The 112,673-nt window shown below is 67.9% G+C and carries 103 protein-coding genes (2 of these 103 running past the window's edge); 46 read left to right on the forward strand and 57 right to left on the reverse strand.

Annotation, left to right across the window (positions count from 1 at the left end; translation table 11 throughout):
- The 7 genes from D6860_RS09965 to D6860_RS09995 form a co-directional block, all read right to left on the reverse strand.
- On the reverse strand, window positions 1–730 hold the 5' portion of the coding sequence (locus D6860_RS09965) for an NAD(P)/FAD-dependent oxidoreductase (protein ID WP_076624342.1). 593 nt of this gene lie to the left of the window's left edge; only the first 730 of its 1,323 coding nucleotides appear in the window; its start codon is at window positions 728–730; its stop codon lies beyond the left edge, outside the window.
- Window positions 723–1,700: an ABC transporter ATP-binding protein gene (locus D6860_RS09970; protein ID WP_076624341.1), complete on the reverse strand. Its 978-nt coding sequence runs from the start codon at window positions 1,698–1,700 to the stop codon at window positions 723–725. Before D6860_RS09970 ends, D6860_RS09965 begins: the two co-directional genes overlap by 8 nt.
- Window positions 1,700–2,734, reverse strand: coding sequence for an ABC transporter ATP-binding protein (locus D6860_RS09975; protein ID WP_076624340.1), 1,035 nt, complete (start codon window positions 2,732–2,734; stop codon window positions 1,700–1,702). Before D6860_RS09975 ends, D6860_RS09970 begins: the two co-directional genes overlap by 1 nt.
- Window positions 2,700–3,608 (reverse strand): ABC transporter permease, encoded by a 909-nt coding sequence (locus D6860_RS09980; RefSeq protein WP_229743316.1) that lies wholly within the window; start codon window positions 3,606–3,608, stop codon window positions 2,700–2,702. The genes D6860_RS09975 and D6860_RS09980 overlap by 35 nt, the downstream gene beginning before the upstream one ends.
- The gene (locus tag D6860_RS09985; RefSeq protein ID WP_076624339.1) at window positions 3,605–4,576 is read right to left on the reverse strand and encodes an ABC transporter permease; all 972 of its coding nucleotides are present in this window, start codon (window positions 4,574–4,576) and stop codon (window positions 3,605–3,607) included. Before D6860_RS09985 ends, D6860_RS09980 begins: the two co-directional genes overlap by 4 nt.
- A gap of 72 nt (window positions 4,577–4,648) precedes the next feature.
- The gene (locus D6860_RS09990; protein WP_076624338.1) at window positions 4,649–6,247 is read right to left on the reverse strand and encodes an ABC transporter substrate-binding protein; all 1,599 of its coding nucleotides are present in this window, start codon (window positions 6,245–6,247) and stop codon (window positions 4,649–4,651) included.
- Between the two features lie 4 nt (window positions 6,248–6,251).
- Complete coding sequence (locus D6860_RS09995) at window positions 6,252–8,603, reverse strand: molybdopterin-dependent oxidoreductase (RefSeq protein ID WP_229743315.1); 2,352 nt, start codon at window positions 8,601–8,603, stop codon at window positions 6,252–6,254.
- A gap of 483 nt (window positions 8,604–9,086) precedes the next feature.
- Here D6860_RS09995 and D6860_RS10000 point away from each other — a divergent pair, with 483 nt between their 5' ends.
- The 9 genes from D6860_RS10000 (at window position 9,087) to D6860_RS10040 (ending at window position 19,845) form a co-directional block, all read left to right on the forward strand.
- Window positions 9,087–9,770 carry a GntR family transcriptional regulator gene (locus D6860_RS10000; protein WP_076624336.1) on the forward strand — a complete coding sequence of 228 codons (684 nt, stop codon included), beginning with the start codon at window positions 9,087–9,089 and terminating at the stop codon, window positions 9,768–9,770.
- An 11-nt stretch (window positions 9,771–9,781) separates the two neighbouring features.
- Window positions 9,782–11,824, forward strand: coding sequence for a hydantoinase/oxoprolinase family protein (locus D6860_RS10005; RefSeq protein ID WP_076624335.1), 2,043 nt, complete (start codon window positions 9,782–9,784; stop codon window positions 11,822–11,824).
- Complete coding sequence (locus D6860_RS10010) at window positions 11,817–13,457, forward strand: hydantoinase B/oxoprolinase family protein (protein WP_083697847.1); 1,641 nt, start codon at window positions 11,817–11,819, stop codon at window positions 13,455–13,457. Before D6860_RS10005 ends, D6860_RS10010 begins: the two co-directional genes overlap by 8 nt.
- The gene (locus D6860_RS10015; RefSeq protein WP_076624333.1) at window positions 13,457–14,080 is read left to right on the forward strand and encodes a TRAP transporter small permease; all 624 of its coding nucleotides are present in this window, start codon (window positions 13,457–13,459) and stop codon (window positions 14,078–14,080) included. Before D6860_RS10010 ends, D6860_RS10015 begins: the two co-directional genes overlap by 1 nt.
- Entirely contained in the window at window positions 14,077–15,432 is a 1,356-nt protein-coding gene (locus D6860_RS10020) for a TRAP transporter large permease (protein WP_083697846.1), read from the forward strand. Before D6860_RS10015 ends, D6860_RS10020 begins: the two co-directional genes overlap by 4 nt.
- 30 nt (window positions 15,433–15,462) lie before the next feature.
- Window positions 15,463–16,455 (forward strand): dipeptidase, encoded by a 993-nt coding sequence (locus D6860_RS10025; RefSeq protein WP_076624332.1) that lies wholly within the window; start codon window positions 15,463–15,465, stop codon window positions 16,453–16,455.
- 3 nt (window positions 16,456–16,458) lie between these two features.
- Window positions 16,459–17,577, forward strand: coding sequence for a M24 family metallopeptidase (locus D6860_RS10030; RefSeq protein ID WP_076624331.1), 1,119 nt, complete (start codon window positions 16,459–16,461; stop codon window positions 17,575–17,577).
- 50 nt (window positions 17,578–17,627) lie between these two features.
- A complete protein-coding gene (locus D6860_RS10035) occupies window positions 17,628–18,698 on the forward strand; it encodes a TRAP transporter substrate-binding protein (protein WP_076624330.1) in 1,071 nt (356 codons plus the stop codon).
- A 118-nt stretch (window positions 18,699–18,816) separates the two neighbouring features.
- Window positions 18,817–19,845, forward strand: a complete 1,029-nt coding sequence (locus tag D6860_RS10040) for a glutamate cyclase domain-containing protein (RefSeq protein ID WP_076624329.1) — start codon at window positions 18,817–18,819, stop codon at window positions 19,843–19,845.
- Between the two features lie 439 nt (window positions 19,846–20,284).
- On the opposite strand, the gene D6860_RS10045 is transcribed toward D6860_RS10040, so the two are convergent.
- The 5 genes from D6860_RS10045 to D6860_RS10065 form a co-directional block, all read right to left on the reverse strand.
- A complete protein-coding gene (locus tag D6860_RS10045; RefSeq protein ID WP_076624328.1) occupies window positions 20,285–21,250 on the reverse strand; it encodes a 2-hydroxyacid dehydrogenase in 966 nt (321 codons plus the stop codon).
- On the reverse strand, window positions 21,247–21,975 hold the full coding sequence (locus D6860_RS10050) for a GntR family transcriptional regulator (RefSeq protein ID WP_076624327.1): 729 nt from the start codon (window positions 21,973–21,975) through the stop codon (window positions 21,247–21,249). The genes D6860_RS10045 and D6860_RS10050 overlap by 4 nt, the downstream gene beginning before the upstream one ends.
- On the reverse strand, window positions 21,972–23,468 hold the full coding sequence (locus D6860_RS10055) for a tripartite tricarboxylate transporter permease (RefSeq protein WP_076624326.1): 1,497 nt from the start codon (window positions 23,466–23,468) through the stop codon (window positions 21,972–21,974). The genes D6860_RS10050 and D6860_RS10055 overlap by 4 nt, the downstream gene beginning before the upstream one ends.
- Window positions 23,462–23,947: a tripartite tricarboxylate transporter TctB family protein gene (locus D6860_RS10060; RefSeq protein ID WP_017470193.1), complete on the reverse strand. Its 486-nt coding sequence runs from the start codon at window positions 23,945–23,947 to the stop codon at window positions 23,462–23,464. Before D6860_RS10060 ends, D6860_RS10055 begins: the two co-directional genes overlap by 7 nt.
- Window positions 23,948–24,023: 76 nt before the next feature.
- Window positions 24,024–24,986, reverse strand: a complete 963-nt coding sequence (locus D6860_RS10065) for a Bug family tripartite tricarboxylate transporter substrate binding protein (RefSeq protein ID WP_076624325.1) — start codon at window positions 24,984–24,986, stop codon at window positions 24,024–24,026.
- 574 nt (window positions 24,987–25,560) lie between these two features.
- On the opposite strand from D6860_RS10065, the gene D6860_RS10070 reads away from it, so the two are divergent.
- A complete protein-coding gene (locus tag D6860_RS10070; protein ID WP_017467365.1) occupies window positions 25,561–25,974 on the forward strand; it encodes a universal stress protein in 414 nt (137 codons plus the stop codon).
- Window positions 25,975–26,041: 67 nt separating this feature from the next.
- Here the strand turns inward: D6860_RS10070 and D6860_RS10075 are convergent, their stop codons facing one another.
- A complete protein-coding gene (locus D6860_RS10075; RefSeq protein ID WP_017467364.1) occupies window positions 26,042–26,833 on the reverse strand; it encodes a GntR family transcriptional regulator in 792 nt (263 codons plus the stop codon).
- Between the two features lie 144 nt (window positions 26,834–26,977).
- Here D6860_RS10075 and D6860_RS10080 point away from each other — a divergent pair, with 144 nt between their 5' ends.
- The 7 genes from D6860_RS10080 (at window position 26,978) to D6860_RS10110 (ending at window position 36,126) form a co-directional block, all read left to right on the forward strand.
- On the forward strand, window positions 26,978–28,237 hold the full coding sequence (locus D6860_RS10080; RefSeq protein ID WP_206512194.1) for a M20 family metallopeptidase: 1,260 nt from the start codon (window positions 26,978–26,980) through the stop codon (window positions 28,235–28,237).
- The gene (locus D6860_RS10085) at window positions 28,234–29,796 is read left to right on the forward strand and encodes an ABC transporter substrate-binding protein (protein WP_076624323.1); all 1,563 of its coding nucleotides are present in this window, start codon (window positions 28,234–28,236) and stop codon (window positions 29,794–29,796) included. Before D6860_RS10080 ends, D6860_RS10085 begins: the two co-directional genes overlap by 4 nt.
- 106 nt (window positions 29,797–29,902) lie before the next feature.
- Window positions 29,903–30,853 (forward strand): ABC transporter permease, encoded by a 951-nt coding sequence (locus tag D6860_RS10090; protein WP_076624322.1) that lies wholly within the window; start codon window positions 29,903–29,905, stop codon window positions 30,851–30,853.
- Complete coding sequence (locus tag D6860_RS10095; RefSeq protein WP_076624321.1) at window positions 30,850–31,680, forward strand: ABC transporter permease; 831 nt, start codon at window positions 30,850–30,852, stop codon at window positions 31,678–31,680. Before D6860_RS10090 ends, D6860_RS10095 begins: the two co-directional genes overlap by 4 nt.
- Window positions 31,680–33,734 (forward strand): dipeptide ABC transporter ATP-binding protein, encoded by a 2,055-nt coding sequence (locus D6860_RS10100; protein ID WP_076624320.1) that lies wholly within the window; start codon window positions 31,680–31,682, stop codon window positions 33,732–33,734. Before D6860_RS10095 ends, D6860_RS10100 begins: the two co-directional genes overlap by 1 nt.
- Complete coding sequence (locus D6860_RS10105; protein ID WP_076624319.1) at window positions 33,731–34,957, forward strand: M20 family metallopeptidase; 1,227 nt, start codon at window positions 33,731–33,733, stop codon at window positions 34,955–34,957. Before D6860_RS10100 ends, D6860_RS10105 begins: the two co-directional genes overlap by 4 nt.
- Window positions 34,954–36,126 carry a M24 family metallopeptidase gene (locus D6860_RS10110; RefSeq protein ID WP_076624318.1) on the forward strand — a complete coding sequence of 391 codons (1,173 nt, stop codon included), beginning with the start codon at window positions 34,954–34,956 and terminating at the stop codon, window positions 36,124–36,126. Before D6860_RS10105 ends, D6860_RS10110 begins: the two co-directional genes overlap by 4 nt.
- Window positions 36,127–36,188: 62 nt before the next feature.
- Here D6860_RS10110 and D6860_RS10115 read toward each other — a convergent pair whose 3' ends face one another.
- The 22 genes from D6860_RS10115 to speB form a co-directional block, all read right to left on the reverse strand.
- On the reverse strand, window positions 36,189–38,246 hold the full coding sequence (locus D6860_RS10115; protein ID WP_076624317.1) for a bifunctional sugar-binding transcriptional regulator/dihydroxyacetone kinase subunit DhaK: 2,058 nt from the start codon (window positions 38,244–38,246) through the stop codon (window positions 36,189–36,191).
- Entirely contained in the window at window positions 38,246–38,905 is a 660-nt protein-coding gene (dhaL, locus tag D6860_RS10120; RefSeq protein ID WP_076624316.1) for a dihydroxyacetone kinase subunit DhaL, read from the reverse strand. The genes D6860_RS10115 and dhaL (D6860_RS10120) overlap by 1 nt, the downstream gene beginning before the upstream one ends.
- 93 nt (window positions 38,906–38,998) lie before the next feature.
- Window positions 38,999–40,741: a dihydroxyacetone kinase subunit DhaL gene (dhaL, locus tag D6860_RS10125; protein WP_076624315.1), complete on the reverse strand. Its 1,743-nt coding sequence runs from the start codon at window positions 40,739–40,741 to the stop codon at window positions 38,999–39,001.
- Between the two features lie 38 nt (window positions 40,742–40,779).
- On the reverse strand, window positions 40,780–41,538 hold the full coding sequence (locus D6860_RS10130) for a GolD/DthD family dehydrogenase (RefSeq protein ID WP_017467959.1): 759 nt from the start codon (window positions 41,536–41,538) through the stop codon (window positions 40,780–40,782).
- Window positions 41,539–41,671: 133 nt separating this feature from the next.
- Window positions 41,672–42,667 (reverse strand): substrate-binding domain-containing protein, encoded by a 996-nt coding sequence (locus D6860_RS10135; RefSeq protein ID WP_206512195.1) that lies wholly within the window; start codon window positions 42,665–42,667, stop codon window positions 41,672–41,674.
- 90 nt (window positions 42,668–42,757) lie between these two features.
- Window positions 42,758–43,783, reverse strand: coding sequence for an ABC transporter permease (locus tag D6860_RS10140; RefSeq protein WP_229743314.1), 1,026 nt, complete (start codon window positions 43,781–43,783; stop codon window positions 42,758–42,760).
- A gap of 68 nt (window positions 43,784–43,851) precedes the next feature.
- Window positions 43,852–45,333 (reverse strand): sugar ABC transporter ATP-binding protein, encoded by a 1,482-nt coding sequence (locus tag D6860_RS10145; RefSeq protein ID WP_076624314.1) that lies wholly within the window; start codon window positions 45,331–45,333, stop codon window positions 43,852–43,854.
- Window positions 45,334–45,899: 566 nt separating this feature from the next.
- Window positions 45,900–47,207, reverse strand: coding sequence for a calcium-binding protein (locus D6860_RS10150; protein WP_076624313.1), 1,308 nt, complete (start codon window positions 47,205–47,207; stop codon window positions 45,900–45,902).
- 172 nt (window positions 47,208–47,379) lie between these two features.
- Window positions 47,380–47,901, reverse strand: coding sequence for an acyloxyacyl hydrolase (locus tag D6860_RS10155; RefSeq protein WP_076624312.1), 522 nt, complete (start codon window positions 47,899–47,901; stop codon window positions 47,380–47,382).
- Between the two features lie 379 nt (window positions 47,902–48,280).
- Window positions 48,281–48,925, reverse strand: a complete 645-nt coding sequence (locus D6860_RS10160) for a TetR/AcrR family transcriptional regulator (protein WP_076624311.1) — start codon at window positions 48,923–48,925, stop codon at window positions 48,281–48,283.
- Between the two features lie 80 nt (window positions 48,926–49,005).
- The gene (locus D6860_RS10165) at window positions 49,006–50,313 is read right to left on the reverse strand and encodes a TRAP transporter large permease (RefSeq protein WP_076624310.1); all 1,308 of its coding nucleotides are present in this window, start codon (window positions 50,311–50,313) and stop codon (window positions 49,006–49,008) included.
- A 21-nt stretch (window positions 50,314–50,334) separates the two neighbouring features.
- Window positions 50,335–50,829, reverse strand: coding sequence for a TRAP transporter small permease subunit (locus D6860_RS10170; RefSeq protein WP_076624309.1), 495 nt, complete (start codon window positions 50,827–50,829; stop codon window positions 50,335–50,337).
- A gap of 68 nt (window positions 50,830–50,897) precedes the next feature.
- Window positions 50,898–52,019, reverse strand: a complete 1,122-nt coding sequence (locus D6860_RS10175; RefSeq protein WP_076624308.1) for a C4-dicarboxylate TRAP transporter substrate-binding protein — start codon at window positions 52,017–52,019, stop codon at window positions 50,898–50,900.
- A 70-nt stretch (window positions 52,020–52,089) separates the two neighbouring features.
- Window positions 52,090–52,806, reverse strand: a complete 717-nt coding sequence (locus tag D6860_RS10180; protein ID WP_076624307.1) for an HAD family hydrolase — start codon at window positions 52,804–52,806, stop codon at window positions 52,090–52,092.
- 15 nt (window positions 52,807–52,821) lie between these two features.
- Window positions 52,822–54,057, reverse strand: a complete 1,236-nt coding sequence (locus D6860_RS10185) for a metal-dependent hydrolase family protein (protein ID WP_076624306.1) — start codon at window positions 54,055–54,057, stop codon at window positions 52,822–52,824.
- A 29-nt stretch (window positions 54,058–54,086) separates the two neighbouring features.
- Window positions 54,087–54,737: an isochorismatase family protein gene (locus D6860_RS10190; RefSeq protein WP_017468147.1), complete on the reverse strand. Its 651-nt coding sequence runs from the start codon at window positions 54,735–54,737 to the stop codon at window positions 54,087–54,089.
- A gap of 176 nt (window positions 54,738–54,913) precedes the next feature.
- Entirely contained in the window at window positions 54,914–55,639 is a 726-nt protein-coding gene (locus tag D6860_RS10195; protein WP_017468146.1) for an MBL fold metallo-hydrolase, read from the reverse strand.
- A 3-nt stretch (window positions 55,640–55,642) separates the two neighbouring features.
- On the reverse strand, window positions 55,643–56,683 hold the full coding sequence (locus D6860_RS25970; RefSeq protein WP_076624305.1) for an ABC transporter ATP-binding protein: 1,041 nt from the start codon (window positions 56,681–56,683) through the stop codon (window positions 55,643–55,645).
- Window positions 56,680–57,450: an ABC transporter permease gene (locus D6860_RS10205; protein ID WP_076624304.1), complete on the reverse strand. Its 771-nt coding sequence runs from the start codon at window positions 57,448–57,450 to the stop codon at window positions 56,680–56,682. Before D6860_RS10205 ends, D6860_RS25970 begins: the two co-directional genes overlap by 4 nt.
- Window positions 57,447–58,295, reverse strand: a complete 849-nt coding sequence (locus D6860_RS10210; RefSeq protein ID WP_076624303.1) for an ABC transporter permease — start codon at window positions 58,293–58,295, stop codon at window positions 57,447–57,449. Before D6860_RS10210 ends, D6860_RS10205 begins: the two co-directional genes overlap by 4 nt.
- Window positions 58,292–59,347 (reverse strand): extracellular solute-binding protein, encoded by a 1,056-nt coding sequence (locus tag D6860_RS10215; RefSeq protein WP_076624302.1) that lies wholly within the window; start codon window positions 59,345–59,347, stop codon window positions 58,292–58,294. Before D6860_RS10215 ends, D6860_RS10210 begins: the two co-directional genes overlap by 4 nt.
- Window positions 59,348–59,432: 85 nt before the next feature.
- Entirely contained in the window at window positions 59,433–60,380 is a 948-nt protein-coding gene (speB, locus tag D6860_RS10220) for an agmatinase (RefSeq protein WP_017468584.1), read from the reverse strand.
- Between the two features lie 111 nt (window positions 60,381–60,491).
- On the opposite strand from speB, the gene D6860_RS10225 reads away from it, so the two are divergent.
- From D6860_RS10225 to D6860_RS10235, 3 genes are all read left to right on the forward strand, one after another.
- Window positions 60,492–61,487 carry a LysR family transcriptional regulator gene (locus D6860_RS10225; RefSeq protein ID WP_076624301.1) on the forward strand — a complete coding sequence of 332 codons (996 nt, stop codon included), beginning with the start codon at window positions 60,492–60,494 and terminating at the stop codon, window positions 61,485–61,487.
- A 64-nt stretch (window positions 61,488–61,551) separates the two neighbouring features.
- Window positions 61,552–62,445, forward strand: a complete 894-nt coding sequence (locus tag D6860_RS10230) for a LysR family transcriptional regulator (RefSeq protein WP_076624300.1) — start codon at window positions 61,552–61,554, stop codon at window positions 62,443–62,445.
- Between the two features lie 112 nt (window positions 62,446–62,557).
- The gene (locus D6860_RS10235) at window positions 62,558–63,721 is read left to right on the forward strand and encodes a mandelate racemase/muconate lactonizing enzyme family protein (RefSeq protein ID WP_076624299.1); all 1,164 of its coding nucleotides are present in this window, start codon (window positions 62,558–62,560) and stop codon (window positions 63,719–63,721) included.
- A 6-nt stretch (window positions 63,722–63,727) separates the two neighbouring features.
- Here D6860_RS10235 and D6860_RS10240 read toward each other — a convergent pair whose 3' ends face one another.
- The gene (locus D6860_RS10240; protein ID WP_076624298.1) at window positions 63,728–64,357 is read right to left on the reverse strand and encodes a TetR/AcrR family transcriptional regulator; all 630 of its coding nucleotides are present in this window, start codon (window positions 64,355–64,357) and stop codon (window positions 63,728–63,730) included.
- Between the two features lie 208 nt (window positions 64,358–64,565).
- Between D6860_RS10240 and hpbA the strand changes: the two genes are divergently transcribed.
- Window positions 64,566–66,602, forward strand: a complete 2,037-nt coding sequence (hpbA, locus tag D6860_RS10245) for an N-methyl-L-proline N-demethylase HpbA (protein ID WP_076625412.1) — start codon at window positions 64,566–64,568, stop codon at window positions 66,600–66,602.
- A 3-nt stretch (window positions 66,603–66,605) separates the two neighbouring features.
- Here hpbA and D6860_RS10250 read toward each other — a convergent pair whose 3' ends face one another.
- Genes D6860_RS10250 through D6860_RS10270 form a run of 5 tightly spaced genes read right to left on the reverse strand, consistent with a single transcriptional unit; the run spans window position 66,606 to window position 70,384 of the window.
- The gene (locus D6860_RS10250) at window positions 66,606–67,745 is read right to left on the reverse strand and encodes a sensor histidine kinase (RefSeq protein WP_083697842.1); all 1,140 of its coding nucleotides are present in this window, start codon (window positions 67,743–67,745) and stop codon (window positions 66,606–66,608) included.
- Window positions 67,742–68,743 carry an ATP-binding protein gene (locus D6860_RS10255; protein WP_017468954.1) on the reverse strand — a complete coding sequence of 334 codons (1,002 nt, stop codon included), beginning with the start codon at window positions 68,741–68,743 and terminating at the stop codon, window positions 67,742–67,744. The genes D6860_RS10250 and D6860_RS10255 overlap by 4 nt, the downstream gene beginning before the upstream one ends.
- Window positions 68,740–69,123 (reverse strand): ATP-binding protein, encoded by a 384-nt coding sequence (locus D6860_RS10260; RefSeq protein ID WP_076624297.1) that lies wholly within the window; start codon window positions 69,121–69,123, stop codon window positions 68,740–68,742. The genes D6860_RS10255 and D6860_RS10260 overlap by 4 nt, the downstream gene beginning before the upstream one ends.
- A 28-nt stretch (window positions 69,124–69,151) precedes the next feature.
- Entirely contained in the window at window positions 69,152–69,505 is a 354-nt protein-coding gene (locus tag D6860_RS10265; RefSeq protein WP_076624296.1) for an STAS domain-containing protein, read from the reverse strand.
- 3 nt (window positions 69,506–69,508) lie between these two features.
- Complete coding sequence (locus D6860_RS10270) at window positions 69,509–70,384, reverse strand: STAS domain-containing protein (RefSeq protein WP_076624295.1); 876 nt, start codon at window positions 70,382–70,384, stop codon at window positions 69,509–69,511.
- Between the two features lie 265 nt (window positions 70,385–70,649).
- Here D6860_RS10270 and D6860_RS10275 point away from each other — a divergent pair, with 265 nt between their 5' ends.
- Genes D6860_RS10275 through D6860_RS10285 form a run of 3 tightly spaced genes read left to right on the forward strand, consistent with a single transcriptional unit; the run spans window position 70,650 to window position 75,048 of the window.
- Window positions 70,650–71,195 (forward strand): PAS domain-containing protein, encoded by a 546-nt coding sequence (locus D6860_RS10275; protein ID WP_017467367.1) that lies wholly within the window; start codon window positions 70,650–70,652, stop codon window positions 71,193–71,195.
- A gap of 18 nt (window positions 71,196–71,213) precedes the next feature.
- Window positions 71,214–74,666 (forward strand): chemotaxis protein CheB, encoded by a 3,453-nt coding sequence (locus D6860_RS10280; protein WP_076624294.1) that lies wholly within the window; start codon window positions 71,214–71,216, stop codon window positions 74,664–74,666.
- Between the two features lie 22 nt (window positions 74,667–74,688).
- Window positions 74,689–75,048, forward strand: coding sequence for a response regulator (locus tag D6860_RS10285; RefSeq protein ID WP_242662662.1), 360 nt, complete (start codon window positions 74,689–74,691; stop codon window positions 75,046–75,048).
- Window positions 75,049–75,059: 11 nt separating this feature from the next.
- Here D6860_RS10285 and D6860_RS10290 read toward each other — a convergent pair whose 3' ends face one another.
- The 9 genes from D6860_RS10290 to D6860_RS10330 form a co-directional block, all read right to left on the reverse strand.
- Window positions 75,060–75,467, reverse strand: coding sequence for a type II toxin-antitoxin system VapC family toxin (locus D6860_RS10290; protein ID WP_076624292.1), 408 nt, complete (start codon window positions 75,465–75,467; stop codon window positions 75,060–75,062).
- Entirely contained in the window at window positions 75,464–75,706 is a 243-nt protein-coding gene (locus D6860_RS10295) for a type II toxin-antitoxin system Phd/YefM family antitoxin (RefSeq protein WP_076624291.1), read from the reverse strand. The genes D6860_RS10290 and D6860_RS10295 overlap by 4 nt, the downstream gene beginning before the upstream one ends.
- Before the next feature lie 19 nt (window positions 75,707–75,725).
- On the reverse strand, window positions 75,726–76,772 hold the full coding sequence (locus D6860_RS10300) for an endonuclease/exonuclease/phosphatase family protein (RefSeq protein WP_076624290.1): 1,047 nt from the start codon (window positions 76,770–76,772) through the stop codon (window positions 75,726–75,728).
- The gene (locus tag D6860_RS10305) at window positions 76,769–77,812 is read right to left on the reverse strand and encodes an ABC transporter ATP-binding protein (RefSeq protein WP_076624289.1); all 1,044 of its coding nucleotides are present in this window, start codon (window positions 77,810–77,812) and stop codon (window positions 76,769–76,771) included. Before D6860_RS10305 ends, D6860_RS10300 begins: the two co-directional genes overlap by 4 nt.
- 44 nt (window positions 77,813–77,856) lie before the next feature.
- Window positions 77,857–78,768, reverse strand: a complete 912-nt coding sequence (locus D6860_RS10310) for an ABC transporter permease subunit (RefSeq protein WP_371683191.1) — start codon at window positions 78,766–78,768, stop codon at window positions 77,857–77,859.
- A gap of 19 nt (window positions 78,769–78,787) precedes the next feature.
- Window positions 78,788–79,669 (reverse strand): ABC transporter permease subunit, encoded by an 882-nt coding sequence (locus tag D6860_RS10315; RefSeq protein WP_076624288.1) that lies wholly within the window; start codon window positions 79,667–79,669, stop codon window positions 78,788–78,790.
- A gap of 82 nt (window positions 79,670–79,751) precedes the next feature.
- Window positions 79,752–81,062 (reverse strand): extracellular solute-binding protein, encoded by a 1,311-nt coding sequence (locus D6860_RS10320; protein WP_017467978.1) that lies wholly within the window; start codon window positions 81,060–81,062, stop codon window positions 79,752–79,754.
- A 348-nt stretch (window positions 81,063–81,410) separates the two neighbouring features.
- Window positions 81,411–82,172 carry an HpcH/HpaI aldolase family protein gene (locus D6860_RS10325; RefSeq protein ID WP_076624287.1) on the reverse strand — a complete coding sequence of 254 codons (762 nt, stop codon included), beginning with the start codon at window positions 82,170–82,172 and terminating at the stop codon, window positions 81,411–81,413.
- 106 nt (window positions 82,173–82,278) lie between these two features.
- Window positions 82,279–82,968 (reverse strand): DnaA N-terminal domain-containing protein, encoded by a 690-nt coding sequence (locus D6860_RS10330; protein WP_076624286.1) that lies wholly within the window; start codon window positions 82,966–82,968, stop codon window positions 82,279–82,281.
- A 586-nt stretch (window positions 82,969–83,554) separates the two neighbouring features.
- Between D6860_RS10330 and D6860_RS10335 the strand changes: the two genes are divergently transcribed.
- The 3 genes from D6860_RS10335 to D6860_RS10345 all read left to right on the forward strand — a co-directional run bounded on the left by D6860_RS10335 (window position 83,555) and on the right by D6860_RS10345 (window position 86,945).
- Window positions 83,555–84,859, forward strand: coding sequence for an AAA family ATPase (locus tag D6860_RS10335; RefSeq protein ID WP_076624285.1), 1,305 nt, complete (start codon window positions 83,555–83,557; stop codon window positions 84,857–84,859).
- The gene (locus D6860_RS10340) at window positions 84,856–85,944 is read left to right on the forward strand and encodes a ParB N-terminal domain-containing protein (protein ID WP_076624284.1); all 1,089 of its coding nucleotides are present in this window, start codon (window positions 84,856–84,858) and stop codon (window positions 85,942–85,944) included. Before D6860_RS10335 ends, D6860_RS10340 begins: the two co-directional genes overlap by 4 nt.
- 533 nt (window positions 85,945–86,477) lie before the next feature.
- Window positions 86,478–86,945 (forward strand): cytochrome b, encoded by a 468-nt coding sequence (locus tag D6860_RS10345; RefSeq protein WP_017468030.1) that lies wholly within the window; start codon window positions 86,478–86,480, stop codon window positions 86,943–86,945.
- A gap of 93 nt (window positions 86,946–87,038) precedes the next feature.
- Here the strand turns inward: D6860_RS10345 and D6860_RS10350 are convergent, their stop codons facing one another.
- A complete protein-coding gene (locus D6860_RS10350; RefSeq protein ID WP_017468031.1) occupies window positions 87,039–87,740 on the reverse strand; it encodes a GntR family transcriptional regulator in 702 nt (233 codons plus the stop codon).
- Between the two features lie 144 nt (window positions 87,741–87,884).
- On the opposite strand from D6860_RS10350, the gene D6860_RS10355 reads away from it, so the two are divergent.
- From D6860_RS10355 to D6860_RS10385, 7 genes are all read left to right on the forward strand, one after another.
- Window positions 87,885–88,172, forward strand: a complete 288-nt coding sequence (locus tag D6860_RS10355; protein ID WP_076624283.1) for a UxaA family hydrolase — start codon at window positions 87,885–87,887, stop codon at window positions 88,170–88,172.
- A 5-nt stretch (window positions 88,173–88,177) separates the two neighbouring features.
- Entirely contained in the window at window positions 88,178–89,359 is a 1,182-nt protein-coding gene (locus D6860_RS10360) for a UxaA family hydrolase (protein ID WP_076624282.1), read from the forward strand.
- Between the two features lie 3 nt (window positions 89,360–89,362).
- Complete coding sequence (locus D6860_RS10365) at window positions 89,363–90,295, forward strand: hydroxyacid dehydrogenase (protein ID WP_076624281.1); 933 nt, start codon at window positions 89,363–89,365, stop codon at window positions 90,293–90,295.
- Entirely contained in the window at window positions 90,282–91,301 is a 1,020-nt protein-coding gene (locus tag D6860_RS10370) for an Ldh family oxidoreductase (protein WP_076624280.1), read from the forward strand. The genes D6860_RS10365 and D6860_RS10370 overlap by 14 nt, the downstream gene beginning before the upstream one ends.
- 43 nt (window positions 91,302–91,344) lie before the next feature.
- On the forward strand, window positions 91,345–92,292 hold the full coding sequence (locus tag D6860_RS10375) for a tripartite tricarboxylate transporter substrate binding protein (RefSeq protein WP_076624279.1): 948 nt from the start codon (window positions 91,345–91,347) through the stop codon (window positions 92,290–92,292).
- Window positions 92,293–92,386: 94 nt separating this feature from the next.
- Window positions 92,387–94,357 (forward strand): tripartite tricarboxylate transporter permease, encoded by a 1,971-nt coding sequence (locus tag D6860_RS10380; protein WP_076624278.1) that lies wholly within the window; start codon window positions 92,387–92,389, stop codon window positions 94,355–94,357.
- 16 nt (window positions 94,358–94,373) lie between these two features.
- Entirely contained in the window at window positions 94,374–95,408 is a 1,035-nt protein-coding gene (locus D6860_RS10385) for a YeiH family protein (protein ID WP_076624277.1), read from the forward strand.
- A gap of 75 nt (window positions 95,409–95,483) precedes the next feature.
- Here D6860_RS10385 and D6860_RS10390 read toward each other — a convergent pair whose 3' ends face one another.
- From D6860_RS10390 to D6860_RS10405, 4 genes are all read right to left on the reverse strand, one after another.
- Complete coding sequence (locus D6860_RS10390; RefSeq protein ID WP_076624276.1) at window positions 95,484–97,280, reverse strand: IlvD/Edd family dehydratase; 1,797 nt, start codon at window positions 97,278–97,280, stop codon at window positions 95,484–95,486.
- 16 nt (window positions 97,281–97,296) lie between these two features.
- On the reverse strand, window positions 97,297–98,613 hold the full coding sequence (locus D6860_RS10395; protein WP_076624275.1) for a TRAP transporter large permease: 1,317 nt from the start codon (window positions 98,611–98,613) through the stop codon (window positions 97,297–97,299).
- Window positions 98,613–99,176 (reverse strand): TRAP transporter small permease subunit, encoded by a 564-nt coding sequence (locus tag D6860_RS10400; protein WP_076624274.1) that lies wholly within the window; start codon window positions 99,174–99,176, stop codon window positions 98,613–98,615. The genes D6860_RS10395 and D6860_RS10400 overlap by 1 nt, the downstream gene beginning before the upstream one ends.
- Before the next feature lie 75 nt (window positions 99,177–99,251).
- Window positions 99,252–100,283, reverse strand: a complete 1,032-nt coding sequence (locus D6860_RS10405) for a TRAP transporter substrate-binding protein (protein WP_017468497.1) — start codon at window positions 100,281–100,283, stop codon at window positions 99,252–99,254.
- 272 nt (window positions 100,284–100,555) lie between these two features.
- Here D6860_RS10405 and D6860_RS10410 point away from each other — a divergent pair, with 272 nt between their 5' ends.
- The 12 genes from D6860_RS10410 to D6860_RS10465 all read left to right on the forward strand — a co-directional run bounded on the left by D6860_RS10410 (window position 100,556) and on the right by D6860_RS10465 (window position 110,870).
- Window positions 100,556–101,590, forward strand: a complete 1,035-nt coding sequence (locus tag D6860_RS10410) for an HTH-type transcriptional regulator GntR (protein WP_076624273.1) — start codon at window positions 100,556–100,558, stop codon at window positions 101,588–101,590.
- 107 nt (window positions 101,591–101,697) lie between these two features.
- Entirely contained in the window at window positions 101,698–102,483 is a 786-nt protein-coding gene (locus D6860_RS10415; protein ID WP_076624272.1) for an IclR family transcriptional regulator, read from the forward strand.
- Window positions 102,476–103,447: a 2-dehydro-3-deoxygalactonokinase gene (locus D6860_RS10420; protein ID WP_076624271.1), complete on the forward strand. Its 972-nt coding sequence runs from the start codon at window positions 102,476–102,478 to the stop codon at window positions 103,445–103,447. The genes D6860_RS10415 and D6860_RS10420 overlap by 8 nt, the downstream gene beginning before the upstream one ends.
- Complete coding sequence (locus D6860_RS10425) at window positions 103,444–104,091, forward strand: 2-dehydro-3-deoxy-6-phosphogalactonate aldolase (protein WP_076624270.1); 648 nt, start codon at window positions 103,444–103,446, stop codon at window positions 104,089–104,091. The genes D6860_RS10420 and D6860_RS10425 overlap by 4 nt, the downstream gene beginning before the upstream one ends.
- A 155-nt stretch (window positions 104,092–104,246) precedes the next feature.
- Entirely contained in the window at window positions 104,247–105,137 is an 891-nt protein-coding gene (locus D6860_RS10430) for a cytochrome ubiquinol oxidase subunit II family protein (RefSeq protein ID WP_076624269.1), read from the forward strand.
- Window positions 105,134–107,242, forward strand: a complete 2,109-nt coding sequence (locus tag D6860_RS10435; protein WP_093412086.1) for a cbb3-type cytochrome c oxidase subunit I — start codon at window positions 105,134–105,136, stop codon at window positions 107,240–107,242. The genes D6860_RS10430 and D6860_RS10435 overlap by 4 nt, the downstream gene beginning before the upstream one ends.
- Window positions 107,239–107,862: a cytochrome c oxidase subunit 3 gene (locus D6860_RS10440; protein WP_017469546.1), complete on the forward strand. Its 624-nt coding sequence runs from the start codon at window positions 107,239–107,241 to the stop codon at window positions 107,860–107,862. The genes D6860_RS10435 and D6860_RS10440 overlap by 4 nt, the downstream gene beginning before the upstream one ends.
- Window positions 107,859–108,170 carry a cytochrome o ubiquinol oxidase subunit IV gene (locus tag D6860_RS10445; RefSeq protein WP_076624268.1) on the forward strand — a complete coding sequence of 104 codons (312 nt, stop codon included), beginning with the start codon at window positions 107,859–107,861 and terminating at the stop codon, window positions 108,168–108,170. The genes D6860_RS10440 and D6860_RS10445 overlap by 4 nt, the downstream gene beginning before the upstream one ends.
- Before the next feature lie 88 nt (window positions 108,171–108,258).
- Window positions 108,259–109,029 carry an energy-coupling factor ABC transporter ATP-binding protein gene (locus D6860_RS10450; RefSeq protein WP_371683190.1) on the forward strand — a complete coding sequence of 257 codons (771 nt, stop codon included), beginning with the start codon at window positions 108,259–108,261 and terminating at the stop codon, window positions 109,027–109,029.
- On the forward strand, window positions 109,004–109,621 hold the full coding sequence (locus tag D6860_RS10455; RefSeq protein ID WP_076624267.1) for an energy-coupling factor transporter transmembrane component T family protein: 618 nt from the start codon (window positions 109,004–109,006) through the stop codon (window positions 109,619–109,621). The genes D6860_RS10450 and D6860_RS10455 overlap by 26 nt, the downstream gene beginning before the upstream one ends.
- 9 nt (window positions 109,622–109,630) lie before the next feature.
- Window positions 109,631–110,173, forward strand: coding sequence for a biotin transporter BioY (locus tag D6860_RS10460; protein WP_076624266.1), 543 nt, complete (start codon window positions 109,631–109,633; stop codon window positions 110,171–110,173).
- Between the two features lie 7 nt (window positions 110,174–110,180).
- Window positions 110,181–110,870, forward strand: coding sequence for a nitroreductase (locus D6860_RS10465; RefSeq protein WP_076624265.1), 690 nt, complete (start codon window positions 110,181–110,183; stop codon window positions 110,868–110,870).
- Here the strand turns inward: D6860_RS10465 and D6860_RS10470 are convergent.
- Together D6860_RS10470 and D6860_RS10475 are read right to left on the reverse strand one after the other, a co-directional pair.
- Window positions 110,854–111,957 (reverse strand): thiolase family protein, encoded by a 1,104-nt coding sequence (locus D6860_RS10470; protein ID WP_076624264.1) that lies wholly within the window; start codon window positions 111,955–111,957, stop codon window positions 110,854–110,856. The two genes, D6860_RS10465 and D6860_RS10470, sit on opposite strands and share 17 nt — an antisense overlap.
- Window positions 111,954–112,673: the 3' portion of an AMP-binding protein gene (locus D6860_RS10475; protein ID WP_076624263.1), read on the reverse strand. It continues 471 nt past the right edge of the window; the window shows 720 of its 1,191 coding nt (coding positions 472–1,191); the start codon falls outside the window, past its right edge — the gene reads right to left on this strand; the stop codon is at window positions 111,954–111,956. The genes D6860_RS10470 and D6860_RS10475 overlap by 4 nt, the downstream gene beginning before the upstream one ends.

Genomic DNA, 112,673 nt, shown 5'->3' on the forward strand with positions numbered 1-112,673 from the left:
CCTCGTGACCCGAGGCGGTCGTCGCGCACCACGCGGCGCCGTCACGCGCAAGCCCGGTCACGCGGCTTTCCTGGTAGAGCCGTGCCCCGGCCTCCTGTGCCGCCCACGCCAGTCCCCGGACAAAGGCGAGCGGCTGGATCGTGAAGCCGCGCCGATCGAGCATCGCGGCGGCCCAGCGGGTACTGCCGGTGAGGGCCGCGAGGTCGTCGTCTCGGGCCATCTCCACCGGTTGCCCCAGCGCCTGCCAATCGTCGCACTGGCGTTCCAGCAGCTTGGCCGAGGCGCTGTCGTGGGCGGCCCGGATCACCGGGCGGAAGTCGGCGTGGCACGCGATGCCGTGGGCCTCGATCAGTTCGCCGACCAGCGCCGGCGCGCCCCCGAGTTCGGCAAGGAAGGTCTCGGCGTGGCCGGCCCCCAGCACGGCGCGGATCTCGGCCGGTCCGAGGAACTGGCCCGGGTTGACCATGCCGGCGTTCCGTCCCGAGGCGCCCTCGCCGATCTCGCCGGCTTCCAGCAGCACCGCGTCGGCACCGTTCTGCGCCAGCCGCAGCGCCGCCGAGATGCCGTTGAAGCCGCCGCCGATCACCAGCACGTCGGCGGTGACCGGCCCGGTCAGGGTCGACGCGGCAACCGATGGGCCGGCAGTGGCATGCCACATTGACGAGGGCAGGGCCCGTTCGGCGGCCGCCAGCCGGCTGCGGTGGGCACGGGGCGGGGCACTCCTACGCATGAAGGATCTCCGCCTCGGACATTTCGCCTTGCCACAACCCGTTGCGAAGGCACGCGACGCGACGCCCGTCGCCGTGGACCTCGGCGGGGCTCGTGCTTGCGCAGTCCTCCCTGGCAAAGGGGCAGCGGGTGCGGAAGCGGCAGCCGCTCGGCGGCGACATCGGGCTCGGCAGTTCGCCCTCGAGCATGAGCGGCACCATGCCCTCTTCGCGGCCCGACAGCGTGGTCGAGATCAGCGCGCGGGTGTAGGGATGCTGCGGCGCGCTCCAGAGCTTGTCGACCGGGCCCGCCTCGACGATGCGCCCGAGATACATCACCGCGATGTCGTGGCTCACGTAGCGGATCACGTCGAGGTCATGGCTCACGAAGAGCATCGACAGGCCGCGCTCGGCCTGCAGCTCGACCAGCAGGTTCAGCACCTGTGCCTGCACCGAAACGTCGAGGGCCGAGACCGGCTCGTCGCAGATCAGCAGCTCGGGATCGAGCACCAGAGCGCGGGCGATGCCGACCCGCTGGCGCTGGCCGCCGGACAGCTGGTGCGGCAGCCGGTCGAGGAACGCGGCGGGCAGGCCCACCCGGTCGAGCACGGCGCGCGCCTTGGCGCTGCGCTCGGCGCGGGTGCCGAGCTTGTGCACATGCAGCGGTTCCTCGACGAGCTGGCGAATGGTCGAGCGCGGGTTGAGCGACCCCATCGGGTCCTGGAACACCATCTGGATGCGCCGCGCGCGGGCCAGCCGCGCCGCCTGTCCACGGCTCATCACCGCGTTCCCGTCCATCCGCAGGTTGCCGTCAGAGGGCTGCTCGAGCCCGGTGACCGCGCGGGCGAGGCTCGACTTGCCGCAGCCGGATTCTCCGACGAGGCCGAGCGTGCGGCCCTTTGGGATGTGCAGCGTGACGCCGTCCACCGCGTGAACGATGCCGCCGCGCGTGGGGTAGCTGACGCTGAGGTCGTTGATTTCGAAACGCTGCATCAGCTTGCCCTCGCGCGTGTTTCGGTAAGGCCGTCGGCATGGTGACAGGCGGTGAGCGATCCGCCGGCGGGCCGGATCGCCGGGATCTCGGCGGCGCAGAGCGCCGTGGCCCGCGGACAGCGGGGCCGGAAGGCGCAGCCGCTGGGCCGCCGCGAGGGTTGCGGAACCGTGCCGGGAATCTCGGTCAGGCGTTCGGCACCGGTTGCGATGGCGCCCCTCGGACGCGCCGACAGAAGCCCCCGCGTGTAGGGGTGCCGGGGCGCCGCGAAGATGTCCTCGGCCGCGCCGGTCTCGACGATCCGGCCGGAGTACATGACCGCCACCCGGTCGGCGATCATGCGGACCGCCGGCAGATCATGGGTGATCATCAGGATCGACAGGCCGATGTCCTTCTGAAGCTGGCGCAGCAGCTCGATGATCTGGGTCGAGATGGTGACGTCGAGCGCCGTCGTCGGCTCGTCCGCGAGCAGCAGCGACGGGTCGCCGGCAAGGGCGATGGCGATCATCACGCGCTGGCGCATGCCCCCCGAGAGCCGGTGCGGATACTCGTCGAGCCGCTTCTCGGCCTCGGGGATGCGGACGAGGTCGAGAAGCTCGACCGCACGCCGGCGTGCGGCGGCACCGCGCAGGCCCTTGTGCAGGTGGAGCGCCTCGGTGATCTGGCGGCCGACCGTCAGCACGGGATTGAGACAGCCGAGCGGGTCCTGGAAGATCATCGCGACCCTGCCGCCACGCACCTTGCGAAGCTGGCGGGGCGAGATGTCCGACAGCGACTGCGCGCCAAGGCGGATCTCGCCTCCGGTCACCCGCATCGCGTCGGGCGGCAGCAACCCGAGGATCGCCAGTGCCGAGAGCGACTTGCCGGCGCCGGATTCGCCGACGAGGGCGAGCGTCTCGCCGGCGCGGATGTCGAAGCTGACGTTCTCGATCAGCGCGGCCGGGCTCCTGTCGCGGGTCTCGATCCGGAGATCGCGCACCGTCAGCAGCGGCGCGCCGGGCTCAGCGCTTGCGGAGATGGGGGTTGAAGGCGTCATTGATCGCATCTCCAAGAAGGTTGAGGGCAAGGACGGTCATGATCACGAAGCCGCCGGGGATCAGGGCGATGTACCAGGTGGTGCGGATCGAGGGCCGCCCGAGGTTGATCATCGTGCCCCAGCTCATCACGTTCGGATCGCCAAGGCCGAGGAAGGCCAGCCCGGCCTCGGTGATGATCGCCGTCGCAACGAGCACCGAGGCGATCACGATCACCGGCGAGAGCGAATTGGGGATGACCTGCGACAGGATGATCCGCAGGTCGGTCATGCCGATGATCCGGCAGGACTGCACGAATTCGCGCTTCTTCACGCTCAGCACCTCGGCCCGCATCAGCTGGGCGACGGCGGGCCAGGACACCAGCGCGATGGCCAGCACGATGGTCCGGATCGAGGGCGCGGCGACGGCGACGATCACGATGGTGAAGAGGAACGAGGGCACGGTCTGAACCGCGTCGGTGAAGCGCATGAGGATGGCGTCGACGCGACCGCCGTAGTAGCCGGCGGCCGAGCCGACCGCGATGCCGATCACGAGCGAGATGCCCGCCGACACCAGCCCCACCAGCAGCGAGATCTGAGCGCCCCAGAACATCGCCGCCGTCATGTCGCGGCCAAGAACATCCGTTCCCATCAGCGTCGCGCCGGAGGCGGGCCAGATGTAGGGCCGCCCCACCATGGCCCAGGGGCCGAGCGGGAAGAGGATCGGCGCAAGCGCGGCCATGGCCACGATCACCAGCATCAGGATCAGCCCCGCGATCCCCTTGGGCGAGGTCAGGACACGGCGCATGAGCGGGAAGCGGGCGGGCTTCGTCGTGTCGGTCTCGGCGGCGGGCGCGGTGGTGGCGGTGTTGGGGGAAATGGTATCGGTCGAGGTCATTTGGTCAGCTCCACCCGCGGGTCGAGTTTCATGTAGATGAGGTCCACCAGCAGGTTCACGATCACGATGATGAACGAGCAGACGATCAGGATGCCCAGCAGCAGCGGGAAATTCCGGGCGAAGACGGCGTCGTAGGCCAGCCGTCCGACGCCGGGCAGGCCGAAGATGGTCTCGGTGAGGATCGCCCCGCCGAAGAGTTCCGTGATCTGCAGGCCGGCCATGGTGACCACCGGCAGCAGGGCGTTGCGCAGCGCGTGACCGAGAATGACCCGCACCTCGGAGAGCCCCTTGGCGCGGGCGGTGCGCACGTAGTCCTGCGTCATCACCTGCAGCATCGAGGCGCGGGCGAGGCGGGCATAGATGGCGATGTAGAACAGCGACAGCGACACCACCGGCAGCACCAGGTGCCGGGCCATGTCGAGCGCGGTGTCGATCAGGTTGCCTTGCGCGCCGGCGGTCGTGAGCCCGGCCAGCGGGAACCAACCGAGTTGCACGGAGAAGACGAGCATCAGCCCTAGCGCGGTCAGGAAGATCGGCGTGGCGTAGCAGGCGAGCACGATCATCGACAGGATCACGTCGACCGGCCGGTGCGCGTGGCGGGCGGCAAGCACCCCGGTCAGCGTGCCGACGAACACCGACAGGATGACCGACAGCAGCACCAGCAGCGTCGTCGCGGGCAGGCGCTGCAGCACCACGTCGAGCACCGGCTGCGAATGCGGCCAGCTGTAGCCGAGATCGCCGGTCAGCACGTTGCGGACGTAGTCGAACAGGCGCACGAGCAGCGGGTCGTCGAGACCGAAGCGCTTGCGCAGCGACGCCATCAGCTCGGCATCCATGTCACCGCCCCGGCCCGCGAGAACGTCGACGAGGTCCCCGGGCACGGCGTTGAGCAGGATGAAGTTGCCGACGATGATCAGCAGGATCACCACGGCGGATTGGATCAGCCTGTTGCGCAGGTAGTATCCCATGGGTTTGGCCTCTCGGGGGCAGAAGGGCAGGGGCCCGCGCGGGGGTCTTCCCCCGCGCGGGCAGTTCGGTGATCAGGCCTTGGGATCGAGCCAGACGTCGGCGAAGTTCGCGTAGGAGCCATGCGCGTTGATGGTGTGGTTGTGCACGCGCCTGTTGGCGACGGTCACCGACTCCACGGCCACCAGCGGCAGCACCGGCAGGTCGGTCATCGCGAGCTTCTGGAAGTCGTGGTAGAGCTTGATGCGCGCCTCTTCGTCCATCTCCGCCGAGGCGGCCTCGAGGATCGCGTCCATCTCGTCGCTCATGTAGTGCGAGCCGTTCGAGAAGCCGACGCCCTGCTGGAAGCTCTCGGACCAGAAGGTCCGGTGGGTGCCGATGGTCGGGTCCGAGCCGCCGGTCAGCAGGTTCACGGTGAACTGGAAGTCGCGGTCGGTGTAGACCCGCTTGACGAAGCCCGCGAAGTCCTCGTTGCGCACGGTGAGGGTCACGCCGATGGCGCGGAAGGCCTCGCGCAGGTAGTTGGCGGTCATGTTCTGGTATTCGCCGTAGGGCAGCGGATCGATCGTCAGCTCGAGCGTGCCACGCGGATAGCCGGCTTCTTCCAGCAGCTCGACCGCGCGCATCGGATCATAGTCGTAGGCCGGCACGTCGGTCTCGTCGTAGAGCTGGGTCAGCTGGTAGTGCAGCGGCGTGTTGGCCGCCTTGCCGTAGCCGAAGAAGACGTTGTCGGTGATCCACTGCTTGTCGATCGCACAGGCCAGCGCCTGGCGGACCCTGGGGTCGGACATCACCGGATCATCGAGGTTGAACTCGATCATCTGCACCTCGTTCTGGAACTCGTAGCCCCGGGTGGTGATGTCGAAGTTGCCGCTCTCCTCGAGGCGCGGGATGTCGGGCTTGGGCAGCAGCGACTGGTTCACAAGGTCGAACTCGCCGGACTCGAGACCGGCGGTCACCGTGGCGGGGTCCGAAACGAAGCGGAAGACCAGCGTGTCGATGTGCGGCTTGTTCTCGTCCCAGTAGTCGGGGTTCTTCTCGAGCACGAGGTTGTCGCCCGCGACGAAGGACACGAAGCGGAACGGGCCGGTGCCGACCGGCTCGAGGTTGTAGGGGTTGGTCATCGGGTCCGTGCCCTCGTAGAGGTGCGCGGGCAGGATCTGGGTCTGTTGCGCGGCCAGCGACTTGAGCATGCCCGGCGAGGGCGAGGCCATCACGAAGACGGCGGTGTGCTCGTCCGGGGTCTCGACCTCGGTCACGTCCTTGAAGATCGTGCGGCCACGGCCATGCAGGACCTTCCAGACCTCCATGCAGGTATAGGCCACGTCCTTCGAGGTGAACGGCGTGCCGTCATGCCACTTCACGCCTTGGCGCAGGTTGAAGGTGACCCGCAGCCCGTCGTCGCTGACCTCGTGGCTTTCGGCCAGCTGCGGCTGGATGTTCATGTCGAAATCGTAGGTGAAAAGGCTGTCCGAGATCTTCGCGGACACCACCTGTTCGGCGCCCGAGGTGGTCATCGCCGAGGTCAGGATCTGCGGGCTCGGCGAGATCACGAAGGTCAGCGTGCCGCCCTCGCTCTGCGGGGCCTCGATGGCCGCGACCGGGCCGGCCACGCTTGCCACGGCGATGGCCGACAGCGAGGAAAGCAGCATCTGTCTGCGCGTGAGGTTCATGGTCTTACTCCTGTTGGGGAAGGGGATCGGCCCGCTTGTCGCGGGACTGCTTGGTCGTCACCCGGCCGACCGCGAAGTTCGGTGCGGAATGGACGCGGATCTGGGGAACCTGCGAACGCCACGCCTCGACCTCGACAAGGCAGCTCTGGGCCGCAGGCCCCTGCGAGAGCGACGAGCTCGGGCGGTCGTGGGTCAGGACGTTGGGATTGCCGTGAAGGTCCAGGCAGCCGGGCTGCCCGGGAAGGAGCGGATCGTACCAGGCGCCGGTCGCCATGCGGACCACGTCGGGCCGCATGGCGGGGTCGGTGAGGACCCCCGCGAGACAGGCGCCGCGATCATTCCAGACACGCACGATGTCACCTTCCTTCAGACCCCGCTGCGCGGCGGTCGCGGGATGGATGTGCAGCGGCTCGCGCCCGAAGATCTTCGACGCGCGGCTCGTTCCCACCGGGTCGAGCTGGCCGTGCAGGCGATGCGCGGGCTGCGTGGTGAGCAGGTGCAGAGGAAAGCGGCGCACACGTGGCGAGGAGAGCGCCTCGCGGGGGGGCAGCCAGCTCGGATGCGGCGGGCAATCGTCGTAGCCGAAGCCGGCGATGGTCTCGGAAAAAAGCTCGATCCGGCCCGAAGGCGTGCGCAGCGGAAAGGCATCGGGATCGCGGCGAAATGCGGCGAACGAGGTATAGCTTTCGGCGGGCGCGGGTTTCTCGTAGAAGCCGGCCTCACGCCACGCCGCGAAATCGGGCATGTCGACACCGCGCTCCGCCGCCTTGCCGCGGGTCTGCTCGTAGAGAAAGGCGATCCACGCATCGGCGCCGCGCCCTTCGGTGAACGTCTCGGCGATGCCGAGCCGCGCCGCGAGGGCGCTGAAGATCGCGTAGTCGTCCCGTGCCTCGCCCAACGGCGCGACCGCCTTGCGCATCGCGACGAGGTAACGATCGTTCGACGAGGTCGAGATGTCATCGCGCTCGACGCCCATGGTGGCGGGCAGCACGATGTCCGCGTGCCGCGCCGTCGCGGTCCAGACGTGCTCGTGCACCACGATGGTCTCGGGCAGGGCCCAGCCCCGCAGCAGGCGGTTGATGTCCTGATGATGGTGGAACGGATTGCCGCCCGCCCAGTAGACGAGGCGCGGGGCCGGCAGCGTCAGGCGCTGACCGTTGTAATCCATGTCCCGGACCTCGCCGAGCAGGTAGTCGGTGACCCGCGCGACCGGGATGAAGTCGCCCAGCGGGTTGGACAGGGTCGGCAGGCCGGGGCTCGGCAGCCGGCTGACGGGATTGCCCATGCCGTTCATCGACCCGAACCCGAAGCCAAGTCCCTGGCCCGGCAGGCCGATCCGGCCGAGCATCGCCGCGAGCGCGATACAGCTCCAGAAGCACTGCTCGCCGAAATCGGCGCGTTGGAGGGACCAGTTCATGTTGAGAAAACAGCGACTCGAGGCCATCTCGGTGGCAAGCGACCGGATGCGCTCGGCCGGGATGTCGCAGATGCGCGCAGCCCAGTCGGCATCGAAAGCCTGCCCACCGTTGCCGTTGCGGAGGTAGTCGAGGAACCTGTCGCTCCCGCTGGTGTAGCGCGCGAGAAAGCCATGATCCGCAAGGCCCTGCCGATCGAGTTCGTGGCAGAGCGCGAGGATCATCGCGGTGTCCGTTCCCGGACGCAGCGCGATCCAGTCGTCCACCGGCTCGGCATCGCTGCGCATGGGCGAGACGTTGACGAACCGGCCGCCCTTTGCGCGGAACGCGTCGCGAAAGCCCTGTTGCACATGCGCGCCGACACCGCCGCTTTCGATCTGGCCATTGCGCGCCGGCAGACCGCCGAAGCTGACGAAGAGATCGGCGCCCTCGGCAATGGCATCCCAGCCGGTGGCCGGCCCGTAGAGCAGTTCGATGTCGCCGACGACATGCGGCAGCAGCACCATGCCCGCGCCGAAGCTGTAGTTGTCGCGCTGCTCCACCGCTCCGCCGAAGGCGTTCATGAAGCGCTTGAGCTGCGTCTTGGCGTGGTGAAACCGGCCCGCGCTGGACCACCCGTAAGATCCCGCGAAGATCGCGCCGTTGCCGTGATCCTGCTTCACCCGGCCAAGCTCGGCCGCCACGAGATCGAGCGCCATGTCCCAGTCGACCTCGACGAAAGGGTCTGCCCCGCGCCCCGGCACCACGTCTCCTGCGCGGCCCTCGAGCCAGCCTTGACGGACGGCCGGGCGTCTTACCCGCGTCGCGTGGGTGCGATACTCGGGCAGGGCGGAGATCAACTCGGAGGGGTTCTCGTCGCGCTCAAAGGGCGTGACGCGCAACGTCTGCCCGTCCGGAGCATCGGCGTGGAAGGTTCCCCAATGTGTTGAACTGATCGGCACGTCCGGTACTCGCTTCGTGGTCAGGCTTGTTGACCGGAAGCTTTCAGTTGCGCCCTGCGCGATAAAGTATCCAGTGCGCATGAGATCCGTGCGCCTCACGCACGAATGCGGGGCTCACGGCAGACTGCCCCCTTTGTCGTGGTGAAGTCTGCCTCACCGAGGTCCAGCAAGCCCCGGGAAAGATGAACGCTGTAAGGCTCGGCACGCCGCCGTGCGGATCACTTCAGCCCTATCGCTTGGAAAGATGCCGTTCATCGGTGTGAAAATCCCTGCCACGCCACGGGACACGCAGCCGCGCACAGGCTGCGGACCGGGATTCTCCGCAGGAAGGCTGCGTCGGGCAGCCAGCATTCGCCCAAATTTCCGGCGGCAGACGCCGAAACCGCACAGCTTTTAGGAATAGCCCCGCCCGAGCCGACATTTTTGCCGTCCATTTTGCCGTCCAAATGGTCAACCATTTTGTCTGCAACTAGTCAGAGGGCCATGACATCCTCCGACCAGACCTCCCCCGACATCGACGGCCCCCGCCTGACGACCTCCGAGCTCACGGGCGTTCTGCGTGACCGGATCGTGCGTGAGCAATACGTGGCGGGCCAGCGGCTTCGAGAGCGACAGCTTGCCGGAGAACTTGGCGTGTCCCGGGCCCAGGTCCGCGATGCCTTCGCGGTGCTTCTCGAGCGGCGGCTCTTGCAGCGCGAACCCCATGTCGGGGTCACCGTGGTGCGCCTCGGGGCGCAGGAGATCGAGCATGTCTACCAGGTCCGCAGCGTCGTAGAGGGACTCGCAGCACGGCTCGCCGCCCGCAATGCGCCGGAGGGCTGCTGGAACAGTCTTCGCGACAGGTTCGGCGCGCCTGCAGACCGGATGATCGCCGAAACGGATTTCGACGGCTACAGCCAGCTGCTCGACGAGACCCATCAGGGCCTGATGCTGCACGCCGCCAACCCGGTCCTGAACGAGACCATGTCGCTTCTCGCGGACCGGTCGGCCGTGCTGGCGCGGCGCTCGGTCTTCCTGCCCGGCCGGACGGATGTCGGCCTGCGGATGCACCGGGACCTGATCGAGGCGCTGATCGCCCGCGACGAAGACGCGGCCGAGCGCATCAAGCGGGCCAATCTCGCGGACGCCTGCGAACGGCTGATCCGCTTCGCCGACTACATGCGCTGAAGGACCGGGACATGACCGAAACGAACTGGAACGTGGGCATCGATGTCGGCGGCACCTTCACCGATATCGCGGCGGTAAACCTCGGCGACGGGCGCATGGAAGTGCTGAAGCTGCCCTCGACCCCCGACGCACCTGATCGCGCGATGATGGAGGGCGTGACGCGGCTCGCCGAACGCCTCGGAATCTCGCCTGCCGCCTTCGGCCGTGTCGCGCATGGGACGACGGTCGCCACCAACGCGCTGATCCAGGAGCGCGGGGCGCGGCTGGCCCTCGTCACCACACGCGGCTTCCGCGACGTCCTCGAGATCGGCCGGCAGATCCGTCCGCACATGTTCGACTTCCACACCGACAGCCCGGCGCCCCTGGTGCCCCGGGAGCGGCGCTTCGAGGTCACCGAGCGCCTGCTCTCGGACGGCTCCGTCCACGTCCCGCTGACCGAGGCGGAAATCGACCGCGTGGTCGGGGCGGTCGCGGCCTCAGGGGCCGACGCCTGCGCCGTGTGCCTTGTCCATGCCTACCGGAATCCGGAACACGAGGCGCGGATCGGCGCGGCGCTGAAACAACGGCTGCCCGGAATCTTTCTCTCTCTAAGCCACAAGGTCCATCCGGAATTCCGCGAATTCGAACGGTTTTCCACCACCGCGATCAACGGCTTCGTCCAGCCCGAGATGGCGCGCTACCTTTCGCGTCTCGAAGAGGCGCTCGCCGGCCTCGGCTCTGAGGCCAGGATCGGGATCAACCAGTCGTCGGGCGGCCTGGTGCCCATCGGGCGCGCCACGGACTTCCCCGTGCGAACGGCGCTCTCGGGCCCGGCGGCGGGCATGGTCGGGGTGCTGGAAACCCTGGGCGACAGCTCGTCGGGCAATTTCATCACCCTCGACATGGGCGGCACCTCGGCCGACGTGAGCCTGGTGCGGGACATGAAACCCGCCTTCACCACCGAACGCGAGATCGAGGGCCGCCCGGTCAAGCTCTCTTCCGTCGACATCAACGCGGTCGGGGCAGGGGGCGGCTCCATCGCCTGGATCGACACCGACGGGCTGATGAAGGTCGGGCCGCATTCGGCCGGGGCCGTGCCCGGGCCGGCCTGCTACTCCCGGGGCGGGACCGTGGCGACGGTGTCGGATGCGAACCTGTTCCTCGGCCGGCTGTCACCGGTGCTGCTGGACGGCGAGATGCACCTCGACACCGGGGCCGCGTCCCGGGTCGTGGCGGATCTTGCCGGGGCTCTCGGCCTGACGCCGGAAGAGACCGCGCTGGGGATCATCGAGATCGTCGACGCGACCATGGTGCGCGCCGTGCGACAGATCTCGGTCGAACGGGGTCTGGACCCGACGCGGTTCGATCTCGTGGCCTTCGGCGGGGCGGGCCCCCTGCACGGTGTCGCGGTGGCCCGCGCGCTCGGAATTGCCCGGGTGATCATCCCGGCGCGCCCGGGGCTGCTTTGCGCCGAAGGCCTGCTGAACGCGCCGCTGCGCGAGGACTACGTGCTGCCGCTAGGGCTGCGACTGGACGCAGACGGCATGGCCGGGCTGCGGACCGGGGCGGCGGCCCTCACCGAGCGGGCCGACCTTTGGTTCGCGCAGGAGGCCGCTCGCGGCGAGGGCCGGGTCTCTCTGATCGCCGATCTGCGCTACGTCGGGCAGAACTACGAACTGCGTGTGCCCTACGACTCCGCCTCGACGCAGGACAGCCTGCGCACCGCCTTCGTGACCCTGCACCGCGAGATGTATGGTCACGCCGACGAGGCGGCCCCGGTCGAGATGGTCGCGCTGCGCGCCGAGGCGACCGTGGCGCTGCCCCGCGCGTCCGAGCCAGCCGCGCTGTCGCCTGGGCACCTGCCGCAGGTCACCGGCGTGCGCCCCGTGATCTACGACGCGCGCGGGCCAAGGGAGGCCAGCATCTACCGCCGTGAGAGCATCGGCTGCGGCCGGGCGGTGACAGGGCCCGCCATCATCGAACAGACCGACAGCACCATCGTCCTCGGACCGGAGGACCGTGCCACCGCCGATGCCCGTGGCAACCTCGTGATCGAGGTCCAACCCCATGACTGACCATTCCCCGAAGGCCCTGCCCATGCCCTCCACCGCGCCCCTCAGTCCGATCCGGCTGGAATTGCTGCAGAACGCGCTGGCCTCGGTCACGGACGAGATGTTCGCGGCCCTGACCCGCACCGCCTTTTCCGGCAACATCAAGGAGCGGCAGGACCATTCCACCGCCATCATCGACACGGCGGGCAACCTCATCGCCCAGGCCTCGCAGTCTCTGCCGATCCATCTCTCCGGGTTGATCGGGCTGGTCGGGGCGATCCGCGCCGCGCATCCGCTCGAGACGATCCGGCCCGGCGACATGTTCATCGCCAACGATCCGCACGAAGGCGGCGGGTCCCACCTGCCGGACATCAACACCGCCGAGCCGGTCTTCTTCGGCGGAGAACTGGTCTGTTTCGTCTGCACCATCGCGCACCATTCCGACATCGGCGGCGCGCGCGCCGGCTCGATGGCCTCGGGCCTCACCGAGATCTGGCAGGAGGGAATTCGCATCCCCCTCGTCAAGCTCTACTCGGAAGGCAGGCGCATCGACGACATCTGGAACCTCATCCTGCTCAACATGCGCATGCGCGAGGAACGGCTGGGCGACTTCAACGCGCAATTCGCCGCATCGCGCCTCGGCCTGCGGCGTATGGAGGAACTCGCGCGCAGCACGCCCGCCGCGACGCTGCTCTCGGCCTTCGATGGCATCCTGAAGGGCACCGAGCAACGGATGCGGACCGCGCTGAGCCAGATCCCCGACGGCACCTACAGCTTCACCGACGTGATGGACGGCGACGGGATCGAGGTGTTCGACATCCCGATCGCCGTGCGCATCACAGTCGCCGGCGACCAGATCGAGATGGATTTCGAAGGCACCGGCGATCAGGTTCCGGGCAACATCAACCTTGTCTTCAACGGCCTTCAGTCGACGGTCAGTTTCGCACTGAAGGTCCTGCTGGATCCCCGCGCGCCGAACAATTCCGGCCTTCTGAGGCCGGTGACCGTCAAGGCGCCCGAGGGCAGCATCGTCAACGCCGTCGCTCCGGCCTCGGTGGCGCACCGGGTCCAGACGGGCATGCGGGTGGTCGACGCGATCTTCGGCGCCCTCGCGCCGGTGCTGCCGGAGGCCGTGACCGCCGCCTCGAACGGGTCGAACACCTCGGCGATGTTCCACGGGCACGACCCACGGACCGGACGGGAATACGTCTATTTCGAAACCCTCGGCGGCGGCTCCGGCGCACGGCTGACGCGCGACGGCAAGGACGGCGTCCAGGCTGGACTGACCAATACCTCGAACCTGCCGGTCGAAGCGATCGAGCTCGAGTTTCCGCTTCTGGTCGAAGGCTACAACCTCATCGAAGGCTCGGGCGGTGCCGGCCGCACGCGCGGAGGGCAGGGGATTGCCCGGGCCATCCGGCCCCTCGGCCACAGCTGCGAATTCTCCGGGTCGGGCGAACGCTTCCGCGTCGCGCCCTGGGGGCTCGAGAGCGGCGCCCCGGGCCGGCCCGGCCGCTTCCTGCTCGTGGATGGCGCAACCGGCGAGACCGAACAACTCCCCGAGAAGATCAGCCGCGTGACGGTACGGCCCGACAGCGTCCTGATCATCGAAACCCCCGGCGGAGGCGGCTGGGGCGGCGAGGAGGAGGGCCGCTGATGCTCACCGCGCTCTCCCTCGCACATCGCGCCCGCCTCATCGTCGAGTCAATCGCCCGCGCGATGGCGCTCGTCGCCGGCTGGTCGTTCCTCGCCACCGCGGTGTTCATCTCCGTCGACGTGGTCTGCCGGGCCTTCCTCGGGTTCTCGTCCGGTGCCACCACCGAGATCTCGGGCTACCTGATGGCGTTCGGCCTGAGCTGGAGCCTTGCCCATGCCCTCGCCGAGCGGGCGCATATCCGCATCGACCTGCTGGTCATGAAGATGCCGCTCGGTCTGCGGGTCTGGATGCATCTCGCGGCCCTGCTGCTGCTGCTCGCGCTGGTCGCGATCCTCTGCTGGTCGGCCGTCAACGTGCTGGAGGAAACCCTGCTTTGGAATGCGCGCGACATCTCCGCGCTGCGCATCCCGCTGATCTGGCCGCAGGGGATCTGGGCCTTCGGGCTCGGCGCACTGGCGGTATTCGCCGCGGCGCTGACCCTCGAGATCGTGCTGCTTCTGGCAGCACGGCGTCCGGACGACATCGACGCGATGATGCGGCCGCGCAGCGCCGATGACGATACCGAGGAGACCATTCTCGCGCTCAACGAAGCGCCCCATGCCGACCCGGAGGACCGTCCGTGATTGCCATCGTCGTCTTCGTCCTGTTCCTGATCGCCTTCGCCTGGCTGTCGATGTCGGGAAGCGCTCCGGACGTCTCCATCTGGCCGATCCTCGGGCTGTGCCTGCTCTTCGCCGGCTGTTTCGCCGCGGGCGTCTACATCGCCGCGATCCTCGGCGTTCTGGGCGTGGTGACCGGCTTCGTCTTCTCCGACCGGCCGTTCTACAATTTCCTCGGTTCGATCGCCTGGACGACATCGTCCAACTACGTGCTGATCGCGCTGCCGCTGTTCCTGCTGATGGGCGAGCTTCTGCTGCGCTCGGGTGTATCGGCGAAACTCTACAAGGCGCTGAACCTCTGGCTGAACCGCGTACCGGGCGGGCTCCTGCACACCAATATCCTGTCCTGCGCGACCTTCTCGGCCATGTCCGGCTCCTCGATCGCGACGGCCGCCACCATGGGCTCGGTGGCACTGCCGCAGTTCGAGGGAACGGCCTACGACAAGAAGGTCGTGCTGGGGTCGCTCGCGGCGGGCGGGGCGCTCGGGTCGCTGATCCCCCCGGGAACGATCCTGATCATCTATGCACTGCTGACCAACACCTCGGTCGGCGGGCTCTATGCCGCGGCGCTGCTACCGGCACTGCTGGTGACGGCGCTCTGCCTGGGGGTGATCTTCCTCCACGGGACAAGGAACCCGCTGCCGCAGGCGGCCACCCGCATCCCGCTTCGTGCCAAGCTGAAAGGCAGCCTTGGGATCGTGCCGACCCTGATCCTGATCGCGCTGGTGCTCGGCACCATCTACGGCGGGCTGGCCACGCCAACCGAGGCCGCCGCCTTCGGCGTCGTCGGCGCCGCCGCCTTCGCTCTGATCGAGGGCAAGCTGACGCTGAAGACGATCAACGAAAGCGCGCTGGCCGCGGCCCGCAACACGGCGATGGTCGGGCTGATCCTCATCGGTGCCTTCGTTCTGAACTACGTGCTCACGAGCCTGCGGGTGCCGCAGTCGGTGGCGCAGATGATCGGCGAGCTTCCGGTGCCGGGCTGGGCGATCATGACGGGGATTATCCTCCTCTACGTCGCGATGGGCACGATCATGGAGGGCTTTTCCATGGTGGTCACGACCATTCCGGTGATCTTCCCGGTGGTCATGCAGCTTGGCTACGACCCGATCTGGTTCGGCGTGATGGTCACCCTGCTGGTCGAGATCGCCCTGATCACGCCCCCCGACGGCACCGTGATGTACGTGCTCCAGGGCCTGCGGAAAAACGGTCCGATAACCGACATCTTCCAGGGCGTGATCCCTTTCGTGGGCGCCTACATGCTGGCGGTCCTGCTGCTGCTTCTCTTCCCCGGCCTCGCCCTGATCTTCGAGTGACGACGCCTTTCTTCGAAACGGATTCCGACCATGACTGACAAGACCCCCCTGATGATCGACATGCTTGGTGGTGCCGTGGGCCTGCTGACCCCGCCGCCCACGACCCCGCTGGACTACGGGCGCAAGCTGATCGACGGAGGCCTGTCGGCGGTGAACATGACGATGGCGCTCTATGCCCGTGACATCAAGCCGGTGCTGGTCGAGTTCTTCGACTGGCAGAACCTCTTCGCCGACGCGGGCGAGACCCTTCTGCACGTCCGGACAACCGAGGACATCCTGACTGCCCGCGCCGAGGGCAAGCTCGGGATCATCCAGGGGGTCCAGGGCCTGCATTTCATCGAAGAGCAAACCCCCTACATCCAGATCCTGTCGACGCTGGGCCTGCGGGTCGCGGCGCTGACCTACAACGAGGCGACACAGTTCGGCGCGGGCTGCATGGACCCCGTCGACAACGGGCTTACCCTGCTCGGCGTACGGGCGGTGCGCGAGCTCAACCGGTGCGGCGTCCTCATCGACGTCAGCCACGCCGGCGAGAGGACCAGCCTCGAGATTGCAGAGCGTAGCGAGAAACCGGTGGCCGCGACCCATTCGAACGCGCGCGCCATCACCGACAGCCCGCGCAACCTGAGCGACGCGCAGATCAAGGCCTTCGCGGCGACGGGCGGGGTGATCGGGATTTCTCCCTACTCGCCGTTCTGCAGCCTCGACGAGCGTCCCACGCTTGAGGATGTGCTGGCGCACTTCAAGTACGTGTCCGACCTCGTCGGACCGGAACACGTGGCCATCGGCACCGACTTCTTCCCGCACTCCAAGGTGAAATGGGAAAACGGCACGCGGCGGATGTATCCCGAGATGGTCGGTCCGTTCCTGTTCGAGACGCTCTACGCCGAGGGGCTTGCCGGTCACGCCGACCTGCCGAACCTGCCCGCCGCGCTCGAGCGGGCGGGCTTCTCGACATCCGAGGTCGAAGGGATCTGCGGGCTGAACGGCCTGCGTGTCCTGAAAGCCGCGTGGGGAGCCTGAGCCATGCTGTTCAACCGCCCCCGCGCCACCGCGGCCATGGAGCGCGCGGGCCTCGACCTCCTGTTGCTGGCCGATCCGCGCACGTTTCTCTACGCGACGGATTTCACCGCGCCCTCGACCTTTTCCTTCCTTGACCGGCCGTTTCTCGCGCTGGTGAGTCCGGATACCACGCAGGCCATCGTCCCGAGCTGGGACTACGATGACTTCCGCGCCCGCTCCTGGGTGCGCGACGTCGCGGGCTACACCGAGTTCGCCACGGACATGGACGGCGACCTGTTGCCGTCCTGGCGCGTGGCGCTCGACCGATGGCTGCCCGTCCGGGGCCGCCTGGGCGTCGAGGAGCGCTACCTGCCGAAATGGATCCGCGATGTCCTGGCCGAGTTGCGCCCCGACCTCGAGCTGGTCGATGCCCAGTCGGTCGTGCGCGAGATCCGCATGGTGAAGACGCCCGGGGAAATTTCGCGCCTGCGCATCGCCACGGCGGCAATGGAAGCGGCCGCCGACGACATGCTGGCGGCCGCCCGTGACGGCATCACCGAAGCCGAAATGGGCCGGATCTACGCCACCGGGGTCTCTTCGCGCGGCTGCGAGAACATCGCCAATTTCGTGCTGGGGTTCGGACCCGGGGGTGCGGTGAGCCACGCCATTCCCGGGCCGCGGGAACTGGCGCCGGGCGACGCCATCCGCTTCGACCTAGGAGCCCGCTACCAGGGCTACCACGCCGATACCGCCGTCACGCGGATGTGGAAGCACATGACCCCGGAGCAGGAGGTGCTCTATCGCGCGATGCTCGACAGCCAGCGTGCCGCAGCCGAACTGCTCTGCGCCGGGCGCCCGGTGCGCGAGCTCTACGACATCGCGGTGCGCGTGGCGCGTGACAGTGTGCCGACCTTCCGGATGGAACACGTGGGCCATGGCCTGGGCGTCGAGCACCACGAAAGCCCGCCGCTGATCGGCACCGGCGAAGCGGTGCTTGAAGCCGACATGATGATCAACGTCGAGACGCTGTTTCTCGACCCCGTCCACGGTGGCTTCGCCATCGAGGACACGTACCTCGTGACCGAAACCGGAGCAGAGCAGCTGACCGGCTTCGACCGCAATCCGGTGCTAGAGCCGCGATGAACGGCAACCACCGCGACTGATCCTCTCCTCGAACCAACAGGGAATAGACAATGAGACTCCTCTCCTCCTCGGCGCTGATGCTGGCCCTTGCCGCTGCCCCGGCGCTCGCGCAACCCACGCTCTCGGGCGACGGCGACACGATCACCATCAAGACGGTGACCCAGACCCTGCCGACGCTCACCCAGTACACCAAGGTCGAAAAGCCGAACTACGACCAGGTGCCGGACTGGTCGAACGGTCGCATCACCATCGAACCCTCGACCTGGGCCGAATACGGTGTGACGGCGAACGACATCCTCAATCTCGTCCGCCAGGGCCAGGTCGACGTGACCGCCGCGCCGCTGGCGCAGGTCTCGGGACAGGTGCCCTTTCTCGAGATCGCCGACCTCGCGGGGCTCTCGCTGGACGTCGAGACCGCGAAAACGATCTCGGACGCGGTGATCGACGCTTCGAACGAGACGCTTTCGCAATACGGCATCCGCATCATCGGCACCTATCCGTTTCCCGCGAACGTCATGTTCTGCAAGGGCGAGGTGAACTCGCTCGCGGAACTCGAAGGCCGCAAGGTGCGCACCTTTTCGCCGTCGCAGAACGACCTCGTGCAGAGCCTCGGCGGACAGACCGTCTCCATCGGCTTTCCGGAAGTCTACGGCGCGCTCGAACGCGGCGTGACCGACTGCGCGGTGACCGCCGCGCTCTCGGGCAACGCCGCCAAGTGGTTCGAGGTGACCGACGCCATGCTCAACGTGCCCGTGTCCTGGGGCGTCGGGGGGTACTACGTCAGCACCCAGTGGTGGGATGGCCTCGACCCCGAGGTGCAGAGCTTCGTCGCCGAGCTCTACTCGAAGATCCAGACCGAGGAATGGGACCTTGCAGCCGCGGGCACCATGGACGGGATCGCCTGCAACACCGGCGACGCCGAGAACTGCCAGATCGGCGAACTGGTCACCGGCGACGAACAGATGACTGTCACCGAACCTTCGGAAGAGGACCTCGCGACACTCAGGACGGCGCTGGTCGAAACCGTGATCCCCTCCTGGGCCGAACGCTGCGGCTCCGACTGCGCGGTCAGATTCAACGAGATCCTCGGACCGATCACCGGCCTCACCGCCGAGGAATGACCTTTCCCCGGGCCGCGCTTCGCGGCTCACCTTCCCCGGCGCCCACCAGGGTGCCGGGGCCTTTCACGCACACGACCGCGACCCGGCCGGGACCGCCTGGCGCGACAAGACGATGGAGATGGATTTGGACGATATCATCGGCGAAGCGCTCGACCGGCTGATCAACGTGGAGATGCGCTACGCCTCAGGCGTGCCACGCGGGATCATCCACCGGCTCTACGACGCCGCCCGCGCCGAGGCGGGGCGACCGCTCACGACGCTCGCGGTAGAGGCGATCATGGCCGCTGTGACCCCCGGTGACCGGGTCCTGATCGTCACCGGCGCCGGAGCACCACCGTTCCTGCCGGTGGGCGAGACCGATGGCCCGCTCGGAGCGGTGGCGATCGGCCACGCACTCGATCGCGGTATGGGCGCGAAGCCGATCTTCCTTTCGGAGGATCGCAACCTCGGCCCCATCGCCGCCACGGCCGAGGCCGCCGGTCTCTCGATCCTGCCGGAGGAGATGTTCGACGCCCGCCCCGCCGCCGCCATGTGCGAGGCACTGCTTCTTGCGCCCGCCGACACGACCGCGCAGGCGCGTGAGCTGATCGCACGGCACCAACCCTCGATGGTGATCTTCGTCGAGAAGGGCGCTCCGAACGACAAGGGCGTCTTTCACACCATCACCGGGCGGGGTCGCGACCGCTCGGTCATGGCCAGCGTGGATGCCCTCGAGGAAGCCGCGCGGCTTGCCGGCATTCCCACGCTCGGTATCGGGGACGGCGGGAACGAGGCCGGGTTCGGCCGCATCCCCGAGGCCGTCGCCGAGATCCAGGAGTTCGGACGGATCTGTGCCTGCGGCTGCGGCGGAGGCATCGGCACGGTGGTGGGCGCGGACGTGCTGGTGGTGGCCGCGATCTCCAACTGGGCGGGCTATGCAATCGCCGCCGGTGTGGCACTCGCGTCGAACCGACCCGAGGCGCTGCACACGCTCGATGTCGAAGAGGACATGCTGGCAGCCTGCGCCCGTGCGGGTGCGGTCGACGGCCTGAACGGACGACAGATGAAGGGTGTCGACGGCACCTCGGCCGCGACCCAGACCGCGATCCTGACCATGATGCAGAACATCGTCGACAACGCGCGCCGTCCGCTGAAACGCGAGTTCTGACCCGAAAGACCCTGCGTGTTCCGGAAACCTTCGGACTGACCTTCGCAAACCCGATGCGGCGCTACCGCATCGGGTAGGCATCCCGTCGAGCCCGTCGTGGAACGCCCGCTCGACGACGAGGGCCGGGCGCTTTCTCGTTCCGACAGTGAAACTTATTATTACATAATCATCATTATAGGATTCAAACGCCACGCCAGAGTTGCAGCCGCCACGCGGGCAGCAACAGCCCTGCCGCCAGCGTGGGAAAGCGAGAGGGAGGCACGTCACCCAATGTGCCGTCGCCTCCTTCTGACAGTCACGCTTATCGCGGCGGCGCCGCTTGCTCCGCGTATCGAGCAGCCGAGAACGCAGCGGCCCGGGTCGCGGCGCCTCGTTCATCCTGGCCCACCACGCCCCGAGCACCGAAGGGCCGTGGCCGGACGCGTCCCACGACCGGCCGTTACGCCGGCGTGCACACCTTTGTCACGCAGGTCGGCAAGGGCGCGCCGTCCGCGTAGCAGGCGAGGTTGCGGAACTGCAGGAGGGCCATGGCTGCCCGTGTCTCCTGCGTGGCCGAGCCCTGGTGCGGCTGAAGGATGACGTTGTCGAGACCGAGGAACCGCTGGTCCGGATCCGGCTCGCGCAGGAAGACGTCGAGCGCGGCGCCTGCGATCGTGCCCGCCTGAAGCGCGTCGATCAGGGCCTCCTCGTCGATCACCGAGCCGCGCGCCATGTTGATCAGAACCCCCTCGGCTCCGAGCGCCTCGATCACTTCGGCCGAGACCATCCCCTCGGTCTCCGGGCCGCCGACCACGGTCACGAAGAGCGCGTCGCAGGCAGCGGCAAGCGATGTCGCGTCGGCGTGGAAGACCCAGTCCGGCGGCGTGTCCTTCGGCCGGCGCGACTGGTAATGCACCTCGCACTTGAAGGCCGCGAGCCGGTCGGCGAGTTCACGCCCCACACGCCCCATTCCGAGGATGCCGACCCGGCGACCACTGGCCTTGGTCTTCAGCGGCATCGTGCCCTCGCGCGCCCAGTCACCGCTGCGCACCCAGCGGTCACCCTCGATCACGCCGCGCCGGAGCGCCAGGTAGAGCCCGACGCCAAGATCGGCCACGTCGTCGTTCAGCACGTCAGGCGTGTTTGTGACGACAATGTTGCGCGCCTCTGCAGCGTCCACGTCGATGGCATCGTATCCGACGCCGAAGTTCGCGATGAGACCGACATTCGGCACGAGATCCATGAGATCCCCGCCCATCGGGTCGTGGCTGTGGAACGCGAGCGACAGCGCAGCGGCGCGCGTCGCGTCGGGCAGATCCCCGAGGTCCGCCGGTGCATCGACCCATGTGACCTCGAAGCGATCGGTCATCCTGTCGCGGGAGATGTCGTCGTAATGCCCGATGGCAATGATCGCGGGTTTGCTCATCCTGTGCTCGTCCTTTCCTTTGCGGGGTCGACCGGCGGCATGCCTTCGTCCAGAAGGCCCGACCGCTCGATCCCGAGTGTCTGTTCGCGGGTTCGGATCAGCAGCGTATCGAGCGCGGCGAGCGCTTCGCGCGGGTCCGAGTCCGCGATGGCCTGCATGATCCGGGCGTGGGGCAGCGCCGTTTCCTCGAGGTTCACGTGTCCGAACCGCGCGAGGAAATAGCCGATGCGCCGCGACACGGCGTGCAGCGGCATGACGGCGCGGGCCGCGACCTCGTGACGGGCCGCCGCCGCGACCGCCGCGTTGAACGCCTGGTCGATCTTCGAGAAGCCGGCGCTGTCGCCGGCGGCGATCACGGCCTCGGTGCGCAGGGCCATGCCCGCGAAGCGCTCGCGCTCGGCCGAGGTGGCCTTGCGCACGGCGTGCTCGATGAGAAGCCCCTCGATCCGGCCCCTCACCTCGAGCGCGTCAAGCGCCACCGAGACCTCGATCGGCCGGATCAGGATGCCTTCGCGCGGCATGACGCTGAGCAGGAAATCCTGCTTGAGCTGCAGCAGCGCCTCGCGGACCGGGGTGCGCCCCATGCCCGTCAGCTCGCGCAGGCGGGTCTCGGTGACGACCTCGCCCGGCGCGAGTTCGAGGGTCACGATCATTTCCTCGATGCGGGCATAGGCGGCGCCGGCCTGGGTGCGATCGGCCGGCCGCCCGGTGGGCGTGAGACTCATGACCGGGCCTCCGACCTGCGGCGCAGGCGCAGCACCCGGCGCAGCAGCGGAAAGAGCCAGATCAGGATCGTGACCGTCGCGAGCACCGCCGCCAGCGGGCGGTTAACGAAAGCCGTCATGTCCCCCTGCGACTTGATCAGCGTGTTCAGGAAGTTCGCTTCGAGGACCGGCGCCAGAACGACGCCCAGAATTGCAGGTGCGAGCGGAATGTCGTTCTCCTCCATCCAGAACCCCACGAGACCCGCCCCGAGCATGACGACCACCGCAAAGGTGGTGTTCTCGACTGCGAAGGCCCCCGCGATGCAGGCGGCGACCACCATCGGCATCAGGATCGAGCGTGGAACGGCAAGAACATAGCGGAATATCCGGATGGCGAGAAAGCCGAAAGGCACGATCATCACGTTGGCCAGCAGGAACGCGAGGAAGACCGAGGTGATCAGCTCGGGCTGCATCAGGAACACCTGCGGCCCGGGCGTGAGCCCCTGCATGTAGAGCACGCCGATGATGACGGCGGTCAGGCTGTCGCCGGGGATGCCGAAGACCGTGGCCGGAACCAGTGCGCCGCCCATCGAGGCGTTGTTGGCGGCCGAGGCGGCGGCGATGCCGTCGGGCACGCCGGTGCCGAATTTCTCCGGGGTCTTGGATTGCTGACGGGCCAGCGCATAGCTCATGTAGCCCGCGATGTCGGCGCCGGCGCCGGGCACCGCGCCGATGACCGTCCCGAGCCCGCAGCCCTGCAGGATGCGCCCGAAGTGACGCTTCAGGTTGCGGCCGACGCCGTCGAAGAGGCCGCCGACCACGACCGCTGTCCTCTCGCGGGCGCCGCCGGGCTCCAGTGCGAAGCGGAACACCTCGGACATCGCGAAGAGCCCGATCAGCACCGGGATGAAGCCGATACCGCCCGCAAGGTCGCTCTGTCCGAAGGTGAAGCGCGGCTGGCCCGACACCGGGTCGAGGCCGACGAAGGCCACGCCCAGCCCGAGGCAGAGCGAGATCACCCCCTTGGCCGGCGCGCTGGCGCTCACCCCGATCGCCGCGGTCAGGCCGAGCGCGGCCAGCCAGAAATACTCGGGCGTCGAGAACAGCAGCGCCAGTTCGCTGAGCGACGGCGCCACCAGCAGCAACACCACCGCCCCGAAGATCCCTCCGATCGCCGAGCAGATCAGACCGGTGCCGAGCGCCTCGCCGGCGCGGCCCTTCTGGGTCATCTTGTAGGCTTCATCGGCATAGGCGGCCGAGGCCGGCGTGCCGGGAATGCGCAGCAGGGCACCGGGGATGTCGCCGGAGAAGATCGCCATGGCGCAGAGCGTGACCACCCCCGCGAGCGCCGGAACCGGCTCGAGGAAATAGGTGACCGGCACCATCAGCGCGACGGCCATCGCCGCCGAGAACCCGGGGATCGCGCCGACCACGAGGCCGTAGAGCGCCGATGCCGCCATGACCAGCAGCACCTGCGGGGTCAGCAGCAGTTGAAGGGCGGACCAGATCACCATGTCAGCGTCCCCGCGTATCCGGACAGCAGCCCCCAGGGCAGCTGAACCTGCATGAACTGGTAGAAGAAGGTGTGGAGCACGAGCGTTCCCACCACCGCGAGCCCGATGTCGAGCAGCGGACGCCGGTCGAACCACAGCAGCATGACCGAGAGGCTCACCACCATCGCGGGCAGGAACCCGAGCCATTTCGATGTCGCGATGTAGAAAAAAAGTGCGGCAGCCACCACGCCGAAGGACAGCGCGGCCCGCGCCGCCGAGCCCTCTCGCGTGAACCGGACCAGCGGACCGAAGCCCCCTGCCAGCAGGCGCCGGGCGATCATCGTCGCCCCTGCCGCCATGAGCAGGCCTCCGACGATGGAGGGAAAGAAGCCGGGCCCGTAGGCGATGAACTGCGGTGTCGGCAGCGCTTGGGCGCCAAACAGCATGAGTGCGCCGAGCAGGACCGCGATCAGCCCGTTCGCAGCGTCGTCGAGTTTCATTTGCTCCTCCCCTTGCTGACAGTGCGGCCGCGCCCGTCCTCGGGCGCGGCCGCTTCAAAGTATGAGCATCTCGACCTTACAGGCCGAGCGTGCCGATCACGTTGCGGACCGATTCCTGTTCGCTGGACATGAAGTCCCCGAACTCGGCCGACGGGCGCCACTGGATGCCGAAGCCGCGCTCGGTCATGGCATCGCGCCACTCCTCGTCGTGGACGATCTCGTCCATCGCGGTTTCGAGCGTCGTGGCGATCTCGTCGGGCAGGTCCGCCGGTGCGATCAGGCCGCGCCAGGCACCGAGCGTCAGGTCGAGATCGGTCACATCGGACAGCGCCGGGATGTCGGGGAAGGCCTCGAGCGGCTCATCTGCCATCACCACGAGGCCACGCACGCGTCCCGCCTCGATCAGCGGGCCGGCTTCGGGCAGCGACGACGGCACCGCGTCGACACCGCCGGCTGCGAGATCCTGAAGCGCGGCCGCGGCGCCCTGCCCCGAGACGAAGCGCACCTGCCCGACGTAGACGCCATACTCGTCCATCATCGTCGCCACGGCCATCGGCCAGGACCCGCCGCAGCCGCCGCCGCAAGCCACGACGTAGTCGCCGGGCGCTTCCTTGAACGCGTCGAGCGCTTCGGTGATCGAGGACCACTCGCTGTCCGCCGCGACGTTGAAGCCGGCGGGATCGAAGTTGTACTGCGCGATCGGCGTGAAGTCCTCGACGTTGAAGTCGGCCTGCCCCATCGGCGCGTAGTGGGCGAAGTTGAAGATCACCCCAAGCGTATAGCCGTCAGGCTCGGCGCCCTTGATCGAGCTGATGCCGACGACGCCACCGCCCTGCCCCTGGTTCACCACGTTGAACGGCTGGCCGAGCTTCTCCTGCAGCCGCTCGGCAAGCATCCGGGCGGTCTGGTCCGTTCCGCCGCCGGCGCCCGAGGGCACGACGATGGTGACCGGACGTTCCGGCCAGTCCGATTGCGCCGCGAGCGGCGTGGCGAGGCCCGCGGCAAGCATGGCCGCGGCGTAGATTGCATATCGAGACATGTGTCCTCCCTTGATATATCACGATATATCAGAGCGTGAGATAGAGGCCAAGTCAAGTGATCGACCTCATGGAAGGGGCACACAGGCATTCGCCACGGGCCCGCTCTCGGATGCCCCCTAGGTGCAGTGCGGCGGATAACAACCTGACACGATTGCGCCTTTTATTGATCACGCGCGACGAACACGTTTCGGGGGGGGGGGCGGATCCATGTTTCGTAAAGCCATCTGTCTTCGCAGCGGCCGGATCGACGTATCGCAAGNTGTCTTCGCAGCGGCCGGATCGACGTATCGCAAGGAGAGATTTTCGGGCCGTCCTCGGGAATCACCGACGCGGCGAGCGCAGATTTGGCGTGACGGTCCGGCCCCAGTGGCACGGTAAGAGGACTGCCGGCTCGCCCCGGGGGCTGTCCCTTGCCTCCCACCGTGATGAAGCCCCAGACGAAGGGCTCACGGACAGGGGCCATTTTCGAGAAAATTCGGCTCGGAAACGTCCTGACAGCGCGCGCCGTACTGCCTAAATTAATGGCACCTCGCGACACGAGTCGCGGGGCCCACGCAACGGTCGGAAAGTTACATGTCCCTCGAAACCAAGCTCATCCTGTGCCCCGTCAATCTCCGACACGCGAAAGTCGAATACAACGCCTACACCGAAGCCGTGGAAATGGCGGAGCGGCGCGGCGCGAAACTGATCGTCGCCACCGTCGCCCCCGAGATGGAGCGCAACCTCAACATCCGCGATTCCGATGCCTACTGGGGCGAGCAACTCAGGAAGTTTCTCAAGGACCATCCCGCGCCCGGGGTCGAGGTCGAAGCCGTGGTGCGCAAGGGCGCGGTCCATCGGCAGATCGTCAAGCTGGCCTCCGAGCGCAAGGTGGATCTGATCGTGATGGAATCCGCGAACCCGAAGGTGAAGGACTACCTGCTCGGGACCAACGCCTCGCATGTGGTGACCCATGCAAAGTGCTCGGTCTACGTGGTGCGCACCTGAATCTGCCCCCCCGAGGAAGCCCGCCCGTCGCCCCTACCGGGTGACGGGACCGCTGCAACCGGATGCGTCAGCGGATCTCGGTGATGTAGCAGTGATCTTCGGTCAGGGCGGCGTGCCGCATGGCGACGAGGGGCCGGTTCATCGAATCGTAAGAGACCTCGTCGATATCCAGCAGCGCGCGCGGCACATCGAGCGGAAGGTCGAGATACCGGAGGTCCTCCTCGGTTGCCAGCCGCGCGACCAGCTTCTCCCGCACCGCGGCCAGGCGCAGCCCGTGCCGTTCGAGCAGCCACTTGTAGACCAGCGTGGGCATCTCCTCGATCGTCACCGGGAAATCCGGCGCCAGCGAGAGCGGCACGGTCACCCGGTCGAACATCACCGGGCGTCCCTCGTAGATCCTCAGGCGCAGCATGTAGGCCACGGGCGCGTTCACCGGCAGCTCCAGCCGCTCGGCCTCGTCGAGCGTGGCGCCGCGATGGCAGGCGTCCACGAGAACCGTGTTGCTGCTGACCAAGCGGCCCTCGATCGTGTGCAGCCGGTAATACTGGTAGAACTGCGACATGGAGTGGTGCGGCGTCCGGCCGGTCACGACCGTCCCGGTCTTGCGCCGCCGCATGATGACGCCCGAGGCCGTGAGATCGGTCATCGCCCGCCGGATCGTGCCGTAGGATACCCCGAACTGCCGTGCGAGTTCGGTTTCGGGCGGCAGCACGAAGCCTTCGCCCCAGGTGCCCAGGATGATCCGGCGCAGGATGCGCTCCTTGACCTGCTCGTGCAGCGGCTTGCGCATGAGCCCGGTGTCAAAGGCCTCGTCCTCGTCGGTTTCCGCCGTGATCGGCGGCTCATGCCCATCGACCATGACCAACTCCTGTTCTCATCCTGCTGAATATTTCCACAGAAAACACACTTGCCAACCCTCGTCCATCTGTATTTCTATATAGATATGAGAAAACAGACTTCCCAGCCCGCGACAGGTTCGCTCGCACCGCCGGACACAGAGGCCATGGTGCAGGCTCTCGCCGAGATGATCGCCTGCCCCACGTCGATGCCGCCCGGTGAGGGCTACGAGGATTTCGCCCGCCTGATGGAGGCGTCCTTTGCCGATCTCGGCTGCACGTCCGAACGGGTGATCGTTCCGCGTGAGCTGTGGGACGGCCCGGGGCTGTCCGGTGAGCGGGTGAACCTCATCCTGCGGCCGGACATGCCCGGCGCCGACGCGGACCTCCCCGAGGCGATGATCTATTTCCACACCGACACCGCTCCCGTCGGCGATGGCTGGACGGTGGATCCCCTCAGCCTCACCGAGCGCGACGGCAAGCTGCTCGGGCGGGGCACGGCGGACATGAAGGGCACGATCGCAGCCGTTCGCGATGCGCTGCTGCGGCTCGCCGATGCCGAGGCGCCGCTGGCCTTCCGCCCGGTGCTGGCGTTCTGCTCCGACGAGGAGGGTGGCCGTTACCCCGGCATTCGCTACCTTGCCGAAAACGGACCGCTGCCCGAGGTGCTGCTGAATCTCAACGGTTCGGCCGAGCCCCGTATCTGGGCCGGCTGCCTGGGTTCGCTCGACTTCACGCTCACCGTCACCGGGCGCGCCACCCACTCCGGCGAACCCGACCGAGGCATCAACGCCGCCGAGGCCCTGCTGCCCGCGCTCATCGCCCTGAACGCCCTCAAGCCGCAGGTCGAGGCGCGCACCACGGCACTGCCCGCGCCGCCCTGGTCCGACGGTCCGCTCAAGGGGCGGCTCAACATCACCGCCATCCATTCCGGCGACAAGGGCTCGGCCCTGCCCGGTCAGGCCCAGACGACGGTCAACCGCCGCTACATCGCCGAGGAAGACGCCGAGACGGTCATCTCCGAGATCCGCGAGACCGTCGCGCGCGCAATGGACGGCACAGCCGCGCTCGACTGGGATCTGCGCGTGACCGGGCACCTGCCGCCGGTGTCTGACCCGGATGGCCCCGCCACCCGTCGCTGGACCCTTGCGCGGGCGCGGGCCTTCGGTCTGCCCGAGAGCGACTTCCTGCGCTACGGCTCGGGCACCTCCTCCGATTTCGGCTGGGTGCAGAAGGCGGGGCTGAAGCACATGCTTCTCGGCGGGCTTGCCCGCCCCGACCGCAACGTGCACGCCGCCGACGAATTCACCACGGTCGAGGACCTTCGCGGCTTGTCGGACGCGATCGCATACTTCCTCGCCGCGGACAGCGCGCCGGACGGCGCCGACCAAACCGACAGCTTTCCAACAGAAGGAACACCCCAATGACCATGACCCTCGATCGTCGCGGCTTCCTGCGCACGGCGGCTGCCACCAGCGCCTTCGTCACGGTGCCCGGCCTCGCGTCGATGGCGCAGGCCCAGGACATCCAGCCCGGCGGCACCCTGCGTGTCGCGCTGAACATCACGCCGTCGGTGCTGAACCCGATGCTGCTGCGGCTCAACTCCGAGTACCTGCTTGCCGAGATGCTCTATTCGGGCCTGACCATGCTCACCCCGGACATGACCGCCGAGCCCGATCTCGCGACCGAGTGGAGCGCCAATGACGACGCCACCGAATGGCGGTTCGTCCTGCGCGAGGGCGTGACCTTCTCGAACGGTGACAGCCTGACGTCGAAGGACGTGGTCGCCTCGTTCACCAAGCTGCTCGACCCCGCGACCGCCGCCCCCGGCAGCCGCAACCTCGGCCCGATCGCCGAAGTGGTGGCCGACGGCGACCACGCGGTGATCTTCCGCACCGAAAGCCCCTATGCCGACCTTCCGGTCGCGCTGACCTATCCCACCGCCAAGGTGGTGCCCGCTTCGATCATCGAGAGCGACTTCGAAAGCCTCGGCCAGACGCCGGTCGGCTCCGGCCCGTTCCGGCTTGTCGAGTTCGTGGCCGATGACCGCGCCGTGGTCGAGAAGAACCCCGACTACTACATCGAGGATCAACCCTACCTCGACCGCGTCGTCGTGCGGACCTTCCCGGACGCCGCCGGTGCCGCGGCGGCGATGCTGGCCGGCGAGATCGACATCCTCAACGACATCCAGCCGACCGACTTCGCGCGCATCTCGGCCGGCGATGGCGTCGAGGGGCTGCGCACCCCGTCGGGGCGCTTCCTCGACGTGGTGATGGACTGCACCGTCGAGCCGTTCAACGACCCCAAGGTCCGCGAGGCGCTGTCCTACTGCGTCGACCGCGAGGCGATGGTCGAACTCGTCGCCGAAGGCTACGGCACCCCCGGCAACGACACGCCCATCAACTCGGCCTACCAGTATCACGCCGACGCACCCATCAAGGGCTACGACCCGGAGCGCTCGAAGGAACTGCTTGCGGAAGCGGGCTATCCCGACGGCATCCAGATCGAGCTTGTCGCCTCGGTCAAGCCGGACTACCGCGCCGCGATGGCCGTGGTGCTGCGCGAGATGGCCAAGCCGGGCGGCTGGGACATCACCGTGCAGACCATGGATCACCCGAGCTACCTCGACCAGGTCTGGAAGAAGGGCAACTTCTACGTCGGCTACTACAACATGCAGCCGACCGAGGGGACGATCTTCAACCTGCTGTTCACCTCCGAGGCAAGCTGGAACGAGACGCGCTGGAACAACGAGGAGTTCGACCGGCTCGTCAGCGAGGCAGACGCCACCACCGACGAGGACACCCGCGCCGAGCTTTACGCCGAGGCGCAGGAGCTCATGCGCGAAGAGGTCCCCGCGCTGGTGCCCTGCTTCTTCGATCTTCTGGGCGCCCGCGGCACCCATGTCGAGGGCTACGAGCAGAGCCCGCGCGGCGCCAACTTCGCGCTGCACAAGGTCTGGCTGACCGCCGACGCGCCCACGCGCTGACCTCGCACCCGACCCGAAAATGCAACGACCGGCGGCGCCACATGCGCCGCCGGACCAGTCCCATGTCGCCGCGGCCCAGACGTCGCGCATCCGTAGGAGACCTGCCATGTCGGCCAGCTTTCTGCTGCGCCGTCTCGCCTACCTGGCATTGACGGCCTTCCTCGTCTCGCTGATCGTCTTCGGCGTCACGCAACTTCTGCCCGCCAACGCGGCAACCATGATCCTCGGCGAATACGCCACGCCCGAGGCCCTCGCGGCACTGAACGAACGGCTGGGGCTCGATCAGCCCGCCCTCGTCCAGTACTGGCACTGGCTCTCCAGCGCCTTCCAGGGCGACTTCGGCACGTCGCTTCGCACCAGCCAGCCGGTGGGGCCGACCATCATGGCCGCCTTCGGACGCTCGGCCATCCTTGCCGCGCTCTCGCTCCTGCTGGTCTGCGTGATCGCCATTCCGCTCGGCGTGCTCGCCGGCACCCGGCGCGGCGGGCCCGCCGATCTCGGGCTGTCGGTGGTAAGCTACCTCGGCGTGTCGCTGCCCGAGTTCGTGCTGGCGACGCTGCTGCTTGCCTGGCTTGCCGGACCCTCGGTCGGGCTGTTCCCGGCCTCCGGCTACACCTCCTTTGCCGAAGATCCGCTGGACGCGCTGCGCCACATCGCACTCCCGGTCATCACGCTCGCGATCATCCTGACCGCGCACATCAGCCGGATGGTGCGCTCCGAGATGGTCGACACCATGCAGAGCGATTTCGTCCGGGCGGCGCGGCTGCGCGGCCTGTCCCGCCGGCAGGTCATCTACAACCACGCGCTGCGCAACTCGATGCTGCCGGCGATCACGGTGATCGCGCTCGACGTCGGCTACCTGATCGGCGGCGTGATCGTGGTCGAGGAGGTCTTCGCCTTTCCCGGCATCGGGCGGCAGCTGATCCTCGCCATCCAGAACCGCGATCTGCCGATGCTGCAGGCCGGGGCGCTGATCATGGCGCTCACCTACGCGCTGGCGAACCTCGCCGCAGACCTTGCCTATGCTTCGCTCGACAAGAGGATCCAGTTCAAATGAAGACGCTCCGGGCGCTGCTGCGCAATCCTCAGGGAGCCCTCGGGCTCATCCTCTGCTCGCTGGTCCTGTTCGCGGCCGTCTTCGGCCCCGAGATCGCGCCGAAGGACCCCGAGACCTTCCACTTCAACGCGCGCTTCGCCGCGCCCTCGCTCGAGTTCCCGCTCGGCGCCGACTGGTATGGCCGCGACCTGCTGAGCCGCATCCTCGTGGGCGCACGCTCGACGGTGCTCCTCGCGCTGCTCGCCACATTCATCGGCACCGCCGCCGGGGCGGTGATCGGAGTGCTCTCGGGCTACCTCGGCGGGATCGTCGACGAAGCGCTGATGCGGCTCACCGACGCGATCATGGCGATCCCGTCGCTGCTCTTCGCGCTGATGATCATCGCCGTGCTCGGGTCGTCCTCGATCAACGCCGTGCTCGCGATCGGCATCGCCTTCGCCCCGGGCATGGCACGCATCGCCCGCTCGGTGACGCTGCAGGTGCGCAGCCTCGACTACGTGGCCGCCGCCAAGGCACGCGGCGAAAGCCTCGGCTGGATCGTCGCGGCGGAAATCCTGCCCGACACCATCGCCCCGGTGATCGTCGAGGGCACCATCCGCGTGGCCTTTGCCATCATGACGCTCGCCACCCTCTCGTTCCTCGGCCTCGGCGCGCAGCCGCCCGACCCCGAGTGGGGCCTGATGATCGCCGAAGCCCGCGACCACCTGTTCCGCAGCCCCTGGCCCGTGGCCGTGCCCGGCGCCGCCATCGCCATCGTCGCGATCGGGTTCAACCTGCTCGGCGACGGTCTGCGTGACGTGCTGAACCCCAAGACGGCGGAGACCTAATGACCAACGCTCTCACCCTCCGTGACTACGCGCTCTACTACGACACCCCCACCGGGCCGGTGCGCATCCTCGACGACGTCTTTCTCGACATCGGCCGGGGCGAGGTGCTCGGGCTCGTCGGCGAAAGCGGCTCGGCGAAATCCTCGCTCGCGAACGCGATCATCCGCGATCTGCCCGGCAAGGTGGCCGAGGAGCGCGGCAGCATCCGGCTCGGCGACGATGACATCACGACCCTGTCCGAGGCCGGGATGGTGGGCATGCGCGGTCGGCGCATCGCCATGGTGTTCCAGAACGCCGCCACCACGCTCGACCCGGTGCAGACCCTCGGCGACCACCTGCTCGAAACGCTCGAGCGGCACACGTCGCTGGGCCGCGAGGCGCGCCGCGCGCGGGCCGTGGAACTGATCGAGATGGTCGGCCTGCCCGACCCGGACGCGATGCTGGCGCGCTACCCGCACGAGGTCTCGGGCGGCGAGAAGCAGCGGGTAGTCCTCGCGCTGGCCTTCGCCTGCGAGCCCGAGCTGATCCTGTTCGACGAGCCGACCTCGGCGCTCGACGCCACCACCGCCGCCACGCTGCTCGACCTTTTCCGCGAACTGCAGGCACGGACCGGCGTCTCTGCCCTGTTCATCAGCCATGACCTTGGAACGGTGGCGGATATCGCGCATCGCGTCGCGGTCATCTACGGCGGCCGCATCGTCGAGGAAGGCCCGGTCGAGACCGTCTTCGGCGCCCCGAAGCACCCCTATACGCAGGCGCTGCTCGCCAGCCTGCCGCGCCCGTCCGACGCCCGGACCGGACGCGGCCTTGCCACCAGCGGCGCGAAGCCGGCGCCGCGGCGCGGCGAGATGCCGCCCTGCATCTTCGCCGCCTCCTGCCCGCATCACACTCCCGAAATCTGCGACGCCGACCGGGTCAGACCGCGCGACATCGGCGACCGTCACATCGCCTGCGCACGGGTGGCCCGTGGCGAGAACCTGCCCGCCCCCGAGGCCCCGCCGGTCGTCGCCTCGCCGCGACAGGAGAGCGTGCTGCTCGAGGTCGGCGCGCTCGGCGTCACCTACGGTCGCCCCACGCTGCGCGACCGCCTGCGCGGCGCCGAGACCCCGCTGGTCAGGGCGGTGAAAGGCGTGACCTTCAGCCTCAGGCGCGGCGAGACGCTGGCACTGGTCGGCGAATCCGGCTGTGGCAAGTCCTCGCTCGCCCGCGCGCTCTCGGGTCTGCAGGATTTCAGCGGCGAAACCCGTCTCGACGGTGCCCCGGTCGCCCCGCGCAGCGATGCGTGGCGGTCGCGGGTGCAGACGATTTTCCAGAACCCCGACAGCTCGCTCAACCCGCGGCATTCGCTCACCACGATCCTTGAGCGGCCACTGCGCCTGTTCCGGCCCGGCCTTGACCGCAAGGCCCGCGCAGCCGAGATCGCCCAGCTTCTCGAACGGGTGCACCTGCCCGCCGATTACGCCACGCGCTACCCGCACCAGCTGTCCGGCGGGGAGAAGCAGCGTGTCGCGATCGCGCGCGCGCTCGCGGCCGAACCCGACGTGATCATCTGCGACGAGATCACCTCGGGCCTCGATGCCGCTGTGCAGGCTGCCATCGTGCGGCTTCTGCGCGAGATCCAGAAGGAGACCGGCGCGGCACTGGTGTTCATCACGCATGATCTCGGCATCCTGCGCCACGTCGCCGACCGGGTCGCGGTCATGTATCTCGGCGAGATGGTCGAGACCTGCGAGACCTCCGCCCTCGATGCGGCGCCATGGCATCCCTACACCGAGGCGCTGCTGTCCTCGTCGCACTCGGTCGATCCCGACAGCGAAACCCGCCGCGTGCGGCTCGCCGGGTCTCTGCCGAAGCGCACCGAGGACCTGCCCGGCTGCCCCTTCGCCAGCCGCTGCCCGCGCCATCTCGGCCCGGAATGCGACCGGCAAAGGCCGCCGCGCCGCACGCCGGAAACCGGCCACGACATCCTCTGCCACATCGAGCCCGAGGCGCTCCGCGCCGTCGCCCCGATCTGGCAGTTCAAGACCACCAAGACCACGGAGACCGCCCGATGACCCCCGAAAACCTCATTGCATCCGTCGACGAAGAGGCCTGCCTCGCCCGGCTGGCCGACATGGTGCAGCACAAGAGCTACTCCGAGACCGAGGGCGAGCGGAAGCTCGCGGAGCACATGCACGGCATTCTCGAGGGGCTGGGGCTCGAGGCGATGCTGCAGCCGGTCGAGGGCGAGCGGGTGAACGCCATCGGCACTCTGCGCGGCACCGGCGGCGGCAAGAGCCTGCTGTTCAACGGCCACCTCGACACCAACCCCGTCACCACCGGCTGGACCGTCGATCCCTGGGGCGGCGTGATCGACGACGAGTTCATCTACGGCATCGGCGTGTCGAACATGAAATCCGGCGACGCGGCCTATCTCTGCGCCGTCGAAACCATCCTCAAGGCCGGGCTGAAGCCGAAGGGCGACGTCATCCTGTCGTTCGTGATCGGCGAGTTGCAGGGCGGCATCGGCACGGTCCGGATGATCGAGCAGGGCGTCACGGCGGACTACTTCGTCAACTCCGAGCCGACCGACATCCAGGCGCTCTGCCTGCACTCGGGCGCGTTCTCCTACCAGATCGAGCTGACCGGCGACACGCGCCACGTCTCGAAGCGCGGCGAGGCGTGCGATGCGCTCGCGGCGGCGGCGGCGCTCGTTCCGCGGATCAACAACATGACCTTCAGCGGTGCCGCCACCGATGACCACAAGGCGGTGAACCGGGGCCATGTCGGCGTGGTGCGCGCCGGTCTCGGCGACGAGTTCCACGAGTGGCGCCCCCCGCAGGTCGCGGACCGCGCCAAGATCCTCGGCACCTGCCGCTACGCGCCGTCGCAATCGGTGGAGTCGGTGATGGAGGACATGCGGACCATGCTCCGCGCGCTCGAGCTCGAGTTCCCCGGCCTGAAGTGGGAGATCGACAGCTACGACCAGCGCAAGAACAAGCCACAGATGCCGCCGTTCGAGGTGCCGCGCGACTCCGACATCGTCCGCGCGGTGAACGCGGCCTACGAGACCGTCCGGGGCTTGCCCCAGCCGACCGGCCCCATTGCACCGGCCTGCTTCTTCGGGACCGACGCGGCGCATCTCTCCGCCGCCGGCATCGAGGGCGTCGTCTGCGGACCCGGCGGCGAGTTCAACACCATGCCGGACGAGCGCGTGCGCAAGAGCCAGTTCATCGACTGCGTGAAGATCTACATTCTCACCATCGCCGAGATCTGCGGGCTGGAACCGGTCGCATGATCCCTGCTCCCTTCGCAACCCGCGTCGAAACGCTCCGCGCCGCCATGCGGGCGGCCGGGGCCGAGGCCTTTCTCTGCGACCACGCGGAGATGCTGCACTGGCTGACGGGCTTCACCATCTCGGAGACCTTCTATCGCGGCTGCGTCCTGCCCCTGGAGGGCGACCCGGTCTGGGTGCTCCGCGCCATCGACGAGGTGCCCTGCCGCGCCGCCACCTGGGTCGGAGAGGTGGTCACATATGCCGACCACGAGGATGCCCATGCCACGATGGCCGAGGTCCTGAAGGGGCTCGGTGTCACCCGCATCGGGGCCGATTTCACCTCGTTCGGGTTCACCGCCTTCACCCGGGACCGCCTGACCGAGCTCGTGCCCGGCGTCGAATGGCGCAACCTGCATGAAATCTCGAACCGGATCCGCGACGTCAAGGACCGCCACGAGATCGACCTGATCGCGCAGGCCGCCGCCATCGGCGACGGCGCCATGGCCGCGATCACGCAAGGCATCGCGCCGGGCATGCGGGCGCGCGACGCCTCGGCCATCGGCGCGAACCACTACCTCGTGAACGGCGCGGACGATTACTGGGTCGGTCCGATCTCGATCGCACGGCGTGCCGCCCAGGGCCGCGACGGCCACGGCATGGGGTTCCTTCACGCGACCTTCACCGAGGACCGGCTCGGGTCGGGCGACATCCTGCACGTCGAGCTGGTGCCGCGCGTCCGCCTCTACTCCTCGCGGTTCATGCGGTCGATCAGCCTCGGCGCGCCCTCGCTCGAGGACCGCGAGGTCATGGCCCGGATCGCCGCGTTGCAGGACGCGCAGTTCGCCGCGATCCGCCCGGGCGTCGAGGCACGCGAGGCCGACGCGGTGCTGCGTGACGGGATGCGCGCGGAAGGGCTGCGTGAAAGCTATCCCAACATCACCGGCTACCAGCTGGGGATCTACGCCAAGACCCCGCGGTCTTCGGAAACGATGGTGAGCCTGCATCCGGGGGCCACGTGGCGCTTCCGCGAGGGTCAGGTCTTCCACCTCTACACGACCGCACGCGGGCTCGCGCTTTCGGAAACGGTCGAGATCACGGCAGAGGGCTGCCGCCGCCTGACCAGCACGCCCCGGCGGATCCTCGTCGCCGGAGAGGATCTCGCGGGCGGTCACCAGGCTCCGCGCCCGTAACAGGCAGAGCCCCGTCCGGTCCAGCGGGCGGGGCCCTTCGGCCGTTGGCAAGCGCGACCGGTTCAACCGATCGTCAGCGCGGGGCTCTTGCAGGGATGGTCGAGCAGTTCCCGGAGCTCGTCATCGAGATGCAGCATGCTGATCGAGACGCCGGCCATGTCGAGCGACGTGTAGTAGTGCCCGATCAGGGTGCGGTGCACGGTGATCCCCCGCGCCTGCAACCGCTGCCGGAGCCTGCGGTTCAGGATGTAGAGCTCCATCTGCGGCGTGCCGCCCAGCGAATTCACCAGGATCGCAACCCGGTCGCCCTCGGAGGGGCGCATCTCGTCGAGGATGCGGTCGACGATCAGGTCGGCGGTCTCGTCGGCAGTCGCGAGCTTGGCGCGCGCGATGCCCGGCTCGCCGTGCACGCCGACCCCGATTTCCATGTCGTCCGGACCAAGCCGGAAACTCGGCCGCCGCGTCTCGAGCGAGGCCCCCGGCTCCAGCGCGACCCCCATGGTGAAGCACCGCTGGCTGGCCCGCCGCGCCACCGCGGCGCAGGCGTCGAGCGGCAGCATCCGGTCGCATGCCGCCCCGGCGACCTTGAAGACGAAGACGTTCCCCGCCACGCCCCGGCGCGCCGACCGCGCGTCGACGGGGGCAGAGGCGATGTCGTCGGTGGTCACCACCGTGCGCACCGGAACGTCCTGGGCCTGCGCCATTTCCGCGGCCATCTCGAAGTTCATCAGGTCGCCCGAGAAGTTCCCGAAGATATGGAGCACCCCGGCCCCACCGTCGGCCGCCAGCGTCGCGGCGAGGATCGGATCGGGCGGTGGCGCGGCGAAGACATTGCCGATGGCAACCGCGTCGGCAAGCCCCTGCCCGACGTAGCCGAAGAACCCCGGCTCGTGGCCAGACCCGCCCCCGATGACCAGCCCGACCTTGCCCTCGCGCGGGCCACACGCCGCTCGCAGGGCGCGGGGGGCGCTCTCGACGGGCAACAGCAGCCCCTCGTGCGCAAGCAGCGCCCCGGCGACGGTTTCATCGACCGCGTCCTGCGGACGGTTGAGGAATTTCTTGACCTGAAGCCGCTCCGGCAGCGCGACCGGCGTGGCCTCCGCGCGCCGTGCGGGTTTGTCCTCGTAGCCTTCCGAGGTCAGGATCGCGCGCGCCGTGTCGGCGTCGGTCACCATGACATTGACGTAGCCGCCGCGCAGCGCTGCGAGGATGGCCTGCACCTTGTCCATTCCGCCCGCGACACCGATGCGATGCGGAATGCGGCGGATCGCCGAGAGGTCGAGGCCGATGGTCCGGCCTTCGAGCGGCCCCTCCACCGCCTCGCCACGCGCCGAGATCAACCGCCCGGCGATGCTGCCGACGGCCTCGTGGTAATGCTCGTGCATCGCCACGCCGTCGAAGAAGCCGCTGGTGTGAATGGTGCTCTCGGGCCGCAGCGACGAAATCCCGAGGATGATCCGGTTGGCCTCGGCCAGCACGTCCATCTGCTCGGCAAGCACCGGTTCGTGCACGAGCAGGTCGCGCACCTCGGGTGACGAGACGACGGCCGGGGACGACAGCGGGATGCAGCGCGCACCGAGCGCCTCGGCGAGCCGGGTGGCGCAGGCCTCGGGAGTCCATGGGATCTTGGCGGTGGTGCCACCGGTCGCCTGCACCACCCGCAGATCGCGCAGCCCACGGCGCTCGATATGATTGGCAGCCGCAAGCACCGTGCGCCCCCACGTGACGGCGATGGTGTCGCCGGACTGGATCTGGCGGCTCAGCACCTGCCCCGCCGCCGCGCCGAGCCGTTCGACGAGCGGGCTGTCGCTGCCGCTCGACGGGATCACCAGACAGTCGGCGAGACCGAAGTGGTCGCGCAGCGCCCGCGCGAAACTGAGGGTCCGATATTTCTCGGGGTCGATCTCGATGGAGACGATGCCCCGCGTCCTCGCGTCGGCGAGGTAGGCGTTCACCGAGGGGCGCGAGACCCCCATGCGGGTCGCGATCTCGCCCTGCGTCAGCCCTTCCTCGTAGTAGAGCCAGGCCGCCCAGAGCAGGGGATCGTCTCCGAACCGCAACGGCGGCGCGCTTGCCGAGGAATTGGCCCCGGCGCCTCGGGTTGAGGTGCGCTGCGCCATCAGTCGCGCCTCTCGACGGCGCGCCCGGCCCAGTCGGCGAGGACATCGAGGAGCGACGCCGCCGACACCGCGCCCGGGTCGAGGTGCCCGATGCTGCGCGGCCCGAGCCGGGCCGCCCGGCCCTTGGCCGCCATCATCGCACGCGTCGACTCGGCACCCTCGGACGCGGCCCGCGCGCAGGCCAGCAGGATGGCGCAAGTGTCCTGACCGGCGTCGATCCCCTTGCGCGCGGCGTGGGCCGCCGGCGCCCATGCGTCGACCATCGTCTTGTCACCGGGCTTGCCGTGGCCACGCGCCTCGATCCCTTCGGACATGGCGATGACCATGCGGGGAAGCTGGTCGAACGGAGCTTCGGACAGGTTGCCGAACACCGGGCCGGCACGCAGGAGGGCACTGGCATAGAGCGGTCCGGTGGTCGCGCCGACGGCGTTCAGGAGCGAACGCGCCGCAAGACCGAACCCCTGCGAAAGTGTCTGGTTTTCGGGAGAAGCATCGAACAGCGCGCGGGCCGCCGCATCGAAACCGACGGCCATCGCGGCGCCGTGATCCGCGTCGCCGATCTCACCGTCGAGTTCCGCGAGCATGTCGCGCTCGGCGATCATGCGATCGGCGAACGCGCGGAACAGGTCGGTGAGGTCATGGAAGGTGAATGGACGCATGGCGGATCTTAGGCACCACTTTCGCGGACAGTTCAAGTCGCCCGCCCCGGAGGGCCGGTCGCGCCCCCGGAGGGGCGCAACCGGGTGTCACGTTCAGGGCAACCGGCGCGCGAAACCCGCGCCAAGCTCGGTGAGGATGAGGCAGCACGACGTGGCCCCGGCATCCAGAACACCGCGCGAGCGTTCGCCCAGCCGGCTGGCCCGACCGAGCTTCGCCACGAGGTCAACGGTGCTGTCGCGGCCCTCTTCGGCAGCCTTCGCCATGGCGTCGAGCGCCGCGGCAAAGCCCTGCTCCCGGGAGGCATCGAAGGCCTCGACGGCGGGCACGAAGCAGTCGATCAACGTCTTGTCCCCGACCTCAGCCGAGCCGGTCGAACGCACCCCGGCAAGCCCGGCGTTGATCATCGCCGAGAAACCGTCGGCGTCGATCGCCTTGCGCCCTTCCACGGCCAGCGCCATGTTCTGGAACATGAAGCCGTAGAGCGGGCCCATCGAGCCGCCGATCTCCGACATCAGCACGTCGGACAGCACGGAGAAGCCCTCGGCGAGCGACAGCGACTGCCCCTTGATGCGCTCGGCGGCCCGTCCGAAGCCCTTGGCCATGTTGATGCCGTGGTCGCCGTCGCCGATCAGCCCGTCGATCTCGGACAGGCGCGCCTTGTTCGCCACGACCACCTCGGCAAGCTCCTCGACGATCGGCGATGCCCCGGCGAGCTGCACGGCAGGCGCACCCTCGGCGGCCTCGGGCGCACGCGGCACGTCGCGCGTGGCGCCGGAGGCCGCGGCCGCACGCTGGCGCGGTGCGGCGACGGTTCCGACGGGCTGCGTCGTGGTGCCGATCACCGTCATCCCGGGTGACGCGCACTCGACGTCGATCAGTTCCTTGAGCTCCGCGTCGAGCGCCATGACCGTGAGCGTCGCACCGACCATCTCGAGCGAGGTGAAGTAATCCCCGACGAAGGCGCGGTGCACCCTGAGACCGGCCTTCTCGAGACCGACCTCGATGCGGTCGTAAAGGACATAAAGCTCGTTCACAGGCGTGGCGCCAAGGCCCGAGACCAGCACCGCAACCTCGGTTCCCTCGGGCAGCTGGTGATCGTCGAGCACGATCTCGAGCATGTCGTCGGCCACCTCGTCGGCGGTCTTGAGCGGCTCGATCCGGGTGCCCGGCTCCCCGTGGTGGCCGATCCCGACCTCCATCGTGCCGGGTTCGATGTCGAAGTTCGGATGGCCGACGGCGGGAAGCGTGCAGGGGCCGAGACCGACGCCCACGGACCGGCAGGCGTCGACCGCCTTCTGCGCCGCGGCCTGCACCTCGGCGAGCGAGCCGCCCTGCGCCGCCCTGGCGCCGCCGATCTTCCACATGAAGATCTCGCCCGCGACCCCGCGCCGCTTCTCGCGCTCGGACAGCGGCGCCGAGCAGACATCGTCGTTGGCGACCACGGTCGCCACCTCGATGCCCTCAGGCGACACCATTTCCGATGCCATCCGCACGTTCATGTTGTCGCCGGCATAGTTGCCGTAGAGCACCGCCACCCCGGCGCCGCCGTCGGCGGCACGGATCGCATCGGCGAAGCTCTTCGCCGTCGGCGAGGAGAAGAGCTCACCCACCGCCACCGCATCGACGAGATTGCGCCCGGTGTAGCCGATGAACGCGGGTTCGTGGCCCGAGCCGCCACCGGTCACGATCCCAACCTTGCCCTCCTGCGGGGCGAAGCGCGACACCACGACGCGTGCGTTGAGCGGGTCCTTCCGGACCAGCGCCCCATGGGCCTTCACGAAGCCCGCCACCGTCTCGTCGACGAGATCGTCGGGATTATTGATGAACCGCTGCATGGCAGCCCCCTTCGCTTGAGTTACGTCGTCGTCCTTCATCATTTCACCGTGTAGCCGCCGTCGACGAGAAGATCGGCCCCGTTGATCATTGCCGCAGCCTCCGACGCGAGGAACACCGCCGTCGCGGCAATCTCTTCCGGCTCTGCGAAGCGGCCGGACGGGATCTGCGCCTTCATCGCCTCGCCCTTGGGGCCGTCCCAGGCCTTGCGGCCGAGCTCGGTGAGAACGACGGTCGGCGAGATCGAGTTGACCGTGATGTCATGCTTGCCCCATTCGAGCGCCAGCGACTTGGTGACACCGATGATCGCGAACTTCGAGGCGGAATAGGCAACGTGCCCGTCGATCGCCACCGAGCCGGCCTGGCTGGCGAGGTTGATGATCCGCCCGCCCTTGCCGGCCCTGATCATCTCGCGGCCCACGGCCTGCGCCATGGTGAAGCTGCCGGTCAGGTTGACGTCGATGGTGCGGGACCATGCGGCTGCCGACAGGTCCTCGGCCGGGGCGAGGTCGACGATGCCGGCGGAATTGACGAGGATGTCGATGCCGCCGAAGGCACTGATCACGTCCTGGACCGCCTGCGCGATGCTCTCGGCGTCGGTCACGTTGCAGGCAAATGCACGAGCCTCGCCCGGAAGCGTCCCGGCGCGCGACGTTGCCGCCTCGAGGTTCATGTCGAGCAGCGCGACGCGGGCGCCCTTCGAGGAAAAAGCCTCGGCGATTGCCGCCCCGATGCCCGAGGCGGCACCGGTGACGATGGCGGTCTTGCCCGCCAGGGAGAAATCCAGAGGAGCAGCCATGGTCGGTCCTTTCTGCGTGGAGTGAGCGGCCCGCAGGAGACTGCGGGGGTCGGGCCCGCGATCCGGTCGGTCGGGCCCGCCCTCTCCGACATCGGCCGGAGAGGGTTCTTTCAGGTGGTGGTCGCGCCGCGCCTCACTGGCGCTGCTCGAGAAGCGCGTCGACGTTGTCGCTGGTGACCGGCGTCCACGGCACGTCGTACTGCGACTTGGACCCGTCTTCCCAGGACATCTCGGGATACTGCTCCCAGATCTCCGACATCGGCTCGTAATCCGGCTTCACGGCCTTGATCGCCACGTCGATCGCGCCCTGGGCCTGCGCCGCACCGTCCTGCAGGATCGAGGCCATCTCGCCGGCCTTCACCGCGCGCAGCGCGTCGGTCACACCGTCGACACCCGCGATCGCGAAGTCGTTGACGTCCATGCCCGCGGCCTTGATCGCCTCGATCGCGCCAAGCGCCATCTCGTCGTTCTGGGCGATCACACCCTTGATGTCGCTGCCGTGCGAGGTCAGCCAGTTCTCCATCAGGCTCTGCGCCTCGGCCCGCGACCAGTTGGCGGTCTGCTGCTCGAGAACCTCGACGTCCGGGCATTCGGACAGGGCCTTTTCATTGCCCTCGCCACGCTGGATCTGCGCCGACTGGCCGATCGGGCCCTCGATGATGACCACGTCGCCCTCGCAGTTCATCTCGTCCAGAACCGACTTGGCTTCCATGTAGCCGGCCTGCACGTCGTCCGAGCCGACGTAGGCGGTCAGCAGGTCGCTGTTGACCTGCGTGTTCGATCCGACCACCGGGATGCCCGCCTCGCTGGCAAGCTCGACGGCGGTGGCGCCGGCGTCGATGTCGATCGGCACGAAGACGATGGCGTCAAAGCCCTGCGTGATCATCGTCTCGAACTGGTCCTGCTGGACGAGCGCGTCGTAACGGCCGTCGAACACCGTCAGGTCGACGAGACCCGACTGCACCGCGGGGTGGTTCTCGGCGGCGTCGGCCCAGAGCTGCATGAACTCCGCGTTGAGGCCGTAGACGGCCGCGCCGATCTCGATCTTGTCCTGCGCGCTCGCCGTCGTGGCGAGCGTCAGGCCGAGCGCTGCCGCGCTCGCCGTGCTGATGAGCTTCTTGATCGTCATCTGGTATTCCTCCCTAAGTGACGTCTTTCGTGGATGGCGCCGGGCTGCCCCCAGTGTGCAGCCCGTGCCGGAAACCGGGCGTGCCGGATCTCAGAGCTCGGTCTTGCGGGACCGATCCAGCATCACCGCGGCGACGATGAGGGCGCCCTTGATGACCTGCTGGTAGTAGGATTCGACCCCGAGCAGATCGAGACCGTTGTTCATCACGCCGATGAGCAGCGCGCCGATCACCGTGCCGCTGACCCGGCCGATCCCGCCCGACAGGCTGGTGCCGCCGATGACCACGGCCGCGATGGCGTCGAGCTCGTAGGCGACACCGGCCTGCGGCAGGGCCGACCCGGTGCGCGCCGCCAGGATCATGCCGGCGATGCCCGCCAGCGCGCCCGAGATGGCGTAGACCGCGAAGCGGATCCGGTTGACCGAGAGCCCCGAGACCTTCGCGGCATGGGGGTTGCCCCCGACCGCGTAGACGTGGCGACCGAACCGCGTGCGGGTCAGCACGAAGTGGGACAGCCCGAAGATCAGCGCGAAGAGAATGATCGGCACCGGGATGCCGGCGATGTCGCCGGTCCCGATCCAGCGATAGCCATCGGTGAGCGCCGGGATCGGACGGCCGCCAGAATAGATCAGCGTGAGCCCGCGCGCCGCCGAGAGCATCCCCAGCGTTGCCACGAAGGCCGGCACCGCATAGCGCGCGACGGCAAGCCCCGAGAGCGCGCCCATGGCGATCCCGGTCACGAGACCGATGACGAGCGGCAGCAGCGCGAAGTAGGGCGCGCCGGGAATGAAGCCCGACGCCGAGGTCGTGGCGAAGCTCGCGGAGACCACCCCGGCGAGCGCGACCACCGAACCGACCGACAGGTCGATGCCCCGGGTCAGGATGACGAAGGTCATGCCGATGGCGAGGATGCCGTTGATCGAGGTCTGACGCAGCACGTTGATGATGTTGCGCGAGCTCAGGAAATTCTCGTTCACCACCGACAGCACGACGCAGAGGACGATCAGCGCGATCAGGATGCCGTAGCGCTGCGCCACCGGTCCGATCCGCTCCGAAAGCGTCTGACGTTGCTCCGCCCCCGCGCCGGCTGGTGTTGCGGCTTTGACTTGCTCTTTCACGGTGTTCCTCCCATTGGTGCGCCCCGCCACGAGTTGCGGGGCCGGCGCCATGCACGCGCGGCGGCGGCTCAGGCCGCCAGGTGCAGCAGTTTCTCGGCCGACATCTCGGCCCGTTCCAGTTCCCCGGCGACCCGCCCGTCGCGCATCACGATGGCCCGGTCGGCCATCCCCAGCACTTCGTCGGTCTCGGAGGAGATCATGATGACGGTTCCGCCCTGACGGGTGAAATCGGACATCACGCGATAGATTTCACGTTTCGCGCCGACGTCGACACCACGGGTCGGCTCGTCGAGCAGCAGGATGCGGGGCTCGGTCAGGAACCACTTCCCAAGAACAACCTTCTGCTGGTTGCCGCCCGACAGGTTCGACACCCCGAGCCGGTCCGACGCGGTCTTGATGTTCAGCGTGTCGATCATCCGGGCGGCGGCATCGCCCTCGGCCCGGGCGTTCATGACCTGGCCCGCCGACATCCGGTCGAGGGTCGCGAGGCAGAGGTTGTCCCGCACGTCACCGGTGAGCACCAGGCCCGAGCGCTTGCGGTCCTCGGTCACGTAGGCGAGCCCCGCCGCAATCGCGTCGTTCGGGGTCCGGATCCGCGCCTCGGCGCCCTCGATGACGATCTGCCCGTCGGTCTGGTCCGACAGTCCGAACAGCCGGTCGAAAATCTCCGAGCGCCCCGAGCCCATGAGCCCGTAGAGCGCGAGGATCTCGCCGCGCCGTGCGGAGAAGGTCACGTCGCGGACGCCATGCGCGGCCGAAAGCCCGCTGACCGAGAGGGTGCTTTCGGTTCCGGGCGCGTTCTCCTTGACGAATTCCTCGGTCAGCGGCCGACCGACGATCAGGTTGATGAGCCGTTCCTTGTCGATGTCGGCAAGCGCCCCCTCCTCGACGAAGGACCCGTCGCGGAAAACCGTGTAGCTGTCGCAGATCGTGAAGATCTCGGACAGTCGGTGGCTGACGTAGATCACCCCCTTGCCCCGCGCCTTCAGCGTCTCGACCGCCTCGAACAGCTGGTCGGCCTCTGCCTCGCCAAGCGCCGATGTCGGCTCGTCCATGATGATGACCTCGGCATCGTAGCTGAGCGCCTTGGCGATCTCGACAAGCTGGGTCTGGGCGACCGTGAGGTCCATCATCATCGTGTCGGCACGGATGCCGAAGCGGAAACCGTCGAGCAGCTCCTGCGCGTTGCGGTTCATCGTGCGGAAGTCGATCCGGCCGAACAGACCGACCGGCTCGCGCCCGAGGTAGATGTTCTCGGCCACCGACATCGCGGGGACAGGGCTGAGCTCCTGCTCGATGATGGAAATCCCGTTCGCGAGCGCTTCGGCCGGGTCGGCGAAGCTGATCTCGGAGCCGTTGCGCAGCAGGGTGCCCGCATCGGCGTGATGGATGCCCATGATGATCTTGAGAAAGGTCGATTTGCCCGCGCCGTTGCCACCGCAGAGGGCATGCACGGAGCCGCGCTCCAGCGTGAAGCGTCCGTCCTTCAGGGCGGGCACTCCGCCGAAGGACTTCCTGAAGCCCTTCGCCTCGAGCAGCGGCTTGGTCATGTCTTCCTCCCTCTCCTCATGTCGACTGAACATATGTCATCTTCAATCTGACATTTGAAATGTAGGCCGCTCTCTTTACTTATGTCAACACGGACCTGACATTTTCAGGAACTCTTTATTTACCTATTATTTTCATACGTTTAAAATATTTTCCAAACCGGTGGCTGCCAGTCCTTCGCCGACATGCGCCGGGCCGCACGCCGGTTGGCCGGCTGCGATGGACGACTTTCAAGCGTCGGACAGATCGGATTCGATTGCGGTAACGGTCGCGGCGCAGACGGGCGCCCCGACGCGCTCCGCGAACAGAGAAACGCCGACTGCAAGCCCGGAACGTCGCCGTCTTGGCGGCCAGATCGCGATACATTTGGGAGAAGGAGAGAGCGTTCGGCCCGGAGCGCGGGATCGGTCAGGCCTGGAGCCTCGCGCGTGCGACCCCTGCACGCACCGTGACATCGGAGCGAGAGGCCACCGGTGAGAAGCGCCGGGGCCGCATGATGAGCGGCCCCGTGCGGGAAAGCGGCAGCGAACCGGCACCCCCTGTGGAGAGCGCCGGCCGTGTCGTCGGTTCAGACGAACATGAAGTCGTCGGTGGTCAGGGTCGAGGAGTCCATGCCCTCGACGTAGATCACGTGGCCACTGTCGCCGACCTCGACCTCGACGCCGTACTCGGTGTTGGTGAAGCTCAGCTGGGCCGGTGCCACGCCGCTGACGCGGATCAGGTCGACGCCGTCCTCGAAGTCCCAGATCTCGTCGTATTCGCCGGCGTTGAAATCGTTGAATACGAACAGGTCGCTGAAGCCGTCGCCGCCTTCGTAGCCCCCGTACATGATATCGTCGCCATCGCCGGCGTTGATGGTGTCATAGCCTTCGCCGCCGTAGATGGTGTCATCGCCGTTGCCGCCGGCAAGGAAGTCGTTGCCGGTCTCGCCATCGACAAGGTCGTTGCCGTCACCGGCGCCCATCGTGTCGTCGCCGTCGTGGCCGAGCATCGTGTCGTTGCCGAGGCCGCCACCCATGTTGTCGTCACCGACACCGCCGTCGACCAGGTCATGGCCGAAGCTGCCGGCCAGCGTGTCGTCGCCCGAGCCGCCGATCACCGTGTCCGCTCCGTAGCCGCCCGAGGCCGCATCCTGATCGGCGCCAGCATCGATGTAGTCGTCATCGGTGCCGCCACCGATCACGTCGTTGCCGTTCTCGCCGTAGATCGTGTCGTTGCCGGCGCCACCACCGATGGAGTCGTCACCGACGCCGCCTTCGGCATAGTCGTTGCCGTCATCGAGCGCGATGTTGTCGTGATTGTTGCCACCGTAGACCGTGTCGTCACCTTCGCGTCCCAGGAGCGAGTCGTTGCCCTGGCCGCCGTAGATCACGTCGTCGCCGGCAAGACCGTCGAGGAAGTCGTTCGCCGCCATGCCGTTGATGGTGTCATCGCCGGCCGTCCCGGTCAGGATGTCGAAGCCGTTGGTGCCGTTGATATGCTGGCCGGGGAAACCCGAGGCTGTCACCGAAAGCTCGTAGGTGCCGGTGTAATCATCGTCATAGGCGCTTGCGCCGATGTAGTAGTAGCCGCTGTAGCTCGCGGTATAGGTAAGCTCCGAATCGAGCCCGATGCCGTCGTCGTCATCCTGGGCGAGCTCGTCCTCGAAATCGTCGTAGAGCCACAGGTAGGGGTCCGCGAGGGTGCCGTCTCCGCTGTCGGCGCCGGTCAGGGAAAAGGTGTAATCAACGCCGGCATCGAGGTAGATCGCGACCCAGTCTGTGTCTCCGAAACTGTCGATGGTGCCGGTGAAGGTGTCGCCGCTCGCGATGGTGTATGGCGTGCTGGCGTCGGCCGGGGCGTCGGTCGTCTCGGTGTAGGATGCATTTGTCGACATGATGAGGCTCCTCCGTCAGGTCCCCGGCGGACGATCCACCGGGGCACGGAAAGGAAGTCTAGGGCGGGAAACCGCCCCGAAACATGCGGCAAATCAAATGTGTGCGAATTTTAGCCTATGACCTAACGTCAACCACGGGCCTGTCGCCAGAACCTCCCCGGAGGGAGCCGCCTTACCTGAGCGGCATGCTCACGCGGAACTGCACCGTCTCGACGCCCGGGTTGTCGTCGTAGATCCCCGCGTTCGAGCGGTGGTCATAGCTCAGCGCATAGCGCCAGCCGCCGCGGCTTTCGTATCCGAACTCGATGCCCGAGCGGAATTCGATGGGGCCGCCGAGATCGAAATCGTCACCCGCCGCGTAGAGACCCGGCATGGCGTGCAGCTCGGTGTAGAACGGGCTCTTTCCGATGAAGGTGTCCCAGGTGAAGCCGTAGCCGAGCCACGATCCGCTTTCCTCGCCGTAGGAGATCCCGAGCGCCTGGCCGAACGGGCCGATGTCACGGCCGAAATCGTAGCGCAGGTAGATCTCGGGGCTTTCCTCGGCGCGGCGCTCGAGGGTCGTGCCGGTGGAGAATGCCACGCGCGGCACCGACTCGGTGGTGCCAAGACACCCGGTCGCCGTGCCGCAATAGTTGCTGCCCATGTCCGTCAGCCCCGCGATCAGGAGCAACGCTGCGAAGGTTCCGTCTGCCATATCGCCTCTCACTGTCTCTGGAACCATGCATGTCGCAGATCGCGCACGAAGTCCAGTCGCTCGGAGATGTCGGTTCGTCCCTGCCGCCGGGCTCCGCGCCAAGGAGATGCCGCGTGTGGAGGGAGGCCGCTCAAATTTTAAGCACCCCGTCCGGACCCTTGCCCCGCATGGCCTGGACGCGTGCCATCCACAGCTTCACCCACAGATTTTGGGGATAGTTCCGAAGGCTCCGGGGAAAGTCCCCCGCACCGGTTCCGGGTGCTGCACACGCTCGGATGCCTGAGGCCTCGCCCGTGCAGGCCGGCGACATGCAGCTTCGCGCATGACCGCATGATCACTGCGCAACACGCTGAGGTTGAACAATAAAAACGTAAATATCCTAGGGCTTGGAGCCGTCGCCCCGGGGGAAGACGAGATCCTTCAGCGGCCCCTTCATCAATTGTGGAAGAACCGCCTTCCACGCCTCGAGTAGGCTGTGGAAATAGGCCGGGTCCTCGCGCAGGACAGTCTGGATCCCCATGCCGCGAACAAGGCACAGGGTCATGTTGAGAACCACCGCCGCCTCTTGCGCAGACAGGTCCGTGGGCTCGCAGAACTCGCTCCAGATCCCGTCGAGCGCCTCGTGGAACTCGCGCACCACCGGGATCATCCGCGCGCGCAGATCCGGGTCGGTGCGCGCGCCGTTGATGAATTCCACCGACAGGTAGAAGAACCGCCCCGAGAAGAGCTGCTGCAGCCATTCGATGAAGGCGTCGAGGCCCATCTCGTTGCGCGACACCGCCACGGCCATCTCGCGGATCTCGGCGGTGCCGTCGCGCAGCAACGTCTCCATCGCCGCGACCATGATGTCGGAGCGGGCGGGAAAGTGATGCAGCAGCGCACCGCGCGACACCCCTGCCCGCTTCGAGAACTCGGTGGTCGAAGCGTTCTCGTAGCCCACGTCGAAGATCACGTCGAGCGCGGCATGGATGAGCTTTTCGCGCGTGGCGATGCTGCGGGCCTGAAGCGGCCTGTCCTGTTTCAAGCGGGTCTCCTCCCAGTTGCCGCGTCGCGTTTCCCTAGGGCGGGCGCCCCCGAGCCGGGGGCGCTGCGCCGATCCGGCGATCAGTATGCGATGGATGGCAACCAGAGCGAAAGCACGGGGAAGGCGATCAGGATGATCAGCGTCAGGATGTCCATCGCCAGGAACCAGGTGATCCCCTTGAAGATCTCCGGCAATGTCACCGCGTTCTTCAAGGCCCCGTTTATCATGTAGACATTGAGCCCGATCGGCGGCGTGATGAGCCCGACCTCGAGCAGCTTGATGACGATGATGCCGAACCACACCGCGTTGATGCCCGAGGCATCCACCATCGGCACGAGGATCGGCAGCGTCAGAAGCAGCAGGCCGATGCTGTCGATGAGCATACCCAGCACGAGGTAGATCACCGCCACCGCGAAGAGGATCCACCAGGTCTGGTCGCTGACCGACAGGATGGCGTCGCTGAAGGCGCGCGGAAAGCCCGACAGCGCGAGGAAGCGGGTGAAGAACAGCGAGCCGATCAGGATGATGAAGATCGACGCGGTCGAGATCATCGCCTGGCTCACCGCCTCGACGAAGGTGCGCCACGTGAGCTTGCGCCGCGCCAGCGCGATCACGGCCGCGGCAAACGCACCGAGTGCGCCGGCCTCGGTCGGCGAGAAGACCCCGGTGAAGATGCCGCCCAGCACCACGAGGATCAGGGTGGGCAGCGGCCAGATGTCGCGCAGCGCCTCGCGCCGCTCCTGGTCGGTGACCACGACCTTGCCGGAGCCGGCGAGCTCGGGCTTGAGCTTCACGCGGATGATGATCATCGCCATGTAGATCAGCGCCGACAGCAGGCCGGGGATGAAGCCCGCCATGAAGAGCTGCCCCACCGACACCTGTGCGTAGACGCCGTAGAGGATCAGCAGGACCGATGGCGGGATCAGCGAGCCGAGCGTGCCCGACGCGGCGATGGTGCCGGTGGCGAGCCCCCGGTCGTAGCCGTTCTTGAGCATCTCGGGCACCGCCATGCGCGACATCGCCGAGGCGGTGGCGACCGACGACCCCGAGGCCGCCGCGAAGAAGGCGCAGGCCCCGACCGAGGTGATGGCAAGCCCGCCGGGCAGCCGCGACAGGTAGATCCGGAGCGCGAGGAACAACCCTCGGGTCATGTCGGTCGAGGAGCAGATGAACCCCATGAGCAGGAACATCGGCGCGGCCGACAGCTCCCACTGGCCGACGTAGTCGAAGGGGGTGGCCGAGATCATGCCCCAGGCCACGTTCATGTTGAACATCACGGCGATGCCGCCGATGGATACCAGCCCCAGCGCGATGCCCACGGGCACGCGAAGGGCGATCAGGACGAGCGCGAGGACGACGCCCGCGATCCCGACGTCAAGATTGCTCATGTCGGATACTCCTGGGCGGGGTCACAGGGCGGTGCGCTGCGACAGCGAGGTAAGCAGGTTGGACACCACCGCGAGGAAGGCGGCGGCAAAGCCCACCGGCAGCGACCAGCGCGAGGGCCAGATGATGAAGCGGAAGTTGCTCATCGCCTCCTCGCCGCTTCCGGTGGCGCGGATCGCGTCGGACAGGGTCTGCCAGAACAGCATCCCGAAGAACACGAGCCCCATCAGGCAGGCGAAGACGTAGAGCCCGAAGCGGACCCGGCGCGGCATCATCTGGACGAAAAGGTCGACGCGGATGTTCTCGTGCTTCAGCTCGACGAAACCGAAGGCGAGGAAGACCAGCGCGACCATGTAGTAGAACGAGACGACCTCGAGCGTGCCGACGATCTGGCCGTTGAAGAAGTAGCGGGCGGCGACGTCGAGCGTGATGTGCAGCATCATGAGCACCATCATCGCGCTCGCCAGCGTCGCGGCGCCGATGTTGATCCAGCGGATGGCCTTGACGATCGGCTGCATGGGCGGTCTCCACGGGTCGGTGTGGGAGGGTTCGGGCCCGCGCCTGCGGCGGGCCCGACCGGTGTCGATCAGTCGACGCCGTAGGTGGCGGGGTCGATCTTGCTGTAGATTTCCTGCATGGCAAGCTCGGTCAGCGCATCCTCGTCGTCGGTGTCGACGTCGGCAAGAAGCTCTTTCCACTTGTCCATCTTGGCCACGAAGTCGTCGATGACCTCCTGGCCGTTCTCGAGCCCGTACTGCTCTTCGGCGGTGGTGTAGACCTTGGTCAGCGCCGCCTCGCGGAAATCGGTGACCGAGGCAAGCAGGTCCTCGGCGGGCTCGTAGACGTTGCCGCCCGCGTCCTGCGAGGCCTGAAGCCCGGCTTCGGCATTGTCGGTGTAGGCGATGATCATGCGGGCCATCGAGCGCGCCGAGGCCTCCATCAGCACGCTGCGCTGGTCAGCCGTGAGCCCGGCCCAGAACGACGGGTTGAAGCCCCACTGCGGGCCCGACCAGTACATGCCGGTCGAAAGCAGCGTGGTGTGCTCGGCGACCTCGAGCAGCGAACGGTCGACGAGATCGCTCGCCGAGTTGGTCGCGCAGTCGAGGGTGCCGCGCTCGAGACCGGTATACATCTCGCTCGAGGGCACGTTGACGGGGATGCCGCCGGCTTCCTCGACCCAGACCGAGACGCTCGACCCGGCGGTGCGGATGCGCTTGCCCTGCATCTCGTCCAGCGTGCGGACGGGGCTCGAGCACATCAGGATGTAGGGCGGCGTGGTGTAGGCGCCGAGGTAGACGACGCTCTTGTCCTTCCACTCCTGCAGCTGGGTCGGGTTGGTCATCGAGAACTCGGTGACGGCGAAGATCGTCGGCATCGGGTCGCTGTAGTTGAAGCCCAGCTCCTGCACCGCGTTGGCGACGGGCAGCTCGGAGGGCGTGTAGATCGCCGCGTGGTGCGCGACCTGCACGACGTTGTCCTGCACGCCCTGCAGCGAGGCGCGCGGCGCGAGCAGTACGGTGCCGGTGTAGACCTCGGGCACGAGGTCGCCGTCCGACAGCTCCTCGACCAGCTCGGCCCACTGGATGTAGCCCTGCTGCGACATCGGCACCGCCGAGTCGTAGAAGCTGTTGGCGATGAATTCGGTCTGGGCCACCGCCGGCACGGCCGTCATGGCCGCCAGCGCGGTCGTCGCGATGAGTTTCTTCATGGTCGTCTCCCTGTGGGTGCGAAGAATGGCGGGCCGGGTTCTTGCGGGCCGGCTCCGCCGATGGGTGGCGTCAGATGTCGCCCTTCTCGTGTGCCTCGGCCATCTCGATGAGGCTGTTGAAGCGGTAGGTCGTCTCGGCCAGCTTGCCCGGGTCCATCGTCGCGCCGAACCCCGTCTTGGCATGACGGCGGTAAATCCACGCGTTGTCCAGCCCGTTCGCGCGCCCCGGCACGTGATCGTGGAACATGCTCTCGGCGGTGTGCAGCAGTTTCGACTTCTCGACGCCAAGGTCGCCGATCATCTTCAGCATGTAGTCGAAGTTGCGCTGCGACGGCTTGTAGGAGCCGATGTCCTCGGCGAGGTAGGTGGCGTCCCAGGCGATGCCGAGCTTCTGCGCCGAGCCCGCGAAGCTGCGGTTGTCGACGTTCGAAAGCGCGATCATCTTGTAGTGCTGCTTGAGATAGGCCAGCGCCTCGGCGCTGTCGTCGAAGGCCGGCCAGTTGCCGACGCTGTTGCCGTAGGTCTCGCATTCTTCCCAGTCGGGCGCGAGCCCCAGCGCCTCGCCGCAGCGGCGGTAGACCGTCGCCAGCAGTTCCGAGTAGGGCCGGCCCGGGGTCTGCGCCTGGTGGAAGCTTTCCATCCGCGCGTGCAGTTCAAGCACCGCGTCGTCGCTCATCTCGTCGGGCAGCCGGTCGGTCAGCGGCCGCAGGTTGGTGCGGATGCCGGTTTCCCAGTCGATGACCGTGCCGTAGATGTCGAAGCTGAGGGCGGAGTAGTCTTTGAGCATGACGTCCCTTCGGGATCAGAGTGAGGTGGTTTTCTTCACGGCGACGCCGTCTTTCATGATGAGCGGCATATGCGCGCCCTGCCCGGTCAGAAGACCGAGGTCCTTCAGCGGGTTGCCCTCGACCGCCACCACGTCGGCAAAGGCGCCGGGGGTGATCGCGCCGATCTGGCCCTCCATGCGCAGCACCTTGGCGGCATCGACGGTCGCGGCGCGGATCACGGCATCGGCTGGCATGTAGCGGCCGCGCAGCGGGAACTCGCCCGACTGCTCGGTCTGCATGCCGCCCAGCAGGTCGGAGCCGTAGCCCATCAGCACGCCCGCCTCGTGCATCTTGCCGAGCCGCTCGAGACCCGCCTCGCGCACGTCCGAGACCTTGGCCACCGACTCCGGCGGCAGGCCGAACTCGGCGCCCTTCCGGGCCAGCAGGTCGTAGGTGATGTTGGTGGGCACCACCGGGATGCCCTCGCGCGCGACCCGCGCGATGGTGTCGTCCGACATCAGGTTGCCGTGCTCGATGCACTCGAAGCCGCAGTCCAGCGCCCGGACGATGGCCTCGTCCGAGTAGAGGTGCCCCGAGACATAGGTGCCAAAGCCCTTGGCGATCTCGACGATCGCCTTCAGCTCGTCGACCGAATAGACGAGATAGCCCACCGGGTCCGAGGGCGAGGACACGCCGCCGTCGGCCATGACCTTGACGAACTGGGCACCGTTCTTGAGCTCTTCGCGGGCGGCGCGCTGCACCTCGGGGATGCCGTCGCAGATACGTCCCATGGCGCCGAGCTGCGTCGGATACCAGCTTGCATCACGGTTGCTGTAGGGGCCGCGGTAGTCGGTGTGGCCACCGGTCTGCGACAGCGCCTTGCCACAGATCACCAGCCGCGGCGCGGTGAAGTAGCCTTCGTCCACCGCCTGCTTGAGGCCGACGTCGGCACCGCCGAGGTCGCGCACCGTGGTGAAACCGCGCATCAGCATGTTGTTCATCAGCCGCGAGCTCTTGGCGGCGATCAGCGACGACGGCAGCGACGCGTTCAGCCCGAGGTTCGCGGTCGAGGCGATGACGTGCACGTGGCAGTCGATCAGCCCCGGCATGACGGTCAGGCCGGAGAGGTCGAGCGTCTCGTCGGCATCGACCGAGGCACCGGCGGCGACCTCTTTGAAGATGCCGTCCTCGATGACGATGTTCACCGGGTCGGCGGGCTCCGGGGTGGTGCCGTCGACGATTTGCGCGTTCTTGAGAAGGGTCAGGGTCATCTGGTCAGTCCAATAGGTGCGACAGGGGCTCAGGCGGTTTCGCTGGCCGTTTCGGCCGCGTGCCACCGTTCGAGATAGGCGAGCGTGTCCGCGAGGTTGGTCACGTCGACGTAGCGGCGGCCGAGATCGCGCAGGTTGTCGCGGTGCGGCTGCTCCTCGATGTCGCCGACGCAGTCCTCGGGCACCAGCGTGCGATACTTGTGGCTGAAGGAGTCGATCGAGCTTGCCCGGATGCAGCCGCTGGTGTTGCAGCCGGTGATGATCACCGTGTCGACGCGCTCCTTGGTGAAGAAATCCGCGACATCGGTGCTGAAGAAGATCGAGGGCGCCTTCTTGCAGACCGTGAGGTCATACGCCGGATCGTAGATGCGCGGGTCGATGGCCGCGCTCGGGTGATCGTGCCGGAAGGTCTCGCGCACGGCGGTGATCTTCCAGTAGGGCATCTCGCGCTCGTTCATATAGGCGGTGTTGCAGTTCGCAACCGGCACGCCGTAGCGCCGCGCCACTTCGAGCAGCTTCTCGGTGTTCTCGAGCGCCCGCATCACCAGCGGCGCGCCACCCAGCGGATACTGCGGGTCGGTGAAGCCGAGCTGGAAGTCGACCACGACGATGCCGGGCTTGAAGCCGGTGCCCACGGGAATCTCGCCATAGCTGCGGTTCTTGTAGTCGTCTTCGCTCATCGTGGTCCTCCTTGTCGTTAGCGCTCATCCAACGGGATCGGAAAGCAAACAGTCAAGACTGTTTTTTTCTGGAGTGCGGAGCGAAATCCGAAACTCTGCGCCGGTTGCACAGTTTGGCGGCAGTCCACGCAGCCGCTCGGACCGAGCCTGTTGGCCGGCCCCTGCCTGCCTGCGACTCACGACTTTCCGTCGAGCCAGCTCCGGATGATCTCGCGGTGGCGCTCTGCGCCGTAGCTCGGGAAATGGCCGCCATGCACCACCCGCACGGGCAGCTCCAACATCCTCTCCATCGAGCGGACGTAGTCGGCGGCATCGGCGTGGTAGGTGTCCTCGATCAGCGGGCCATCGTAGACGATGTCGCCCGAGAACAGGATGCCCCGCGCCGGCTCCCAGAGGGCGATTCCGCCGGGCGAATGGCCGGGCGTGTGGATCACCTCGAAATGCCGGTCGCCGAGGTCGATGATGTCGCCGTCGTCGAGCACCCGCGTCGGCCGCGCGGGCCGCACCGCGTAGCTGTCCGAGGCGTAGGGCTCGGGCGGCAGCACGTCGAAGATGTCGTCGGTCACGTAGGGGTCGGCGAGCGTCGCGCGGCGCGTCGGCGCCTCGAGGATCTCGGCCTCGGCCCGGTGCACCGCGCGGTCGTCGAACTCGTGGTGACAGCCGACATGGTCGAAATGCGTATGGCTCGCCACGGCGGTCAGGCCGCGCTCTGTCACCAGCGGCACCCATTCGCGCAGGCTCACCACGCCCATGCCGCTGTCGACCAGCATGTCGCGGTCGCGCCCGCGCACGTGCCACATGTTGCAGCGGTAGAATTCGTGGATGAAGGGCTCGTCGATATGGGTGACGTCGTCCCCCACGGTGCGGGTGCGATACCAGTCCTCGGCGCGGGCGCGCTGCATGTCTCAGGCCTCCATCGGGTAGATCTTCACGGCGGCGGGGTCGGTCGACAGCATGAGCCGCGCCCCCGGTTCGGGCAAGGCGCCGGGCGGCAGATGCGCGATCAGCACCAGCTCGGGCGCCGCCTCGGGAATGACATGCGCGCGGCAATGGGTGCCGAAAAAGGCCGCATCCCGCACGGTGGCGGCCCCCAGGGCAAAGCCCGCGTCGCCGGTGGTGATCGCCTCGGGGCGCAGGCAGGCGGTCGCCCGGCCCGCGCGCACGCCCTGCGAGGGCAGCGCGCCAAAGGCCGTTTCGACGCCCGCGTCGGTCACCTGCGCGGGGATGTGGTTCATCTCGCCCATGAAATCGGCGGCGAAGAGCGTCGCCGGGGCGCGGTAGACCCGCGCCGGGGTGCCCTCGTCCTCGATCCGGCCGGCGTTCATCACCACGATGCGGTCGGCGATGGCCATCGCCTCTTCCTGGTCGTGGGTCACATGCACGAAGGTGGTGCCGACCTTGCGCTGGATCTCCTTCAGCTCGTCCTGCATCGCGCGCCGCAGCTTGAGGTCGAGCGCCCCGAGCGGTTCGTCGAGCAGCAGCACGTCGGGCTCGACCGCCAGCGCGCGCGCCAGTGCCACCCGCTGCCGCTGGCCGCCCGAAAGCGCGTGCGGCCGCTTGTCCGCCGCGTCGGAGAGCCCCACGAGGTCGAGCATCTCCATCGCCCGCGCGTCGCGCGCCCGGCGCCCCTGCCCCGCCATCCGCAGGCCGAAGCCGACGTTGTCGCACAGGCTCATGTGTGGGAACAGCGCGTAATCCTGGAACATCGTGGTGGTGGGGCGCTTCGCGGGCGCCACCCGGGTCATGTCGCGCCCGCCGATCAGCACCTGCCCCCGCGTCGGCTGCACGAAACCGCCCAGCACCGACAGCAGCGTGGTCTTGCCGCAGCCCGACGGCCCCAGCAGCGTGACGTATTCGCCCGCCGCGATCTCGAGCGCGATGTCCTTCAGCGCGTGGAAGGTGTTGAAGTAGTGGTTCAGCCCCTGAAGGCTCACGGGTGCGGTCATGGGCGTTTCCGGAAAACGAGGATTTCGAGCAGGAGGACGACGGCCACCGAGACGAGAAAGACGAGGCTTCCGATGGCGTTCAGCCGCGGCGAGAGCCCCGAGCGCAGCAGCGACCAGATCTCGACCGGCAGGGTCACGTCGAAGCGGGTGAGCAGGAAGGAGATGATGAACTCGTCCCAGCTGAGCGTCACCGACAGGAAGAAGGCGGCAAGGATCGCCGGCAGCAGCATCGGCACGGTGACGAGCGCGATCACCTGCGCCTCGCCCGCGCCAAGATCGCGCGCCGCGCGTTCGGCGTTCTGCTGCTGCGCGCCCATGGCGGCGTAGATGATGGCGAAGGCGAGCGGCAGGTTGATGACGACGTGGCCGATGCCGGCAGTGACCAGCGACAGACCGATGCCGGTGCGGGTCAGCACGATCAGCAGGCCGAGCCCGACGATCAGGTAGCTCACGGTCAGCGGCGCGATCAGCAGCCCGCGCAGCAGCGCCGAGCCGGGCAGCACGTGCCGCGCCAGCCCGTAGGCCGCGAAGAAGCCCAGCGTGACCGCCACCGCCGACGAGCCGAAGGCCACCATCAGCGAATTGCCGAGCGCGCCCATCAGGTCGCCGTCGCTCAGGATGTCGCCATACCAGCGCAGCGAGGGGCCCTCGAAGGGCGGCACCGGCAGCCCGCCCTCCTGGAACGAGAACAGTACCAGCGTGCCGACCGGCAGGTAGATGAAGACGAAGGCCGCCAGCAGGTAGGCCCAGGGCAGGAGACGCATCATATCCGGTCGAGCCTCAGCCAGCGTGCCGAGGCGAGGTAGGCCAGCGACACGATCCCCATGAGCACGATGGCCAGTGCCGCCGCGAGCGGGAAGTCGGCGCGCCGTCCGAGCTGCACCATGATGACCTGCGGCACCGTCAGCTCGGTGTTGCCGCCGAGGATCTGCGGCGTCACGTAGTCGCCGATGCATAGCACGAAGGTCAGGAAGGCACCGGTGACGATTCCCGGCAGGGTCAGCGGCAGGATCACGTGGCGAAACGTCTGGAAGGCGTTGGCGCCAAGGTCCATCGCCGCGCGGCGGTAATTGGGCGACAGCTGCACGAGGTTCGAGAAGATCGTCAGCGTCAGCAGCATGACGAAGAAATGCACGAAGCCGGTCACCGTCGCGAAGCGCGTGTTCGCCAGCGTCACCGGCTCGGCGATGACCCCCAGCGCCATCAGCGTGTTGTTCACCACCCCCTCGCGCGCCAGCACCAGCAGCCACGCGTAGGAGCGCACCACGTAGGAGGTCCAGAACGGCAGGATCGCCAGCAGCAGCGCCAGCCGCTGCCAGCGGCGCGGCACGTGGAAGGCGATGATCCAGGCCAGCGGGTAGGCCAGCAGCACCGAGACCGCCGTGACGGTCAGCGTGATCTCGAGCGAGACCATGATGGCGCGGGCGAGATAGGCCTTCTGGCCGAGCTCGATGTAGTTGGCCAGCGACAGGTCCCAGACCAGCGTGCGGCCGTCGAGGGTCGCAAGGCTCATGGCGCCCATCACGACGAAGGGCACCACGAAGAAGGCAAGCGTCCAGATCAGGGCCGGGGCGGTGAAGCCCCAGCCCCTCCGGGCAGTCCCGTCGCTCATTGCTGCAGCGTTTCCAGCCAGAGATCCTGCATCTCGATGTCGAGATCCATGTCCGGCGCCGGGTAGAGCTGCGTCCGCTCGAGGTAGTCCGGCTGCTGGTCCCAGCGCAGCAGCGCCTTCTGGTCGTCGCTCAGCACGTCACCGGCCTTGGCGTTGGCGGGCATCCCCCAGAAGCACGAGGAGGTCGCCAGCCGCGCCTGCCCCTCGGGGCCGGTGATGTATTTGACGAACTCCAGCGCGAGGTCCGGCTGCTCGGAGCCCTCGAGCACGCCGATCGACTGGCTCCAGAGCACCGCGCCCTCCTCGGGGATGGTCCAGGTGAGCTCGGGCTGCTCGCCCGCGAGCCCCGCCGTCAGCCACTCGCCGCCGCCGACGACGATGTCGACCTCGCCGGTGGCCAGCGCCGTCTGCGCCGCGACCACGCCCGCGACCGAGGCCGCCCGGGACCGCATGGTCGAGAGCGTCCCCCCGATGGTGTCGAGCGCCTCGGCGTCGATGTCGGCGGTGGGGATCCCCTCGGCGATGGCGGCAAGCCCCATCACCGGCAGGTAGTAGTCGTAGATCGAGATGCGGCCGTCGTATTTCTCGGACCAGACGGTCGAGAGGCTCTCCATGTCCGCCGCGTCGACCTTGTCGGAATTGTAGGAGATCGTGTTGTAGCCGAATTTCTCGGTCACCGCGTAGGTGGTGCCATCGACCGTGTTGTTGGCCTCCATCACCACTTCGGGGAAGAAGTCGGCCGTCGGCAGCTCATCCGCCGGCAGCGGCGCGAGAATGCCCGCCTCGACGGCGCGGAACACGTCGATGCCGTCGATCACCAGCACGTCCCAGTCGCCGGGGCGGGACTGGTCGAGCAGCGCCAGCGCGGCGCCGGTGCCCTCGTATTCGCGCAGGTTGACCTTGACGTCATGCGCCTCCTCGAAGGGCTCGATGAGCGCCGGGTCGGTGTGGTCGCACCAGACCAGCGCGTTCAGTTCGCCCTCGGCCAGCGCGCCCTGCGCGGCGAGGGTCAGGGCCAGCGTGCTGACAGCGGTCTTGCCGTATCTCGTCATCTTGGTTGTCTCCCGGTTGATGTCGCGGCCTTGGGGCCGTCGTCTTGATCTGTCTCAAGGTCAGTCGTGAGTGGTGTCGGGTCGCTCAGTCGCGCGCCACGCCCGGCAGGGCGCAGAGCATCTCGAACAGGAAATTGGCGGCGATCACGGCGGTGTTGCCCGCCGGATCGTAGGGCGGCGAGACCTCGACGAGGTCGCAGCCCACGAGGTTCAGCCCGGCGCAGCCGCGGATGATCTCGAGCCCCTGGATGGTGGTGAGCCCGCCCACCTCGACCGTGCCCGTGCCCGGCGCAAAGGCCGGATCGAGGCTGTCGATGTCGTAGCTGAGATACACCGGCGCGTCGCCGATGGTCTCGCGGATCTCGGCCATGAGCGGGGCGAGCGACTTGTGCCAGCAGGCCTCGGCGGGCACCACCGTCCAGCCCTTGTCGCGGCCCCAGTCGAAATCCTCGGGCGCGTAGCCCGAGCCGCGCAGGCCGATCTGGAACACCTTGTCGTTCTGCAGAAGCCCCTCTTCGTGGGCGCGCCGGAAGGGGCAGCCGTGCGCGGCCTCTTCTCCGAACATCTGCGCGTTGGTGTCCGAATGCGCATCGACGTGGATCAGCGCGACGGGGCCGTGACGCTCGGCCATCGCCCGCAGGATCGGCCATGTCAGCGTGTGATCTCCGCCGAGCGTGAGCGGCACCACCCCGTGCGACAGGATCGCCCGGTAGGTGTCGGCGATGATGCCGACGGACTTCTTGAGGTCGAAAGTGTTGATCGGCACGTCGCCGATGTCGGCCACCTGCAGGCTGTCGAAGGGCGCGGCCCGCGTCGCCATGTTGTAGGGCCGGATCATCCGGCTTTCGTCGCGGATCTGGCGCGGCCCCAGCCGCGTGCCCGACCGGTTCGAGGTGCCGATGTCCATGGGGATGCCGACGAAGCAGGCGTCGAGCCCCTCGGCGGTATCCTGCGTGGGCAGGCGCATCATCGTGGCCGGGCCGCCCATGCGCGGCATCGCGTTGCCGCCCAACGGCTGGTTGAAGTCCTTCATCTCATCCTCTCGAACGCTTTGCCCCAGATTTCCGTTGACATGCCTTCGGAAAAATCAGGAAAAACCGAAAATCACTTCGGTCTTTTCCGAACCAAGAACCACGGAACGCCCATGCCCCCCGATCCGACCGCCACCGCCCCCTCGGACCGCAAGGTCGGCTTCTCGGTCGAGACCATCGACATCCGGCTCATTCGTATCTTCATGGCCGTGGTCGAGGCCGGCGGGCTGTCCGCCGCCCAGCTCGAGCTGAACCTCGCGCTGTCGACGATCTCGGAAAAGGTGTCGGCGCTCGAGAAACGCTTCGGCATGAAGCTCTGCCAGCGCGGTCGCTCGGGCTTCGAGCTGACCACGGCCGGCGAGCAGTTCTACGAGGAATGCGACCGCCTGCTGAAGGCGCTCGACCAGTTCGGCCAGCGGGTCGGCACGCTCAACGCCAAGATGCCGCGCAACCTGACCATCGGGCTGGTCGACAACATGATCTCGGACCCGCGCTGCCCGATGAGCCACGCGCTCGGGCAGTTCACCCGGCAGGCGCCGGGGGTTCACCTGCGGCTGGTGGCGCTTACCCCGAACGAGCTGCTGGCCGAGGTGCTGGCCCGGCGGGTCGACATGGTGGTGGGCAGCTTTCCCAAGGTCATTCTCGGGCTCGACTACATCGACCTCTACGAGGAGCCGCACCACTTCTACTGCAGCGAGGCGCACCCGCTTTTCGACGTGCCTGAAACAGAGGTCGGCATCGACACCGTGCGAGATCACCGCATCGTTGCCCGCTCGTACTGGGGCGCGCGCGACACCCGCATCTTCGCCATCCCCTCGGCCCATGCCACGGTGTCGGACATGGAGGCCGAGGCGCATCTGATCCTGTCCGGTGCCTTCCTCGGCTACCTGCCCGAGCACATGGCCGATGTCCTGTCGCGACGGGTGAAGCTGCGCCCGCTGCGGCGCGACCTGTTTTCCTACAGCGCCCGCTTCCAGATCGCGCTACGCGAGAACTGGCGCAGCCACGCGGCGCAACGGCTTATGGTGGATAGCATCCTCGAAGGCCTCGGCGACCGCGCGGGCAGCGCCCCGGTGCCGGACCGCATCGCCGACGGTCGCTACCGCTAGCCCTGCCCGGCCCTGCCTGCTATCCCATGCAGAAGCGGTATGGGTTTCGGCACGGGGCGCGCAGATGGACACGGCACTTCTGGAAGATTTCCTCGCCCTCGCGCGTGCGATGAACTTCTCGCGCGCCGCCGAAACGCGCAACATGACGCAACCGGCCTTCAGCCGGCGCATCCGCAGCCTAGAGGACGCGCTCGGCACCCCGCTGGTCAGCCGCACCACCCGGCAGATCGCGCTCACCCCCGCCGGGCGCGCCTTCCAGCCGCGCGCCGAGGCCATCGTCCGGATGCTGGCCGACGCGCGCCACGCGGTGCTCGAGGCCGCGGGCCGGGCCGAGCGCAGCCTGACCCTCGCGGCGACACATGCGCTTTCCTACACCTTCGTGCCGCGCTGGCTGACACGGGTGGCAGGGCCGTCCGAGGTCGGCACGCTCAACATGGTCTCGGACTCCCACCGCCAGTGCCTGCGCCTGATGCAGGACGGCGAGGCCAGTTTCTTCATCTGCCACAGGGGCATGACCTCGGCGCCGGCCCTGCCCGAGAAGCAGTTCCGCGCCCATCCGGTGGGCGCCGACCGACTGGTGCCGCTCTGTGCGCCCGATGCCGACGGGCAGCCGCGCTGGCGGCTCGACCGCACGGAGCCCGGGGCGCCGTTCCTCGCCTACGGCAGTGCCTCGGGTCTGCACACGATCCTCGAGACCCATTGGGCATCGCGCGGCCGCCCCAAGCTGCGGCGGGCGATGCAGTCGATGCTCGCCGCCACCAACCTCGAGATGGCAAAGGAAGGCCAGGGCGTTGCCTACCTGCCGCTTTCGCTGGCCGAGGACGAGCTGGCGCTCGGGCGCCTCGTCCGGGCCACCGATGAGACGCATGACATCCCCGTCGAGGTCGTGATCCATCGCCCCCGCGCCCGGCTTACCCCCCATTGCGAACGCTTCTGGGACATGGTCACCGGCAACTGACTTATACACTTTCAGCATCAATTGAGGCGCAGACGGCATTGGCCTCCGAGCCCCTCCCGCGCGTAATCTCCGCGCAACGCCGCGCCCGCGGCTCCAAGGGAAAGGACACGCCATGCGCATCGTCGACATCCGCGAGGTCACCAAGCCGATCTCCTCGCCGATCCGGAACGCCTACATCGACTTCAGCAAGATGACCGCGAGCCTTGTTGCCGTGGTGACCGACGTCATCCGCGACGGCCGCCCGGTGGTGGGCTACGGCTTCAACTCGAACGGCCGCTACGGACAGGGTGGGCTGATCCGCGAGCGCTTCCGCGACCGCATCCTGCAGGTCGACCCCGACAGCCTGCTGAACGACGCCGGCAGCAATCTCGACGGCCACCGGATCTGGGCCGCGATGATGCAGAACGAGAAGCCCGGCGGCCACGGCGAACGTTCGGTCGCCGTCGGCACCATCGACATGGCGGTCTGGGATGCCATCGCCAAGATCGAGGAGAAACCGCTCTTCCGCCTGCTGGCCGAGCGCGAAGGCCGCGAGGCCGACCCGCGCGTCTTCGTCTATGCCGCCGGCGGCTACTACTACCCGGGCAAGGACGACAGCGCGCTGCGGCAGGAAATGCGCGGCTATGTCGACCGGGGCTACACGGTGGTGAAGATGAAGATCGGCGGCGCGCCCATCGACGAGGACCAGCGCCGCATCGAGGCGGTGCTCGACGAGATCGGCCACGAGGCCCAGCTTGCGGTCGACGCCAACGGTCGTTTCGACCTCGAGACCGCCATCGCCTATGCCAAGATGCTGCGGCAGTATCCGCTGTTCTGGTACGAAGAGATCGGCGACCCGCTCGACTACCAGCTTCAGGCCGCGATGGCCGAGTTCTACCCCGCCCCGATGGCCACCGGCGAGAACCTGTTCTCGCATCAGGACGCCCGCAACCTGCTGCGCTACGGCGGCATGCGCCCCGACCGCGACTGGCTGCAGTTCGACTGCGCGCTGTCCTACGGTCTCGTGGAATACATGCGCACGCTCGACGTGCTGCACGAGCTTGGCTGGTCGCCGAAGCGCTGCATCCCGCACGGCGGGCACCAGATGTCGCTCAACATCGCGGCGGGGCTCGGGCTTGGCGGCAACGAAAGCTACCCGGACCTGTTCCAGCCCTACGGCGGCTTTCCGGACGGGGTTCAGGTCGAGGACGGCCACATCACCATGCCCGAGCTGCCCGGCATCGGCTTCGAGGGCAAGTCGGACCTCATCACGGTCATGCGCGCGCTGGCCGAGTGAGCCCGCTCAGACCTTCGCCCCGATCCGCCCCCTGAGCCGGTCCATCTCGGCTTTCGTCGGGCGGGCGCCGGTGTAGATCTCGACGTAGCTCGGGAACCGGGCGAGCCGCTCCTGCAGCGGCTCGTTCACCCCCATCGAGATATAGCCGACCTGCACGAGATAGATCGTCCGCGCCCGCACGTCGGAATCCTGCGGATCGTGCCCCCAGTGCGCCAGCATGTCGCGCAGCGCGGCAAGCCGTTCCGCGTCGGCCTGCTGCAACCGCAGCAGCACGTCGGCGTCCTGCTGCGCCCAGGCCCGCACCGCCCGTTCCAGCCGCGCATCGAACGAGGCATCCGACAGGAACAGGCCGATCACGTTCAGCATCGCCTCGGTCTGGCTCGCGGCGTAGTCGCGTGTCGCCGCGACCAGCGGGCGGGTGGTCGTGTCCTCCCAGCGGTTGAGCAGCATCGCAAGCAACTGCCGGCGATCCTTGAAGAACCAGTAGAAACTGGTGCGCGACAGCTCCAGCGCGTTGGCGAGCGGCATGATCTTCACCGCGTCGACGCCTCTTTCGACCAGCGCCGCGTAGGCCGCGTCGAGCCAGAGCTCCTGCGATCCGCGCCAGCCGCGTTCGGGGGATGGGTCGTCGGTCATGCAGCCTCTCGTCGCGCCGCGCGCGGAAATGTTCACCTCTGACCATACATCACATTCTCGCTTCAATACCAGTGTTGACGAAATTAGCCATTTCAGGGCGAAAAATAACGTATCTGTCGGCACTCATATCATTTTTCTTGACACACATGAACATTTTCACGGATGCCTTGTGTCATGTAGCAAGCCCCCTCGCAGAAGGCACATGGCCATGACGAACGACCCCCTCCTGCAGCCCTACCGGCTCAAGCACCTGACGCTGAAGAACCGGGTGATGATCTCGAGCCACGAGCCCGCCTACCCCGAGGACGGCATGCCCAAGGACCGCTACCGCGCCTACCACGTCGAGCGCGCCAAGGCCGGGATCGCGCTGACCATGACCGCCGGGTCGGCGAGCGTCGCCCGTGACAGCCCGCCGGCCTTCAACAACATCCTCGCGTGGAAGGACGAGGTCGTCGGCCACATGGCGAAGCTCACGCAGGACTGCCACGACGAAGGCTGCGCGGTGATGATCCAGCTCACCCACCTTGGCCGCCGCACCCGCTGGGACACCGGCGACTGGCTGCCCGTCGTCTCGGCCGGGCATCTGCGCGAGCCGGCGCACCGGGCGTTTCCGAAAAAGGCCGAGGACTGGGACATCGCCCGCATCATCGAGGATTACGCGCTTGCCGCGGAACGGATGCAGGCGGCGGGGCTCGACGGGATCGAGCTCGAGGCCTACGGCCACCTGATGGACCAGTTCTGGTCGCCGCTGACCAACGATCTCGAGGCGCCCTACGGCGGCGATCTCGACAACCGGATGCGCTTTGCCTTCGACGTGCTGCGCGCGATCCGGGCCCGCTGCGGCGATGCGTTCATCGTCGGCGTCCGCTACAGCGGCGACGAGGACACGCCCGGCGGCTTCGATGCCAGCGAAGGGCGCGCGATCACGCAGCGGCTCAAGGACAGTGGCCTGGTCGACTTCCTGAACGTGGTGCGCGGCCACATCGACACGGATGCCGGCCTGACCGACGTGATCCCGGTGCAGGGCATGCGCAACGCGCCGCATCTCGATTTCGCCGGCGAGATCCGGCGTGAGACCGGGTTTCCGACCTTCCACGCCGCCAAGATCGCCGACGTGGCGACCGCGCGCCATGCCATCGCCAGCGGCAAGCTCGACATGGTGGGCATGACCCGCGCCCACATCGCCGACCCGCATCTCATGCGCAAGGTCATGGAGGGCCGCGAGGACGACATCCGCCCCTGCGTCGGCGCCAACTACTGTCTCGACCGGATCTACCAGGGCGGCATGGCGCTGTGCCTGCACAACCCGTCGACCGGACGCGAGCTCGAGATGCCCCATGCCATCGCCCGGGCCGAGGCGCCGAAGCGCGTCACCGTCGTCGGCGCAGGCCCCGCGGGCATGGAGGCCGCCCGCGTCGCGGCCGAACGCGGCCACGCGGTCACCGTGTTCGAGGCCGCCGACCGGCCCGGCGGACAGATCCGGCTTAGCGCGTTGCAGGAGCGACGGCGCGAGATGGGCGCGATCATCGCGTGGCGGTTCGAACAATGCGAGAAGCTGGGCGTGGCCTTCCGGTTCAACACTTTCGCCGAGGCCGAGGACGTGACCGCCACCGACCCCGACGAGATCATCGTCGCCACCGGCGGTCTGCCCCATACCGAGGTGCTGGAGACGGGCAACGATCTTGTCGTCTCGGCGTGGGACATCCTTTCGGGGGACGCCAAGCCGGGCCAGCAGGTTCTGGTCTTCGACGACGCAGGCGACCACGCGGCGCTGCAGGCGGTCGACGTGATCTCGGAAACCGGTGCAAGCGTCGAGCTCGTCACCCCCGACCGCGCCTTCGCGCCCGAGGTCATGGCGATGAGCCTCGTGCCCTACATGCGCAACATGCAGCAGCGCGACGTGACCTTCACCACCACGTGGCGGCTGCGGTCGGTGGCGCGCGAGGGCAACCGGCTGCGGGCGGTGCTGGGGTCCGACTACGGCCCTGCCATCCGCGAACGGGTTGTCGACCAGGTGGTGGTAAACCACGGCACCCGGCCACTCGACGAGCTCTACTTTGCGCTGAAGCCGCTGTCCCGCAACCTGGGCGAGGTCGACTACGAGGCGCTCGCGACCGGCGGGGTGCAGACCATCGACACCAACCCCGAGGGCGCGTTCAGGGTGTTCCGCATCGGCGACGCGGTCGCGGCGCGCAACACCCACGCGGCGATCTACGACGCACTGCGCCTGCTGCGGGGGCTGTGACCCTCAGTCGATGCCGGGAAAGCGCACCTGCACGCACAGCCCGTCGCTGCCATCCACCGACAGGGTCGCGTTGTGCTGGAACGTCAGCGTGCGGATCATCCGCCAGCCCAGCGAGTTCGAGCGCTCGGGCCGCTTGTTGCCATCGCCGAGGCCAACGCCGTCGTCGGACACCGTGAGCACCAGCCCCTGCCCCGCGTCGCCCGAGGCGTCGACGGCGATCATCCCTTCGCTGCGTCCGTCAAAGGCGTACTTGTAGGCGTTGGTGATCAGCTCGCCGACGATCAGGCCGATGTCGATCGCCAGCTTGCCGTCGAGGTTCATGGCGGGACAGGTGACCGAAATGCGCACCCGGAAGCCCTCGCCGCTGAACGCCTGTTCCGCGTTCCGGGCGACCTCGTCGAGCATCTCGCAGAGATCGATGTCGCCGGAGTTGGCGGTGCGCTGCATGAGTTCATGCGCCTTCGACAGCGAGCCGACGCGCACCTCGAGTTCGCTGAGCGCCTGCTGCGTCTCGTCCTGCACGGCCTGCGAGCGGCTCATGCGGATCAGCGCCACGATCAGCGCGAGATTGTTGCCGGTGCGGTGGTGCAGTTCCTGCATCAGCAGGTCGCGGTCGGCGATGCCGGCCTGCAATTCGCGGTTCTTCTCGGCCAGCACCGCCGTCGGATCGTTGGCCTTCAGGTCCTCGAGCGCCTCGTGGGCGCGGGCGATGAGGCTGTCGCGGGCGGAGCTGATCTTGGACGAGGGCAGGAAGGTGGCATCAATGCGGGTGCCCTCGGCGCCGGTTTCGACATCGAAACGCGCGGCAATGCGCTGCACCCCGCGCAGGCCGAGCCCCAGCCCCGAGGACGAGTCGATCTTCCGGTCTGGATCGAGCTTCTCGCTGGGGATGCCCTCACCCTGGTCTATGACCGTGAGCCCCAGCGCCGGTTTTCCCTTCAGGTCGGTCAGGGTAAAGGTCGCGCGACCTTTCTGGCCATGCTCGACGGCGTTGCGCCCAAGCTCGACCACCGCGGTGACGGCACGGGTGCGCTCGAACGCCCCGAAGGACAGCACCTTGGTCAGCGCCATGGCAATCTCGCGCAGGCGGGCGACGTCCGAGCCGTCCTCGAGCGTCAGCGTCGTCAGTTTTGCCGACTTCATCCCTCGCGCTCCCCTGTCAGCCGGATCACCACGATGCTCGCATCGTCGCGCCCGCGAAATGCCCGATCAAGCAGGAAGCCCGCGATCAGAAGCGGGCTCTTGTGCAGCAGCCCGGGCCGGAAATGCGCCTCGCGCAGGGTCTTGAGCCCGTCGCTGTGCAGGATCACCATGTCCCCCACCGCAAGCTGCACGGTCTCTTCGTATCCCCCGGTCGGCACCGCACCGATGCGGCCGTCGCGCACCGCCATCCGCTTCACGCCCTGCGCGCCGATCCAGATCGTCGCGATATTGCCAAGGCCGGCGTAGCGCATTGTCATCTCGGGCCAGTCGATATGCACGATGCTCGCCACCGCGCCACGATGGCCGACGAGGCGCTCGGTGATCCGCCGCATGCTCCGACCCGGCTCGGCATCGAGGCCGTTGGCCGCTTCGATGACCTCGGCCGAGGCCTCGGCGGCGAGCGGCCCGTGACCCAGCCCGTCGCAGAGCAGCACGTCGGTCGCGCCACGTGTCTGGCGCAGCACGAAGTCGTCGCCGCACTCGCGCTCCTTGGGATGGCAGACCCGCAGCCCCACCGCCTCGATCTCGGGGCTGAGCGGCACGTTCCTTGCGTCGAAGGTGCAGACGATGGTTGTGCCGTCCTCGCTCGAGCTGAGAATGTCGAAGCTGTCCGAGAGCCGCCGGATCGCCCCGAGCCCGAGCCCGGCGGAGTCGGTCGAGCTTTCGCCGTCCTGGAACATCCGGTCCACGTCGGAGATGCCCGGCCCCCGGTCGGTGAAGATCAGCACCAGCTGCGCCACGCCCGGCGCACGGGTCATGCTCGCAAGCGCCCTGCCCCGCTCGGCATAGCGCAGGATGTTGGTGCTGGCCTCGGTCACGACGATGGCCAATTCCTCGAGCCGCCGCTCGGACAGCCCGATCTCGGCCCCGTAACGCCGCGCCAGCCGGCGCACCACGGCCACGGCGCTGCGATCGTCAATCTCGACCCACTGGTTCATAACTTCACGCTCATCACGACAAAGGTCCCCTCGCCGGGGGCGGAGCGGATCTCGAAATCGTGCGACAGCCGCTTGGCCCCGCTGAGACCCCGTCCGAGGCCGCCGGCGGTGGTGTAACCCTCGGTCATTGCAAGCGGCACATCCTCGATCCCGGGCCCCGCATCCCGGCACTCGACGCGCAGATAATCGTTACGGGCGTCGAGATAAACGGAAATCTCGCCCCCGCCGCCGTGCACGATCGCGTTACGGGCGATCTCGCTGACCGCCGTCGCGAAGCGCGTCACCCGGATCGCCGACGCGCCGCGCTCCTTCATGATGCGGGCAACCGCCTGTCGGGCGGCGACGACGTCACGACCGGCCGAAAGCCCGATCTTCGCCATGCGCGTTCCGGTCGGGGCAGCGGTCCTGTCAACCACGCCGCAACTGCGACAGCGCGTGCGTGAGGCTGAGAGCGGTGCGCGTCTCGGGCAGGTACATGCCAAGCTCGACCAGCGTCACCGCAACCGCCGGACGCATGCCCACCACGTAGGTCTCGGCGGCGAGGAGCCGCGAGATCCCGGCGAGCTGCGCGATCACCCGGCCCACGAAGGTGTCGACGATCTCGAGCGACGAGATGTCGAGCACCACGCCGCGCACGTTGTTCTTGGCGATGCGGTGCGAGAGCGTGTCCTGCAGTTCGACGATCTCGGTATCGGTGACGTCGTCCTGGATCGAGACAAGCAGCGCGTTCTCGACGAGATTGATCGACGTAACCCCCGACACGGATCAGGCCCCCTCGGTGGTCTTGATGACGTAGCCGACCTTCTGCAGCGCATCTGCAAGCGCGGTGCGGATGCTCGACCGGGTCGAGACGGTGCCCACGTCGATGCCGAGCTGCACCATGGTCTGCGCGATCATCGGGCTGATGCCGCTGATGATGCATTCGGCGCCCATCAGGCGCACGGCGGCGGCGGCGCGCAGCAGGTGCTGCGCGACCTGCGTGTCGACCGTGCCGACACCGGTGATGTCCATGATGACCACCTCGGCCTGCCGCTCGAGGATGGTTTCGAGAAGGTTCTCCATCACCTCCTGCGCGCGGGCGGAGTCGAGCGTGCCGATCAGCGGCAGCGTCAGCACCCGGTCCCAGAGCTCGACCACCGGGGTCGAAAGCTCGAGCATCTCCTGCCGCTGGCGGTCGATGATCTGGTCCCGCTCGGCGATGAAGATCTCGTTGGTGTAGACGGCAAAGGCATCGACCAGCCGCGTGACCAGAAGCACGTCGCGGATCAGCACGCCCTGGTCATCGTTCAGGTGCTCTTCGAGGCGCTTGAACAGCGGCGCCTTGAGCGCCAGCACGAAGGTCGCCATCTCGGTCGGCGTCACGCCCCGGCTCACGCGTTCCTTGCTCACGTCGGCCAGAACGACCCGGAGATCTTCCCAGGCCTCGTCCTCGAGGCTGAATTCCTCGTCGACCACGCCGGCGCGCACACCCTTCGAGAAGGCCTTGAGCAGGTCCGCGTTCTGCGTGCGGCTCTCGGCGTCCGAGAACAGGTCCGAGCGTTTTACGCCCTCCTGGACCTGAGTGCCGAGCCATTCCTCCACCACGCCGTCAAAGCTGGTCTCGAGGATGGTCAGGATGTTGGCTGTGGCGGATCGCGGCATTGCAGGCACCGTAATGTTGTCGTTTCGGAAAATGGTAAGCCAAGCGGCGCGAAAAGAGTCAATGCTCTCCCCCCGGCAACCCCGGTTTGCAGCGGCTTTAGGGGCGTTATAGACACGTCCGGCCCGAAGATCCCGCGACTTCCGTAACGGCAGGCTGGACCGGCGCGAGCGCCGCCCTAGCTGATCTGGCAAAGTGGCTTGCCTTGCGCAGGTCATCCTCCGATTATCTCAAGCTTACCGCAACGCGACGATCTCGACTCCGTATATGACCGCTTCCCTCGAACTTCCCGACCGCCTGGCCGCCTACCTTCAACGCTCCGGCGTCGCGCTCGCGGTATCGGTGTGCGAGGGCGACGCACCGCTGATGTTCGTGAACGATGCCTTCACCAAGCTCACCGGCTACACCGAAGACGAAGTGAAGGGGCGCAACTGCCGTTTCCTGCAGGGCGAGGGCACGTCCGAGGAACAACGACAGCCGCTTCATGATTTCGTGCATGGTCTGGGCGAGGACAGCGGGCGATTTCCGATCCTGAACTATCGCAAGGACGGCAGCGAGTTCCTCAACTACGTCTTCATGAGCCGGATTCGTGACAGCTCCGACGCGGTCCGCTACATCATTGCGTCTCAGTTCGACATGACGAACGCGATGCAGCGATCAAAGATCAGGCAGAACGACGAAACCCTGCGCACGGTGCTCAGCGACGTGGAGCAGATGGGCCGGGAATACGGTCTCGCGATGATGAGCTCTGCCCAGCAGCTCGCGGACTCGGTAGCCATGATGGCGCGGCTGTCACTGCGTGACACGCGATAGGACAAGCAGACGGGACGAATGAAAGACGACGACCAGACCGCGGACACACAGACCGAAGAGGAAGCCGAGCGCCTCTGCATCGTGGGCATCGGCGCCTCCGCCGGGGGGCTCGAGGCGATCCGCGAAATGCTCGGCTCGACGCGCGCCGACAACAACCTTGCCTACGTCGTGGTCCAGCACCTCGATCCCAACCATGAAAGCCTGCTCGCCGAGCTGCTCTCGCGCTACACCGAGCTGAACGTCATGCAGGTCTCGGGCGGCGAGAGCATCGAGGCCGGCAACGTCTACATCATCCCGCCGGGCCACGGGCTGTCGGTCCGCGAGAGCAAGCTCGAGCTGACGGAATTCGCCCAGCCCCGCGGGCTGCGCCGGCCGATCGACGACTTCTTCGAAAGCCTCGCCGTCGACCAGGGCCGCTTCGCCGCCTGCGTGATCCTGTCGGGCACCGGCGCAGACGGCTCCGCCGGGCTGCGCGCCATCAAGGAGCACGGGGGCCTCTGCATCGTGCAGGATCCGCGCACCGCGAAATACGACGGAATGCCGACCTCGGCCCAGAACACCGGGCTGGTGGATTTCGTGCGCCCGCCCGGCGAGATCGTCGAGGCCATCCGGCAGTTCTACGCCCATGCCTCGGTCGGCACCGTGGACAAGCAGCTGGCCAACACCGTCGAGCGGCACCTTTCGGACATCTGCACCGTGGTGCGCAACTTCGTCGGGCATGATTTCGCGGGCTACAAGCAATCCACGCTCGTGCGGCGCGTGCAGCGTCGGATCCAGGTGCTCGACCTGTCCGACGCGGGGCAGTATCTTGCACACATCCGGTCGGACCCGCACGAATGCGAACTGCTCTTCCGTGACCTGCTGATCAACGTCACCCGCTTCTTCCGCGACTCCGAGCACTTCGAGGCGCTGCGCGAACTCTCGGTCAAGCCGCTGGTGCAGAACGCCGGCAACGGTGACGAGATCCGCGTGTGGGTGCCCGGCTGTTCCAGCGGCGAGGAAGCCTATTCCATCGCCATGCTCTTCGCCGAGGAATGCCGGCTGCAGAAGCGGTCGGTCAACATCCAGATCTTCGCCACCGACATCGACGAGCAGATGCTTCGCCTCGCGCGCGAGGCATCCTATCCGCAGGCGGCGCTCGGCGACATCCCCGAGGGCATGCGCGACCTCTACACCATCGCGCGCGACGGGCAGTTCCGCATGTCGGCCCGCATCCGCGACATGATCCGCTTCTCGGTCCATTCGATCGTGCGTGACCCGCCGTTCTCGAACATTGACCTGCTGTCCTGCCGAAACCTGCTGATCTACTTCGGCGACGGTCTGCAGAAGACGGCGCTGCCGATCTTTCACTACGCGATCAAGCCGGGGGGCACGCTGTTCCTCGGCCCTTCCGAGACCGTGGGCCGCTACGATCACGCCTTCCAGCCGCTCGACCAGACCGCGCGGGTGTTCCAGCGCAACAACGGGCGGCCCGAGTATCCGCTGCACCTGCGTGGCCGCGAGACCGAGCGCGAGCCGAGCCGCCGGCGGCCGGCGCAGGAGGACCAGCCCTCGACACGGCTCGAATGGGGCGACGGCGGCGCCTCCGAACGGCTGCTGGCACAATACGCGCCGCCCAGCCTGCGGGTGAGCCCGGCGGGCGAGATTCTCAAGTCCACCGGCCGGCTCGGCAAGTATCTCGACTTCTCGCAGGAGGACGAGGGCGCACGCTTCGCGCCGTCGGTCGCCCGCCCCGGAGTGCGCGAGCCCGTATCGGCGATCATCCGGCAGGTCACGCAGAACAAGAGCCGTGCCATTTCGCGCGGGCTCGAAGCGCAGTCCGAGTTCGGCAAGCAGAGCTTCGACCTCATTGCCGAGCCGCTGAGCGACGGCACCATCCTGCTGATCTTCCGCGACCGCGACCGCTTCGAGCCGCTCGACGAAGACGAGTTCGAAGAGCTCGAGCCGATGGACAGCCATGTGCAGAGCCTCGAGGACGAACTGCGCGCCACCCGGGTTCGGCTGCACACCACCGTCGAGGAGCTCGAGACCGCGAACGAGGAGCTGAAGAGCTCCAACGAAGAAATGATGTCGATGAACGAGGAGCTCCAGTCGACCAACGAGGAGCTCTCGACCGTCAACGACGAGCTCAAGGGCAAGGTCGACGAGCTGTCGGTCGCCAATGCCGACCTGTCGAACTTCTTCGCCTCCACCGCGCTGCCGCTGGTGGTCGTCGACCGCGACATGGCGATCCGGAACTTCACCGACGCGATCCAGAGCATCTACCCGTTCCGCAACACCGACCGGGGGCGCCCTCTGGTCGAGGTCACCAGCACGCTGCGCCAGAACGACGAGGTGCTCGGGCTGATCCGCGATGTGATGGACGACGGCGAGATCCGGCACCTCAGCGTCACCGACAGGGCCGAGGATCGCACCTGGTCGCTGGTGGTCACGCCCTACCGCGCCCGCGACGGGGCGCTCGACGGCGCCACGCTCGTCTTCACCGAGGTCACCAACGCGCTGCGGCTCGAGGAAGCGCTCAACCGCGAGGGCGAGCGCCTGCGGCTGGCGCTCGATGTCTCGTCGCTCGGGGTCTGGGAGGCCGACCCGGCCCGCGAGGTGCTGAAGATCGACGGCACCGGAGCCAACATCCTTTCTGTCGACGAGGGGGAGCTGCCGCTGCACCGCTTCCTCGCACTCATCACCCACGAGGACCGCGAGCGGGTCTCTGCGGCGCTCGCAGCCGTCGAGAATGACGGTGACGGCATCGACGTGACCTTCCGGCTCGCCGGCACCGGGCCACGCTTCACCTCCGTGCAACTCGTCGGCAAGCGGGTGCAGTCCAGCCGCACCACGCGTGTGCTCGGCGTGCTCTTCGACGTGACCTCCGAACAGGAGGCCCGCTCGATCCGCGACATGATGCTGCGCGAGATGAACCACCGTGTGAAGAACATGTTCTCGATCATCTCGGGCATGGTCCGCATCGCCGGGCGCAGCTCGGAGACGGTCGAAGATCTCGTGGAAAGCATCCAGAGCCGGGTCAACGCGCTTGCCCGCTCGCACGACATGACGCAGCCGGCGATGGACGGGCGCAACCTCATGCTGGAGGACGCGGTGCGCGCCACGCTCGAACCCTACGAGGGCCAGGGCGAATGGACGGTCGGCGGGCCTCCCCTGCCAGTCGCGCGCCACGATCTCACCGCACTCTCACTGCTGCTGCACGAATGGGCGACGAACGCGGCGAAATACGGTGTGCTCGGCCCCGCGCCCGGCAGGCTCGAAGTCACGTGGTCGCGAGGTGACGATGGGGAAATTACGCTGACGTGGAACGAAATCCACGACCGCGAAGTTGTTCCCGGTGGTGAGGGGTCCGGCTTCGGCTCCACTCTGATCCAGCTTTCCGCAGCGCAGCTCAACGGCAAGATCGCGGTGGATTATGAGAATAATGCAAGAAGGATGACTTTGTCGTATGCTCCAGAAGCCGGGTTGTGATAGCGGGCGCAAAGCCAAGGTAATGGTTTGCGAGGACGAATTCGTCGTGGCGCTGGACATGCAGCTCATGATCGAAGAGTTCGGATTCATCGTTCAGGGCCCCTACCCCAGCCTCAAGAGCGCCTACGAGGGCCTCGAGAAGGATCCGCCCGACGTGGCCCTGCTCGACGTCAGCCTCAAGGACGGGCTCGTCTATCCGCTTGCCGACCGGCTGCGCGACATGGGCGTGCCGCTGGTGTTCCATTCGGGTCACGTGAACGACGACGAAATCTCCGAGCGCTATCCCGGCGCGATCTGCTGTCACAAGCCGGTGGACACCGGCAGCCTCAAGAGCGCGCTCCGGCTCAAGGCCGACGAAGGACTGCGCGCCAAGGCCGGCTGACAGGCCTGCCCTCAGGCAAGCGGGTCGACGATCCGCGCCCCCGTCGGTTCGAAATCCGCGACATTCCGGGTCACCACGGCCGCATCGCGCGTCAGCGCCTGCGCCGCGATCATCAGGTCGGCGCCCGGGTGTCCCACCCGCGCCGACAGCGCGCCCCAGCGCAGTGCATCCTCGGTCGTGAACGGCAGCAGACGATCCGAGAACAGCTGGACCGTGCGCGCCAGCCACGCCCGCAGATCGCGCGCGAACTCCGGGTTCTTCCGCTCCTGAAGCACGATGCCACGCTCGATCTCGCCCAGCGTGACGACGCTCAGGTAAAGCTCGCGCTCGTCACGATCCGCCAGCCATTGCGCCACCTGCGGCGCGCGATGGGCCCGGCGGGCATCCGAGATCACGTTGGTGTCGAGGATGTAGATCAAAACTCCACGTCTCGCGGACGTGCCGCCGCGCGCGGCACGTCGTCGGCGGGAAGCGCCATGAGATGCTCCTGGAAACTGCCGCGCTGGGTCTGCGCGGCCTTCACCAGGCGCTCGTATTCCTCGGCGGCCAGAACCACCACGGCGGGTTTGCCCCGGCGCGAGACCTTTTGCGGGCGTCCGGCAAGCGCCGCCTCGACGACGGCACTGAAGCGGTTCTTGGCATCCTGAAGCGAAAGCATCCTTGGCACTCCTGTCCAGCTACCTAGACAGATAAGCCGTCTTCGGCGGTCGATCAAGTCCGCCGTCACCGGTCACTGCGGCCCGGCACCAGACCGCGTCGTGATCGGACAGCGGCCGCCCGTCGCCGTCGAGCGACGACACAACCGCCGTCTCGCGCGGTGCAAGGCCCCGTCCGGCGAACCAGTCGAGCTTCATGACCCGCTCGGGGTGCGGCGTGATGAGGCTGGGCCGCGTGGTCGGCCCGTCGGCGGTGAAGCCCCAGTCGTAACCGCGCGTCTCGGCCAACTCGAAGAGCGTTTCGCGCCGCCAGTCGAAATCCGGAGGCAGGTGGTTGCCGGTGTTCAGATCGCCGCCGATCAGCACCGGCAGCCCGGGCGCGAAGGCTTCGATCCCGTCGAGCAGAAGGCGCATCTGCGCCGCCCGGTGCTCGGCATCGGCGTTGCTTTCAAGGTGGGTCGAGACCATGCACACCGGCCCTGCGGCAGTCGGCAGCACGGCGGCCAGCGCCATGCGGCCGCCAAGACGCGGCTGCTCGGGGTCGGCGCCCGCCTCGGCGCTGAACCAGTGGCCGTGATCGTCGAGCCGGATCAGCGTCACCCGCTCGAAAGGCACCTTCGACAGGATCGCGTTGCCGTGCCAGCCGAGCGCGTTGAAGTCGTCGGTGCAGAAATGCCGCTCGGTCGGCCCGCCAAGGTCGAGCTCGTGGAACTCCACACCGTAGGCATAGGCCATGCCCATCGCGGCGGCCATCGCCTCGGTCGTGTGACGCTGGCCGGTGCGGGCCATGCCGTGATCCATCTCCGACAGCAGCAGCACATCGGGGGCAAGATGCGCCAGATGCGCGGCGCTGTCCTCGGGGAAGAGGCAGCGTTCGAGGTTCCATGCCACGACCGAAAGCGTGGCAGGCAGGTCGCGCGCGGTGGCGGTGCCGCCGGTCTGCACCATCGACATCGCGGGCACGTCGGCCATCATCTCGCGGTGCGCCTCGGCGATGCGCGGCGCCGCCAGCAGGCGGGCGCGCTCGGCACCGGTCACCGGCGGCAGCTCGGAGACGACGCGGATCACAGCCGCACCCCGGTCTGGTGGTCGAAGAGCGTCAGCGCCGCCTGCGGCAGTTCGATGGGCAGCGCGCCGGTCGAGACCTCGGTATCCTTCAGCACATGCGCGGTGAACGCCTGCCCCGCCACCTGTCCGTGCAGCAGCCGGTGCGCGCCCAACTCCTCGACCAGCGTCACGTCGAAGGTGGCCGAGCCGCGCCCGATGCGCACGTCCTCGGGGCGGATGCCCAGCGTGACGGCGCCACGGTAATGGTCGGGTGCCGCCGCCAGCGGCGTCCGGTCGCCGAGGTGCAGCCCCTCCGCGTCAATCTGGGCGCGGATCAGGTTCATCGGCGGCGCCCCCATGAACGAGGCCACGAAGGTCGAGGCCGGCCGGTGGTAGATCTCGGACGGGGTACCGATCTGCTCGATCCGGCCGCCGTTCAGCACGACGATCCGGTCGGCCATGGTCATCGCCTCGACCTGGTCGTGGGTGACGTAGATCGACGTCACGCCGAGCCGGCGCTGCAATGCCTTGATCTCGATGCGCATCTGGTTGCGCAGCTTCGCGTCGAGGTTCGACAGCGGCTCGTCGAACAGGAACAGCGCCGGGTCGCGCACGATGGCGCGGCCCATCGCCACCCGCTGCCGCTGCCCGCCCGACAGCTGCGACGGCTTGCGGTCGAGATAGTCGGTGAGGTTGAGCATCCGCGCCGCGTCTTCGACCTTGGCGGCGATGTCGCTGGCCGAGACCCTGCGGTTCTTCAGCCCGTAACCGATGTTCTTGCGCACCGTCATGTGCGGGTAGAGCGCGTAGTTCTGGAACACCATCGCGATGTCGCGGTCGGCGGGGTCGAGCGTGTTGACCACCCGCTCGCCGATCCCGAGCGTGCCCTCGGTGATGTGCTCGAGCCCGGCGATCATGCGCAGCAGCGTGGACTTGCCGCAACCCGAGGGCCCGACCAGCACGAGGAACTCGCCGTCGGGAATGGTGAAGGAACAGGGCTTCACCGCCTCGAAGCCGTTGGGATAGATCTTGCGGACGCGATCGAGCGTGACACGTGCCATGGTTGCTTTCCTTATTCTGCCCTGCCGACGCGGTCGTCGGGGCTTTACTTGTCGGAGTCGGTGAGGCCCTTCACGAACCAGCGCTGGAAGAAGATCACCACCGCCACCGGCGGCAGAACCGCGAGCACCGCGAGGATGTTCGAGCGGCCGTATTCCGGGATCTGCCCGCCTTCGAGCCCCTGCGTGATCTGCTTGATCCCCTGCACGAGGGTGAACATCCCCTCCTGCGTCGAGACCATCACCGGCCACAGGTACTGGTTCCAGCCGTAGACGAACATGATGATGAACATCGCCGCGATCATGGTGCGCGACAGCGGCACGAGGATGTCGAGGAAGAAGCGCAAGGGCCCTGCCCCGTCGATGCGGGCGGCCTCGACCATCTCCTCGGGCACCGACAGGAAGAACTGCCGGAAGAAGAAGGTCGCCGTGGCCGAGGCGATCAGCGGCACGATGAGCCCGGTCCAGGTGTTGAGCAGCCCCAGCTTGTTGGTGATCTCGTAGCTCGGCACGATGCGCACCTCGAGCGGCAGCAGCAGCGTGGTGAAGATCAGCCAGAACGCGAAGGTGGCGAAGCGCAGGCGGAAGTAGACGATGGCATAGGCCGCCATCATCGAGATGATGATCTTGCCGATGGCGAAGCCCAGCCCGAGATACATCGAGTTGCGGAACATCCGCAGGCCGGTGTTCTCGCCGGAGAAGCTCATGGACTCGAAGAGCGCCGCCTGCAGGTTCGGGCCCAGCCGGTCGCCGATGGCAAGGCTCGGCCCGCTCTGCATGATCTCGACGTCGGGAACGGTGCTCATCTGCAGAAGCATCACCAGCGGCCCGATCATCAGCACCGCGCCGGCGATCAGGATGGCGTGGTCGGCGAGCGTGCTCCAGCGGAACGGCCGGCGGTGCACCGTGGCGGCGCCATGGTCGGGCGCGCGGGCCGTGATTGGGGCGGATTGGGTCATGTCGGCCATGGGATCTGCCTCAGGTATAATGGATGCGCCGCTCGACGAGGCGGAACTGGAAGACGGTCAGCGCCAGCACCAGCACCATCAGCACCACCGACTGCGCCGAGGAGCCGCCGATGTCCTGCCCGCGGAAGCCGTCGAGATAGACCTGGTAGACCAGCGTGATCGGGCTGTCGCCGGGGTTGTTGCGCAGGATCGTATCGATGAGGCCGAAGGTCTCGAACAGCGAATAGGTGATGTTGATGATCAGCAGGAAGAAGCCCGTCGGCGCCAGCAGCGGGAAGGTCACCGACCAGAACCGGGAAACGCCGGAGCGGTTGTCGATCATCGCCGCCTCGCGCACCGCGCGGGGGATGGATTGCAGCCCCGACAGGAAGAAGATGAAGTTGACCGGGATCTGCTTCCAGACCGACACCACGACCATCGCGAAGGCGGTGTCGAAATAGTCGAGCCGGATGCGCATGTCCCAGCCGAGCGCGGCGAAGAACTCGGTCAGCGGGCCCCAGCGCTGGTTGAACAGGATGAGCCCGATGAAGCCCGCGACCGGCGGTGCCACGGCATAGACCCACATCAGCAGCGTGCGGTAGGTCTTGGCCCCGCGCAGCACCGTGTCGGCCTTGACCGCCAGCAGCAGCGCGATGGCGAGCGAGAAGAACGTCACCGAGACCGAGAAGATCACCGTGAACCACGCGGTCTTGAGATACTCGGCACTGGTGAACAGCCGGACGTAGTTCGCCAGCCCCACGAAGGTCTCGCCGAAGCCGAACGGGTCCTCGAGGAAGAACGAGGAGCGCAGCGCCTGCCACGCCGGCCAGTAGAAGAATAGGCAGATGATCGAGAGCTGCGGCACCAGCAGCAGGACCGGCAGCCAGCGATTGTCGAATGCGGCGCGTTTCACGGGCGTTCCTCGGGGCGGGATCTTGCAAGGAGATCGGCGGCCGCAGGAGATGCGGCCGCCGACGGATCGTTCAGCGAAGGGCTCAGTTGGTGTTGGTCTGCGCGAAGCGGGCCAGCAGCGCGTTGCCTTCTTCCTCGATGGTCGCCAGCGCGTCCTCGATCGAGGTCTCGCCGTTCAGGAAGCGCGACAGCTCGCGGTTCTCGACGTCGCGGATCTGCACGTAGAAGCCCATGCGGTAGCCGTGGGTGTTGTCACCCGACTGCAGCATCAGCTGCTTGATGCCGGTTTCGGCGGCCGGGAAACGGTCGTAGTGGCCGTCTTCGCGGGCCATCTCGTAGGCGGCCTCGGTGATCGGAACGTAGCCGGTCTCGCGGTGCCACATGTACTGCACCTCGGGCGAGGTCAGGTACTGGAAGAAGGCGGCCGAAGCGGCGTTCTCTTCCTCGGGCTGGCCGGACATGGCGAAGAGCGATGCGCCGCCGATGAAGGTCTGGTAGCCCTCGCCGCCGGTGATCTCGTTCCAGTAGGGAAGATAGGTCGAGGCCCATTCGAACGGCAGGTCGAGCGCGGTCAGACCGCCGAAGTCACCCGACGAGCCGATGTACATGGCGGCGTTGCCGTCCTGGAACTGCGCCTGGTTGTCGTCCCACGACGTGCCGTAGAAGCCGAAGAGACCGTCGTCGAGCCATTCCTTCACCTTGGTGAAATGCATGGCCATCTCGGGCGAGTTGATCAGGATCTCGGTGCCCTGTGCGCCGTCGTAGCCGTTGTTGTTCGTGGCGAACGGCAGGTTGTGGCGCGAGTGGAAGTTCTCGACGAATTCCCACGGCAGGTGCGTCTGCACGAGCGGGATGTAGCCGGCGTCCTTGAGCGCGGGGGCGATCTCCTCGAAGTCCTCGTAGGTCTTCGGCGCCTCGACACCGGCCTCGGCCAGCGCGTCGGCGTTGTAGTAGAGCACCGGCGAGGACGAGTTGAACGGCATGCCGATCATCTTGCCGTCGCTGTCGGCGTAGAAGTAGCGCACGCCCGCGATGTAGTCCTCGATGTCGAAGTCGACACCGTTCTGGGTCAGCAGGTCCTGCACCGGGATGGTGGCGCCCTGCGCGCCGATCACGGTGGCGGCGCCGGCGTCGAAGACCTGCACGATGTTGGGCTGCTCGCCGGCGCGGAAGGCGGCGATGGCGGCGGTGAGGGTTTCCTCGTAGGAGCCCTTGAACACCGGGGTGATGGTGTAGTCGTCCTGGCTTTCGTTGAAGCCCTCGGCGATCTGGTTGACGACGTCGCCGAGGTGGCCGCCCATGCCGTGCCACCAGGTGATCTCGGTCTCGGCCATCGCGGCCTGCGCCGTCAGCGCGAAGGACGCGGCGGCGGTGAACTGGATGAAATACTTCATGTCATGTCTCCGGTCGTGAAGCGCCAAGCCGTTGCAAGGCACACGGGGAACCGCCCGACGCAGGTTCTCCTGCACCGTCGCGGCCAGATGTCTTGTCAGAGCTGCCCTGCCGGGCGGTCCGCGACCCTCCCGTGAGGCAGGACGGCCGCGCACTCTGCGCCAGACTGCGGGTATTGGCGTTTCGTGACGGTTGGGTGACCGGTTCTTGAAGGTTTGGTTACGCGCACGAAAAGATCCGCCGCGCCGGGGGACGCGGAGATCGACCTGTCATCAGATGGTCACGAGAAGCGGCGCGCGCATCTCACCGCCGCGCAAGGCCTGCGCGACGGGTGATCAACGCCCCGGAGCTCAGTCGCGTTCCGGCAGCGGCGAGAGCCCCTTGCGCATCGCAATGAGATCGAGGTCTCGCGACACGAAGAGCGCGCCCGCCGCGATGGCGTCGTCATAGACCTGCGGGTCCATGGTCAGGATGCCCGGCGGCACGCCGGCAGCCGCGATGCGGCGCACCGCATCGAGCACCGCGTCCACCACCTCGGGATGCGAGGACTCGCCGGGGTGACCCAGCGAGGCGGCAAGATCCGCGGGCCCCACGAAGATGCCGTCGACGCCCTCGACCGCCGCGATCTCCTCGATGTTGCCAAGTGCCTCGACGCTTTCGACCTGCACCAGCAGGCAGATCGCCTCGCTGGCGCGGGGGTGATACCCCGGCACCTTGCCGAAGCGGTTGGCGCGCGACATGCCCGAGACACCGCGCAGCCCCTCGGGCGGGTAGCGCACCGCGGCCACGGCCTCGCACGCCATGTCGGCATCGTTGACCATCGGCACGAGGATGCTCTGCGCCCCGAGGTCGAGCAGCTTCTTGATCTCGGCCACGTCGAGCGAGCCGGGCCGCACGATGGGCGACACCGGGTAGGGCGCCACCGCCTGCAGCATGGAGAGCACGTCCGGAGCTGCCATCGGCGAATGCTCTGTGTCGATCAGCATCCAGTCGTAGCCACAGCCCGCCAGCATTTCGGCGGCGAGGCTGTCGCGCAGCGTGAACCAGATGCCGCGCTGCAGGCGACCCTTCTGAAGCGCCGTCTTGAACGGGTTGGCGGGAAGATCGACCATGGGCTCTGTCCGTCTGTTCTGTTTGAAATGGCGGATGGCATCGGTCCATCCCCGGGGCGCAGCCTACGCGAAAGCGGGCTGGATGCCAGCGGTGTGGGCGGCGCAGTCAGCCTTCTACGACAATCTCGTCGACACCGGCATCGACCGCGCGGCAGGCCTCGCGAAGCCGCGACAGCAGGTGCGTGTTGACGTAGGTCGCATGGAACCGCGAGGGCGCCGCGAGCGTGAGCCGCCCCCCTGCCCTGCCCCGCCGCCGGAGCCCGGCGATCCACGAGGAATAGAGACCCGGCTCCTCGGCGTGCAGCAATGCCTGCGCGAGGCTCCACTCGGTGCCGTCCGAGAGATCCGGCGCCTCGGCACGGCTGCGCACCGGCAGCGGCACCACCTTGTCGGGCGGCGGCTCGCTGTCGGCGCCGCTCAGACGGTGCTCGAGGTCGGGGCCCACGTCGGCCCACCGCGACCGCCCGTCCTCGAGGATGCGTTCGATGCACAGGCCGTATTCGCTCACCCTGCCCCGTGCGCCCTGCCGCTTCACCTTGAGCCAGCCCATCGCGCGCAGCTTCGCCATCTCGCGTTTGACGGTGCGTTCGTCCACGGCCCAGAGCCGGGCGATCTCGCGCTGGCCCACGGCCAGCTCGTCGCGTGTCCAGTTGTACCGGGCGGTGACCAGGGTCATCAGGCGGAGCACGAGACGCTGCCTGCCTTTCTCCTGCGAAAGCGCATAGGCCCCCATGACAGTGAGCAGGTCATACTTTAAGGCGGACGCATTGCGCCCGACCGGTTTGCTGGCAAGCATGGCGGCTGCCCTCGTCTGTCGCCCTGCACCGATCTCGGGTCAGGGGTGCCTCGCTGGTCGGGCTCTGGAAACGGCCCTTTGTGATCGGTCTTCGTTACTGAGGCTTCGGCTCTCTCGAACCGGTCAACTCAGCGACTTTCGCCAATCTTCATCCATTTGCGTCCGGTTTGACGATTCTGTCAAGTCGTTGCCCGATTTCAGGGTCAGCCCAACCCAATTCCGAAAGGAATGAATCGGTATTCTGGTATTGGGGGACAGTCAGGGTGACCCCTAATGCGCCGAAAATGTCCCCCAATATCTCGCGTCCGACGCCGTGATGTCCCCCATCTTTTAGCGAAGCGATCCAACCTCTTGGCCGAATCGCGGTGAAGCCCCCTGCCCCGCTGGTTCGCGTTGTATCCCAGGGGGACAGGCATATTCGCACCCGGACGCAAAATCTGCGAGTTCAGGATATTTCGTTTTGCGCAAAATGCAAATTCAGCGTAAATGGAATTCGAGCAGGAATTAGCGTCCCGGAAGAGTGGGCGCCCCGCTGTCCCCGCGGGGACAGCCGGCAACAGACCCCGGCGGGGGCACAGGAGGCAGCATGTTTACGCATGAAGATCTGGCGCAGCTCCAGACCCAATCCCTGAAGATGCAGGGGTGGATCCGGCAGCAGACCTTTTCACCGCAGATGGAGAAGACGCTCCGCCGGTTCTCGAGCTGGGAAGTGGCCGAGCTGATCCTCAAGGTCAACCAGTCGACACTGCGCGGCCGAATGGCCGCCGACCCCACCCTGCCCCAGGGCCTGGTGGAAGAGGACGGGCGCCAGCGCTGGTACTCGCTGACCGAGATCAACGAGATCCGCCGCCGCCTCAAGGTGAACCGCAAGAGCCTGATGCCGAAGCGCCCGGCGGGCAAGCGCGCCTTCCGCGTCGCCATCTCGAACTTCAAGGGCGGCGCCGGCAAGTCGACGGTGGCACTGCACTTCGCCCATGCCGCCGCGCTCGATGGCTACCGGGTGCTTTGCATCGACTTCGACCCGCAGGCGACGCTCAGCCATTCGATGGGCCTCAGCGACGTCAGCGAGGAATATACGGTCTGGGGCATCATGGCGCGCGACCTCATCCGCGAGACCGAGCGGATGAACGCCGCCGTCCGCGGCGCCGAGACCGGCTCCGCCCTGCCCGAGCGGAAGCTGCCGGAGTCGATCACCGGCATGGGCCTCAGCGACCTGCGCGTGGTCGACTTCATCAAGCCGACCTGCTGGCCGACCATCGACGTCATTCCCTCCTGCGCCAACGCGGCCTTCGTCGAGTTCGCGAGTGCGCAGTATCGCCATCTCAACCCCGAGTGGTCGTTCTTCGCCGCGGTCAGCCGCTACCTCGACGCCCTGCCCGCCGATGCCTACGACATGGTCATCTTCGACTGTCCGCCGGCCATCGGCTACCAGAGCATGAACGCGGTCTTCGCCTCCGACATGCTCTACATCCCCTCGGGGCCCGGCTACTGGGAATACGACTCCACCACCTCCTTCATCGGTCAGCTGTCCGAGGCGCTCGCCGACCTGTCGGGCTTCGAGGGCATCGTGCCCGAGGGCACGCTTGGCTTGCCCAAGGTTTTCCATGACGTCCGCTTCCTGCTCACCCGCTACGAGTCCGGGAACGAACTGCACCGCGCGATGCGGACAGCCTTTGAAAAGGTCTGGGGTGACAGGGTAACGGAGAACCCGATCGAGATGACCCGCGCGGTCGAACAGTCGGGCCGGTTCCTGTCGTCGATCTACGAGATCGACTACCGCGAGATGACGCGCGAGACCTGGCGGCGCGCGCGTGCCTCCTTCGACCGGGCCTACGAGGAATTTCGCGATCACGCCATCGCCGCCTGGGACACGCTGGAGGATGAGGCATGAGCAAGAAGCGCGGATTCGACATCGACTTTCCCGAGCAGACGCAGGACGGAAGTCACACCGGCGCGCGGACCTCGGATGCGCGGCGCGGCCCCATGGCGGCGGCGATCTCGGAAAATGCAGACGCGCTGCGGGCCCGTGCCGAAGCCGAGCGTGTCATCCGAGAGGAGAACGACCGGATCGCGCATGAACACGTGCGCCTGAAGCGCGCCGGGCTCATCACCGACATGGTGCCGCTCGACGCGATCCGCACCGAGAAGCTGAGCCGAGACCGGAGCCTCGCCCCCGACCCCGAGATCGGCGAGCTCAAGGACTCGATCCGCGAGATCGGCCTGTCCAACCCGATCCGTGTCGAGCCTGTGGGCGAGCATTACGAGCTGGTTCAGGGCTTCCGCCGCCTGACCGCCTATCGCGAGCTTTTCGCCGAAACCGGTGACGAGAAGTTCGCGCGGATCCCCGCGGGGCTGGTCGCCACCGGCGAAACGCTGACCGGGCTCTATCGCAAGATGGTCGACGAGAACCTTGTGCGGCGCGGCATCAGTTTCGCGGAAATGGCGCAGCTTGCCGTGACCTTCGCGCGTGACCCCGAGACCGAGGTGTCGGATGTCGAGGGCGCGGTCGCCACGCTCTATGCCTCGGCCGGTCGGCAGAAGCGAAGCTACATCCGTCACTTCGCGACGCTGCTCGAAGCAATCGGCGACGTGCTTCAACACAGCGAGGCCATTCCCCGGAAGCTGGGGCTCGACCTCGTGCGCGAAATTGGGAACGACGAGGCCTTCACGGCTCAGCTTCGCGACGCGCTTTCTCGTGATTTCGAGCGCGACGCCGAGGCGGAGCTTGCGATCCTGCAGAGGGCGCTTCCCGGTGCAGCTCCTGTCGAGCGCAGTTCAGCCTCGCCATCGTCTTCGGGCCGGTCGCAAAAGGCGGCCGCGAAGACCACGCTGCGATGCACTGTCCCCGCGGGGACAGTCCGCTGCGCTGCGCGCGACGGCAAGGTCGAGCTGCAGATGGAGCGGGATTTCTCGACGGTCGACCGTCGCCGTCTCGAAGCCGCCGTCGCCGCGTTCATGTCGGCGCTCGACGACTGAAGCGGCTCTGTTCGCTGGCAGGATGACGGCCCGTGCAATGCGCGGGCCGTTTCATTTTATTTGGGGGTATGTGTCTCTGTTACGCCTGTTTGGCTCTGCTTTTGAGGCAGTTCGGCCTTCGCACTACGCATCGTCAGACGTGCTGGAGCCACAACTGTCCCCGCGGGGACATCAGGAGATGCACGGGCCGCGCGGCGGTAGCCAACAAGGTTGTCGGTGGTCCCCGCGCTGTCGGCGCGAAGCTGTCCCCGCGGGGACAGTGACTGCATCCAGGGCCATGGCGGCGTGTCGGACCCAGCGCCGCATGTCGGAGGCGCAGGTCACAGGTCTTCTGCGCTGCCGCCACAAATGGAGGCGCGAAGCTGGTTCACTCACACCAAGCTTGGGTCGCAGCGTGCCGACAGGTCATTGGTCGGGCCGCTCCGAAACACTGTTCCTTTGGGCTGTCCCCGCGGGGACAGCGCCGCGACGAGCGGTCCGCCGGGACGTGAACTGTCGTTCGATGATCTGCCGAAGGGAAGTTTGCCAAGCGTATGAGTGAGGCTTCAGCCGAGGCTCAGGCCGTCCAGTTCTCGGCCACCCAGAAGATCCTGCACCGGGCCGTGGTTGCGCTGATCGCGCTGCAATATCTTGTCTTCGACCACATGGGCCGCCCGTTCCATGCGCTTATGGACGGTGAGCCGGGTGCTTACACCACGACCTCGATCGCACATATCGTCATCGGCTCGGGGGTGCTCATCGCAATGCTCTGGCGGTTGTCACTCAGGGTCATGCGCGGAAGCCCAAGCCACCCTGAGCAGGAGCCCGGCTGGGCGGGGTCGCTCGCGCATCTGACGCACTGGATTTTCTACGGGCTTCTGGTGTTGCTGCCGGTCATGGGTTTGTTGGCCTGGTTCGGCACGTTGGGGGAAGCGGCTGAGCTGCACGAGATCGGGACAACCATCCTTATCGGGGTGATGGTCGTGCTCCTGGTCAGTGTCTCAGTGCACCAGTTGGTGTGAAAGACCGGATTGCTGCACCGGATGACCTGACCGTCTGCGCGGGCACGTTCGCCCGGCAGGGACATGGGGAAGGGTGGCCGTATGGCAGCCGCCTCAGGACAGTGAAATGAAGTAGTCGTGGTGCTCGGTCAGGCTCTGGCTCGAACGCAGCTCGACCACCCGGTCGAGCACGTCGACGGCTTCGCGGTAGACCTCCAGCACGGCAATGCCGGGATCGATGCCCAGGGCGCTGGCGGTCTGCTCCGAGGCATTGCGCGCGCGAAGTCGTTCGTTGGCGCGCACGATGATGATCGCATAGGCCTGCTGGTAGAACACGTAGAGCGTGTTCGGCAGCGGCACCCGGTCCGCGAGCCCGGGGAACATCGTCGTGGACACGACCGAGACCTCGTAGGTGACCATCTTGCCGCCAAGGCTGCGGACACGCTCGATCTCGATCACCTCGTCGGGCCGGCCGTAGAGCGCGGCGCGTTCCGCGTCCCCGGCGGGACGGCGGCGCACGGTTTCCCGTTCGAGCTTCGGGGTGTCGAGCGTGCCGTCAGGGTTGCGCAGGCGGAAGAAGTTGAACAGCGAGCTTTCCGGCGTGCGGACCGTCACGAAGGTGCCGCGCCCCTGAGCGCGCTGCACGAGGCCCCGCTGTTCGAGTTCGATCAGCGCCTTGCGGGCGGTGCCCTGACTCACCCCGAGCTCGGCGCCAAGCTGGGTTTCGCTGGGAAGCATCGCGCCCGAGGGCAGTTCGCCCGAGGCGATGCGGTCGACGATCGTGTCGATCACGACCTGATAAAGCGGCGGCGCCATTGAGAAAAACCCCTGATGATACAAGACGGGATGTAGCACCCGGCCGGGACCGCTGACAAGGTTTATACAATAAGTCTTGTATAAGAGTAGTTATAGATGTTACGTCCCTCGGCAGGAGAGTAGCTGGGCAGAGGAGGCCAGACCTTGGGAAAACCACATCTTCTTGTGCACGACCACGAGGACAACGTCGGCGTTGTCGTGGTCGAGGGGCTGAGCGCGGGCACCGACATGCTGTGCGTGGTCACCGCGGACAATTCGGATTTCACGCTGACGGCCAAGGCCGACATCCCCATCGGGCACAAGGTCGCACTGAAGGACCTGTCCGAGGGCGACACGGTCATCAAGTACGGCGAGGACATCGGCAAGATGGTCGGTCCCGCCGAAAAGGGCGGCCACGTGCACACCCAGAACTGCAAGACGAAACGGTGGTAACGACCATGGCATTCGATTTCAGCAACATGACCGTCAACGCCTGGCGCCGCGAGAACGGCCGGGTGGGCGTGCGCAACCACGTGCTCATCCTGCCCGTGGACGACATTTCCAACGCCGCCTGCGAGGCGGTGGCCAACAACGTCAAGGGCACGCTGGCGATCCCGCATGCCTACGGCCGTCTGCAGTTCGGGGAGGACCTCGACCTGCATTTCCGCACGATGATCGGCACCGGGGCGAACCCGAACGTCGCCGCCGTGGTGGTGATCGGCATCGAGCCCGAGTGGACCCAGACCATCGTCGACGGCATCGCCGAGACCGGCAAGCCGGTGACCGGCATCTCGATCGAGCAGAAGGGCGATTTCGAGACCATCCGGCAGGCCAGCTGGAAGGCCAAGGAATACGTGCAGTGGGCGACCGAACTGCAAAAGGAAGCCTGCCCGATTTCCGACCTGTGGATCTCGACCAAATGCGGCGAGAGCGACACCACCACGGGCCTGTCGTCCTGCCCGACGGTCGGCAACATGTATGACAAGCTGCTGCCCGAAGGCATCTACGGCTGCTTCGGCGAAACCTCCGAGATCACCGGGGCCGAGCACATCTGCGTCAAGCGCGCGGCCACGAAAGAGGCGGGCGACGCCTTCATGAAGATCTTCCAGGCCTATCAGGACGAGGTGATCGAGCCCTACAAGACCTCGGACCTTTCCGACAGCCAGCCGACCAAGGGCAACATCCTCGGCGGTCTGACGACGATCGAGGAAAAGGCGCTCGGCAACCTCGAGAAGATCGGCAAGAGCTCGTCCTACATCGACGCGATGGGGCCGGCGGTCGCACCCGAGAAGGGGCCGGGGCTCTACTTCATGGACACGTCCTCGGCGGCGGCGGAATGCGTCACGCTGATGGCGGCGGCAGGCTACGTCATCCACACCTTCCCGACGGGGCAGGGCAACGTGGTCGGCAACCCGATCGTGCCGGTCATCAAGATCTCGGGCAACCCGCGCACCCTGCGCACCATGTCCGAGCATATCGACGTGGACGTGACCGGTGTGCTGACCCGCGAGATGACCATCGACGACGCTGGCGACTCGCTGATCGACATGATCGTGCGCACGGCCAACGGCCGCAACACGGCGGCAGAGGCGCTGGGGCACCGCGAGTTCTCGCTCACCAAGCTCTACCGCTCCGCCTGATCGATGAAGGTCGTCGTTTCCGAATTCATCGACGAGGCCGCGCTCGAGCGCTTCGGGCCGGAGGTCGAGCTGACCTACGACCCGGGGCTGGTCGACGACCGGGAGGCGCTGTTCGCGGCGCTTTCCGGGGCCGACGCGCTGATCGTGCGCAACCGCACCCAGGTCGACCGGGCGCTGCTCGAGGCGGGCAGGGGGCTTCGTGTCGTGGGCCGGCTTGGCGTCGGCCTCGACAACATCGACCTCGACGCCTGCCGCGAGCAGGGCGTCGTGGTGCATCCGGCCACCGGGGCGAACACGCTGTCGGTGGCGGAATACGTGATCACGGTCACGCTGAGCCTGCTGCGCGGGGCCTATGCCTCGAACGCGGCGATGATCGCCGGCGACTGGCCGCGCAACGCGCTGATGGGGCAGGAGGCCTCGGGGCGCGTCATGGGGCTCGTGGGGTTCGGCGGCATCGCCCGCGCGGTCGCCGAGCGGGCCCGCGCCATGGGCATGGAGATCGCCGCCTACGATCCGTTCCTGTCGGACGACGATCCGGCTTGGTCGGGGGTGCGGCGCTGTGACATCGGCACGCTGCTCGGGCTGGCCGACGTGGTGTCCCTGCATGTGCCGCTGACCGCCGAGACACGCGGGCTGATCGACGCCGAGGCCATCGCGGGCATGAAGCCCGGGGCCATCGTCATCAACACGGCGCGCGGCGGCGTGGTGAACGAGACGGCGCTGGCGCAGGCACTGCGCGAGGGGCGGCTTGGCGGTGCGGCGCTCGACGTGTTCGAGACCGAGCCGCTGACCGCCGAGGCCGGCGCGCGCTTCGAAGGGCTGTCGAACCTGATCCTGACGCCGCATATCGCCGGGGTCACGCAGGAGGGCAACGTCCGGGTGAGTGCGATCACCGTGGACAACGTCAAACGGGAGCTTGCCAATGTCGCGGCCTGACACGCGGATGCCCCGGGAGGAGGCCGAGGCGCTGGTGGCGCGGGTGCTCGAGGCGAACCGGGTTTCGGCCCGGAATGCGGAAAGCGTTGCCCGGGCGCTGGTTGCGGCCGAGATCGACGGGCAGGCGGGGCACGGTTTCTCGCGCGTGGCGGCCTATGCGGCGCAGGCGCGCTCGGGCAAGGTCAGCGGCGCGGCCTGTCCGGTGGCCGAGCAGGCCGGCACCGCGCGCATCGACATCGACGCACGCAACGGCTTTGCCTTTCCGGCGGTGGACCTCGCCATCGAGAAGCTGGCGGAGCTTGTGCCGGAAACCGGGGTTGCAGTGGCGACGATCCGGCGGTCGCACCACTGCGGCCAGCTCGGCGCCCATGTCGAGCGGCTGGCCGAGCGCGGCATCGCCGCGCTGATGGTCGCCAACACGCCCAAGGCGATGGCGCCATGGGGCGGCAATGCCGCGCTGTTCGGGACCAACCCCATCGCCTTCGCGGCGCCGCGCGGGGAGGCGCGGCCGCCGCTGGTCATCGACCTGTCGTTGTCCAAGGTGGCGCGCGGCAAGGTCATGGCTGCCGCCAAGTCGGGCACACCGATCCCCGAGGGCTGGGCGCTCGACGCGGACGGCAACCCCACCACCGATCCGGAGGCGGCGCTCAAGGGCACGATGGTGCCCGCGGGCGATGCCAAGGGCGCCGCGCTGGCGCTGGTGGTCGAGATCCTCGCCGCGACGCTCACCGGGGCGAAGCATTCGAGCGAGGCGAGCTCGTTCTTCGACGCCGAGGGCGAGCCCCCCGGCGTGGGGCAGCTCATCATGGCCTTTGACACGTCGCGCGTGGCGGGCGAGGGTTTCACCCTGCGCCTGGAGGCGCTGCTTGCGGCGGTCCTGGGGCAGGAGGGCACTCGGTTGCCCGGTGAGAAACGCATCGCGGGACGGCGTGCCGTCCGCGAGGGAGAGGGCGTTCTCGTGCCGGGTCATCTGCTGGAGGAGATCGAGGCGCTCGCGGGCGTGTAAGCCCCGCACAGACGGAAATCTCATGACTCAGGGAGGAGAACCAATGAGAAGACTGACCATCCTTGCCGCGGCCTTCGCCGCGCTCACAGGCGCCGCGCAGGCGCAGGACTTTCCGCCGGGCTCGGTAGACTACGTGATCCCGTTCGGACCGGGCGGTGAATCCGACGTGACCGCACGGATGCAGCAGCCGTTCTTCAAGGACCTCTACGGCGAAGAGCTGGTGGTGTCCTACAAGCCCGGCGGCGGTGGCGCCGTGGGCTGGTCGCAGCTCAACGGCATGGCGGCCGACGGCTCGGTCATCATGGGCGTGAACCTGCCGCATATCATCGTGAAGCCCGAGCAGGGCAACGTCGGCTTCGAGACCGACGACATCACCTCGGTCTATTTCTTCCACTACACGCCCGACGCCATCGTGGTGAAGGCCGACAGCCCGTTCCAGACGCTCGACGACCTGATCGCGGCAGCCAAGGAGAACCCGCGGCAGGTGACCTTCTCGGGATCGGGCAAGGGCACGGCGAACCACCTCGTGCAGGTGAAATTCGACCAGCTCGCCGACATCGACACCACCTACGTGGCCTTCAAGGGCACCGGCGCCGCGGTGACCGCGCTGCTCGGCGGGCAGGTCTCGGCCGAGTGGGGCTATTCCACCGTGGGCGTGGCCCAGGGCGAGAAGGTGCGCCTGCTGGCCGTGGCGACCGAGGAACGCCAGCCGGCCTTCCCGGACGTGCCGACCTTCAAGGAGCTCGGCTACGACATCGTGTCGGGCGCCTATCGCGGTGTCGCGGTGCCCAGGGACGCGTCGGAGGAGACCCGTCAGCAGGTGTCGGACGCGATCGCGGCGATCAACGCCGACGAGGGCTTCCGGCAGAAGATGATCGACGGCGGCTTCGCGCTGGTCGACGTGCCCTACGGCGAGGAGATGGATGCCTTCATGGCAGAGCGGCGCGAGGAGTACATCGCCGCGGCCAAGGAAGCCGGCGTGCTGAACTGATAGCCGCGACGGGCGCCGCCCTCGGCGGTGGCGCCCGCAGCCCACGGCCGCGGGGCGGGTGCGCGATCCCGCGGAGGACAAACGGGATCCGCTCATGCTCGACTATCTCTTCGCGGCCCTGTCGCCGCTCAATATCTTTCTGGCCTTTCTCGGGGTCGCCGCGGGCACGATCATCGGCTCGATACCGGGGCTGACCGCGACCATGGCCGTGGCGGTGCTGGTGCCGGTGACCTTCGCCATGTCGCCGGAAAGCGCGCTCATCCTCCTGGGTGCGATCTACACCGGCGCGATCTACGGCGGCGCCTATGCCGCCATCCTGCTGAACACGCCGGGCACGCCCTCGGCCATCGGCACCACCTTCGACGGCTACCCGATGGCCAAGCGCGGCGACGGCGACCTCGCCGTGTCGGTGGCCTGCCTCTCATCGCTGGTGGGCGGCATCGTCGGCGCGCTGGCGCTGCTCATGCTCGCCCCGCCGCTTGCCGAGGCGGCGCTGGCCTTCGGGCCGGTCGAATACTTCTGGCTCGCCATCTTCGGCCTGTCGCTGATCGCGGCGCTGTCGACGGGCGATTTCCTCAAGGGGCTCATCGGCGCGGCCTTCGGCATCCTGATCTCCATGATCGGCATTTCCGAGACCAGTGCCGAGGTGCGCTTCACCTTCGGATCGAACACGCTGCTCGGCGGCATCGAGACCGTCTCGGCGCTGATCGGGCTCTACTGCGTGCCGGTGCTGATCGAGCTTGCCGCCCGGCCTGGCCGGCACCTCGAGGAACCGGAGAAGACCCGCGGCTTCCGACTTCCCGAAGCCATCGGCATCGTGGTGAAGGAAAAGGTCAACGTGTTGCGCAGCTCGGTGATCGGCACTCTGGTGGGTGCGCTGCCCGGGGCAGGGGGGTCCATCGCGGGGCTCGTCGCCTATTCCGAGGCCCGCCGGAACGGACGCGGAGAGCCGGCCTATGGCCAGGGCAACCCCGGCGGCATCGTCGCCACGGAGTCGGCCAACAACGCCACCGTCGGCGGCGGCTTCATCCCGACGCTGGTGCTGGGCATTCCCGGCACGCCGCCCGACGCGGTGATCCTCGGCGCGCTGCTGGTGCAGGGGGTGCGCACCGGGCCGACGCTGTTCGCGGACGGCTCGAGCATTGTCTACACCTTCATCTTCGGGCTGTTGCTCGCCACCTTCCTGATGCTGCCGGTGGGCCTGCTGATCGGGCGTTTCGCCTATCGCGCCATCGTGCAGGCGCCGAAAGCCGGGCTGGTGCCGGTGGTGGCCTTCATGACGGTGATCGGCAGCTTTGCCATCCGCAACAGCCTGGCGGATGTCGGCATCATGGTGGTGCTCGGCATCATCGGCTGGATCGCCACGCGGCGCGGCTTCGCGGTGTCGCCCATCGTGCTCGGCCTGATCCTCGGCCGCATCGCCGAGGAGGGCTTCGTGCAGAGCTGGACCATCGGCGACGCCATGGGCAACGTCTGGGGCCAGTTCTTCGGGCGGCCGCTGTCGATGGTCATCATCGCGCTGACGCTGCTGAGCTTCCTCTACCCGTTCCTGCCGCGCCTGAAGCAGATCGCCACGCGGCAGACGCCGGTCGAGATCGCCGAGAGGGTGCGGGCGACGCCGGGGGCCATCGCGCGCGACCTGCTGAGCATCGCGGTCATGGCCACCATCGCGGTTGTCGCCATCGTGCAGTGTGCGAGCCTCAACCCCGAGGCGGCGGTCTTCCCGCGCACCATCGCCATCGGCATGCTGGTGCTCTGCGGGCTCGCTGCCCTCAAAACGCTGGTCACCCGCCACGTGGTCGAGGACCGCTCGGACGGCTCGACCCCGCGGCGCATCGGCGTGCCGCTGGCGATGGCCATCGCGGTGGTGCTGGTGCCGGTCGCGGGCTTTGCCACGGCGGGCATCGTCATGGGGCTGCTGCTCATGTTATGCGCCGAACACGAGCGCCGCACTGGCCGATCATGGGCCATGCTGGCCGTGGGGGTTGCCGTGATCATCCTGATCTTCACCCTGATCTTCCGCGAAGCGCTGTCGGTGCCGTTGCCGACCGGTGCCCTGTTCTGAGGAGCCTTTTCGCCCGATGATGACCGACACGATCCGTTCCGCCCTGCGCAACCCGCTCTCGCTTTCGGTGCGGGAGCTGTGGCCCGGGCTCTTCGTCTGCGGGCTGACGGCGCTCGCGGCACAGTTCCTGTCGGATCACTACGGTGCGCCGGCGATGCTGATGGCGCTGCTCATCGGCCTGTCGCTTCACTTCCTTGTGGAGGACGGGGAGCGCTGCGTCGCGGGCATCAGCTTTTCGGCCAAGACCGTGCTGCGGCTCGGGGTGGCGCTGCTCGGCGCGCGGATCAGCTTCGAGGTCTTCGCCGGGCTCGGCTTTGGGGTGATCGGGCTGATCGTGGTGGCGCTGCTGGCGACGCTGCTGTTCGGCTGGCTCTGCGCGTCGATGCTGGGGCGGGGCTGGCGGCTGGCGATCCTGACGGCGGGGTCGGTGTCGATCTGCGGCGCATCGGCGGCGATGGCGATTGCGGCGGTGCTGCCCCGCAACGAGCTGTCCGAGCGCAACCTGAGCTTCACCGTGTTCAGCGTCACGCTGCTGAGCACGCTGGCGATGATCGTCTACCCGATCATCGCCCAGCTGCTCGGGCTCGACACCTTCGCCACCGGCGTCTTTCTCGGGGGCACGATCCACGACGTCGCGCAGGTGGTCGGCGCGGGCTTTTCCGTCTCTGACCAGGTGGGCGAGACCGCGACCACGGTCAAGCTCATCCGCGTGTCGCTGCTCGCGCCCTTCGTGCTGGTGCTGACCCTGTCGCTGCGCGCGGCAGGGGCCGAGGAACGCGCGGGCGGTGCGCGCCCGCCCATCGTGCCGGGCTTCGTGCTGGCGTTCCTCGCGCTGGCCTTCGTCAACTCGCTGGGCTGGATCCCGGAGGTCGTGCAGTCGGTGCTCTGGGCGCTGTCGAAATGGGCGATGCTGACCGCCATCGCGGCGGTCGGCATGAAGACCGAGCTGCGCCGCATCCTCGAGGTGCCGCGCCAGTCGGTGGTGCTGATCGTGCTGGAAACGCTCTTCATCGCGGGCGTGGTGCTGGGGGGCACGATGCTGCTGTCGTGAGCCCGCGGAAAAAAGGCGCGGCGGGGTAGGGGCCCCGCCGCGCCTGCGATGTTCGTGATACCTGAGCGCCGGCCGTCAGTGGCTGTGGCGCGGCATCGTCTTGTTGCCGATGTCGCGGAACTCGTCGGCGCCGTCGAGCACCATGCCCTCGGAGAACTGCCGGACGCGGTCGCGGAAGATCGCCTGCCACGGCGACTGGCTTTCCGGAACCTTGTAGCCGCCCGCCGCCTCGAGCGCGGCGCGGCGCTCGGCGATCTCGGCATCCGAGAGCTGAAGCTGCACCTCCCGGGTGTTGAGGTCGACGCGCAGCCGGTCGCCGTCGCGCAGGATGGCGAGGTTGCCGCCGTCCGCCGCCTCGGGCGAGGCATTCAGGATCGAGGCCGAGCCCGAGGTGCCCGACTGCCGTCCGTCACCGATGCACGGCAGCCCGCGGATGCCCTGCTTGATGAGGTAGGACGGCGGCCGCATGTTCACCACCTCGGCGCCACCGGGGTAGCCCTTGGGGCCGGCGCCGCGCATCACCATGATGCTGTCGGCGGTGATGTTCAGCGCCGGGTCGTCGATGCGCTTGTGGAAGTCCTCGGGGCCGTCGAACACGAAGGCAGGCCCCTCGAAGGCCATCGGGTCCTCGGGGTTCGACAGGTAGCGGCTGCGGAAGTCGTCGGTGATGACCGAGGTCTTCATGATCGCGGTGTCGAAGAGGTTGCCGTGCATGTTGAGGAAGCCGGCCTCGGGGGTCAGCGCGCGGTCGAGCGGGCGCACCACGTCGTCGTTCTCGCAGGGCGCATCGGCGTAGAGCGTGCCGAAGGCCTCGCCGGTCACGGTGATCGCGTCCTCGTGCGGGATCAGGCCGCCGCGCAGCAGCTCGGCCACCACCGCGGGAAGACCACCGGCAAGGTGGAAGTCTTCCGACAGGTATTCGCCCGCCGGCTGCACGTTGGCCAGCAGCGGCACCTTGTAGCCGTGGGTTTCCCAGTCGGCGTTGCTGACCTCGATGCCGAGGTGCTTGGCGATGGCCACGAGGTGGATCGGCGCATTGGTCGAGCCGCCGATGGCGGAGTTGACCACGATGGCGTTCTCGAAGGCCTCGCGGGTCATGATGTCCGAGGGCTTGAGATCCTCGTGCACCATCTCGACGATGCGGTTGCCGGTGTAATAGGCCATCTGCCCGCGCTCGCGGTAGGGCGCCGGGATCGACGCCGAGCCCGGAAGCTGCATGCCCAGCACCTCGGCCAGCGAGTTCATGGTCGAGGCGGTGCCCATCGTGTTGCAGTAGCCCACCGAGGGCGCCGAGGCGGCGGCCATGTTGAGGAAGCCCTCGCCGTCGATCTCGCCGGCGGCGTATTTCTCGCGTGCCTTCCAGATCACCGCGCCGGAGCCGGCGCGCTCGCCCTTGTGCCAGCCGTTCAGCATCGGGCCGACCGAAAAGGCGATGGCGGGGATGTTGACCGTCGCCGCCGCCATCAGCAGCGCCGGTGTGGTCTTGTCGCAGCCGATGGTCAGCACCACGCCGTCGATGGGATAGCCGAAGAGGCTTTCCACCAGGCTCAGGTAGGCGAGGTTGCGGTCGAGCATCGCGGTCGGCCGCTTGCCGGTCTCCTGGATCGGGTGGACCGGGATCTCGAGCGGGATGCCGCCCGCCGCGCGGATGCCGTCACGGGTGCGCTTGGCAAGCTCGACGTGGTGGCGGTTGCAGGGCGACAGGTCGCTGCCGGTCTGCGCGATGCCGATGATCGGCTTGCCCGAGCGCAGCTCCTCGAGCGTGAGCCCGTAGTTGAGGTAGCGCTCGAGGTAGAGGGCGGTCATCTCCGGGTCGCCGAGGTCGTTGAACCAGCTTTCCGAACGGAGCGTCTTGCGAGGGGTATCGGTCATGGTGTTCTCCGGGGCGTTAATGGCCGGTGATACCGGGGAAGATGATCAGGATCGCCACGGCGAGCACCTGCATCGCGATGAACGGCAGCAGCGACTTGAAGATGTCTCCGAGCGAGATGTCCGGCGGTGCCACCGACTTCAGGTAGAAGGCGGCCGGGCCGAAAGGCGGCGACAGGAAGCTGACCTGCATGTTCATCGCGAAGACGACGCCGAACCAGACCGGGTCGAAGCCCATCTTGACGACGATCGGCACGAAGATCGGCATGCAGAGCAGGGCGATGCCCACCCAGTCGAGGAACATGCCGAGCACGAAGAGGATCGCCATCATGAACAGGATCACGACGGTCGGATTGTCCGAGATGCCGGTGATCAGGTTCGACACGAAGTTGATGCCGCCCATCAGGTTGAACACGCCGACGAGGGCCGAGGCGCCGATGCCGATCCAGACGATCATGCCGACGGTGCGCAGGGTCTGCTTGGCCGCACCGACCAGAAGCTCGACGGTCAGCTCGCCCCGGATCAGGGTCGAGAGCGTGACGCCGATCACGCCGATGGCCGAGGCCTCGGTCACCGAGGCGATGCCGCCGTAGATCGAGCCCAGCACGAAGATCACCACGAGGATCGGCAGGAAGAGGCCCTTGAGCAGGCGCAGCTTCTCGCCGCGGGTCATGTCCTCGGGCTCGGCCACGGGGGCGAGCGCCGGGTTCAGGTAGGCCCGGATCAGGATGTAGGCGGCGTAGAAGCCGGCGAGCATGAGGCCCGGCAGGAAGGCGGCCGAGAAGAGGTCGCCGACCGAGACGTTCGCGGTCAGGCCGTAGATGATGAGAACGATGGACGGGGGCACCATGGTGCCGAGCGCGCCGCCCGCGCAGCACACGCCGATGGCGAGGTTGCGGTCGTAGCCGAGGCGCAGCATCTGCGGCAGCGCCAGCAGGCCGAGCAGGATGACCTCGCCGCCGATGATGCCGGACATGGCCGCGAGCACCACCGCGACGAGCAGCGTCTGGATCGCGACGCCGCCACGGATGCGGCCGGCGAGCACCTTCATGGCGTCGAACAGGTCGCGGGCGATGCCGGAGCGGTCGAGGATCGCCGCCATCAGCACGAACATCGGCACCGAGACGAAGACGAAGCTGTTGACGAAGCTGAAGATCCGCGAGGTGATCAGCGGCACGGCCATCGGGCCGAACCAGCCGAGTGCGAAGATCAGCGCGACGAGAAGCGTGACGAAGGCGAGCGGCATGCCGGTGAGCAAGAGCACCATCAGCATCACGAACATCGCGAGGGTCGCGCCGCCGATGCCGAGCGCCTGGAGATCGGGGAGAAAGTCCATCAGTGCTGGCCCTTCCTGCGCAGGTGGTTGATCGTGAAGATCGCGAACTGGATCGCCAGCAGCACAAGGATCACGAAGAGGAAGACCTTGAGGATGCCGGGGTAGGGCGGGTTCCATGCCGAGCCCGAGGTCTCGAGCCGGAAATCGCCCTGCGGCGTCCAGGCGGCGCGCTCGACGCTGAGCCAGGCAGCCCAGGCGAAGAACACCGAGGCCACGAAGCAGGCGAGCGAGATCGCAACGTCGAAGGCGCGTTTCATGCCGGACGTCAGGTTGTCGTAGAACAGGACGACGCGGATGTGCTTGTCGATCGCGGCGACGTACAGCCCGCCGAAGACGAAGGCGATGGCGCTGAGGAAGACGACGGTCTCATGGACCCATCTCGTCGGCGCGTCGAAGACGTAGCGCATCACCACCTCGTAGAACAGCAGTCCCGCCGAGAGCAGGATGCCGATGGCGAAGAGGATGCCGATGGCGTTGACGGCGCGTCCGAACATGCCGGCCTCGGGGACCGGTTCGGGGGTCTTGTTGTGCGTCGCGAGTGTTTCGTCGATGGCGTCGGTCATGGCGAGCGCTGCCTCCGGACTGGAAAAGAAGAACCCCCGGCCAGAAGCCGGGGGCAATGCAGGGACCGAAGAGGATTACTCCTCGGCCATCAGGCCCTTGTCGACCAGGTAGGTCGTGAGGGTATCGTAGACCTTCTGCGAGTTCTCCGATGCCTCGGCGGCCTTTTCCCACTGGCTGCGGGCGATGGCGCGGAACTTGGCGCGCTCTTCGTCGGACCAGTCGTGGATGGTGATCTCGCCGCTTTCGCGTGCCTCTTCGGCCGCTTCCATGTCACGCTCGTGCACGGTCTCGGACTGGTAGACGGCGAATTCCTTCACCGACTCCTCGAGAGCGGCCTGCAGTTCCTCGGGCAGCGCGTCCCACTTCGCCTTGTTCATCGACACCTCGATGAGCGGCATGGAGTGGAAGCCCGGGTAGACCGGGTGCTGTGCGACGTCGTGCAGGCCCTGGGCCGCGTTGGTCGAGAAGGTGTTGTAGTCGGCCGCGTCGATCACGCCCTTGTCGAGCGAGGTGAAGACCTCGGAGCCGGGCAGGTTCACCGGAGCGGCGCCCGCGGCGGCGAAGACGTTCTGCACCATGCCCTCGGGGGCGCGCAGCTTCAGGCCCTCGAGATCGTCGACACCGTCAAGCGGAACCTTCGAGACGAACGCCTCGAGGCCGGGGGTGGTGGCGCCGATGAAGTGCAGGCCGTAGGGCTCGAGCATCTCGTTCATCAGTTCCTTGCCGCCGCCGTTCTCCATGAAGTCGAACATCTGGCTCGGGTCGGACCATGCGCCGACCGGGTTCGCGATCAGGCCGAAGGCCGGGTCCTTGCCCGAGGCATAGGAGGTGTCGGTGAAGTGACCGTCGATGATGCCGGCGGCCACCGCGTCGAGGGTCTCGCTGTGCGCGACGATGGTCTCGACCGGCAGCATCTCGATCGCGATCTGGCCGTCGGTCTTTTCCGAGACCATCTCGGCCCACTCCTTCTGGAGCATGAAGTTGGTGTTGCCGGCCGGGTCGGAGGACTGGAAGCGGAAGCTGTAGTCCTGCGCCTGCGCGGTGCCGGCCATCGCGAGCACGACGGCGGTCCCAAGGAACAGGTTGCGGCGAGTCAGGGTCGTCATAGAGGGCTCCTCCCTTTGGTCTGAACTGGCCGCGGCTCGGGATTTCTCCCCGGGCCGCGAGTCGGATGCAAGGTATGATACAAGAAATGACAGCGCAATCATTTTATCTGTCATTTTTTTCTGCCATGTTCGAACGGGGGAGCAACCGCCCGGAGGAGCGCCCGCAGACGGCGGTTACCCAACGGAAATGACAATGGCATCTTGCCGTTTTTCTTGAATAATCATCTGGTCTGGGCAAGAATGCCGGGACCTGGAAGGACCCGAAGACCCGCATGGCACGCAAGACGAAACCGACCTCCGACCGGCCCACATTGGTGGATGTGGCCCGCGAAGCGGGTGTTAGCGCGATCACGGTATCACGCACGATCCGCTCGCCCGAGATCGTCTCGGAACGCGCCCGCCAGAAGGTCGAGGAAGCGATCCGCAGGCTGGGCTATACCCCCGATCCGGCGGCCTCGGCGCTGGCCTCGCGCAGCACCTCGACCATCGGGCTGCTGGTGCCCTCGCTGACCAACAACGTGTTCTCGGACGTGCTGCGCGGCGTCTACGAGGGCGTCGCCGGCACGCGCTACTTCGTGCAGATCGGCAACTACCGCTACAGCGCGCTCGAGGAAGAGGGGCTGATCCGGAACTTCCTCAGCCAGCGGCCGGCTGGGCTCATCGTGTCGTCGATGGACCAGACCCCGGCGGGGCGGAAGCTGCTCGAAACGGCCGCGTGCCCCGTGGTGCAGATCATGGAAACGAGCGACGACGCGGTCGACATGAGCGTCGGCTTCGACCAGCTCGCCGGCGTGCGCGTGGCGGCACAGCATCTTCTGGACTGCGGGTTCCGGCGGCCCGGCTTCCTGAGCGCGCGGATGGACCCGCGCGCTCAGCGACGGCTGGGGGCGTTCCGCGATTTCGCCGCCGAGGCCGGCGTGCTGGACGAAAACCGGATCATCACCACGCCGCAGCCCTCGTCGGTTGGCCTCGGGGGGCATCTGCTCGAGCAGCTTCTGGCGCGGATGCCCGACACCGACTCCGTTCTGTGCAACAACGACGACCTTGCCGTCGGGGCGCTGATGGAAGCCACCCGGCGCAATATCGCGGTCCCCGGCGAGCTTGGCATTTGCAGCTACAACGACATCGAGATGTCGCGCCACATGGTGCCGGCGCTCACCGCCGTCGCCACCCCGCGCCATGCCATCGGGCGGCGCGCCATCGACATGCTGCTGGCCGAGATCGCCAAGCCGAACTCGGTCACCGAGCGGCATGTCGACCTGGGCTACGAACTGATGGTGCGGGAGACGACCTGCCGCAAGGCCTGATGTCTCACTATGTGGGCGCATGAATCATTATTTGACACATACTGCGCCCTCTCGCTATTTGCGGGCAAGACCGGGGGCCATCCGCCCGGCGCGAGACGGAGCGGCAGATGCCAGAGGACAAGGCGCAACGTGGCACCCAGACGCTGAGTCGCGGGCTCGAGGTCCTGCGCCTCGTCGGGGCCGGCACCACCGGCGCATCCGGCATCGCCGCCGCGCTCGAGGTGCCGCGCAGCACGGCGCAGCGCTTGCTGGCAAGCCTCGTCGCGGAGGGCTGTCTCTACAGGCTGCCGGGGCAGGGCTACGTTCTGGGGCCCGAGCTCATCCACCTTGGTGCGCGGGCGCGGGCGCAGCAGCCGGTGCTTGCGGTGGCCTCCCCGGCGCTGCGGCGGCTGGCAGAGGCGACCGGCGACACGGTGCATCTTGGCGTGCCGGACGGCGACGAGGTGCTCTACCTCGACAAGATCGACGGCACGCGCGGCCTCGAGATGCGCTCGCGGCCCGGTCAGCGCATGCCGCTCGCCTTCACCGGGCTCGGCAAGGCGATGCTGGCCGACCATGACGAGCCGTCGCTGCGGGCGCTCTACGAGCGGGGCGCCGATGCGCAGGCGGCACGGCCCGACCGGGTGCCGCCGCGCCCGTGGGAGGCGTTCCGCGATGACATCGCGGCGGTGCGGGGGCGGGGCCACAGCCTCGACCTCGAAGAGAACGAGCGCGGCATCCGCTGCATCGGCGCGCCGGTGCGCGACGTCGAGGGCCGGATCGTCGCCGGGCTGAGCGTGGCCTCGGCCGCGCCCTTCATGCCCGACGAGCGCATGGCCCGGCTGGCGCCGCTGGTGGTGGCCCACGCGCAGGAGATTTCCCGAGAGCTGGGTTGGAGGCCCGACGATGACTGACGAGCAAACCGCGCTGATCGCGCTGGACTGGGGCACCTCGAGCCTGCGCGCCTTCCGCATGTCGCGGGCGGGCAGGGTGCTCGAGACCCGCGCCTCGGCGCATGGCATCCAGCACCTGCCGGAACCGGGCGTGCCGGGGTTCGAGGCGGCCTTTGCCGCGATCTGCGGCGACTGGCTGGAGGCGGCGCCGGTGCCGGTGGTTGCGGGTGGCATGGTCGGCAGCGCGCAGGGCTGGTGCGAGGTGCCCTACCTGCGGTGCCCCGCGCCGATCGACGCGCTGCCGGGGGCTGCGGCACGAGTGCGCGCTGCGAACGGTCACGAGATCCTGCTGGCCCCGGGGCTGCTGTTCGATCCCGAGGGCGGCACCCCGGACGTGATGCGCGGCGAGGAGATCCAGATCGCCGGCGCCATCGCCGGGCGCGCCGACTGGCAGGCGGCGGCAACGCTGGTGCTGCCGGGAACGCATTCGAAATGGGCGCAGGTCGCCGACAACACCGTCACCGGCTTTGCCACCTACATGACCGGCGAGATCTTCGCGGTGATGCGCGGCCACTCGATCCTCGGGCGGCTGATGACCGACGATCCGGTGCCCGACGAGGCGCGCGCGGCGGCCTTCGCGCAAGGCGTGGCGCTGGCCTCGGAGGCCGGGCCGGGCGACCTGACGCGGCAGCTCTTCAGCACGCGCACGCTGGGACTGACCGGCAAGCTGCCGGGCGGCGCGCTGGCCGACTACTGCTCGGGGTTGCTCATCGGGCACGAGATCGTCTCGGGGCTGGCCGCGCATGGCGACGGCCCGGTGATCCTCGTCGGCAGCGCCGAGCTCTGCCGCCGCTACGCCACGGCGCTGCACCAGCTGTCCGGCCGCGACCCCGCGGCACGGATCGAGAACCCGGCCCCCGCCGGCCTCTTCCGGCTCGCCTGCGACGCCGGCCTGATTTCCCCCGACACCGGAGTCCATCCATGACCGATACCGACCGTTCCACCCGTCTCGAGGCCGCCTGCACCGCGCTGCCGCTCGTCGCCATCCTGCGCGGCCTGCGCCCGGAGGAGTCGGTGGAGATCGCGCAGACGCTCTACGACGCGGGCTTCCGGCTCATCGAGATCCCGCTGAACTCGCCCGAGCCCTTCGACAGCATCGCCCGCGTGCGCGCCGCGCTGCCCGCCGATGCGCTGATCGGTGCAGGCACCGTGACCACGCTCGACGCCGTGGCGCGGCTCGACGAGATCGGCGCCGACCTCGTGGTCATGCCACATGCCGACACCGCGGTGATCGCGCAGGCCAAGGCGGCGGGGATGATCTGCATTCCGGGCATCGCCACCCCGACCGAGGCCTATGCCGCGCTGCACGCGGGCGCCGACGCGCTCAAGGTGTTCCCGGCCGAGCTGGTGGACGCGAAGGTGGTCAAGGCGATCCGGACGATCCTGCCCGTCGGCACACGGTTGTTCCCGGTGGGTGGCATCGCGCCCGACACGATGACGGATTTCCTTGCCGCCGGGGCGGCGGGCTTCGGACTGGGCAGCGCGCTCTACAAGCCGGGCGACGACGCCGCGACCGTTGCGGCGAAGGCCGGCGCCTTTACAAAGGCTTGGGCGCGCGAGGCGGGCTGACCGCCGCGCCGTGACCTTCCGACCGGGCGGGCAGAGGCCGCGCCCGGTCCGTCGGGTCATCCGGCCTTGCGACCTGAAGGCGAGTTGCCGCGCGTCTATGCGGCCCTAAGGTTCTTGGATCATCGCAGCCATCACTTGTTCGCGAGGTCCAGCACATGCCAGCACGCCGCGCGCGTTCCGCGCTTTGTCGCGTTCCGTTCCTCGCCCTGCTGGCGTGGCCCGGCATCGCGCGGGCCGAGAGCTTCCTGAACCCGGCGGGGCCGGTCGCGGCGCTGCAATACCAGCACCTGCTTGTCGTCACCGCCATCACCCTTGTCGTGGTGATCCCGGTCTTCGTGCTGACTCCGTGGCTCGTGCACCGCTACCGCTACGGGCGGCGCATGCCGTCGTATCGCCCCGGCTGGGACATGTCGAAGCTCTTCGAGTGGCTCTCGTGGAGCGTTCCGGTGGTGGTCGTCGTGGTGCTTGGTGTCCTGCTGTGGATCCGCACCCATCAGCTCGATCCCTACGCGCCGGTGCACGGGGCCAGCGGCACGCCCTACGAGGTCGAGGTGATCGGCTACGACTGGAAGTGGCTGTTCATCTACCCCGAAGAGGGCGTGGCCAGCGTCGGCGAGCTGGCCTTTCCCGCCGACCGTCCGCTGAAGCTGAGCCTGACCTCGCAGACGGTGATGCAGAGCTTCTTCATCCCGCGTCTCGGCGGCCAGATCTACGCGATGAACCGGATGCGGACCGAGCTGAACCTCGCCGCTGACAAGCCGGGCGCCTTCGGTGGGCGCAACACGCAGTACAACGGCAGGGGCTTCGCGATGCAGAGCTTCACCGCCCGCGCCATGAGCGACACCGATTTCGTCGCCTGGGTCGAGGCGGCGCGCAGCGAGGGGGTGCCCTTCGATGACGCCGCGCGCGAGGCGCTCGAGAGTGAGGGCACCAAGCTCGACCTGCGGCACGCGCTCGGGATGGAGGACGGCACCGTCGTGCATTTCGCCTCCGCCCCCGAGACGCTGTTCCGCGAGACCGCCGGACTGGAGGAGCACCACCAATGAACGACTGGGGATTTCCCTTCGGGCGGCTGACGTGGGACGCGATGCCGTTCACCCACATCCTGCAGGCCGAGACGCGGCTCGAGCTGTCCTCGGCCATCGTGGCGAGCACCGCCGCCGGCATGGCGCTGCTCGGGGCGCTGGTCGCCTTGTGGATCATCACCCGCAAGCGCTGGTGGGGGCCGCTCTGGCGCGACTGGCTGACCTCGGTCGATCACAAGAAGATCGGCATCATGTACGTGGTGTTCAGCTTCTTCATGCTGGCCCGCGCGCTGGCCGAGGCCATCGTGATGCGCACCCAGCAGGCGGTGGGTGCCGATGGCGGCGGCATCGTCGCCGCCGAGCATTTCGGAGAGCTCTTCACCACCCACGGCACGATCATGATCTTCTTCATGGCGATGCCGTTCCTCACCGGGCTCATCAATTACGTGGTGCCGCTGCAGATCGGCGCCCGCGACGTGGCCTTCCCGGTGCTGAACTCGGTGTCGCTGATGCTGACCATCGCCGGCGGCGCGATCCTCATGGTGTCGCTGCTGCTGGCGCCGTTCTCGACCGGCGGCTGGACCGGATACCCGCCCTTTACCGGGGCCGCCTTCAACCCCGGCGCGGGGCCCGACTACTGGATCTGGGCGGTGACGCTCAGCTCGCTCGGCACGACCTTCTCGGGGATCAATTTCGCCGTCACGATCTACAAGAAGCGCTGCCCCGGCATGACGCTGATGCGGATGCCGCTGTTCTCCTGGACCTCGCTCTGCACCTCGATCCTGATGACCTTCGCGATGCCGCCGCTGACCATCGCGACCGCGCTGCTGGCGCTCGACCGCTACCTCGGCTTCCACTTCTTCACCAACGACGGTGGCGGCAACATGATGAACTACGCCAACCTGTTCTGGCTGTTCGGCCACCCCGAGGTCTACATCCTCATCCTGCCGGCCTTCGGCGTCTGGTCCGAGGTCTTCGCGATCTTCTCGGGCAAGACGCTCTACGGCTACACCGCGCTGGTGCTCGCCACCATGAGCATCGCGGTGCTGAGCTTCACGGTCTGGGTGCACCACTTCTTCACCATGGGGCAGAGCGCCGATCTGAACGCGGCCTTCGGCATCGCGACGATGGCCATCGGCATCCCGACGGGGGTGAAGATCTACGACTGGATGCTCACCATGTATCGCGGCCGGGTGCGGATGACCGTGCCGATGCTCTACGCGGTGGCCTTCCTGTTCCTGTTCAGCATCGGCGGGCTGTCGGGCATCCTGCTCGCCAATCCCACCATTGATTTCCAGGTGCACAACACGCTGTTCCTCGTGGCGCATTTCCACAACATGCTGATCCCAGGCCTGCTGTTCGGAATGATCGCGGGCTACACGCTCTGGTTTCCCAAGGCCTTCGGCTTCCGGCTCGACGACCGCTGGGGCTACCGCGCGGCGTGGTGCTGGATCATCGGCTTCATGGCGGCTTTCTTCCCGCTCTACGCGCTGGGTCTGATGGGGATGCCGCGCCGGATGGCGGGCTACTTCGATCCCTACTGGACGCCCTTCACGCTGGTCGCGCTCGCCGGTGCGGGGATCCTCCTCGCGGGCTTCCTCTGCCTCGTGGCGCAGCTCTGGGTTTCGGTGCGCCACCGCGCGCGACTGGCGGTGCCGGTGGGCGACCCGTGGGACGGGCGCACGCTGGAATGGGCGCTGCCGGCGCCGCCGCCCGAGTGGAACTTCCCCTCGCAGCCCAACGTGGAAGGGCGCGACCCCTTCGCCACCCTGAAAGAGGCGGGCATGGACGTCGGCCCCCCCGAAGAGGGCTTCGAGGACATCGAGATGCCGAAGAACGCGCTGCTCGGCCCGGTGTCGGGGGCGATCGGCGTGGCGCTCGCCTTTGCGCTGGTCTGGCACATGTGGTGGGCCGCGCTGCCTCTGGCGCTGCTCGTCCCCGCCGTTCTGGTCGCGCAGGGCTTCCGCCGCGATACCGAGAAGATCGTGCCCGCCGAAGAGGTCGGTCGTGAATGGCGTGCCTACCGTGCGCTCGCCGCCGCGACCCCCAAGGCGCCGCGCCGCGCCGAGCTGACCCCCGAAAATCGGGGCCACGCCATTCCCATGCCGCAGGAGATGGAGCCATGAGCGGATCCGTGAGTCGCCACCCCGGACTGACCCTCGGATCCGGGAGTGGCCGCGTCGACGACGAGGCCGAGACGCAGGCCTTCGGCTTCTGGGTCTTCATGATGTCGGATGCCGTGCTCTTCGGCCTGCTGATCGCGACCTACGTGGTGATGCGGCCTGCCACCAACGGCGGGCCGGGGCCGCAGGAGCTCTACGAGCTGCGCCCGATCTTCATCGAGACGCTGCTGCTGCTCGCCTCATCGGTGGCGATGGGGTTCTCGCAACTGGCGCTGAAGCACGATTCCCACCCGCGCGGCATGATCGGCTGGCTGCTGGTGGCCATGGCATTCGCGCTGGCCTTTGCCGGCTACGAGCTGCACGACTTCGTCAAGATGTCGTCCGAGGGCGGCACCCCGGGCGTCAGCGGTTTCCTGTCGTCCTTCTGGGCGCTGGTGCCACTGCACGGGCTGCACGTCCTGAGCGCCTGCCTCTGGGCCGCGGGCCTGCTGGGGCAGATCGCGGTCTACGGGGTCGACGACAAGGTGAAGCTCGGCATGGCCCGGCTGTCGGTGCTATGGCATTTCCTCGATCTCGTGTGGATCGGGATCTTCTCCGTCGTCTACATCGGGGGGCTGGCATGAGCGACAACCCGCAGAAACGCCACGAGGCGATGAGCTACCTGCTCGGGCTGGCGCTGGCGCTGGTGCTGACCCTGCCGATCTTCGCGATGGTCGCGTGGGACCTCGCGTCGCGCGGCACGATCCTCTGGGTCACGGCGGGAGCGGCGGTGATCCAGATGGCGGTGCACCTGCGGTTCTTCCTGCACATCCGTCTGAAGGGCCAGACCCGCGAGGACCTGCACCTGATCCTGTTCACCACGCTGATCCTCGCGCTGATGGGTTTCGGCACGATCTGGCTGCTGTGGGACCTGCACGCCCGCATGGGGTGAGTGCAGGGCAGACCCGTGCCCGCAGAGCGTTGGACGCCGGCCGGAAACCATGTATGACGCCGCGACCGGCTGTGAACGGGAGGGCGGAGTGCAGCGGAAGACGGCAACCACGGCGCGCGACGTGTCCGGGCAGGCGAAGCCGCCGCTGCTCGAGCTCGCGGGTGTCACGGTCCGGCTGAACGGTGCCGAGGTGTTGCGCGACGTCTCGCTCCGCGCCAGCGACCGCCGTATCGCCATCGTCGGTCGCAACGGTTCGGGCAAGACCACGCTGGCACGGGTGATCGCCGGGTTGCAGCCGGTCGATGCCGGCACCGCGACGATCGGCGGAAGCGACATGGCGCGCGACCGCAAGGCGGCGCTCCGGGCGGTGGGCATCCTGTTCCAGAATCCCGACCACCAGATCATCTTTCCGACCGTCGAGGAGGAAATCTCCTTCGGCCTGCTGCAACTTGGCCAGGGTCGCGACGCGGCCCGCGAAGCGACTCGCGAGATTCTCGCCCGCTTCGGCAAGAGCCACTGGGCCGAGGCAGCGACCCATGCGCTGTCGCAGGGGCAGAAGCAGCTTGTCTGCCTGATGTCGGTGCTGGCGATGCGGCCCGCGCTGATCGTGCTCGACGAGCCCTATTCCGGGCTCGACATCCCGACCCGGATGCAGCTGATGCGCCACGTCGACGGGGTTGATGCGACCGTGGTTCAGATCACCCACGATCCGGCCAGCGTGCGGCACTACGACCGCGTGGTCTGGATCGACGAGGGCCGGGTGCGGCAGGATGGTCCCGCGGCCGAGGTGCTGGCCGCCTTCGAGCAGCAGATGACCGCATGGGGGGGCGCCGATGATCTCTCTGACCTCGCCGGTTGAGACCTGGGCCCACCGGGTGCCCGCCGGTGTCAAGCTGGCGGCGCTGTCGCTGGCGACGGTGGGGCTCTTCATGCTGGACGACCCGGCGTGGCTGGCGCTGGCACTGGCCGGCGTCGTGGCGCTGATCCTGACCGGAGGCCTGCGCTTTGCCCGGGCCGCCGCGCGCAGCCTGCGCATCCTCGTGCCGTTCCTGCTGCTGATCGCCGTCTGGCACGGGCTCACCGGGCAGCTGGCCGAGGGCCTCGCCGTTGCGCTGCGGCTGATGGCGGCGCTGTCGCTGGCGAATTTCGTGACGATGACGACCCGGCTCACCGACATGGTGGCGGTCGCGGGTTTCCTCACCACGCCCTTCCGGCGCTTCGGGCTGTCGACCCGGGCGCTCGAGCTTTCCGTCGCGCTGGTGGTGCGCTTCACCCCGGCCATCGCGCGGCAAGGCAGCCTGCTGTCCGAGGCCTGGCGCGCGCGCTCGCCCCGCCGCACCGGATGGCAGATCGTCATGCCCCTTGCGGCACTGGCCATCGACGATGCAGAACATGTCGCCGAGGCGCTGCGCGCCCGCGGCGGCGTCGAACCGCCCAACGACACAGGATAAGGACCGGTCATGGAACGCAATCTCACCCTCATCGCACTGTTCGCGGCGCTGATCGCCGGGCTCGGGCTGATCCCGAAATTCACGCTTGCCTTCGGCGTGCCAATCACCGCGCAGACGCTCGGCGTGATGCTCTGCGGCACGGTGCTGGGCGCGAAACGCGGAGCGCTGGCGGTGCTGCTGTTCATCGCGCTGGTCGCGCTCGGGCTGCCGCTGCTGGCCGGCGGACGCGGCGGGCTCGGCGTCTTCGCCTCGCCGACCGTGGGCTTTCTCGTGGGCTGGCCGTTCGCCGCCTTCGTCACGGGCCTCATCGTCGAGCGCTGGCAGGGCCGGCTGGCGCTGGTGGCCTCGGTCGCCTCGGTCGTGGGCGGCATCGTCGTGCTCTACGTCTTCGGCGTCGTGGGCATGTCGATCACCCTCGGCAAGACGATCCCCGAGGCGGCGCTGCTGGTCACCGCCTTCATTCCCGGCGACGTGCTCAAGGCCGTGCTCGCCGGTCTCATCACCTCGGGGCTGGCGCGCTCGCGTCCGTCGAGCGTTCTGTCGCGCGGGTGAGCCGGGCATGAGCCACACCGGGGCGGAGGCGCTGCTCTTGGGCCGGCGCTCGGTGCGGGCCTTTCGGCCCGACCCGGTGCCGGGGGCAGACGTCGTGCGCATCCTGCGCGCGGCGCGCTCCGCCCCGAGCGGCGCCAACCTCCAGCCCGGATGCTTCCACGCGCTCACCGGCGCGCCGCTGGCCGGGCTTTCCGACGCGCTGGTCGCGGTGGCCGAGGCCGACCGTGCACCGGTGTCGGAATACTCCTACTTCCCGCAGCCGATGCCCGCAGAGCTGAAGGCGAAGCAGCGCGCGGCGGGATACGCGCTTTACAGTGCGCTCGGGATCGGACGCCGCGACATCGCCGGGCGCAAGGCCCAGTTCGTCGAGAACTACCGGTTCTTTTCCGCGCCCGTGGGCATCGTCGTGACCATCCGGCCCGACATGGGCAAGGGGTGCTTCATGGACCTGGGCATGGCGCTGATGGCGCTGATGCTCGCCGCCGAGGGCATGGGCTACGCCACCTGCGGCATCGGCGCGCTCGCCAACTACGCCGACGTGGTGCACGGGCATCTTGGCCTTGGCGCCGACGAGATGGTGGTCTGCGGCATGGCGCTGGGGCGGCCGGACGAGACCGCGCCCGTCAACAGCGTCGAGACCGACCGCGACCCGCTCGAGGCCTTCGCGATGCTGCGGGGCTTCACCGATCCGACATGAGCAGCGCGGTGCCGAGTCCGCCCGCCGCCGCGATGGCGGCAAGGCCGGTGCCGCCGCGCGCGTTGATCTCGTGGTAGAGGCGCACCGCGTTGATCGCCCCCGATGCACCGATCGGGTGCCCGCGTGCCAGCGCGCCGCCGCCGGGGTTGACGATGGCGGGATCGAGCCCGGCGCCCGTGACGCAGGCGATGGCCTGCGCGGCAAAGGCCTCCATGATTTCGGCCACCGCCAGCGCGCCGGGCGCAAGCCCCGCCCGTGACAACAGCGCCTCGATGGCCGCGACCGGCGCGAGTCCGGGGCGGTCGGGCCGCCCGCCGAGCGTGAGCCCGCCGGCGTAGCGCAGGCCAGCGCGCCCGAGCCGCGCCGCCACTCGGTCCGAAACAAGGATGCAGACCGCCGCGGCGTCGGCGGCGACGGCGGCATTGGCGGCGGTGATCGTGCCCGACACCACCGGGGCGCGAGCCGCGAGCCGGGGCGTGAGCGCGCGGGCAAAGGCATCGTGACCGAGCCCTGCGAGCGGCACGATCTCGGGCGAGAGATCGGCGGCGCGGGCCTTGGCGTGGCTTTCGCAGGCCCATCTGTCTTGCGCATCGCGCGAAATGCCCTGCTCGCGGGCAAGTGCGTCCGCAGCGGCGTCCATCTCCGGGTCCAGATCCGACCACGGCACGAAGGGCGGCCGGTCGTAGGGCAGGGGGGCTCCGCCCTCGGGGTCGGTGCGCGACCGCAGCGGCCGGCGCGAGTAGGATTCGACCCCGCCCGCGGCGACCACCTCGGCCTGTCCCGAGGCGATCAGCGCGGCACCCAGCACCAGCGCGTCGAGCCCGCCGCAGCACTGGCGGTCGATGGACAGCCCCGCGACCCGTTCCGGCAGGCCGGCGGCCAGCGCCACCAGCCGCGCCGGGTTGCCGCCGGCGCCGAGCGCGTTGCCGAGCACGAGCTCGTCCACCTCGTCGGGTGCGAGACCCGCCGCCGCGATGGCCGCCCGCAGCACCGGCGCGCCAAGCTCGTGGAGCTCGAGCCGCGACAGCGCGCCGCCGCGCGGGGCGACCGGCGAGCGCAGGGCCGAGAGGATGCGGACCCCGGTCATGCCCCGGCCTCCAGTCGCCGCGCGATCTCGCCGAGGTCGGGCTTGCCCGAGACGGTAAGCGGGAAGTCGTCCATCTCGACGACCCGGCGGGGCGCTGTCAGCGTGCCGAAGATCTCGCGGCCCCGGCGCAGCAACCGCTCGGCGGTGCCCGGCGCGGCGGGGGCCGCGATCACGGCCACCAGAACGTGGCCGCGTTTCGAGTCTGGAAGCGGCACCACGGCGCAATGGGTGAGCTGCGGATCGGCCAGCAGGGTGGCCTCGATGTCCTCGGGAAAGACGTTCTGGTCGGCGATGGTCACCATCCGCTTGCGCCGCCCGGCGACGGTGAGATTGCCCTCGGCGTCGAGCGCACCCATCTCGCCCACGGTGACGAAGCCGTCCTGCCAGCGGGTCTCGGGGCTGCCGCCCTCGGCATAACCCTCGAAGAGATAGGGGCTGCGCACCCAGATTTCGCCGAAATGTCCTCGGGACGGGGCGATGCGGATCTCGACGCCGGGATAGGGGCGCCCGACCGCCCCTTCGGGGGTCGCGGCATCGCCCCAGGCGATGAAGCTGGTCTCGGCGGCGCCGTAGAACTCGCGCAGCAGGGCATTCGGGCAGAGCGCGGCGATCCGGGCGCGCAGGCCCGCCGGCATCCGCCCGCCACCGCAGAGAATGTGGCGCAGCGCGGGCAGCGGCGCACCCGCATCGCAGAGCAGCCGCAGCTGGGTCGGCGT

The organism is Salipiger sp. D13 (genome assembly GCF_003703915.1).
Lineage (GTDB): Bacteria > Pseudomonadota > Alphaproteobacteria > Rhodobacterales > Rhodobacteraceae > Salipiger > Salipiger profundus.

Excerpts from the sequence above, each read along its gene's own strand:
- D6860_RS10415 (WP_076624272.1), top strand. The coding sequence starts at position 101,698 with ATGCCAGAGGACAAGGCGCAACGTGGCACCCAGACGCTGAGTCGCGGG.
- D6860_RS10465 (WP_076624265.1), top strand. The coding sequence starts at position 110,181 with ATGAGCCACACCGGGGCGGAGGCGCTGCTCTTGGGCCGGCGCTCGGTG.
- D6860_RS10255 (WP_017468954.1), bottom strand. The coding sequence starts at position 68,743 with ATGAACCAGTGGGTCGAGATTGACGATCGCAGCGCCGTGGCCGTGGTG.
- D6860_RS09990 (WP_076624338.1), bottom strand. The coding sequence starts at position 6,247 with ATGAACCTCACGCGCAGACAGATGCTGCTTTCCTCGCTGTCGGCCATC.
- D6860_RS10390 (WP_076624276.1), bottom strand. The coding sequence starts at position 97,280 with ATGACCGATACCCCTCGCAAGACGCTCCGTTCGGAAAGCTGGTTCAAC.
- D6860_RS10070 (WP_017467365.1), top strand. The coding sequence starts at position 25,561 with ATGTCCCTCGAAACCAAGCTCATCCTGTGCCCCGTCAATCTCCGACAC.
- speB (WP_017468584.1), bottom strand. The coding sequence starts at position 60,380 with ATGAAGGACTTCAACCAGCCGTTGGGCGGCAACGCGATGCCGCGCATG.
- D6860_RS10165 (WP_076624310.1), bottom strand. The coding sequence starts at position 50,313 with ATGAGCAATCTTGACGTCGGGATCGCGGGCGTCGTCCTCGCGCTCGTC.
- D6860_RS10425 (WP_076624270.1), top strand. The coding sequence starts at position 103,444 with ATGACCGATACCGACCGTTCCACCCGTCTCGAGGCCGCCTGCACCGCG.
- dhaL (WP_076624316.1), bottom strand. The coding sequence starts at position 38,905 with ATGCGTCCATTCACCTTCCATGACCTCACCGACCTGTTCCGCGCGTTC.
- D6860_RS10400 (WP_076624274.1), bottom strand. The coding sequence starts at position 99,176 with ATGACCGACGCCATCGACGAAACACTCGCGACGCACAACAAGACCCCC.
- D6860_RS10100 (WP_076624320.1), top strand. The coding sequence starts at position 31,680 with ATGACCAACGCTCTCACCCTCCGTGACTACGCGCTCTACTACGACACC.
- D6860_RS10410 (WP_076624273.1), top strand. The coding sequence starts at position 100,556 with ATGGCACGCAAGACGAAACCGACCTCCGACCGGCCCACATTGGTGGAT.
- D6860_RS10365 (WP_076624281.1), top strand. The coding sequence starts at position 89,363 with ATGAAGGTCGTCGTTTCCGAATTCATCGACGAGGCCGCGCTCGAGCGC.
- D6860_RS10040 (WP_076624329.1), top strand. The coding sequence starts at position 18,817 with ATGGATTTGGACGATATCATCGGCGAAGCGCTCGACCGGCTGATCAAC.
- D6860_RS10240 (WP_076624298.1), bottom strand. The coding sequence starts at position 64,357 with ATGACCGACGACCCATCCCCCGAACGCGGCTGGCGCGGATCGCAGGAG.
- D6860_RS10215 (WP_076624302.1), bottom strand. The coding sequence starts at position 59,347 with ATGACGAGATACGGCAAGACCGCTGTCAGCACGCTGGCCCTGACCCTC.
- D6860_RS10060 (WP_017470193.1), bottom strand. The coding sequence starts at position 23,947 with ATGAAACTCGACGACGCTGCGAACGGGCTGATCGCGGTCCTGCTCGGC.
- D6860_RS10310 (WP_371683191.1), bottom strand. The coding sequence starts at position 78,768 with ATGACCCAATCCGCCCCAATCACGGCCCGCGCGCCCGACCATGGCGCC.
- D6860_RS10385 (WP_076624277.1), top strand. The coding sequence starts at position 94,374 with ATGATGACCGACACGATCCGTTCCGCCCTGCGCAACCCGCTCTCGCTT.
- D6860_RS10185 (WP_076624306.1), bottom strand. The coding sequence starts at position 54,057 with ATGACCCTGACCCTTCTCAAGAACGCGCAAATCGTCGACGGCACCACC.
- D6860_RS10435 (WP_093412086.1), top strand. The coding sequence starts at position 105,134 with ATGAACGACTGGGGATTTCCCTTCGGGCGGCTGACGTGGGACGCGATG.
- D6860_RS10115 (WP_076624317.1), bottom strand. The coding sequence starts at position 38,246 with ATGGCGCAGCGCACCTCAACCCGAGGCGCCGGGGCCAATTCCTCGGCA.
- D6860_RS10110 (WP_076624318.1), top strand. The coding sequence starts at position 34,954 with ATGATCCCTGCTCCCTTCGCAACCCGCGTCGAAACGCTCCGCGCCGCC.
- D6860_RS10015 (WP_076624333.1), top strand. The coding sequence starts at position 13,457 with ATGCTCACCGCGCTCTCCCTCGCACATCGCGCCCGCCTCATCGTCGAG.
- D6860_RS10075 (WP_017467364.1), bottom strand. The coding sequence starts at position 26,833 with ATGGTCGATGGGCATGAGCCGCCGATCACGGCGGAAACCGACGAGGAC.
- D6860_RS10210 (WP_076624303.1), bottom strand. The coding sequence starts at position 58,295 with ATGAGCGACGGGACTGCCCGGAGGGGCTGGGGCTTCACCGCCCCGGCC.
- D6860_RS10035 (WP_076624330.1), top strand. The coding sequence starts at position 17,628 with ATGAGACTCCTCTCCTCCTCGGCGCTGATGCTGGCCCTTGCCGCTGCC.
- D6860_RS10430 (WP_076624269.1), top strand. The coding sequence starts at position 104,247 with ATGCCAGCACGCCGCGCGCGTTCCGCGCTTTGTCGCGTTCCGTTCCTC.
- D6860_RS10105 (WP_076624319.1), top strand. The coding sequence starts at position 33,731 with ATGACCCCCGAAAACCTCATTGCATCCGTCGACGAAGAGGCCTGCCTC.
- D6860_RS10065 (WP_076624325.1), bottom strand. The coding sequence starts at position 24,986 with ATGTCTCGATATGCAATCTACGCCGCGGCCATGCTTGCCGCGGGCCTC.
- D6860_RS10085 (WP_076624323.1), top strand. The coding sequence starts at position 28,234 with ATGACCATGACCCTCGATCGTCGCGGCTTCCTGCGCACGGCGGCTGCC.
- D6860_RS10380 (WP_076624278.1), top strand. The coding sequence starts at position 92,387 with ATGCTCGACTATCTCTTCGCGGCCCTGTCGCCGCTCAATATCTTTCTG.
- D6860_RS10025 (WP_076624332.1), top strand. The coding sequence starts at position 15,463 with ATGACTGACAAGACCCCCCTGATGATCGACATGCTTGGTGGTGCCGTG.
- D6860_RS10155 (WP_076624312.1), bottom strand. The coding sequence starts at position 47,901 with ATGGCAGACGGAACCTTCGCAGCGTTGCTCCTGATCGCGGGGCTGACG.
- D6860_RS10280 (WP_076624294.1), top strand. The coding sequence starts at position 71,214 with ATGAAAGACGACGACCAGACCGCGGACACACAGACCGAAGAGGAAGCC.
- D6860_RS10375 (WP_076624279.1), top strand. The coding sequence starts at position 91,345 with ATGAGAAGACTGACCATCCTTGCCGCGGCCTTCGCCGCGCTCACAGGC.
- D6860_RS10135 (WP_206512195.1), bottom strand. The coding sequence starts at position 42,667 with ATGACGATCAAGAAGCTCATCAGCACGGCGAGCGCGGCAGCGCTCGGC.
- D6860_RS10010 (WP_083697847.1), top strand. The coding sequence starts at position 11,817 with ATGACTGACCATTCCCCGAAGGCCCTGCCCATGCCCTCCACCGCGCCC.
- D6860_RS10260 (WP_076624297.1), bottom strand. The coding sequence starts at position 69,123 with ATGGCGAAGATCGGGCTTTCGGCCGGTCGTGACGTCGTCGCCGCCCGA.
- D6860_RS10350 (WP_017468031.1), bottom strand. The coding sequence starts at position 87,740 with ATGGCGCCGCCGCTTTATCAGGTCGTGATCGACACGATCGTCGACCGC.
- D6860_RS10320 (WP_017467978.1), bottom strand. The coding sequence starts at position 81,062 with ATGAAGTATTTCATCCAGTTCACCGCCGCCGCGTCCTTCGCGCTGACG.
- D6860_RS10145 (WP_076624314.1), bottom strand. The coding sequence starts at position 45,333 with ATGACCAAGCCGCTGCTCGAGGCGAAGGGCTTCAGGAAGTCCTTCGGC.
- D6860_RS10150 (WP_076624313.1), bottom strand. The coding sequence starts at position 47,207 with ATGTCGACAAATGCATCCTACACCGAGACGACCGACGCCCCGGCCGAC.
- D6860_RS10195 (WP_017468146.1), bottom strand. The coding sequence starts at position 55,639 with ATGCAGCGCGCCCGCGCCGAGGACTGGTATCGCACCCGCACCGTGGGG.
- D6860_RS10095 (WP_076624321.1), top strand. The coding sequence starts at position 30,850 with ATGAAGACGCTCCGGGCGCTGCTGCGCAATCCTCAGGGAGCCCTCGGG.
- D6860_RS10305 (WP_076624289.1), bottom strand. The coding sequence starts at position 77,812 with ATGGCACGTGTCACGCTCGATCGCGTCCGCAAGATCTATCCCAACGGC.
- D6860_RS10370 (WP_076624280.1), top strand. The coding sequence starts at position 90,282 with ATGTCGCGGCCTGACACGCGGATGCCCCGGGAGGAGGCCGAGGCGCTG.
- D6860_RS10000 (WP_076624336.1), top strand. The coding sequence starts at position 9,087 with ATGACATCCTCCGACCAGACCTCCCCCGACATCGACGGCCCCCGCCTG.
- D6860_RS10170 (WP_076624309.1), bottom strand. The coding sequence starts at position 50,829 with ATGCAGCCGATCGTCAAGGCCATCCGCTGGATCAACATCGGCGCCGCG.
- D6860_RS10295 (WP_076624291.1), bottom strand. The coding sequence starts at position 75,706 with ATGCTTTCGCTTCAGGATGCCAAGAACCGCTTCAGTGCCGTCGTCGAG.
- D6860_RS10030 (WP_076624331.1), top strand. The coding sequence starts at position 16,459 with ATGCTGTTCAACCGCCCCCGCGCCACCGCGGCCATGGAGCGCGCGGGC.
- D6860_RS09980 (WP_229743316.1), bottom strand. The coding sequence starts at position 3,608 with ATGACCTCGACCGATACCATTTCCCCCAACACCGCCACCACCGCGCCC.
- D6860_RS10180 (WP_076624307.1), bottom strand. The coding sequence starts at position 52,806 with ATGCTCAAAGACTACTCCGCCCTCAGCTTCGACATCTACGGCACGGTC.
- D6860_RS10250 (WP_083697842.1), bottom strand. The coding sequence starts at position 67,745 with ATGAAGTCGGCAAAACTGACGACGCTGACGCTCGAGGACGGCTCGGAC.
- D6860_RS09975 (WP_076624340.1), bottom strand. The coding sequence starts at position 2,734 with ATGACGCCTTCAACCCCCATCTCCGCAAGCGCTGAGCCCGGCGCGCCG.
- D6860_RS10275 (WP_017467367.1), top strand. The coding sequence starts at position 70,650 with ATGACCGCTTCCCTCGAACTTCCCGACCGCCTGGCCGCCTACCTTCAA.
- D6860_RS09970 (WP_076624341.1), bottom strand. The coding sequence starts at position 1,700 with ATGCAGCGTTTCGAAATCAACGACCTCAGCGTCAGCTACCCCACGCGC.
- D6860_RS10335 (WP_076624285.1), top strand. The coding sequence starts at position 83,555 with ATGTTTACGCATGAAGATCTGGCGCAGCTCCAGACCCAATCCCTGAAG.
- D6860_RS10420 (WP_076624271.1), top strand. The coding sequence starts at position 102,476 with ATGACTGACGAGCAAACCGCGCTGATCGCGCTGGACTGGGGCACCTCG.
- D6860_RS10175 (WP_076624308.1), bottom strand. The coding sequence starts at position 52,019 with ATGAAGAAACTCATCGCGACGACCGCGCTGGCGGCCATGACGGCCGTG.
- D6860_RS10270 (WP_076624295.1), bottom strand. The coding sequence starts at position 70,384 with ATGCCGCGATCCGCCACAGCCAACATCCTGACCATCCTCGAGACCAGC.
- D6860_RS10090 (WP_076624322.1), top strand. The coding sequence starts at position 29,903 with ATGTCGGCCAGCTTTCTGCTGCGCCGTCTCGCCTACCTGGCATTGACG.
- D6860_RS10470 (WP_076624264.1), bottom strand. The coding sequence starts at position 111,957 with ATGACCGGGGTCCGCATCCTCTCGGCCCTGCGCTCGCCGGTCGCCCCG.
- D6860_RS10205 (WP_076624304.1), bottom strand. The coding sequence starts at position 57,450 with ATGATGCGTCTCCTGCCCTGGGCCTACCTGCTGGCGGCCTTCGTCTTC.
- D6860_RS10440 (WP_017469546.1), top strand. The coding sequence starts at position 107,239 with ATGAGCGGATCCGTGAGTCGCCACCCCGGACTGACCCTCGGATCCGGG.
- D6860_RS10225 (WP_076624301.1), top strand. The coding sequence starts at position 60,492 with ATGCCCCCCGATCCGACCGCCACCGCCCCCTCGGACCGCAAGGTCGGC.
- D6860_RS10130 (WP_017467959.1), bottom strand. The coding sequence starts at position 41,538 with ATGGCTGCTCCTCTGGATTTCTCCCTGGCGGGCAAGACCGCCATCGTC.
- D6860_RS10190 (WP_017468147.1), bottom strand. The coding sequence starts at position 54,737 with ATGAGCGAAGACGACTACAAGAACCGCAGCTATGGCGAGATTCCCGTG.
- D6860_RS10080 (WP_206512194.1), top strand. The coding sequence starts at position 26,978 with ATGGTGCAGGCTCTCGCCGAGATGATCGCCTGCCCCACGTCGATGCCG.
- D6860_RS10360 (WP_076624282.1), top strand. The coding sequence starts at position 88,178 with ATGGCATTCGATTTCAGCAACATGACCGTCAACGCCTGGCGCCGCGAG.
- D6860_RS10345 (WP_017468030.1), top strand. The coding sequence starts at position 86,478 with ATGAGTGAGGCTTCAGCCGAGGCTCAGGCCGTCCAGTTCTCGGCCACC.
- D6860_RS10325 (WP_076624287.1), bottom strand. The coding sequence starts at position 82,172 with ATGGTCGATCTTCCCGCCAACCCGTTCAAGACGGCGCTTCAGAAGGGT.
- D6860_RS10445 (WP_076624268.1), top strand. The coding sequence starts at position 107,859 with ATGAGCGACAACCCGCAGAAACGCCACGAGGCGATGAGCTACCTGCTC.
- D6860_RS10045 (WP_076624328.1), bottom strand. The coding sequence starts at position 21,250 with ATGAGCAAACCCGCGATCATTGCCATCGGGCATTACGACGACATCTCC.
- D6860_RS10055 (WP_076624326.1), bottom strand. The coding sequence starts at position 23,468 with ATGGTGATCTGGTCCGCCCTTCAACTGCTGCTGACCCCGCAGGTGCTG.
- D6860_RS10005 (WP_076624335.1), top strand. The coding sequence starts at position 9,782 with ATGACCGAAACGAACTGGAACGTGGGCATCGATGTCGGCGGCACCTTC.
- D6860_RS10235 (WP_076624299.1), top strand. The coding sequence starts at position 62,558 with ATGCGCATCGTCGACATCCGCGAGGTCACCAAGCCGATCTCCTCGCCG.
- D6860_RS25970 (WP_076624305.1), bottom strand. The coding sequence starts at position 56,683 with ATGACCGCACCCGTGAGCCTTCAGGGGCTGAACCACTACTTCAACACC.
- hpbA (WP_076625412.1), top strand. The coding sequence starts at position 64,566 with ATGACGAACGACCCCCTCCTGCAGCCCTACCGGCTCAAGCACCTGACG.
- D6860_RS10460 (WP_076624266.1), top strand. The coding sequence starts at position 109,631 with ATGGAACGCAATCTCACCCTCATCGCACTGTTCGCGGCGCTGATCGCC.
- D6860_RS10285 (WP_242662662.1), top strand. The coding sequence starts at position 74,689 with ATGGTTTGCGAGGACGAATTCGTCGTGGCGCTGGACATGCAGCTCATG.
- D6860_RS10330 (WP_076624286.1), bottom strand. The coding sequence starts at position 82,968 with ATGCTTGCCAGCAAACCGGTCGGGCGCAATGCGTCCGCCTTAAAGTAT.
- D6860_RS09985 (WP_076624339.1), bottom strand. The coding sequence starts at position 4,576 with ATGGGATACTACCTGCGCAACAGGCTGATCCAATCCGCCGTGGTGATC.
- D6860_RS10230 (WP_076624300.1), top strand. The coding sequence starts at position 61,552 with ATGGACACGGCACTTCTGGAAGATTTCCTCGCCCTCGCGCGTGCGATG.
- D6860_RS10340 (WP_076624284.1), top strand. The coding sequence starts at position 84,856 with ATGAGCAAGAAGCGCGGATTCGACATCGACTTTCCCGAGCAGACGCAG.
- D6860_RS10395 (WP_076624275.1), bottom strand. The coding sequence starts at position 98,613 with ATGGACTTTCTCCCCGATCTCCAGGCGCTCGGCATCGGCGGCGCGACC.
- dhaL (WP_076624315.1), bottom strand. The coding sequence starts at position 40,741 with ATGCAGCGGTTCATCAATAATCCCGACGATCTCGTCGACGAGACGGTG.
- D6860_RS10405 (WP_017468497.1), bottom strand. The coding sequence starts at position 100,283 with ATGACGACCCTGACTCGCCGCAACCTGTTCCTTGGGACCGCCGTCGTG.
- D6860_RS10455 (WP_076624267.1), top strand. The coding sequence starts at position 109,004 with ATGATCTCTCTGACCTCGCCGGTTGAGACCTGGGCCCACCGGGTGCCC.
- D6860_RS10050 (WP_076624327.1), bottom strand. The coding sequence starts at position 21,975 with ATGAGTCTCACGCCCACCGGGCGGCCGGCCGATCGCACCCAGGCCGGC.